General features: G+C 64.5%; 106 protein-coding genes and 1 pseudogene (1 of these 107 only partly in view). 41 read left to right on the top strand and 66 right to left on the bottom strand.

All coding sequences use genetic code 11. The annotated features are described in order from the left end of the window. The 4 genes from AC0L3B_RS20560 to AC0L3B_RS20545 form a co-directional block, all read left to right on the top strand. A protein-coding gene (locus AC0L3B_RS20560; RefSeq protein WP_317244902.1) for a M48 family metallopeptidase crosses the window boundary here: on the top strand, positions 1-358 show its 3' portion. 887 nt of this gene lie to the left of the window's left edge; only the last 358 of its 1,245 coding nucleotides appear in the window; its start codon lies off the left edge, out of view; the stop codon is at positions 356-358. A 205-nt stretch (positions 359-563) separates the two neighbouring features. Further along, positions 564-1,319, top strand: a complete 756-nt coding sequence (locus tag AC0L3B_RS20555; protein WP_018454934.1) for a P-loop NTPase family protein — start codon at positions 564-566, stop codon at positions 1,317-1,319. A 60-nt stretch (positions 1,320-1,379) separates the two neighbouring features. Next, the gene (locus AC0L3B_RS20550; RefSeq protein ID WP_018454935.1) at positions 1,380-2,048 is read left to right on the top strand and encodes a hypothetical protein; all 669 of its coding nucleotides are present in this window, start codon (positions 1,380-1,382) and stop codon (positions 2,046-2,048) included. Positions 2,049-2,134: 86 nt separating this feature from the next. Next, entirely contained in the window at positions 2,135-2,467 is a 333-nt protein-coding gene (locus AC0L3B_RS20545; protein WP_018454936.1) for a GIY-YIG nuclease family protein, read from the top strand. Between the two features lie 23 nt (positions 2,468-2,490). Here the strand turns inward: AC0L3B_RS20545 and AC0L3B_RS20540 are convergent, their stop codons facing one another. The 5 genes from AC0L3B_RS20540 to petA form a co-directional block, all read right to left on the bottom strand. Further along, positions 2,491-3,030 (bottom strand): adenine phosphoribosyltransferase, encoded by a 540-nt coding sequence (locus AC0L3B_RS20540; protein WP_007595035.1) that lies wholly within the window; start codon positions 3,028-3,030, stop codon positions 2,491-2,493. 12 nt (positions 3,031-3,042) lie between these two features. After that, positions 3,043-5,205, bottom strand: a complete 2,163-nt coding sequence (locus tag AC0L3B_RS20535) for an anthranilate synthase component I (protein ID WP_473380960.1) — start codon at positions 5,203-5,205, stop codon at positions 3,043-3,045. A gap of 314 nt (positions 5,206-5,519) precedes the next feature. Then, positions 5,520-6,194 (bottom strand): dienelactone hydrolase family protein, encoded by a 675-nt coding sequence (locus tag AC0L3B_RS20530; protein WP_231188791.1) that lies wholly within the window; start codon positions 6,192-6,194, stop codon positions 5,520-5,522. A gap of 144 nt (positions 6,195-6,338) precedes the next feature. Further along, positions 6,339-8,411: a cytochrome b/c1 gene (gene fbcH / locus AC0L3B_RS20525; protein ID WP_018454938.1), complete on the bottom strand. Its 2,073-nt coding sequence runs from the start codon at positions 8,409-8,411 to the stop codon at positions 6,339-6,341. 62 nt (positions 8,412-8,473) lie between these two features. Then, positions 8,474-9,004 carry a ubiquinol-cytochrome c reductase iron-sulfur subunit gene (gene petA, locus AC0L3B_RS20520; protein WP_026232845.1) on the bottom strand — a complete coding sequence of 177 codons (531 nt, stop codon included), beginning with the start codon at positions 9,002-9,004 and terminating at the stop codon, positions 8,474-8,476. A gap of 278 nt (positions 9,005-9,282) precedes the next feature. Between petA and AC0L3B_RS20515 the strand changes: the two genes are divergently transcribed. The 6 genes from AC0L3B_RS20515 to AC0L3B_RS20490 all read left to right on the top strand — a co-directional run bounded on the left by AC0L3B_RS20515 (position 9,283) and on the right by AC0L3B_RS20490 (position 12,988). After that, on the top strand, positions 9,283-9,741 hold the full coding sequence (locus tag AC0L3B_RS20515; protein WP_018454940.1) for a tRNA (cytidine(34)-2'-O)-methyltransferase: 459 nt from the start codon (positions 9,283-9,285) through the stop codon (positions 9,739-9,741). Between the two features lie 18 nt (positions 9,742-9,759). After that, positions 9,760-10,392 (top strand): 7-carboxy-7-deazaguanine synthase, encoded by a 633-nt coding sequence (queE, locus tag AC0L3B_RS20510; RefSeq protein WP_247299557.1) that lies wholly within the window; start codon positions 9,760-9,762, stop codon positions 10,390-10,392. Between the two features lie 17 nt (positions 10,393-10,409). Beyond that, complete coding sequence (locus AC0L3B_RS20505; protein ID WP_085352700.1) at positions 10,410-10,775, top strand: 6-pyruvoyl trahydropterin synthase family protein; 366 nt, start codon at positions 10,410-10,412, stop codon at positions 10,773-10,775. A 4-nt stretch (positions 10,776-10,779) separates the two neighbouring features. After that, complete coding sequence (gene hemF, locus AC0L3B_RS20500; RefSeq protein ID WP_247299558.1) at positions 10,780-11,679, top strand: oxygen-dependent coproporphyrinogen oxidase; 900 nt, start codon at positions 10,780-10,782, stop codon at positions 11,677-11,679. Beyond that, the gene (locus AC0L3B_RS20495) at positions 11,676-12,422 is read left to right on the top strand and encodes an HAD family hydrolase (RefSeq protein WP_473380959.1); all 747 of its coding nucleotides are present in this window, start codon (positions 11,676-11,678) and stop codon (positions 12,420-12,422) included. The genes hemF and AC0L3B_RS20495 overlap by 4 nt, the downstream gene beginning before the upstream one ends. 371 nt (positions 12,423-12,793) lie before the next feature. Beyond that, the gene (locus tag AC0L3B_RS20490) at positions 12,794-12,988 is read left to right on the top strand and encodes a DUF2158 domain-containing protein (protein ID WP_317244906.1); all 195 of its coding nucleotides are present in this window, start codon (positions 12,794-12,796) and stop codon (positions 12,986-12,988) included. A gap of 112 nt (positions 12,989-13,100) precedes the next feature. Here AC0L3B_RS20490 and AC0L3B_RS20485 read toward each other — a convergent pair whose 3' ends face one another. Beyond that, entirely contained in the window at positions 13,101-14,174 is a 1,074-nt protein-coding gene (locus tag AC0L3B_RS20485) for a TauD/TfdA family dioxygenase (RefSeq protein WP_473380958.1), read from the bottom strand. A 390-nt stretch (positions 14,175-14,564) separates the two neighbouring features. Between AC0L3B_RS20485 and AC0L3B_RS20480 the strand changes: the two genes are divergently transcribed. Beyond that, a complete protein-coding gene (locus AC0L3B_RS20480; protein ID WP_018454947.1) occupies positions 14,565-14,780 on the top strand; it encodes a hypothetical protein in 216 nt (71 codons plus the stop codon). 99 nt (positions 14,781-14,879) lie between these two features. On the opposite strand, the gene AC0L3B_RS20475 is transcribed toward AC0L3B_RS20480, so the two are convergent. After that, complete coding sequence (locus AC0L3B_RS20475) at positions 14,880-18,629, bottom strand: response regulator transcription factor (RefSeq protein WP_473380957.1); 3,750 nt, start codon at positions 18,627-18,629, stop codon at positions 14,880-14,882. Positions 18,630-18,670: 41 nt separating this feature from the next. Between AC0L3B_RS20475 and AC0L3B_RS20470 the strand changes: the two genes are divergently transcribed. Continuing rightward, positions 18,671-19,090: a nuclear transport factor 2 family protein gene (locus tag AC0L3B_RS20470; RefSeq protein WP_231188813.1), complete on the top strand. Its 420-nt coding sequence runs from the start codon at positions 18,671-18,673 to the stop codon at positions 19,088-19,090. A gap of 50 nt (positions 19,091-19,140) precedes the next feature. Here the strand turns inward: AC0L3B_RS20470 and AC0L3B_RS20465 are convergent, their stop codons facing one another. Genes AC0L3B_RS20465 through AC0L3B_RS20445 form a run of 5 tightly spaced genes read right to left on the bottom strand, consistent with a single transcriptional unit; the run spans position 19,141 to position 22,710 of the window. Then, a complete protein-coding gene (locus AC0L3B_RS20465; RefSeq protein WP_473380956.1) occupies positions 19,141-19,908 on the bottom strand; it encodes a sulfite exporter TauE/SafE family protein in 768 nt (255 codons plus the stop codon). Then, positions 19,905-21,161: a CCA tRNA nucleotidyltransferase gene (locus AC0L3B_RS20460; RefSeq protein ID WP_085352647.1), complete on the bottom strand. Its 1,257-nt coding sequence runs from the start codon at positions 21,159-21,161 to the stop codon at positions 19,905-19,907. The genes AC0L3B_RS20465 and AC0L3B_RS20460 overlap by 4 nt, the downstream gene beginning before the upstream one ends. Positions 21,162-21,170: 9 nt before the next feature. Further along, on the bottom strand, positions 21,171-21,434 hold the full coding sequence (locus tag AC0L3B_RS20455) for a DUF6111 family protein (RefSeq protein ID WP_018454951.1): 264 nt from the start codon (positions 21,432-21,434) through the stop codon (positions 21,171-21,173). Continuing rightward, positions 21,431-22,102: a CoA pyrophosphatase gene (locus AC0L3B_RS20450; RefSeq protein WP_027568565.1), complete on the bottom strand. Its 672-nt coding sequence runs from the start codon at positions 22,100-22,102 to the stop codon at positions 21,431-21,433. Before AC0L3B_RS20450 ends, AC0L3B_RS20455 begins: the two co-directional genes overlap by 4 nt. Next, on the bottom strand, positions 22,099-22,710 hold the full coding sequence (locus AC0L3B_RS20445) for a DUF1285 domain-containing protein (protein ID WP_473380955.1): 612 nt from the start codon (positions 22,708-22,710) through the stop codon (positions 22,099-22,101). The genes AC0L3B_RS20450 and AC0L3B_RS20445 overlap by 4 nt, the downstream gene beginning before the upstream one ends. A 280-nt stretch (positions 22,711-22,990) precedes the next feature. On the opposite strand from AC0L3B_RS20445, the gene AC0L3B_RS20440 reads away from it, so the two are divergent. The 7 genes from AC0L3B_RS20440 to AC0L3B_RS20410 all read left to right on the top strand — a co-directional run bounded on the left by AC0L3B_RS20440 (position 22,991) and on the right by AC0L3B_RS20410 (position 34,223). Next, entirely contained in the window at positions 22,991-23,989 is a 999-nt protein-coding gene (locus tag AC0L3B_RS20440) for an AAA family ATPase (protein WP_018454954.1), read from the top strand. Continuing rightward, positions 23,989-24,933 (top strand): DUF58 domain-containing protein, encoded by a 945-nt coding sequence (locus tag AC0L3B_RS20435; RefSeq protein WP_018454955.1) that lies wholly within the window; start codon positions 23,989-23,991, stop codon positions 24,931-24,933. Before AC0L3B_RS20440 ends, AC0L3B_RS20435 begins: the two co-directional genes overlap by 1 nt. Then, positions 24,930-27,743 carry a DUF4159 domain-containing protein gene (locus AC0L3B_RS20430; protein WP_473380954.1) on the top strand — a complete coding sequence of 938 codons (2,814 nt, stop codon included), beginning with the start codon at positions 24,930-24,932 and terminating at the stop codon, positions 27,741-27,743. The genes AC0L3B_RS20435 and AC0L3B_RS20430 overlap by 4 nt, the downstream gene beginning before the upstream one ends. A 7-nt stretch (positions 27,744-27,750) precedes the next feature. Next, entirely contained in the window at positions 27,751-29,814 is a 2,064-nt protein-coding gene (locus tag AC0L3B_RS20425; RefSeq protein WP_247299580.1) for a hypothetical protein, read from the top strand. Positions 29,815-30,075: 261 nt separating this feature from the next. Beyond that, positions 30,076-31,089 (top strand): alpha/beta fold hydrolase, encoded by a 1,014-nt coding sequence (locus tag AC0L3B_RS20420; RefSeq protein WP_026232849.1) that lies wholly within the window; start codon positions 30,076-30,078, stop codon positions 31,087-31,089. 221 nt (positions 31,090-31,310) lie between these two features. Next, positions 31,311-31,715 (top strand): DUF2946 family protein, encoded by a 405-nt coding sequence (locus tag AC0L3B_RS20415; protein WP_018454959.1) that lies wholly within the window; start codon positions 31,311-31,313, stop codon positions 31,713-31,715. A 147-nt stretch (positions 31,716-31,862) separates the two neighbouring features. Beyond that, entirely contained in the window at positions 31,863-34,223 is a 2,361-nt protein-coding gene (locus AC0L3B_RS20410; RefSeq protein WP_473380953.1) for a TonB-dependent receptor, read from the top strand. Between the two features lie 22 nt (positions 34,224-34,245). On the opposite strand, the gene AC0L3B_RS20405 is transcribed toward AC0L3B_RS20410, so the two are convergent. The 5 genes from AC0L3B_RS20405 to AC0L3B_RS20385 all read right to left on the bottom strand — a co-directional run bounded on the left by AC0L3B_RS20405 (position 34,246) and on the right by AC0L3B_RS20385 (position 38,258). Next, complete coding sequence (locus AC0L3B_RS20405) at positions 34,246-35,403, bottom strand: hypothetical protein (RefSeq protein ID WP_240543335.1); 1,158 nt, start codon at positions 35,401-35,403, stop codon at positions 34,246-34,248. Between the two features lie 31 nt (positions 35,404-35,434). Further along, the gene (locus tag AC0L3B_RS20400; RefSeq protein WP_247299584.1) at positions 35,435-36,136 is read right to left on the bottom strand and encodes a methyltransferase domain-containing protein; all 702 of its coding nucleotides are present in this window, start codon (positions 36,134-36,136) and stop codon (positions 35,435-35,437) included. Positions 36,137-36,173: 37 nt separating this feature from the next. After that, positions 36,174-36,689, bottom strand: a complete 516-nt coding sequence (locus AC0L3B_RS20395; RefSeq protein ID WP_018454963.1) for a GNAT family N-acetyltransferase — start codon at positions 36,687-36,689, stop codon at positions 36,174-36,176. Between the two features lie 67 nt (positions 36,690-36,756). Then, positions 36,757-37,704: a glycosyltransferase family 2 protein gene (locus tag AC0L3B_RS20390; protein WP_473380952.1), complete on the bottom strand. Its 948-nt coding sequence runs from the start codon at positions 37,702-37,704 to the stop codon at positions 36,757-36,759. Positions 37,705-37,766: 62 nt separating this feature from the next. Beyond that, complete coding sequence (locus AC0L3B_RS20385) at positions 37,767-38,258, bottom strand: NUDIX domain-containing protein (RefSeq protein WP_085352656.1); 492 nt, start codon at positions 38,256-38,258, stop codon at positions 37,767-37,769. An 80-nt stretch (positions 38,259-38,338) separates the two neighbouring features. Here AC0L3B_RS20385 and AC0L3B_RS20380 point away from each other — a divergent pair, with 80 nt between their 5' ends. Beyond that, the gene (locus AC0L3B_RS20380; RefSeq protein WP_085361315.1) at positions 38,339-39,220 is read left to right on the top strand and encodes a metallophosphoesterase family protein; all 882 of its coding nucleotides are present in this window, start codon (positions 38,339-38,341) and stop codon (positions 39,218-39,220) included. A 39-nt stretch (positions 39,221-39,259) separates the two neighbouring features. Here the strand turns inward: AC0L3B_RS20380 and AC0L3B_RS20375 are convergent, their stop codons facing one another. The 3 genes from AC0L3B_RS20375 to AC0L3B_RS20365 form a co-directional block, all read right to left on the bottom strand. After that, positions 39,260-39,814, bottom strand: a complete 555-nt coding sequence (locus AC0L3B_RS20375) for a hypothetical protein (protein WP_018454967.1) — start codon at positions 39,812-39,814, stop codon at positions 39,260-39,262. A 199-nt stretch (positions 39,815-40,013) separates the two neighbouring features. Continuing rightward, positions 40,014-40,220, bottom strand: a complete 207-nt coding sequence (locus AC0L3B_RS20370) for a DUF4170 domain-containing protein (RefSeq protein ID WP_007595122.1) — start codon at positions 40,218-40,220, stop codon at positions 40,014-40,016. A 29-nt stretch (positions 40,221-40,249) separates the two neighbouring features. After that, positions 40,250-41,881, bottom strand: a complete 1,632-nt coding sequence (locus tag AC0L3B_RS20365; RefSeq protein WP_473380951.1) for an isocitrate lyase — start codon at positions 41,879-41,881, stop codon at positions 40,250-40,252. Positions 41,882-42,102: 221 nt separating this feature from the next. On the opposite strand from AC0L3B_RS20365, the gene AC0L3B_RS20360 reads away from it, so the two are divergent. After that, on the top strand, positions 42,103-43,548 hold the full coding sequence (locus AC0L3B_RS20360) for a helix-turn-helix domain-containing protein (RefSeq protein ID WP_018454969.1): 1,446 nt from the start codon (positions 42,103-42,105) through the stop codon (positions 43,546-43,548). A gap of 137 nt (positions 43,549-43,685) precedes the next feature. Here AC0L3B_RS20360 and AC0L3B_RS20355 read toward each other — a convergent pair whose 3' ends face one another. Continuing rightward, positions 43,686-43,979, bottom strand: a complete 294-nt coding sequence (locus AC0L3B_RS20355) for an antibiotic biosynthesis monooxygenase (protein WP_007607017.1) — start codon at positions 43,977-43,979, stop codon at positions 43,686-43,688. 229 nt (positions 43,980-44,208) lie between these two features. On the opposite strand from AC0L3B_RS20355, the gene AC0L3B_RS20350 reads away from it, so the two are divergent. Beyond that, positions 44,209-45,015 (top strand): hypothetical protein, encoded by an 807-nt coding sequence (locus tag AC0L3B_RS20350; RefSeq protein WP_018454970.1) that lies wholly within the window; start codon positions 44,209-44,211, stop codon positions 45,013-45,015. A gap of 164 nt (positions 45,016-45,179) precedes the next feature. Next, the gene (locus tag AC0L3B_RS20345) at positions 45,180-45,521 is read left to right on the top strand and encodes a hypothetical protein (RefSeq protein ID WP_204513821.1); all 342 of its coding nucleotides are present in this window, start codon (positions 45,180-45,182) and stop codon (positions 45,519-45,521) included. A 194-nt stretch (positions 45,522-45,715) separates the two neighbouring features. Here AC0L3B_RS20345 and AC0L3B_RS20340 read toward each other — a convergent pair whose 3' ends face one another. Together AC0L3B_RS20340 and htpX are read right to left on the bottom strand one after the other, a co-directional pair. Next, complete coding sequence (locus AC0L3B_RS20340; RefSeq protein WP_204513820.1) at positions 45,716-46,357, bottom strand: tetratricopeptide repeat protein; 642 nt, start codon at positions 46,355-46,357, stop codon at positions 45,716-45,718. Positions 46,358-46,490: 133 nt separating this feature from the next. Then, complete coding sequence (gene htpX / locus AC0L3B_RS20335) at positions 46,491-47,423, bottom strand: zinc metalloprotease HtpX (protein ID WP_204513819.1); 933 nt, start codon at positions 47,421-47,423, stop codon at positions 46,491-46,493. A gap of 186 nt (positions 47,424-47,609) precedes the next feature. Between htpX and AC0L3B_RS20330 the strand changes: the two are divergent. The 3 genes and pseudogenes from AC0L3B_RS20330 (at position 47,610) to AC0L3B_RS20320 (ending at position 50,958) form a co-directional block, all read left to right on the top strand. Beyond that, positions 47,610-48,906, top strand: a pseudogene (locus tag AC0L3B_RS20330) (lytic murein transglycosylase). 264 nt (positions 48,907-49,170) lie between these two features. Then, positions 49,171-49,674: a DUF1993 domain-containing protein gene (locus AC0L3B_RS20325; RefSeq protein WP_204513817.1), complete on the top strand. Its 504-nt coding sequence runs from the start codon at positions 49,171-49,173 to the stop codon at positions 49,672-49,674. Between the two features lie 183 nt (positions 49,675-49,857). Then, positions 49,858-50,958, top strand: a complete 1,101-nt coding sequence (locus AC0L3B_RS20320) for an alkene reductase (protein ID WP_085361306.1) — start codon at positions 49,858-49,860, stop codon at positions 50,956-50,958. A gap of 202 nt (positions 50,959-51,160) precedes the next feature. Here the strand turns inward: AC0L3B_RS20320 and AC0L3B_RS20315 are convergent, their stop codons facing one another. The 7 genes from AC0L3B_RS20315 to glpD form a co-directional block, all read right to left on the bottom strand. Then, positions 51,161-52,903 (bottom strand): ABC transporter substrate-binding protein, encoded by a 1,743-nt coding sequence (locus AC0L3B_RS20315; RefSeq protein ID WP_039799251.1) that lies wholly within the window; start codon positions 52,901-52,903, stop codon positions 51,161-51,163. Positions 52,904-53,030: 127 nt separating this feature from the next. Continuing rightward, on the bottom strand, positions 53,031-53,360 hold the full coding sequence (locus AC0L3B_RS20310; RefSeq protein ID WP_018454978.1) for a DUF2160 domain-containing protein: 330 nt from the start codon (positions 53,358-53,360) through the stop codon (positions 53,031-53,033). Positions 53,361-53,370: 10 nt separating this feature from the next. Then, positions 53,371-54,177 carry a carbohydrate ABC transporter permease gene (locus tag AC0L3B_RS20305; RefSeq protein ID WP_018454979.1) on the bottom strand — a complete coding sequence of 269 codons (807 nt, stop codon included), beginning with the start codon at positions 54,175-54,177 and terminating at the stop codon, positions 53,371-53,373. Then, the gene (locus tag AC0L3B_RS20300; RefSeq protein WP_018454980.1) at positions 54,177-55,079 is read right to left on the bottom strand and encodes a carbohydrate ABC transporter permease; all 903 of its coding nucleotides are present in this window, start codon (positions 55,077-55,079) and stop codon (positions 54,177-54,179) included. The genes AC0L3B_RS20305 and AC0L3B_RS20300 overlap by 1 nt, the downstream gene beginning before the upstream one ends. Further along, positions 55,079-56,164, bottom strand: a complete 1,086-nt coding sequence (locus tag AC0L3B_RS20295; protein ID WP_247391643.1) for an ABC transporter ATP-binding protein — start codon at positions 56,162-56,164, stop codon at positions 55,079-55,081. The genes AC0L3B_RS20300 and AC0L3B_RS20295 overlap by 1 nt, the downstream gene beginning before the upstream one ends. Positions 56,165-56,176: 12 nt before the next feature. Continuing rightward, complete coding sequence (locus AC0L3B_RS20290) at positions 56,177-57,316, bottom strand: ABC transporter ATP-binding protein (RefSeq protein ID WP_018454982.1); 1,140 nt, start codon at positions 57,314-57,316, stop codon at positions 56,177-56,179. Then, positions 57,313-58,863 carry a glycerol-3-phosphate dehydrogenase gene (gene glpD, locus AC0L3B_RS20285; protein WP_247372642.1) on the bottom strand — a complete coding sequence of 517 codons (1,551 nt, stop codon included), beginning with the start codon at positions 58,861-58,863 and terminating at the stop codon, positions 57,313-57,315. The genes AC0L3B_RS20290 and glpD overlap by 4 nt, the downstream gene beginning before the upstream one ends. Before the next feature lie 230 nt (positions 58,864-59,093). Between glpD and AC0L3B_RS20280 the strand changes: the two genes are divergently transcribed. Beyond that, positions 59,094-59,372, top strand: coding sequence for a type II toxin-antitoxin system Phd/YefM family antitoxin (locus AC0L3B_RS20280; RefSeq protein ID WP_377827833.1), 279 nt, complete (start codon positions 59,094-59,096; stop codon positions 59,370-59,372). Further along, positions 59,369-59,794, top strand: coding sequence for a type II toxin-antitoxin system VapC family toxin (locus tag AC0L3B_RS20275; RefSeq protein WP_018454985.1), 426 nt, complete (start codon positions 59,369-59,371; stop codon positions 59,792-59,794). Before AC0L3B_RS20280 ends, AC0L3B_RS20275 begins: the two co-directional genes overlap by 4 nt. Before the next feature lie 2 nt (positions 59,795-59,796). On the opposite strand, the gene AC0L3B_RS20270 is transcribed toward AC0L3B_RS20275, so the two are convergent. Beyond that, positions 59,797-60,639, bottom strand: coding sequence for a DeoR/GlpR family DNA-binding transcription regulator (locus tag AC0L3B_RS20270; RefSeq protein ID WP_018454986.1), 843 nt, complete (start codon positions 60,637-60,639; stop codon positions 59,797-59,799). A gap of 91 nt (positions 60,640-60,730) precedes the next feature. Further along, positions 60,731-61,405, bottom strand: coding sequence for an HAD family hydrolase (locus AC0L3B_RS20265; protein ID WP_247372638.1), 675 nt, complete (start codon positions 61,403-61,405; stop codon positions 60,731-60,733). Positions 61,406-61,559: 154 nt separating this feature from the next. On the opposite strand from AC0L3B_RS20265, the gene AC0L3B_RS20260 reads away from it, so the two are divergent. Beyond that, complete coding sequence (locus AC0L3B_RS20260; protein ID WP_026232853.1) at positions 61,560-62,036, top strand: nuclear transport factor 2 family protein; 477 nt, start codon at positions 61,560-61,562, stop codon at positions 62,034-62,036. Between the two features lie 230 nt (positions 62,037-62,266). Here the strand turns inward: AC0L3B_RS20260 and AC0L3B_RS20255 are convergent, their stop codons facing one another. From AC0L3B_RS20255 to AC0L3B_RS20195, 13 genes are all read right to left on the bottom strand, one after another. Then, positions 62,267-62,458, bottom strand: a complete 192-nt coding sequence (locus tag AC0L3B_RS20255) for a hypothetical protein (protein ID WP_018454989.1) — start codon at positions 62,456-62,458, stop codon at positions 62,267-62,269. Positions 62,459-62,679: 221 nt separating this feature from the next. Then, positions 62,680-63,090 carry an acyl-CoA thioesterase gene (locus AC0L3B_RS20250; RefSeq protein ID WP_247372636.1) on the bottom strand — a complete coding sequence of 137 codons (411 nt, stop codon included), beginning with the start codon at positions 63,088-63,090 and terminating at the stop codon, positions 62,680-62,682. A 50-nt stretch (positions 63,091-63,140) separates the two neighbouring features. Continuing rightward, a complete protein-coding gene (locus AC0L3B_RS20245) occupies positions 63,141-65,237 on the bottom strand; it encodes a 3-hydroxyacyl-CoA dehydrogenase NAD-binding domain-containing protein (protein WP_473380950.1) in 2,097 nt (698 codons plus the stop codon). A 1-nt stretch (position 65,238) separates the two neighbouring features. Continuing rightward, complete coding sequence (locus AC0L3B_RS20240) at positions 65,239-66,522, bottom strand: acetyl-CoA C-acetyltransferase (RefSeq protein WP_473380949.1); 1,284 nt, start codon at positions 66,520-66,522, stop codon at positions 65,239-65,241. Next, positions 66,522-68,789, bottom strand: coding sequence for an acyl-CoA dehydrogenase (locus tag AC0L3B_RS20235; RefSeq protein ID WP_473380948.1), 2,268 nt, complete (start codon positions 68,787-68,789; stop codon positions 66,522-66,524). Before AC0L3B_RS20235 ends, AC0L3B_RS20240 begins: the two co-directional genes overlap by 1 nt. Positions 68,790-68,965: 176 nt before the next feature. Then, complete coding sequence (locus AC0L3B_RS20230; protein WP_247475139.1) at positions 68,966-69,589, bottom strand: flavin reductase family protein; 624 nt, start codon at positions 69,587-69,589, stop codon at positions 68,966-68,968. Between the two features lie 179 nt (positions 69,590-69,768). Further along, positions 69,769-70,368, bottom strand: a complete 600-nt coding sequence (locus AC0L3B_RS20225) for a TetR/AcrR family transcriptional regulator (protein ID WP_085361299.1) — start codon at positions 70,366-70,368, stop codon at positions 69,769-69,771. Between the two features lie 34 nt (positions 70,369-70,402). After that, on the bottom strand, positions 70,403-73,540 hold the full coding sequence (locus AC0L3B_RS20220) for an efflux RND transporter permease subunit (RefSeq protein ID WP_018454996.1): 3,138 nt from the start codon (positions 73,538-73,540) through the stop codon (positions 70,403-70,405). Between the two features lie 179 nt (positions 73,541-73,719). Further along, complete coding sequence (locus tag AC0L3B_RS20215; RefSeq protein WP_247299599.1) at positions 73,720-74,826, bottom strand: efflux RND transporter periplasmic adaptor subunit; 1,107 nt, start codon at positions 74,824-74,826, stop codon at positions 73,720-73,722. A gap of 218 nt (positions 74,827-75,044) precedes the next feature. Continuing rightward, complete coding sequence (locus AC0L3B_RS20210) at positions 75,045-76,376, bottom strand: MFS transporter (RefSeq protein ID WP_247299600.1); 1,332 nt, start codon at positions 76,374-76,376, stop codon at positions 75,045-75,047. A gap of 145 nt (positions 76,377-76,521) precedes the next feature. After that, positions 76,522-77,685 (bottom strand): winged helix-turn-helix domain-containing protein, encoded by a 1,164-nt coding sequence (locus AC0L3B_RS20205; RefSeq protein ID WP_247338852.1) that lies wholly within the window; start codon positions 77,683-77,685, stop codon positions 76,522-76,524. Positions 77,686-77,794: 109 nt separating this feature from the next. Then, positions 77,795-78,043: a hypothetical protein gene (locus AC0L3B_RS20200; RefSeq protein WP_247299602.1), complete on the bottom strand. Its 249-nt coding sequence runs from the start codon at positions 78,041-78,043 to the stop codon at positions 77,795-77,797. A gap of 119 nt (positions 78,044-78,162) precedes the next feature. Next, positions 78,163-78,408, bottom strand: coding sequence for a hypothetical protein (locus tag AC0L3B_RS20195; RefSeq protein ID WP_018455000.1), 246 nt, complete (start codon positions 78,406-78,408; stop codon positions 78,163-78,165). A gap of 512 nt (positions 78,409-78,920) precedes the next feature. Here AC0L3B_RS20195 and AC0L3B_RS20190 point away from each other — a divergent pair. Next, complete coding sequence (locus tag AC0L3B_RS20190) at positions 78,921-79,562, top strand: OmpA family protein (RefSeq protein WP_247299603.1); 642 nt, start codon at positions 78,921-78,923, stop codon at positions 79,560-79,562. A 57-nt stretch (positions 79,563-79,619) separates the two neighbouring features. On the opposite strand, the gene AC0L3B_RS20185 is transcribed toward AC0L3B_RS20190, so the two are convergent. Then, positions 79,620-81,050 carry a phospholipid carrier-dependent glycosyltransferase gene (locus AC0L3B_RS20185; RefSeq protein WP_247299604.1) on the bottom strand — a complete coding sequence of 477 codons (1,431 nt, stop codon included), beginning with the start codon at positions 81,048-81,050 and terminating at the stop codon, positions 79,620-79,622. A gap of 51 nt (positions 81,051-81,101) precedes the next feature. Between AC0L3B_RS20185 and AC0L3B_RS20180 the strand changes: the two genes are divergently transcribed. Both AC0L3B_RS20180 and AC0L3B_RS20175 read left to right on the top strand, forming a co-directional pair. Further along, a complete protein-coding gene (locus tag AC0L3B_RS20180; RefSeq protein ID WP_018455003.1) occupies positions 81,102-81,803 on the top strand; it encodes a FecR family protein in 702 nt (233 codons plus the stop codon). Between the two features lie 2 nt (positions 81,804-81,805). After that, positions 81,806-82,975, top strand: coding sequence for a hypothetical protein (locus tag AC0L3B_RS20175; protein ID WP_085384930.1), 1,170 nt, complete (start codon positions 81,806-81,808; stop codon positions 82,973-82,975). Positions 82,976-83,130: 155 nt separating this feature from the next. Here AC0L3B_RS20175 and AC0L3B_RS20170 read toward each other — a convergent pair whose 3' ends face one another. From AC0L3B_RS20170 to AC0L3B_RS20160, 3 genes are all read right to left on the bottom strand, one after another. Continuing rightward, complete coding sequence (locus AC0L3B_RS20170) at positions 83,131-83,619, bottom strand: VOC family protein (RefSeq protein ID WP_018455005.1); 489 nt, start codon at positions 83,617-83,619, stop codon at positions 83,131-83,133. Positions 83,620-83,661: 42 nt separating this feature from the next. Beyond that, positions 83,662-84,090, bottom strand: a complete 429-nt coding sequence (locus AC0L3B_RS20165; protein ID WP_026232857.1) for a VOC family protein — start codon at positions 84,088-84,090, stop codon at positions 83,662-83,664. A gap of 131 nt (positions 84,091-84,221) precedes the next feature. Next, entirely contained in the window at positions 84,222-84,734 is a 513-nt protein-coding gene (locus tag AC0L3B_RS20160) for a cupin domain-containing protein (protein WP_085349946.1), read from the bottom strand. A 127-nt stretch (positions 84,735-84,861) separates the two neighbouring features. Here AC0L3B_RS20160 and AC0L3B_RS20155 point away from each other — a divergent pair, with 127 nt between their 5' ends. After that, entirely contained in the window at positions 84,862-85,080 is a 219-nt protein-coding gene (locus AC0L3B_RS20155) for a CsbD family protein (RefSeq protein WP_007606928.1), read from the top strand. Between the two features lie 58 nt (positions 85,081-85,138). Here AC0L3B_RS20155 and AC0L3B_RS20150 read toward each other — a convergent pair whose 3' ends face one another. From AC0L3B_RS20150 to ggt, 5 genes are all read right to left on the bottom strand, one after another. After that, positions 85,139-85,603, bottom strand: a complete 465-nt coding sequence (locus AC0L3B_RS20150; protein WP_026232858.1) for an FKBP-type peptidyl-prolyl cis-trans isomerase — start codon at positions 85,601-85,603, stop codon at positions 85,139-85,141. A 60-nt stretch (positions 85,604-85,663) separates the two neighbouring features. After that, positions 85,664-87,955, bottom strand: coding sequence for a xanthine dehydrogenase family protein molybdopterin-binding subunit (locus AC0L3B_RS20145; protein WP_247299606.1), 2,292 nt, complete (start codon positions 87,953-87,955; stop codon positions 85,664-85,666). A 2-nt stretch (positions 87,956-87,957) separates the two neighbouring features. Then, the gene (locus AC0L3B_RS20140) at positions 87,958-88,974 is read right to left on the bottom strand and encodes an FAD binding domain-containing protein (RefSeq protein ID WP_473380947.1); all 1,017 of its coding nucleotides are present in this window, start codon (positions 88,972-88,974) and stop codon (positions 87,958-87,960) included. 4 nt (positions 88,975-88,978) lie between these two features. Beyond that, the gene (locus AC0L3B_RS20135; RefSeq protein ID WP_247299610.1) at positions 88,979-89,593 is read right to left on the bottom strand and encodes a (2Fe-2S)-binding protein; all 615 of its coding nucleotides are present in this window, start codon (positions 89,591-89,593) and stop codon (positions 88,979-88,981) included. A gap of 169 nt (positions 89,594-89,762) precedes the next feature. After that, a complete protein-coding gene (ggt, locus tag AC0L3B_RS20130) occupies positions 89,763-91,349 on the bottom strand; it encodes a gamma-glutamyltransferase (RefSeq protein ID WP_247299611.1) in 1,587 nt (528 codons plus the stop codon). Between the two features lie 184 nt (positions 91,350-91,533). Here ggt and trhO point away from each other — a divergent pair, with 184 nt between their 5' ends. After that, positions 91,534-92,301 carry an oxygen-dependent tRNA uridine(34) hydroxylase TrhO gene (gene trhO, locus AC0L3B_RS20125; protein ID WP_085357458.1) on the top strand — a complete coding sequence of 256 codons (768 nt, stop codon included), beginning with the start codon at positions 91,534-91,536 and terminating at the stop codon, positions 92,299-92,301. Continuing rightward, the gene (locus tag AC0L3B_RS20120) at positions 92,291-92,509 is read left to right on the top strand and encodes a SlyX family protein (protein WP_007606917.1); all 219 of its coding nucleotides are present in this window, start codon (positions 92,291-92,293) and stop codon (positions 92,507-92,509) included. Before trhO ends, AC0L3B_RS20120 begins: the two co-directional genes overlap by 11 nt. A gap of 6 nt (positions 92,510-92,515) precedes the next feature. Here the strand turns inward: AC0L3B_RS20120 and AC0L3B_RS20115 are convergent, their stop codons facing one another. Both AC0L3B_RS20115 and AC0L3B_RS20110 read right to left on the bottom strand, forming a co-directional pair. After that, positions 92,516-94,420: a sensor domain-containing diguanylate cyclase gene (locus tag AC0L3B_RS20115; protein WP_018455016.1), complete on the bottom strand. Its 1,905-nt coding sequence runs from the start codon at positions 94,418-94,420 to the stop codon at positions 92,516-92,518. 171 nt (positions 94,421-94,591) lie between these two features. Then, positions 94,592-94,807, bottom strand: a complete 216-nt coding sequence (locus AC0L3B_RS20110; protein ID WP_007595236.1) for a hypothetical protein — start codon at positions 94,805-94,807, stop codon at positions 94,592-94,594. 110 nt (positions 94,808-94,917) lie between these two features. Here AC0L3B_RS20110 and hemE point away from each other — a divergent pair, with 110 nt between their 5' ends. Continuing rightward, positions 94,918-95,952, top strand: coding sequence for a uroporphyrinogen decarboxylase (gene hemE / locus AC0L3B_RS20105; RefSeq protein WP_247338853.1), 1,035 nt, complete (start codon positions 94,918-94,920; stop codon positions 95,950-95,952). Positions 95,953-96,154: 202 nt separating this feature from the next. Here the strand turns inward: hemE and hemC are convergent, their stop codons facing one another. The 3 genes from hemC to AC0L3B_RS20090 are packed head-to-tail and all read right to left on the bottom strand — an operon-like array spanning position 96,155 to position 99,430. Continuing rightward, positions 96,155-97,135 carry a hydroxymethylbilane synthase gene (gene hemC, locus AC0L3B_RS20100; RefSeq protein WP_473380946.1) on the bottom strand — a complete coding sequence of 327 codons (981 nt, stop codon included), beginning with the start codon at positions 97,133-97,135 and terminating at the stop codon, positions 96,155-96,157. A 25-nt stretch (positions 97,136-97,160) separates the two neighbouring features. Beyond that, on the bottom strand, positions 97,161-98,786 hold the full coding sequence (locus tag AC0L3B_RS20095; protein WP_247299619.1) for a GMC family oxidoreductase: 1,626 nt from the start codon (positions 98,784-98,786) through the stop codon (positions 97,161-97,163). A gap of 53 nt (positions 98,787-98,839) precedes the next feature. Then, positions 98,840-99,430, bottom strand: a complete 591-nt coding sequence (locus AC0L3B_RS20090) for a TetR/AcrR family transcriptional regulator (protein WP_085384920.1) — start codon at positions 99,428-99,430, stop codon at positions 98,840-98,842. Between the two features lie 100 nt (positions 99,431-99,530). Between AC0L3B_RS20090 and AC0L3B_RS20085 the strand changes: the two genes are divergently transcribed. Together AC0L3B_RS20085 and AC0L3B_RS20080 are read left to right on the top strand one after the other, a co-directional pair. Continuing rightward, positions 99,531-99,896, top strand: coding sequence for a nuclear transport factor 2 family protein (locus AC0L3B_RS20085; RefSeq protein ID WP_247299621.1), 366 nt, complete (start codon positions 99,531-99,533; stop codon positions 99,894-99,896). A gap of 344 nt (positions 99,897-100,240) precedes the next feature. Further along, the gene (locus tag AC0L3B_RS20080) at positions 100,241-102,202 is read left to right on the top strand and encodes a putative bifunctional diguanylate cyclase/phosphodiesterase (protein ID WP_085384922.1); all 1,962 of its coding nucleotides are present in this window, start codon (positions 100,241-100,243) and stop codon (positions 102,200-102,202) included. Between the two features lie 145 nt (positions 102,203-102,347). Here the strand turns inward: AC0L3B_RS20080 and AC0L3B_RS20075 are convergent, their stop codons facing one another. The 4 genes from AC0L3B_RS20075 to pgm form a co-directional block, all read right to left on the bottom strand. Continuing rightward, positions 102,348-103,328, bottom strand: a complete 981-nt coding sequence (locus AC0L3B_RS20075; protein WP_247299624.1) for a PDR/VanB family oxidoreductase — start codon at positions 103,326-103,328, stop codon at positions 102,348-102,350. A 10-nt stretch (positions 103,329-103,338) separates the two neighbouring features. Further along, positions 103,339-104,091: a GntR family transcriptional regulator gene (locus tag AC0L3B_RS20070; protein ID WP_204513794.1), complete on the bottom strand. Its 753-nt coding sequence runs from the start codon at positions 104,089-104,091 to the stop codon at positions 103,339-103,341. 6 nt (positions 104,092-104,097) lie between these two features. After that, entirely contained in the window at positions 104,098-105,147 is a 1,050-nt protein-coding gene (locus AC0L3B_RS20065; RefSeq protein ID WP_026232861.1) for an aromatic ring-hydroxylating dioxygenase subunit alpha, read from the bottom strand. A 293-nt stretch (positions 105,148-105,440) separates the two neighbouring features. Then, the gene (pgm, locus tag AC0L3B_RS20060) at positions 105,441-107,087 is read right to left on the bottom strand and encodes a phosphoglucomutase (alpha-D-glucose-1,6-bisphosphate-dependent) (RefSeq protein WP_247299625.1); all 1,647 of its coding nucleotides are present in this window, start codon (positions 107,085-107,087) and stop codon (positions 105,441-105,443) included. 141 nt (positions 107,088-107,228) lie between these two features. Here pgm and AC0L3B_RS20055 point away from each other — a divergent pair, with 141 nt between their 5' ends. Together AC0L3B_RS20055 and AC0L3B_RS20050 are read left to right on the top strand one after the other, a co-directional pair. Further along, positions 107,229-108,371, top strand: a complete 1,143-nt coding sequence (locus AC0L3B_RS20055; RefSeq protein ID WP_473380945.1) for an alpha/beta hydrolase family protein — start codon at positions 107,229-107,231, stop codon at positions 108,369-108,371. An 85-nt stretch (positions 108,372-108,456) separates the two neighbouring features. Further along, positions 108,457-109,275 (top strand): transglycosylase SLT domain-containing protein, encoded by an 819-nt coding sequence (locus tag AC0L3B_RS20050; RefSeq protein ID WP_247338864.1) that lies wholly within the window; start codon positions 108,457-108,459, stop codon positions 109,273-109,275. A 232-nt stretch (positions 109,276-109,507) separates the two neighbouring features. Here AC0L3B_RS20050 and AC0L3B_RS20045 read toward each other — a convergent pair whose 3' ends face one another. Next, positions 109,508-110,320: a response regulator transcription factor gene (locus tag AC0L3B_RS20045; protein WP_085349962.1), complete on the bottom strand. Its 813-nt coding sequence runs from the start codon at positions 110,318-110,320 to the stop codon at positions 109,508-109,510. A 246-nt stretch (positions 110,321-110,566) separates the two neighbouring features. Between AC0L3B_RS20045 and AC0L3B_RS20040 the strand changes: the two genes are divergently transcribed. After that, on the top strand, positions 110,567-111,415 hold the full coding sequence (locus AC0L3B_RS20040; protein WP_085349963.1) for an MBL fold metallo-hydrolase: 849 nt from the start codon (positions 110,567-110,569) through the stop codon (positions 111,413-111,415). Positions 111,416-111,445: 30 nt separating this feature from the next. Here the strand turns inward: AC0L3B_RS20040 and AC0L3B_RS20035 are convergent, their stop codons facing one another. Beyond that, on the bottom strand, positions 111,446-112,336 hold the full coding sequence (locus AC0L3B_RS20035) for an aldose 1-epimerase family protein (protein ID WP_247299630.1): 891 nt from the start codon (positions 112,334-112,336) through the stop codon (positions 111,446-111,448). Positions 112,337-112,410: 74 nt separating this feature from the next. Continuing rightward, on the bottom strand, positions 112,411-112,677 hold a 267-nt coding region (locus AC0L3B_RS20030), incomplete at its 5' end, for a cupin domain-containing protein (RefSeq protein WP_473380944.1).

Below are 112,677 nucleotides of genomic sequence, written 5' to 3'. Positions count from 1 at the left end.
CGCAACCTCGGCAGTGATGGAGCTCTGCGTCGACAATCCGCGCGAGGGTTTTGCCGATTTGTTCGCGACCCACCCCTCGGTGCAGTCGCGAGTCGACGCGTTGGTCAAGTTCGCCGGCGGCCATGATCCCGGCCCGCTGCCGCTTTCCGCCGACGAGGCCGAGGAGCCAGACACGCAAGCCGACCAGCAGGGCGTCCGACCGCCACCGCGCCAGGGGCCCTGGAACGACGTAGGCGGCGCGGCCAGTCCGCCGCCCCTGCCCGCACCCAGCTCCGCCGGAACCGCCAGCAGCAACCCGATAGGCAATCGAGTAAGCAATCCCTTGGGCAATTCCTTGGGTCCTTGGGGCCGCCATTGAGCGTGATTTGACGCCATGCCCGGCAGGATTCGTCGTGCTTGGGAAAAACCTCGGGAATTGCCATAACTGGGCCCTGCGGAATTGAATTCTCCCTTGTTTCTGCCATGTTCGCGCCCAACAGCAGACTTGGGACATGTCTGCGACATCGATTTGGGGCCCGTCCGATTGCAACCTCGCGATCGGGGGCGCGCGTTAGGGGACAGCAATGGCAAAGCCGGCAGTGGTTGTGGTGGGCGCGGACAAGGGTGGGGTCGGCAAGACCACGGTGTCGCGCACCCTGCTCGATTATTTTTCCGCCAACAACGTGCCGACGCGCGCTTTCGACACCGAATCGCCGCGCGGAACCCTGAAGCGCTTCCATCCTGACATCACCGAGATCGTCGACATGACGACGACGTCGGATCAGATGAAGATCTTCGATACGCTCAACGCGACGAGCCCGTCGGTCACCGTGATCGACGTCCGGGCCGGCCTGCTCTCGCCGGCGCTCGCCTCCTTGCGCGACATCGGATTCCTCGACGCCGCCAAGGCCGGCCAGATCACCTTTGCCGTGTTCCACATCCTCGGACCCTCGATCGCCTCGCTGGACGAGATCGCCGAGACCGCGGGCTTCATGGGCGGCGCGAAATATTTCCTGGTGAAGAACTTCATCAACGATACTCAGTTCTTCCAGTGGGATCAGTCGACTTACCAATCGTATTTCAACCGCATCAAGGACGCGACCGAGCTGACCATCCCCAAGCTCAACGAAATGGCCTATGAGCAGGTCGAGGTGTCCTCCGTCCCATTCCTGAAATTCGTCGCCAACAAGGGCGTCAACGACGAGGCCGCCAACTACTCCTTCGTGCTGCGTGGTTATGTCCGACACTGGCTGGCGAACGTCTGGAGTGAGTTCGATCGGATCCGGCTGACCGATATCGTCGGCTCGACGAAATCCGGGGCCCGCAACAGCGAAAAATAGTTGCGCAAGCCGGGCGGATACGGCTGGATTGGTCGCCAAGTTCGACTGATATAGCTATCGATGTCCGCAACGCCCCTCTACATCATTTGCTCGCCCCGCCCGCAGGTCGGCAAAACCCTGCTGGCGCGGCTTTTGAGCGAATTTTTGCTGCTCAAGAACGGCAACGTCGTGGCCTTCGACGTCAACCTGAAGGAGCCGTCGCTGCTCGACTATCTGCCAACGATCACCGAGACCGCCGACGTGATCGACACCTACGGCAAGATGCAGCTGATGGATCGTGTCATCGTCGATGACGGGCTTGCCAAGGTGATCGACCTCGGCTTCCACGCCTTTGACGAGTTCTTCAAGATGACGGAGGAGATCGGCCTGTTGAAAGAGGCTGCGCGCCGCCACGTCGCGCCGATGATCCTGTTCGTCGCCGACACCGACCGCGTCTCGGCCCGCGCCCACGAGATGCTGCGCGAACAGATCCCGCGGATCAACCTGATCACGGTGGACAACGAGCACATCGTGCGCGGCGAGCTGCCGGAAGCGATGGCCGGCGGCCGGCTGCTGCGGCTGCCGGCGCTGCCCGGATTCCTGAAGACCTATATCAGCCGCCTGAATTTCTCCTTCACCGGCTATCTTCGCCAGGAGAAGGATGCCTCGACCGAGCTGCACCAATGGACCCGGCGCAATTACCTCGCCTTCCGCGAACTCGAGCTCAGCCTGATCCTGCAACGGTCCTGAATATTTTACCCGGATAATATTGACGCCGAGCGACGTTGCGGTTACTGAGTGTACGCACCATCGTTCCTCAGCAAGGCCTCTTCACCGTGAGCATCGACCGTAAAGCAGCAATCGCCGCCTATAAGGAGCGGAAGACCGTTGCCGGCATCTACGTCGTCCGCTGCGCGGCCTCGGGCGAGGCCTGGGTCGGCCAAGCCTCGAACCTCGAGACAATCCAGAATCGCATCTGGTTCTCGCTGCGCCAGGGTAGCCACACCTGCCGTAGACTCCAGACTGCGTGGAACATGCACGGTGAGGCAGGCCTGACACTCGGCGAATGCGAGCGGCTGAAAGATGAGGCGAGCGACTATGTCAGGAATGCGCTCCTCAAAGAGCGCATGCTGCATTGGCTGTCGGAGCTAAAGGCCGAGCCGATCTGAACGTCGCCAGCCGTGCCGTGCCCTCAGTGCCCCTCGAACGTCATCAGCGTGCGCACCGGCACGTCCATCGCGCGCAGCTTGGCGGCGCCGCCGAGATCGGGCAGATCGATGATGAAGCAGGCGGCGACCACATTGGCGCCGATCTGGCGCAGCAGCTTCACCGCACCTTCCGCGGTGCCGCCGGTGGCGATGAGGTCGTCGACCAGGATCACACGCTCACCCGGCTGGATGGCGTCGACGTGCATCTCCATCTCGTCGATGCCGTATTCGAGAGAGTAAGCGATCCGCACGGTGGTGTGCGGCAGCTTGCCTTTTTTCCGGATCGGCACGAAGCCGGCCGAAACCTGGTGCGCCACCGCGCCACCGATGATGAAGCCGCGCGCTTCCATGCCAGCGACCTTGTCGATCTTGTTGCCGGCCCAGGGATTGACGAGTTCGTCGACCGCACGGCGGAACGCACGCGCATCTGCGAGCAACGTGGTGATGTCGCGGAACAAGATCCCGGGTTTCGGATAGTCCGGGATGGTGCGGACGCTCGCCTTCAGATCATGGTCAAAAGTCATGGTGCCTCTCAATCAGCGCGACGCATCCAGGCGGAACGCGTTCTCGACAATTCGTAAGCCCACCTCGCCGCTCAGCGACATCAGCGATTCCGGATGGAATTGCACGCCGGCGACCGGCAGGGTCTTGTGCTCGAGCGCCATGGCGACGCCGTCCTCGGTGCTGGCGGTGACGGATAGCACCTCCGGCATGCTGTCGCGCTCGACATACAGCGAGTGATAGCGGCCGATGACGATCTCGTTCGGCAGATTGCGCATCAGCCGCCCGCCACGTACCTGAACCCGCGAGGGCCGGCCATGGGCGGGATGCGTGAGCTGCCCGAGCTCGCCGCCGAAATACTCGCCGATCGCCTGGACGCCGAGGCAGACGCCGAACACCGGCAGCTTGTCCGCCAGCGCCGCGTCGATGGTCTTCTTGATCCCAAAATCCTCGGGCCTGCCCGGCCCTGGCGACAGCACCAGCAAATCCCACCGCTTCTGCTTGAGCATGTCGAGCGCATGCACATGGCGGACCACGGTGACGTCGGCGCCGACCTGGCGGAAGTAATCGGCCAGCATATGGACGAAGCTGTCGTCATGGTCGATCAGCAGTACCCGCTTGCCGCTTCCGGTGGCGTCGGGCGCAAAGGCCGACAGCGGCTTCGGCGGATCGCCGCGCAGCGCCTGGAACAGGGCCGCGGCCTTGACCTGGCATTCGCGGTCCTCGGCGGCGGGATCGGAGTCGAACAAACAGGTGGCGCCGACGCGCACTTCCGCGAGGCCCTCCTTCATCCGGATGGTGCGAATGGTGAGGCCGGTGTTGATGCTGCCGTCGAAATTCACCGCTCCGATCGCGCCGGCATACCAGCGGCGCGGTGAGCGCTCGTGATCCTCGACGAACTGCATCGCCCAGAGTTTTGGTGCGCCGGTGACGGTGACGGCCCAGGCATGCGTGAGGAACGCATCGAGCGCATCGAAGCCGGGACGCAGCATGCCTTCGACATGGTCGACGGTGTGGAAGAGCTTTGAATAGGTCTCGATCTGCCGGCGCGCCAGCACCTTGATCGTGCCCGGGACGCAGACGCGCGCCTTGTCGTTACGGTCGACGTCGGTGCACATGTTGAGCTCGAACTCGTCCTTCTCGGAGTTCAGGAGCTGGCGGATCTGCTCGGCATCGCCGATCGCATCGGTACCGCGCGCGATCGTCCCCGAGATCGGGCAGGTCTCGACCCGGCGTCCGTCCGAGCGCACGAACATTTCCGGAGAGGCCGAGACGAGAAATTCGCCCTCGCCGAGATTCATCAGCGCGCCGTAGGGCGACGGATTGATGACACAGAGCCGCTGGAACACTTCCGCCGGCGAGCGGTCGCAGGGCTCGGCGAAGAGCTGCCCCGGCACCGCCTCGAACAGATCGCCACGCGCAAAGGCAGCGCGCGCGGTCTCGACAGTGGCCTGATATTCGCCGGGGGCGTGATCGGCAAAACCCTGGCGCGGTGTCTTGAGGTAGGGGCTCTCGGCGGTCTCGTGCGGCAGGCCCGCGGTGGACTTGCCCTTCCACGCGAAATCGTAAGTGAGCACGACGCCGCGGCCGGTGGCGCGGTCATAGGCGAGCAGGCGATCGGGGACGTAGAGCACGATGTCGCGCTGGTCGCTCTCGCGCGCGCGCTTCTGCACGAGGTCCTCGATCTGGAACACGAGATCGTAGGCGAAGGCGCCGAACAGGCCGAGCACGCCGTCGTCATTGGCGGAGAAAGCGGCGACGAGATCGCGCACCAGCGACATCACGCTGGCGCGCCGCGTGCGCTGGTCTTCGTCGATCGGGGCTTCGCCGCGGATGATATGACCGGCAAGGCGCGTCGGCGTCGTCTCGGAGATCACGACGCAGGGTTCGCGCAAGACGTCGGCGAGGAAGGCGATCAGCACCTCCCCGCGCGCGTTCAGCGCTTCCAGCTTGAAATTGACGCCGGTGGTCTCGAGCTTGAGCGGCGGATCGGAGAAGCCGAGGTCAAAACTCTCGTAGCGGCCGGGCACGGTCGTGCCCGACGACAGCACCACGCCGCGGCGGCGGTCGAGCAGGCTGACGAGATCGTCGAGCCGGTTGGCGCCGCCGGAAAACTGTTCCGCCACGCGCGTGATCGCAAGCCCCGCGCGGGTCACGTAGTCGCTTCGAGCCGGAAGGGCAAAGACGGTCCTGTTCATGGGGTCCTCTTACGAAACTTGTCGAGGGAACGCCACACAGGACAAACGATCAGGCCGCCGCACTGCGTGGGCGACCTCAGACGATTTTGGGAGAATAAATCGCACCGGCCACCTCTCAGGAGGTGCGCCACCAAAGACGGGATGGGCGGACGGCGGTGCTCATGGGCGGATACTCACCATGGCGCGGGGACGACGTCAAGGCTGGCTGGGCTGGCTGCTCAACGCCGATCACCACAGTCGTCCCGGCGAAGGCCGGGCAATTGCGCACCAGGCCGGGGCGACACTGAAATGGTAGCGCGACTGGCGCAGCACACCTACCCCAGATGCTTCCTGAAAAACTCCGTCGCCCTGCCCCAGGCGAGCTCGGCGGCTTCCCGGTCGTGCACGGCCTGGCGCTGCTCGTTGACGAAAGCGTGCTCGGCGTCATAGCGGAACAGCTCCAGCGACTTGCCGGCGGCCTTCATGGCCTTTTCGAAACCGTTGACCAGCTCCGGCGTGCACCAATCGTCCTTGTTGGCGAAATGGGCCTGAAGCGGGATCTTGACGTCGGCGGGCTTGGCCGCCTGCTCTGGCGGGATGCCGTAGAACACCACGCCGGCGGCGAGCTCCGGCACATGCACCGCGCCGATGATGGTGACGGCGCCGCCGAGGCAGAAGCCGGTCAGGCCCACCTTGGCGCCGTTGCGCGACAGATATTGCGTGGCGCCGCGCACCGTCTGCGTGGTGGCGTCCATGAAGTCGAGCGAGTTCATCTCTTTGCCGGCGGCGTCGGTGTCGTGATACGGCACCACCTTGCCCTTGTAGAGATCTGGCGCCAGCGCATCGAACCCGGCCAGCGCGAAGCGGTCGCAGAGGCCCTTGATCTGGTCCGAAAGGCCCCACCATTCTTGGATCACCACCACGCCCGGCGCGTTGCCGCGCGCGGCATTGGCGAGATAGCCCGATGCGTCCTTGCCGTCCGGGCGCTTGAAGGTGATGGTGGTTCCCATGGTGTCCTCCGACGAGTTTTTGGGGAGCGGTTGGCGGCATTTTGGCGTTTGAGCGGGCGATAGGCAATCGCGCCTGACAACACACTCTCGTGCCCAACAAAAAAGCCCCCTTGCGGGGGCCTCTTCATTCTCGCCTCGGGCCCCTCAGTGCGAGTCTGCCCAGACCTTCTTCTTGGTGAAGTACATCAGGCCGGCGAAGATGATCAGGAAGATGAACACCTGGAAACCGAGGCGCTTGCGCGCTTCCATATGCGGTTCGGCGGTCCACATCAGGAACGTGGTGACGTCCTTGGAATACTGCGCGACCGTGGTCGGCGAGCCGTCGTCATAGGTGACCTGGCCGTCGCTGAGCGGCTTCGGCATCTTGATGGCGTGGCCCGGGAAGTACTTGTTGTAGTAGGAGCCCTCCGGGATGGTCACACCTTCGGGCGCCTTGTCCTCAAAGCCCTGGAGCAGCGCCGAGACGTAGTCCGGACCCTGCTCCTGATACTGGGTGAAGAAGTCGACGATGAACATCGGGAAGCCGCGGCCGTAGGAACGCGCCTTGGTGATCAGCGACAGATCCGGCGGCGCCGCGCCGCCGTTCGCCGCACGCGCCGCCTGCTCGTTCGGGAATGGCGAGGGGAAATAATCCGCCGGCCGGCCCGCGCGTTCGAACATGTCGCCGGCGTCGTTCGGACCATCCTTGACCTTGTAGTCGGAGGCGAAGGCTGCAGCCTGCGCGACCGAATAGCCGGGACCGCCGGCTTCCGCGAGATTGCGGAAGGCGACGTAGGACAGGCCGTGACAGTTGGCGCAGACTTCCTTGTAGACCTTCAGGCCGCGTTGCAATGCGCCGCGATCGTACTTGCCGAACGGACCGGCGAACGACCATTTGTTGCCCGGCGGCTTGTCGCTGCCTTCGGAGGCGCGCGCGCTGTCGGCTGAGCCCGCAAACAACGCGCCCGCCAGTGCAAGCACGATCGCGCTCGACACCATCGGCGTCGACCTGCTCCCGGTTTTGGCCAGGACGGCATCCGAGATCGAGTTCGGCACCGGACGCGGCTTCTCGATCCGCGAGAGCAGCGGCAGCACGATCAGGAAGTAGGCGAAATAGCAGAACGTCAGGACCCGGCCGGCGATCACATAGATGCCTTCCGGCGGCTGCGCGCCGAGATAGCCGAGCAGGATGCAGACCGCGACGAAGATCCAGAAGAACTGCTTGGCCAGCGGACGGTACTTCGACGACTTCGTCCTGGCGGCGTCGAGCCAGGGCAGGAAGCACAGGATGATGATCGCCGAGAACATCCCGATCACGCCCGCGAGCTTGTTCGGGATCGAGCGCAGGATCGCGTAGAAAGGCAGGTAATACCATTCCGGCACGATGTGCGGCGGCGTCACGCCCGGGTTCGCCGGAATGTAATTGTCGGCGTCGCCGAGATAATTCGGCATGTAGAAGATGAACCAGGCGTAGAGCAGCATGAAGCAGGAGACGCCGAACATATCCTTGATGGTTGCATGCGGCGTGAACGGAACAGTGTCCTTTTCCGTCTTGGGCTCGACGCCATCAGGGTTGTTCTGGCCGGAGACATGCAGCGCCCAGACGTGGAGCACGACGACGCCCGCGATCAGGAACGGCAGTAGATAGTGCAGCGAGAAGAAGCGGTTCAGCGTCGGGTTGCCGACCGAATAGCCGCCCCACAAGAGCGTCACGATGCTCTCGCCGACATAGGGGATGGCGGAGAACAGATTGGTGATGACGGTGGCGCCCCAGAAGCTCATCTGGCCCCACGGCAGCACGTAGCCCATGAAGCCCGTCGCCATCATCAGGAGGTAGATGATGACGCCAAGGATCCACAGCACCTCGCGCGGCTCCTTGTAGGAGCCGTAATAGAGGCCGCGCAGCATGTGGACGTAGACAGCGACGAAGAACATCGAGGCGCCGACGGCATGCATGTTGCGCAGCAGCCAGCCGTAATTGACGTCACGGACGAGCAGCTCGACCGACTTGAAGGCGAGGTCGGCATGCGGCGTGTAGTGCATCGCCAGGATCACGCCGGTCAGGATCTGGATCCCCAGCATGAAGGAGAGGATGGCGCCGAAGGTCCACCAATAGTTCAGGTTGCGCGGGGTGGGATAGACCACGAAGGAGGAGTGCATGAGGCCGAGGATCGGCAGACGTCGCTCGATCCATTGCAGGGCCGGATTGCTCGGCTGGTAGTCGGATGGTCCGCTCATGATGCGATCCTGAGGAAATAATACGACGAGACGGCGCGAAGCTTCGGACGAGGGCCCGAAGCTCAGCCGATCTGGATTTTGGTGTCGGAAACGAACTGGTACGGCGGCACCGGCAGGTTCGCGGGCGCGGGCCCCTGGCGGATGCGGCCGGACGAATCGTACTGCGAACCATGGCAGGGGCAGAAGAACCCGTCGTAATTGCCTTCATGGGCGATCGGGATGCAGCCGAGATGGGTGCAGATGCCGATCACGACCAGCCACTGCTCATGGCCGGACTTGACCCGGGCCTCGTCGGACTGCGGATCGGGCAGGCTCGCCACGTTGACGGCGCGCGCCTCGTCGATCTGCTTCTTGGTGCGGTGGCTGATATAGATCGGCTTGCCGCGCCAGAACACCTTGATGTCCTGCCCCTCGGCAACCGGGCTGAGATCGACCTCGATCGGCGCACCAGCGGCGATGGTCGACGCATCAGGATTCATTTGGGAGATAAAGGGCCAGAGCGCGGCTGCGCCCCCTACTGCTGCAGCTGCCCCCGTTGCAACGAATAAGAAATCACGGCGTGTCGGATGGTCCGCCGAAGACGCTGTCGTCACGATTCCAACCCTTTCTTCTTATGCAGCCGGCGGAACCGCTCCGGGAGCCCCCAAGGTCCCCGGAACAGCCTGCCGGCGCCCGCGGCCCCCCGCGGCGGCAGAACTTCGCGTGCCCCCACCAAAACAAGGCGAAAACAGCAGTCCAGAATCGTTCTATTGGCACCCTTGCCGGGCGAGCGCAAGCCCGCTATCGGCGCGGGAGCGTGCAATGCACGAATTCCGCGGCCAGCGATGTTTTATTGAGACATTTCCGGCCCGCACCGAACCCGGCACCGCCCATGCAGATAGCGCTTTTCCAACCCGACATCCCCCAGAACACCGGCACGATTCTCAGGCTCTGCGCCTGTCTGGGCATGGCCGCCCATATCATCGAACCGGCGGGCTTCCCGGTCTCCGACCGGCATTTCCGCAGGGCGGGAATGGACTACCTCGATCAGGTCAGCATCGTCAGGCATGACTCCTGGTCAAAGTTCGAGCAATGGCGGGCGGCGCAAGGCGCTCGCCTGCTGCTGTTCACCACCAAGGGGGCGACCGACTACCGCGATTTCCGTTACCAGACGGCGGACATCCTGCTATTCGGGCGCGAGAGCGCCGGCGTCACCGAGGCGGTGGTCGAGGCGGCGGACGCGCGGCTGGTGATCCCGATCGCTCCGGGGCTGAGGTCGCTCAATGTCGCCATGACCGCGGCGATGGCCGCAGGCGAAGCGCTAAGGCAGCTCCGGAACCCGCAAGTTTGAGATGTTGAGGAGAGACGGTTGAGTTACGCGGTCAAGGAAATCTTCCTGACCTTGCAAGGCGAAGGCGCCCATGCCGGGCGCGCGTCCGTGTTTTGCCGTTTTGCCGGCTGCAACCTCTGGAGCGGGCGCGAGGCCGACCGTCAGGAGGCCACTTGCAAATTCTGCGACACCGATTTCGTCGGCACCAACGGCACCCTCGGCGGTCGCTATGGCTCGGCCGCGGAACTCGCAGACACCATCGCCGCGCAATGGACAGCCTCCACCGCCAACCGCTATGTGGTGCTCACCGGCGGCGAGCCACTGCTCCAGGTCGATACCGCGCTGGTCGACGCGCTCCATGCCCGCGGCTTCGAGATCGGCGTCGAGACCAACGGCACCATCGCCCCGCCCGAGGGGCTCGACTGGATCTGCGTCAGCCCAAAGGGCGGCAGCGATCTGGTGGTCCGGCGTGGCCACGAACTGAAGCTGGTCTATCCGCAGCCGCTCGCCATGCCGGACGCCTTCGCGGATCTCGCCTTCGAGCGCTTCTCGTTGCAGCCGATGGACGGGCCCGAGGTCGCCCAAAACACCGCGGGCGCCATCGACTATTGCCTCAATCATCCGCAATGGCGGCTCAGCGTGCAGACGCATAAGTCGCTTGGTATCAGATAGGATTGGTTTTCGAACAGATGTGGGAATTGACGAAATCGTTTCGCTTCGAGGCGGCGCACTCATTGTCGGGAACGACATTCGGCGCGGCCAGCGAAGAGATCCACGGCCACTCCTTCCGCGCCGAGGTGACGCTGCGCGGCACGCCCGATCCCAAAACCGGCATGGTGGTCGATCTCGGCCTGGTCCAGCGCGCCATCGACGACGTGCGGATGACGCTTGATCACAAGTACCTCAACAAGATCGAGGCGCTGGGCACACCGACGCTGGAAAACCTCTCGCGCTTCGTCTGGGAGCGGCTGGCCCCTATCGGCAAGCTCACCCGCGTCAGCATCCATCGCGACAGTTGCAACGAGAGCTGCACCTATTACGGTCCGCAGGGCTGACGGAATGACATCCACATTGGACCCGAGCTTGATCGAAGACCGCAAGACGCGCGCACGCGCCTGGTTCGAAGCCTTGCGCGACGAGATCTGCGCGAGCTTCGAGCGGCTGGAGGACGATGCCCCCGAGAGCCTTTATCCCGGTGAGGCCGGCCGCTTCAAACGCACACCCTGGCAGCGCACCGATCATACCGGCGCGGCCGGCGGCGGCGGCGTGATGTCGATGATGTCCGGCCGCCTGTTCGAGAAGGTCGGCGTGCATTGCTCCACCGTGCACGGCGAATTCGCACCAGAGTTTCGCGCGCAAATTCCGGGCGCGGCGGACGACCCGAAGTTCTGGGCCTCCGGCATCTCGCTGATTGCGCATCTGCGCAATCCGCACGTGCCGGCGGTGCACATGAACACGCGCTTCGTCGTCACCACCAAAGCCTGGTTCGGCGGCGGCGCCGATCTTACGCCGGTGCTCGACCGCCGGCGCACGCAGGACGATGCCGATAGCATCGCCTTCCACGCCGCAATGAAACAGGCCTGCACGCAGCCGAACGGCATCGCCGATTACGACAAGTACAAGAAGTGGTGCGACGAGTATTTCCACCTGCCGCACCGCAAAGAGGCGCGCGGCATCGGCGGCATCTTCTACGACTGGCACGACAGCGGCGACTGGGACGCCGACCTCGCCTTCACCCGGGACGTCGGTCGCGCTTTCCTGAAGGTCTATCCCGACATCGTGCGGCGCAATTTCGCGACAAGCTGGACCGCGGAGGATCGCGAGGAGCAATTGATCCGGCGCGGCCGCTATGTCGAGTTCAACCTGCTCTACGACCGCGGCACCATCTTCGGTCTCAAGACCGGCGGCAATGTGGATTCGATCCTGTCGTCGCTACCACCGGTGGTGAAGTGGCCATGACGACGATGAAGCCCGCGATGAGACCGCTCCCGCGCGCCATGCTAATCGACATGGACGACACCATCCTGTCGGCCTATGCGCGGCCCGAGATCGCCTGGAACACGATCACAGCGGAGTTCGCCGAGGAACTCGCGCCGCTGCCGCCGCAACTGGTCGCGAGCACCGTCCTGGCCTTCGCGAAGAATTTCTGGGCCAATGCGGACGCTTCGTGGCGGCTCAAGCTCGCCGAAGCCCGGCACCTCACCGTCAAGGGCGGTTTCACCGCGCTCGCGGCCGCCGGTCATCGCGCCCTGCCCGACGACCTCGCCATTCGCCTGGCCGACCGCTTCACCGCCTATCGCGAGGAGGAGATGTTCGTCTTCCCCGGCGCGCATGACGCTATCGACAGGCTCAAGGCGCTCGGCATCAAGCTCGCATTGGTGACCAACGGCGCCGCGGACACCCAGCGCGCCAAGGTCGAACGCTTCGAGCTGGCGCACCGCTTCCACCACATCCAGATCGAGGGCGAGCACGGTTTCGGCAAGCCCGAGGAGCGTGCCTATCTGCACGCGATGGAGGCGCTCGGCGTCACCGCCAAGGACACATGGATGATCGGCGACAATCTGGAATGGGAAGTCGTGACGCCGCAGCGTCTCGGCATCTACTCGATCTGGATCGACGTGCATGGCGACGGCCTGCCCGAAGGCTCGATCGTCAAGCCCGACCGCATCATCCGCTCGCTGACAGAACTGGTGCCGGGCTGACCGCAATCAGGGTGCGCAAACAAAAACGTCGAAAACAACCCCATGCACAGTAGACGGCCGCAGCAAAATCAAGGACTTGCGGCGAGCGCAAACTGCGGATCTGACGAAATCATTTGCGCCGTCGGGCAAAACAGGCGCATGGTGTCATGGTCGCGACGCACGGGACGGAAGAGCCCTTGTGCCATCCATCGAACAGGCACCATTGCCTCTCGTGATGGGATCGCTCCGGCCTAAAGCTCTCTGATCGACGTTTCAGCAGTCTGGCCGGCGGATGCGCGCTACCGCAACACATCCACTGACCGAGTGGCCCGTGATCGGCATGTCATGCCGGTTTGCTAGCTTCGCCGTCAATCAACCCGAAAGGACCATCTATGGAACTAAAAGCCGGCGATATCGTCATGCTGAAATCCGGCGGGCAGCCGCTCACCGTCGCGGACGTGAAGGGCGAGGACGTGATCTGTCTCTGGATGGGCGCGGAGGGCGATCTGTTTCGCGAGACGCTCCCGCTTGCGGTGCTCGAGCACCTGGAAGAGCTCGAGGATGAAGACGACGAAGACGAGGAGTAAGCGCGGCTGAGGCCGCGTCCTCATTAGGTCGGGGTGCTCGGCTCCGCCCAACTTGGTGTCCGCTCCTCTGTCCATATCGGCACGAGAGCGGACATCGCTGGATGCTCGAACGTCAATCCAACGGAACGTTCAAACTGGTCCCTTTGGTGATGATGCCGCCACGGTTACCGATCTCGATCGAGCCATAGCGCTGCTTGAAGCAATCGGGCAACGGCCGGTCGCCTTCCATGCTGAGCCAAAGGCGCAATAAATGACGCTTCTGGCCTGCATCGGGCCAATCGCGGAATCCGGTCCGGTCATGCAGCAAGGCATGATTGTAAACGAACTGCATGTCGCCCGGCTGAAGCCGCATGCCGAAATGCAGCGCGGGATCATTTGCGAGCGCGTCAAAAAGATCGAGCGCCTCGACGTGAGCCGGCGTCAGTCTCGGCGCATCGGGAAAGCGCTGCGCACTATCGATATATTGGCGCTGATAAAACCCGGTCAGGAACCCCGCATGCCAATTCAGCACCGGGATTTCAAGATATGGCTTTTCGTTCTCCGGCACCTCGCCTCGTCGGTCCGTCGCGATCGGATCAAACAAGAGAGCGGCAAGGTCGGGACGTCTGTCAAACATCTCGTTGTAGATTGTCGTCGTACTGACAAGGAGAGAATCCCCTCCCTCCCTCGCCTCGCGAATGCATAACAATCCAACCACGTCGGACGAATCCGTGTGGAATGTTTGCCGTTCCGAGGTTTGATAAATTCGGGTGTTCGGATCCTTAGCATCGGCGCCGGTGTCACGGACGTGACCGAGAATGTGGCCCGCTGCATTCTGAGACCGCGCCGATCCAAGATGGGCGCCCACTCCGCAAAAGATCGTAGCGGCAAACTCCTGACTGTATTTTGCCACCGGGAGGCCGCGGATCACTTCGAAGCCAATGCCTACCAGGAGCTTCTTCTTGAGATCTTCCAGGTGCGCGCCGAGATGGGGAAGCGGAAAGCTTTCCTTCGTGATCTCGGCGATTGTTTTGTTTCTGCCAAGATATGTTTCAGCCACGCCCTCGAGTTCGGCGATTTCGCCGGCAGCAAGCGATATCAACCATCGATCAGGATTGGCTTTCATCTCAGCCCCCTCCCAGGCGGATGGGATATCGACCTTCCCTGGAGGGCGATGGATCCCGCTGGGCAGTGAGACCACATTCATAGGGTTGGTTCCTGAGGGAGATTGAACGTCAGACATCGGCGCGGACGATCGACGATATTGTGCCGACCGCTTGTTTGCAACTTGGCTGACGCGCAGCCCTGGGCCGAGTGCACTGTCGCCGACAACGGGTGCGCTCGCTTGACGAGATCCGTTCCGGGCAGTTGGCGATCCGCTTCCGCCAAGGGGATCGGTTAACAACATGGCCTCTCGTGCGATCGATCAAAGCCCGGGAAAAAATGGCATCAGCCGGAACGTTCGCGAAGCTGGCTGAGTTAAAAGCCATACGCGTCGCGCTGTGGTCATAGCCGCACCGCGCGCCCGATAAAGGCCCTGCACGAAGCGAAACCTACTCTGCGGCGTGCTTCGCAGCACGGCCGCGCGAGGATCGGGATGTACACGACGGCGATATACGATGAGCTGAGGCAGATCGAGCGCGACGTCGTCGAAGGAGAACGCCGGCTCGCCGAGCAGGAGGCGCTGATCATCGAAATGAAGCGCCAGAACGAGGACACAACCAAAGCTGAAGGCGAACTTGAACGGATGCGCATGGAGCAGCGAGGTCGCGATCAGGATCGGCAACGTCTGCTCTCACGGCTGCAACCCTGAACAACTGCTCCCCATCAGGCTGATCCGCCAAAGGCGTCGCGTTCCTGAGCCGTGGCTACGGTGACAGTTGCCATTTTCGGTCAATGACGATGCAGCGGTTCAGATCAGCAAATCATGATGCGCAGGTAGAATCGCTTGGTGCGGGCTGTTGGTGCCGTGATCGTCCGCGTGTCCGTTCAGTGCATGAGGGACGAGCTTGACGTTGAACCCGAGGCCTTCTTCCTGACCGGGCGGAACGTGCGCATCCAGCGGATGATTGAACTCTTTCAGTCCGACTATCTCGACGAAAGCAGAAGGAGCTACGCCGCTATCGAACCGGAATACCGGTCCCTGGTCTGCGCCGCCGGTTTCGAACGCAGCCTTGGCCGTGTGTGCGTCGTCTGCGATTGCTGCAGATTGCGCAGCGTGCTGCGAGTTACCGTGGTCCACGGTGGCTGGTTCTGCTGTCTTCACGGTCCCCGCAGCCTGCGAAGCCGAAGAGGGATGCTCGGCGCCATCGCCGGCGCCGTTGCCCGGTTTGCCTCCATGTTCCGTCGATTCCGTGCTTGCCGCCTTTGCAGATCCTGGCTCCGAAGCGCGTTGCGAGTTGCCGTGGCCCGCGCTGGCGGGCGTTGCGGCGGCCGGATCGATCGCTGCTCCGTCCGGCGGGCTTGCAGCGGCTGAGTGCCCGGATTTTCCGTGTTCCGCGCCGTCTGGTTCTGCCTTCTGCGCTGACCCTCCCGGAGCTTCCGAAGCCGAAGCGTGATGCTCGGCGCCATCGCCGGCGCCGTTGCCCGGTTTGCCCCCATCTTCCGTCGATCCCGTGCTTGCCGCCTTTGCGGATCCTGGCTCCGATGCGTGCTGCGGGTTGTCGTGGCCCGCGCCGGCGACCGTTGCGGCGCCCTGATCGATCTCGGCTGCGGCCGGTGCGTTTGGGGCGGCTGAGTGTCCGGATTTGCCGTGTTCCGCGCCGCCTGGTTCTGCCGTCTTCGCTGGTCCGTGCGCAGCGTCAGAAGCCGAAGCGTGATGCTCGGCGTCATTGCCGACGCCGTGGCCTGGTTTGGAGCCAGCTTCAGTCGATTCGGTGGCTGCGGCCTTTGCGGACCCTGGCTCCGATGCGTGCTGCGGGTTGCCGTGGCCTGCACCGGCGGCTATCGCGGCGCCCGGATCGATCTCGCCTGCGTCTGGTGCGTTTGGGGCGGCGGAGTGCCCGGATTTGCCGTGTTCGGCGCCGCCTGGGTCGGCCTTCTTCGCTGGCCCTCCCGGAGCTTCCGAAGCCGAAGCGTGATGCTCGGCGCCATTGCCGACGCCGTGGCCCGCTTTGGAGCCAGCTTCAGTCGATTCGTCGGCTGCCGCCTTTGCAGACCCCGGCTCCGAAGCGTGCTTCGAGTTGCCGTGACCCGCGTCGGCGGCCGTTGCGACGTCCGGATCGGTCTCGGCTGCGTCCGGTGCTTTTGCAGCATTTGAGTGCCCGGCTTTGCCGTGTTCCGCGCCGTCTGGTTCTGCGTTCTTCGCTGACCCTCCTGGAGCGTCCGAGGCCTTATCGTGATGCTCGGCGTCATGGCCGACGCCGTTGCCCGGTTTGGAGCCAGCTTCAGTCGATGGGTCCGAAGCGTGCTGCGAGTTGCCGTGCCCCGCGCTGTCGGCGGTTACGACGCTGGGTTGGCCGATCTCGTTGGGCCCCGTCGACGAAACGCCGTTGCCCGCATTGATCGGACCATTGTTCGATGCGACATTTGCCGCTGCCGGGGCCGTCGCGCTATGAGCAAGCTCGATGGATGATGCGTGAGCCGACGCGGCAGACGCACCATCGCTCTCTTCCGTTGCATCCGCCGACGCGTCGCTGGAGCTTCTGAGCCTCGTCGACGTCCCCAAGCCGGTCCGGGCCTGCCCGAAATGGAAACCCGAGCCGTTGTTGGCCAGAAGGGCCCAGGCTCCAGCCGTCCCGAGCGTGCTCTCGCTCCCCTCGATACTGGTTTGGACATGATCCTTCGTCAGAGCGGCCTCATCGGTTGCGATCGCCGGTATCAGCGCGGCTTCGAGCTGCTCCAAGGTGGTCGCAACAGCCGCGCCATCTGGCTCGGAGCCGACATCCGCCTCCGCAACGGCCACGATCCCCTCGAGATGGATTTCCAGCAGGCCGCGATCGCCGATATCAAGGATATGATCGGTCGCATTCACATAGACGATCGTCTCGTTGCTTGCGGAGTCGTAGACCCAGGCGAGTGTATGTGGCGGTATAGACTTGGTTGCCGCCGTCATGTGCAGCCAGGCAAGCGCTCCGAAAGCCGCAAGATTGATCCTGCCCGGCCCAGATGCGAAATCGAACACGGCGTCGGAAGAGGTCGACTTGAACTGGTTAGACTCGGAGTCAATCGGGGAGCGATAAACAATTTTTTCAACGTCGCCGCCCCCGCCGACACCGGCATCGTGACCAGGGTCCGCGCCAACAAATTTATGGAGATTGTCACCCGCATCGCCCGGGCCCTTTTCGCCCAGAGCGCCTTCAGCGAGGTTGCCGTTTCCAGTGGTCACAGCGGCGAAAGACAGGCGGACATCGTGCGAAAGGAAACCCGGGGCTGAATTGTCGGCATGATTGGCGGCAGCATGGGTGATCGCGGCCAGTTTTGTGGTCGCACTCTCTTCAGTGACGGCCAGGATGCTGTCGATCGACGCTTGACGAAGGTCATGCGCGTGGGCGGCGAGATGGGGATCCTCCAGTGCGTAGATCAACGCACCGGTGAGAATAGCAAAGTTGCCATACCCTCCATGCATCGACATCGCATTGGAAAGAAGCCGCGGGAATTGATGTTCCGGGGCCGGGTCAACTCCGACCTGTATGTCGTTTGCTCCTCGCAGTAAGGGCACGGGAAGATCGGGCGCGCCCGATCCAGCAGGAGCGTGGTGCGTCCACGCTTTCGCGCCCCCGGATTGCTCGGCCGCGCGTAGCGCTTCCATTGCCGCCGCCGGGTTGGTGATTTGGGCGGCCTTGGCGAACAAGTCTCTCTGGGCCTGCGTGGGCGGCTCGCCGGATTCCCAGACGACGAGGTGCCGGAGAATCCCTTTTTTCCAGGGCTCGTACCCCGCGTGCTCGTCCACGTGGCCGACGCCGTTCTCATCCGGGAAGATGTCGTTCGCTTCCGACGCCTTGAGTTCGTCCGCAATTGCGAGCGCCAGAAATGCCAGGGAGAGCGCGGCCAGACCGGAGGGCCGTTGCAGCAATGCGATGGTCGCGAGCACAGTTCTGTTGGTGATCTCAAGCTTCTGGAAAATATTGTACAGGTGGACCTTGACCGTCCCGTCGGAAACGTTGAGCTGACGCGCGATCTCCTTGTTCGACATTCCTTCCGCCACGAGTCGTGCGATTTGACGTTCCCGTTGCGTCAACAGCTCCAGCATCCCTTCGACTTTGCTATCGCCGTCCGCCTCCTTGCCGGGTGCGGAGAGATCGGACTTCTCCAGTGCCACGCCGCTCTTCGTCATCAGCCGCAGCGATCGCAGCATCGTGGCGGGAGAGGCATACTTCGAAATTGCGCTGCAGGCGCCGGCTGCGATGGCTGAAGTCAGATCGTGGTCGGTATCGGACTCGGTGAAGAACACCAGGCGCGTGGAGAGCTTCTCCGCCTTCACAATCGCGAGGATCTCGGAGACCGTCAGATCCGGCACCTTGTCGGCAAGAAGCGCGACGTCAGGTGTCAGCTTCCGAATTGCTTCGAGGCAGCTTGTCCGATCGCTGGACGATGCGACAACGTCGAAGTCCGGCTGCGTCCCGAGGACCGACCTCAGTCCCTGCAGAACGATCGGCTGTGGATCGACGATCACGAGCCGGATGGGCTTGAGTATCCCCTGCCTGGCGGACGTGTCCAACATCGACTTTGGCCCTCGGCCCGGTCCCCTATGTCGTTCGCCATATGGCCGTGCCCGGGTGGGATATTAAAATCAAAAAAGGCCTGGCGGTTCCAGAGCCTGACCCAGATTTGGACGCGATGCGAGTGAAAAATATGTCCTTTGACCCGATGGCCGTTGCGGTCGACTGGCTTGATGCCTATCGCGCGGGCGATATCGAAGCGATTTTGGAACTTCATGCCGAGGATGCCGTGGTCCACTGCGGCTGCGCCGGCGGCCAAACCATCACCGGCCGCGAAGCACTTCGTGCCTATTGGGTCGATCACCTCCGGAAATATCCGGCAGGCACGTTGGATGATCTCAATCCCTGGCGCAACGACGGCACCATTATCTCGTACCTCACCAGTGCTGGCGTCATGAGTGCACTTTTGGCATTTGACGCCGCCGGCAGGATCAAGGAACTGGACTGCAGTCCCTCACACTAGACCCGCGGCGTGAACCAAACTGGCAGCGGGACAGCGCCACATCCGATTGATTAGATGAGCTGCCTCGCCGCAGCCGAGATCATCACTACGCCGCCGGTGATCACCGCGACGTCGAGGATCGCGGTGTGGATGTGCACCGGCATCCGCTCGACGAAGGCTTTTGCCAGGAACGCGCCGGGGATTGCGATTGCTCCGATCAGCAGCGCAAAGGCGAGCACCTGTGCGGTCACGGCGCCGGCGAGGCCGAACACCGAGATCTTGATGAGGCCGGTGCCGAGCGAGATCATGGCATCGGTCGCGATCACGGCCGCGCCTTCCAGGCCCGCGGCCGTCAGCAGCGACAGCAGGATCACGCCGGAGCCGGAGGTGCCGCCGACCAGCACGCCATAGCCGACCGAGCCGGCCGCAAGCCCAGTGTCGCCGATCTTGACCTGGCGGCGGCGGAGCACACGGCGCAGCGGCACGCTCAGGATCAGCATGGAGCCGATCACCAGCGCCGCGCCCGCATTGGTCAGCCGTGTGTAGCCGTAGGCACCAAGCGCTGTCGTCAGTGCCGCACAGGCCAGCACGATCAGCGCGCGGCGGCGATCGGCATAGCGGAGATAGGCGAGCGCGCGGCTGGAATTGGTGAAGATCGCGGAGATCGCGATGATCGGCACCACCGGTTCGGCGCCGACGAGAGGCACCAGCACCAGCGGCATCAAGGCGCCGGTGCCGTAGCCGGCGAGACCACCGATAATCGAAGCAAACAACGCCATCAACGCGACCAGCAGGAGCTGAAAGATCGAGATGTCGGCGAAGCCTGAGACGATGGTCACGTTCTCTCATCGCGGCTGACGCGTGCCGCAGCTTGATCGGCGATGGAAGCGAGTGCGGCTTCCTCTAGGGGAAAATCCGCCGCAAGCCAAGCGTCCTCCGCGAGCGTCAACACATGTCCGAGCGAGGGTCCTTCCGCCATGCCGCGCGCGATGAAGTCGGCGGCGCGAAGCGGAAATTTCGGCGCAGTCCAGCGCTGCGGCAGCTCGGCGAGCGCACGCCATCGCGACGAGCCGACGTCACCGCCGGCTCTCGCCCAGCCCAGCAACACGCGATCGTGATAGCGATCCGCACCGAGCCGGTAGAGCAGCCGCCGCGCATCGGCTTCGTCCTTGGTGGCCAAGCGCCACCAGCGGTGCCCCATCGAATCCAGCGCCTTGGTTTCCGCATTGGAGAGCCTCAGGCGCGTGGCGACGCGCTTGGCGTCTTCAGTCACCGCGATCGCCAGCGCGGCGAGGCGCCGCGTGCTGCTTGCGGTGAGGCCGAGCTCGCGCTCGATCACGATCATCGCCGCGAGCGGTCCGGTGTAGACCACGCCGCCGGTCAGCGCCTGCAGCAATCCGCCATCGGCCATCGCAAGCGCGGCGGCGGACGCGCCGGGAGCGACCAGAAGCTTCAGCGTCTCCATGCGCAGCCGCTCGGCCGAGAGGCTCGCGAGGCCGGCGCGTCCCCGGATGCAGGCGAGATAGCCGTCGCGGTCGGGATCGCCGGCGCCGAAGGCGGCGTGGATGCGGAAGAAGCGCAGGATGCGCAGGAAATCCTCGGCGATGCGCTGGTCGGGATCACCGATGAAGCGCACGCGCCGCGCGGCCGCATCCGCGATGCCTCCGACGTAATCGTGGACGACGCCGTCGGCATCGACCGAGAGCCCGTTCATCGTGAAGTCGCGGCGCTCGGCGTCCTTCACCCAGTCGCGGCCGAACGCGACCTTGGCCTTGCGGCCGAAGGTCTCGGTATCCTCGCGCAACGTCGTGACTTCGTAAGGTTGCCCGTCGATGACGAGGGTGACGGTGCCGTGGTCGATGCCGGTCGGCACAGCCTTGATGCCGGCAGCTTTGGCGCGCCGCATCACCTCGTGCGGGAGCGCCGTGGTCGCGATGTCGATGTCGCCGGGGACGAGGCCGAGCAGCGCGTTGCGCACGGCGCCGCCGACAACCCGCGCCTCCTCGCCATCCGCATTGAGCAATTGCAGGACGCGCGCGGTGCCACCCGAAATCAGCCAGGGCGCATCGGCGAGCATGGGCACCGCGCTCATCGGCCGGCCCTATCTTTCCACGCCCGGCACGAGCTTGCCGTTCTCGACATGGGCGGGGACATAGGTCGAATCCGGTGCGGCGCCGGAGAAATGCGCAAAGCCGATCAGCCCGGCGATCACCAGCACGAGCGCCGCCAGCATGAGACGCGCGACGATGGTGATCGGCCAGGACGATTGCACGAACAGGCCGGAACGCGTGGCGGCCAGGAACAGCGCATAGACGGCAAAGGGAACGAGGAAGATTCCGATCTCGGTCAGGATCGGCCGAATCATGACGAATAGATCCGCTCATAGAGCACACGGAGCATGCCGGCCGTCGCGCCCCAGATGTAGCGTTCGGCAAACGGCATCGCGTAGTAGGACCGCTCCATGCCGCGGAATTCCTTGCTGTGCACCTGGTGGTTGGCCGGGTTCATCAGGAAGGATAGCGGCACTTCGAACGCATCATCAACCTCGGAATGGTTGATCGTCAGCTCAAAGCCCGGGCGCACCCTGGCCACCGTCGGCAGGATGCGGAAGCCGAAGCCGGTGCCGTAGAGATCGAGATAGCCGATCGGCTCGACGAAGTCGCGCGACAGCCCGACCTCCTCCTCGGCCTCGCGCAGCGCCGCATCGAGCGGCGAGCGGTCGGTTGCGTCGATCTTGCCGCCGGGGAATGCGATCTGGCCGGCATGGTCGTTCAGATGCGCCGAACGCTGCGTCAGCAGAATGGTCGGCTCGGGATGATCGACCACCGCGATCAAGACCGCCGCCGGCCGCACCGGCTGCTCGCGCGCGATGATCTCGAGCATCTTGTCGGTGCCGGGATCGCCCGAGGCCGGAATGATGTTGGGATCGTAGAGGCCGGGCGGAACGTCGAAGCCGAGCCGCGCGGCGGAGCGGGCGAAGAAATCCGCCGCACCGATCACGGCGGGATCGTTCCTGGAGATAGGCTTGTTCAAAGCGCGGCCCTCACCTGCTCCGCATCGGCCATGGCGAAGAACTCGCCGGCCGACTCGATACCGAACATCGGCTGGCCATCGACCATCCGCTCCTCACCCATGTCAACCAGATCGTAATAGAGCGCGCGGGTGACCTTGGCCCAGAGCTCGGCGCGGATATGCAGATAGGGCGTCAGCCCGCCGTCCTTGGCCTGCTCGAAGCGCAGCCGGTGCGCCGCATCGCAGGTGACCCAGTCGTCGACATTGGTGCGGAAGCGGAGCACGCGATGGTTGGCATCGCCGTCCTTCTGCATCTCGACCGCCATGAACGGCGCGTCGTCGACGCGAATGCCGACCTTCTCCACCGGCGTGACGAGGAAATGCTTGTCGCCTTCGCGCTTGAGGATGGTCGAGAACAGGCGAACCAAGGCATGACGGCCGATTGGCGTCCCCAAATAGAACCAAGTACCATCTGACGCGATTCGAATGTCGAGATCGCCGCAAAACGGCGGATTCCACAAATGCACCGGAGGCAGGCCCTTTTTGGCGCCTTCGGCATCGGCAGCAGTTTTGGCAGCGGCAGTCAGCCCCTCAAGACCGCGATCGGCGCTCTGCCCTTGGTTCGCCATGGTTTGCCCTGACTTTGTCATTTGGCACGATCGGTCATTTGGCACGATTGGTGCAGGTTTACGTTGTATCCCGGTACTCGGTTCCACCCCGCATTCGTCCGGTGTGGAGGTCGCCACTTCGTGATGCCCTACATATCCCTAAGCCGATAAGGTGGGGATAGGTTAATTCAACGAATACATGGCCTTCCTGCAAGTCTAGCATAGGGCCCACGTCTTGAGTTGAGGACGTGATGACATGACGACGCAAGCGAGCTGCATGGCAGGCTGAAGGAGCTAACGGATGGCGGAGAGTGTCGAGAAGCTCGAAGACGGAATCGTCCGTTCGGCCGAGCAGGTGTCGAGCCAGATTCGCGCGGCAAAGGATGCGATCGCGTCCGTCATCTTCGGCCAGGATCGCGTGATCGAGAACACGCTGGTTACGATCCTCTCCGGCGGCCATGCGCTGCTGATCGGCGTCCCCGGTCTCGCCAAGACCAAGCTGGTCGAGACGCTCGGCATCACGCTCGGCCTCGATGCCAAGCGCATCCAGTTCACGCCCGATCTGATGCCGTCGGACATTCTCGGCGCCGAAGTGCTGGACGAGAGCACCTCCGGCAAGCGTGCCTTCCGCTTCATCTCCGGCCCCGTGTTCGCGCAACTGCTGATGGCCGACGAGATCAACCGCGCCAGCCCGCGCACGCAGTCGGCGCTGCTGCAGGCGATGCAGGAGCAGCACATCACCGTTGCCGGCGCGCGTCACGATCTGCCGAAGCCGTTCCACGTGCTCGCCACGCAAAACCCGCTGGAGCAGGAAGGCACCTATCCGCTGCCTGAAGCCCAGCTCGACCGTTTCCTGATGGAGATCGACGTCGACTATCCCGACCGCGACGCCGAGCGCCGCATCCTGTTCGAGACCACCGGCGCCGACGAGACGCTGGCGAAGGGCTCGATGACACCTGATGCACTCATCACCGCGCAGCGACTGATCCGGCGCCTGCCGGTCGGCGATTCCGTGGTCGAGGCGATCCTGTCGCTGGTGCGCTCGGCCCGTCCGGGTCCGGACGGCGGCGACACCAGCAAGTTCATCGCCTGGGGACCGGGCCCGCGCGCCAGCCAATCGCTGATGCTCGCGGTGCGCGCTCGCGCGCTGATCGACGGCCGCCTCGCGCCCTCAATCGACGACGTGCTCGACCTCGCCGAGCCCGTGCTGAAGCACCGCATGGCGCTGACGTTCCAGGCGCGCGCCGAAGGCCGCACGATTCCGGACGTGATCCGGCAATTGAAGACACGGATCGGTTGATGGCGGCGGAGAACGGGCACACAGCAAAGGAGGTCATCGCGATCCGACGTGCCGATGGCGAAAGCCGCACGCTCGCCGCTTCGCTGCCGCGCCTGGTGCTCGAGGCCCGCCGTATCGCCGCCAACGTCATCCACGGCCTGCACGGTCGCCGTCGCGCCGGCTCCGGCGAAAATTTCTGGCAATACCGCCGTTTCGTCTCCGGCGAACCGTCGCAGAATGTCGACTGGCGGCGCTCGGCGCGCGACGATCTCCTCTATGTCCGCGAGCTCGAATGGGAAGCCTCGCATACGGTCTGGATCTGGCCCGATCGTTCGCCCTCGATGGCGTTCGCGTCAAAGCAGGCGCGTGAATCCAAGCTCGAGCGGACGCTGATCGTCGCCTTCGCGCTGGCCGAACTGCTGGTCTCCGGCGGCGAGCGCGTCGGCATCCCCGGTTTGATGGCACCGACCGCCAGCCGCAGCGTCATCGACAAGATGGCGCAGGCGATGCTGCATGACGATGCCGACCGCTTGAGCCTGCCGCCCTCCTTTGTGCCCGCGGCGCTGGCCGAGACGATCGTGCTGTCGGACTTCTGGTCGCCGCTCTCCGAGATCAGGACCACGCTCGCCGGCCTGTCCGGCTCCGGCGCGCATGGCACGCTGGTGCAGGTCGTCGATCCCGCCGAGGAATCATTCCCCTATTCCGGCCGCGTCGAGTTCGTCGAGCCCGAGGGGTTCGGCGTGATCACCGCCGGCCGCGCCGAGAGCTGGGCGCAGGATTACACCGCCCGGCTCGCGCTGCACCGCGATCAGATCCGCGCCGAGACCAACAAGCTCGACTGGCTGTTCACGACGCATGCGACCGACCGCTCGGCCGCCGAGCTCTTGCTGTTCCTGCATGCCGGCATGCAGGTGAGCAAATCGGGCGCGCGCACCACAACGATCAAGGCGGGGCCGGCAGCATGATGGGACTGCCGCTCGCCTTCACCGAACCGCTGCTCCTGATCGGCCTCGTCAGCCTGCCGGTGCTGTGGTGGCTGTTGCGCGTGATGCCGCCGCGGCCGCGCCGCATCGAGTTTCCGCCGACGCGCCTGCTGTTCGACATCGCACCGCGCGAAGAGACCCCGTCGCGAACGCCGTGGTGGTTGACCGCATTGCGGCTGCTGGCTGCGGCACTGGTCATTTTCGCCGCCGCCGGTCCGATCTGGAATCCGCAAACAGGCGCGGCCGCCAGCAAGGCGCCGCTGATGATCATGTTCGATGACGGCTGGAGCGCGGCCTCGAACTGGGACATCCGGATCAGGGCCGCCGACGAATTGATCGCCAGTGCCGAGAATGACCGCCGTGCGATTGCGCTGGTACCGCTATCCGAGCCGAACCGCGATATCACATTGATGCCGGCGGGCGCCGCGCGCGTCGCGCTGCGGCAGCTGACGCCAAAGCCGTATTCGATCGAACGCGTCGAGACCCTGACCGCAATCGATCGCTTCCTGAAAGCAACCGGCGACTGCGAGATCGCCTGGCTCTCCGACAGCGTCGATACCGGTCGCGGCGAGGAATTCGTGGCGGGCCTCGGCAAGACCATCGGCGATCGCAGCCTGACCGTGTTCGAAGGCGGCACCTCCTCAGCCCTAGCCCTGGTCGCGGCCGAGAACGCCGCAGCCAGGATGACGGTGAAGGTGCTGCGCACCGACGGCGGCATCGCCATCGGCACCGTGCGCGCGCTGGACCAGAAGGCCTCGCCGATCGGCGAAGCGCGTTATTCGTTCGGCCCGCAGGACAAGGAAACCGAAGCGTCGTTCGACCTGCCGGTCGAGCTGCGCAACGACATCACGCGGCTGGAAATTGCCGGTGAGCGCTCCGCCGGCGCAGTGCAGCTGCTCGACAAGCGCTGGCGCCGCCGCGCCATCGGCATCGTCTCGGGCTCGACCAGCGAGACCGCGCAGCCGCTGCTGGCGCCGACCTTCTATCTCACCCGTGCGCTGGCGCCGTTCGCCGACGTGCGGCTTGCCGACAAGGGCTCGCCGCAGCAGGGCATCACGCAGTTCCTCGATCAGAAGCTGCCGATGATCATCCTTGCCGATGTCGGCACCATCGCCCCTGAAATCCGCGAGCGTCTCAATGCCTGGATCGACCAGGGCGGCGTGCTGGTGCGGTTCGCCGGTCCGCGGCTGGCGCAGGCCGAGGACGATCTCGTCCCGGTCAAGCTGCGCAAGGGCGGCCGGACGCTCGGCGGCAGCCTGACCTGGGAAAAGCCGCAACATCTGGCCTCCTTTGCCGCCGACGGTCCGTTTGCCGGCGTCGTGGTCCCCAAGGACGTCACCATAAGCCGCCAGGTGCTGGCCGAGCCCGACGCCGTGCTCGCCACCAAAAGCTGGGCGTCGCTGGAAGACGGCACGCCGCTGGTAACAGGCGAGCATCGCGGCAAGGGCGTCGTCAGCCTGTTCCACGTCAGCGCCGACATGCGCTGGTCGGATCTGCCGATGTCGGGCACCTTCGTCGAAATCCTGCGGCGTGTCGTCGACCTGTCCGGCTATACCGCGAAGCCGGGTCCAGGCGTTGCCACCGAGGCGACCGCCGAAACGGTGGCGCCGTTGCACATCCTCGATGGCTTTGGCGCGTTCGGTCCGCCGCCGGCTGCCGCAAAGCCGCTGCCCGCGGATTATCGCGACCGCGCCACACCCGATCATCCGCCGGGCTTCTATGGTCCGGCAGAAGGACCGCTCGCCGTGAACACGCTTGCCAGCGCCGACCGTATCGCAGCCCTGAACACCACCAGCCTGCGCGCCCGGCATGCCACCTACACCAACGCCGAGCCGCAGGACTTGCGCGGTTGGCTGCTATCGACGGCGCTCGCGCTGTTCCTGATCGACGCCATCATCGTCGCGGTACTCGGCGGCGGCCTTGCCGCGCTGGTGCGCCGCCGCGCCGCGCCCGCGATGATCGTCTTTGGGCTGGTGCTCGCAGGTCTCGCCTCGTTCGTGCCGACGCCGTCGCATGCGGACAGCGCGTCCGACGAGTTCGCGATGAAGGCGGTGTCGCAGACCCGCCTCGCCTATGTCGTGACCGGCAATGCCGACGTCGATTCCATCGTCAGGGCCGGGCTATCCGGACTGACGCTGTTCCTGGCGCAGCGCACCGCGCTCGAGGCCGGCGATCCCGTCGGCATCGACCCGGCGCGCGACGAACTCGCTTTCTTCCCGCTGATCTACTGGCCGATCGTGCCGGGCGCGCCCAAGCCGTCGCGGGACGCCATCAACAAGATCGACGCCTATATGAAGCAGGGCGGCACCGTGCTGTTCGACACCCGCGACGCGGTCGAAGCCCCGCCCGGCGCGAACGGCGCCGCGCAGACCCCGGCCATGCAGACGCTCCGCGAGATCCTGTCCTCGCTCGACGTGCCCGAGCTGGAGCCGGTGCCGCGGGAGCACGTGCTGACCAAGACCTTCTATCTGTTGCGCGACTTCCCCGGCCGCTTCAGCACCGGCCAGACCTGGGTCGAGACCTTGCCGCGCGAAGACGACGAGGACAGCGCGCAGCGGCCGGCACGCGGCGGCGACGGCGTCTCGCCGATCATCATCACCTCGAACGACCTGGCCGGCGCCTGGGCCGTGCGGCCCGACGGCCAGTCCATGCTGCCGGTGATCGGCGGCGACCCCCGCCAGCGCGAATTCGCCTACCGCGCCGGCGCCAACATCGTGATGTACACGCTGACCGGCAACTACAAGGCCGACCAGGTGCACGCACCGGCCCTGATCGAACGGCTGGGGCAGTAGGATCGATATGAATTACGGCATCGCATTCACGCCGCTTGTTCCCACGATCGTGCTGTGGCTCGCGCTGGCCGCGATCGCCGTCATCGCGCTGGTGCTGCTGCTGGCGCGGGCGCGCGGCGCTGCCGTGCGCGTGGCCGCGCTGGCGCTGTTCCTGCTGGCGCTCGCCAATCCCTCCTTTACCCGCGAGGACCGCGATCCCCTCACCTCGGTCGCCGCAATCGTCGTCGACAAGAGCCCGAGCCAGAATTTCGGCAACCGCAATCGCGAGGCAGCGACGGCGCAGGAAGCGCTGGTCGACAGCCTGAAGAAGATCAAGGGACTCGAGGTCCGCGTCGTCGATGCCGGACAGGCCGACGGCGAGACCGACGGCACCAAGCTTTTCGGGGCGCTGGCTTCGGCCTTGTCGGACGTGCCGGTCGACCGCGTCGCCGGTGCGTTCCTGATCACCGACGGCCGCGTTCACGACATTCCGGCCAACGCCGCCGGGCTCGGCTTCCAGGCGCCGGTGCACGCGCTGATCACGGGGCAGAAGGACGAGCGCGACCGCCGTATTGCGGTCATCGCCGCGCCGCGCTTCGGCATCGTCGGGCAGCCCCAGACCATCACCTACCGCCTCGACGACCAGGGCGTCAGCGGCGAGCGCGCCAAGGTCACCGTCCGCAGGGACGGCGAGGTCATCAACGAGCGCACGCTTTCGAGCGGCCAGGCCGCAAGCGTCGACGTCGACATCAAGCATTCCGGGCCGAACATCGTCGAGATCGAGGCCTCGCCGCTCGAGCGGGAATTGACGCCGGTGAACAACCGCGCCGTCGTCGCCATCGACGGTGTGCGCGACAAGCTGCGCGTGCTGCTGGTCTCAGGCGAGCCGCATTCCGGCGAGCGCACCTGGCGCAATCTGCTCAAGTCCGATGCCAGCGTCGATCTCGTCCACTTCACCATTCTGCGGCCGCCGGAGAAGCAGGACGGCACACCGATCAATGAATTGTCGCTGATCGCGTTTCCGACCCGCGAGCTGTTCCAGCAGAAGATCAACGAATTCCAGCTGATCATCTTTGACCGCTATGCCCGCCAAGGCGTGCTGCCGATCGCTTATTTCGACAACATCGCACGCTACGTGCGTTCCGGCGGCGCGGTGCTGGTCTCGGCCGGCCCCGACTACGCCTCCAACACCAGCATCTGGCGCACGCCGCTGGATTCGGTGCTGCCCGCCGAACCGGTCGGGGTGACGGAAAAGCCGTTCTACGCGCATCTGTCCGACGTCGGCAAACGCCATCCCGTCACGCGTGGCCTCGAGGGCTCCGCCTCCGAGCCGCCGCGCTGGAGCAGGTTCTTCCGCACCGTCGATACCCGCAATGCGGTCAACCCGCCCGTCATGACGGGCGTCGACGGCAAGCCGCTGCTGTTCCTGTCGCGTTTCGGCGAGGGCCGCGTCGCGCTGCTGCTCTCCGACCACATCTGGCTGTGGGCGCGCGGCTATGAAGGCGGCGGTCCGCATCTCGACCTGTTGCGGCGGATGTCGCACTGGCTGATGAAGCAGCCTGATCTGGACGAGGAAGCGTTGCGCCTGCAGGTGCAGGGCAAGAATCTCGTGGTGGTGCGCCAGACCATGGCGGACAGCGTCCAGCCGGTGAGTGTGACCTCGCCGTCGGGCGTGTCGCGCGACCTGACGCTTGCAGCCGGAGATCCCGGCGAATGGCGCGCCAGCCTGCCGGCGAGCGAGCTCGGGCTGTGGCAGGCCACCGACGGCACGCTGAAGGCGCTGATCAATGTCGGCCCGACCAATCCGAAGGAGTTTTCGGAAGTCACCTCCACCACCGAAACGTTGAAGCCGCTGACCCAGGCGACCGGCGGTGACGCCGTGCGCGTGGTCGACGGCGCCAGCGTCGAGCTGCCGCGCATCCTGCCGGTCCGCTCGGCGAGCGTCTTCCATGGCGACGGCTGGATGGGCGTGCGGATGCGCGACGCCAGCGTGGTGAAGGGCGTCGGCGTGCTGCCGATCTTCGCCGGCCTGATCGGGCTGTTGCTGCTGCTCGGCGCGTTTGCTGCGACGTGGATGCGCGAGGGGCGCTAGGCGGCTTACGCGCGTCCCTTCGCTTCCCGTTAATCGGATAAATCCCATCGTCACTTCTTCGCCGGAAGCTCCATAACGCCTTCGACCCCGAACTCGGTCGCATGTAGCACGTTGTGAAATCTGGAGGCGGTTCTTCCTCGACCCTGGGCAGGCGTGTCCCTGTCCAGGCATCGCCCGCAGCGGACAAGAGCAGTTCTGAACGCAGCCCTTCGCAGCACTTAAACAGTGCGAGCGTTCGATGAGAAGCGGAGTTACTCGACCATGACAGACCCACTTCACCAGCGCACGTTCAGCTCGCCTCGTCAGACAACGCGCTATATCGAGTGCGGGCCGGTCGACAGACCGTTGATGATTTTCGTCCATGGCTGGCCGAGCATCAGTTTGATGTGGCGCGCGCAGATGGAAGCGTTTGCCGCCGACGGTTGGCACTGCGTCGCTCCCGATCTGCGCGGCTACGGCGGCTCTTCCACGCCTGCAGCCAACGACGCCTATACCATCGAGGAAATCGTGACGGACATGGCCGAACTCCATGATCACCTGGGCGGCAAGCCTGCGATCTGGGTTGGCCACGACTGGGGCTGTGTTGTGGTCGGTGAGTTGGTCGCGCATCAGCCAAAGCGCAGCCGCGGAGTCGTGCTGACCTCGCTGGCATATCAACCCGACGGGCACGCCCTGCGCACAGTCGTCCCGCTGGTCGACCGGACGATTTATCCGGTCGACCAATATCCGGATGGCCAATGGGATTACTACCGTTACTACAACACGCACTTCGAGGCGGCAGTCGCCGACCTCGATGCAGACTTGGCAGCATCGCTGGCGTCGATCTTTCGGCCAGGCGACCCCGCCGGCATCGGCAAGGTTTCGCCGAATGCGATGGTCACGCGCAATGGAGGGCGCTTTGGCGCCGCGCACCGCGCTCCGCCGACTGAGCCCGATTCGGCTCTCTGGCCGCCGGCGGACTTCGACGTGCTGGTGCAGACGTTCAAGGCTCATGGCTTCCGCCCATCCTGCGCGTGGTACATGAACGACGACGCCAACATCGCCTATGCGCGCAAGGCACTCAATGGCGGCCGCCTGTCGCAGCCGGTGCTGTTCGTTAACGGCGACTTTGATCAGATCTGCAGCATCACCGGGAATCGCCAAGGTGACCCGATGCGCGCCACCTGCCCGGACCTGACCGTAACGAGCATGCCCGCAGGGCATTGGCTGCCGCTGGAGCGCAAGGCAGAACACATCGAGGCCATCCGCACCTGGCTCCGGAGCAAAAAGCTCTGATGCCACCTGCTCGCGCTGACACTGAGTCCAATCGCCGTCCGCGTAAGCCGTTTGACAGGTCCTCAGCCTAGGCTTTCAGTTGCCTGCACGACACGGCAAGGAGCCGGCCCGCTCGGGTCGGCTCGACAGCGGTTGACATCCGCTGACGGATTGCGCGATGTTACATTATAACATCGCGGGATCAGGGGATGATACCTCGCGATGTGGGGTGGCGTTTCCAGATGAAGTGGTTCCGGTCGAATATCAGGCACGGCGCCCGGCTCGCGATCTTCGCGATGCTGGTGCAGTTCGCGCTGACGTTCGGCCACAGCCATTGGTTCGCCCAGGCGGCTCCCCTCGCCCAGTCCTCGCTGCAGCAGACCGACGGCGCCCAAGCTCCCGCTTCGATCGACCGTTCCGCGGTCGAGAGGCAATCGCCATTGGCTCCCGACAGGGAGCAACCGGGCGAGGACAATTGCGCGATCTGCGCATTGGTCGCGATGGCGGGCACCGTCTTGTTCGCGGCGCCGCCTGTGTTGCTGCTGCCGCAGGCGATCGACCTGCTCTACCGCACCACGGACGCCGAATTCGTCCACCTGAAATCGGCCGGTACGGCATTCCAGCCCCGCGCCCCTCCCGCGTCCTGACTTCCACAACGCTTGATCACGCCCGGGCTCGCCGCTTTCAGGCGCATTCCCGGGAGCAGCTGAAGTCGAATTCCGTCGCGCAGCGACGGCAGGCCGCCTCCGATCAGCAGACGAACATGCGGACGGCGCCTGACTGGAATCAGGACCATGTCATTCAAATTGCGGCGCGCGCAGCGCCTTGGCGGAGCAAGCCTGCTCCTGCTCGGCGCCGCCACCTCGGCGCTGGCCGAGGATAAGTCATCGACCGAGATCCCCGCCGTCACCGTGACGGCTCCGAGCCCCATCGTGCGCAGGGCGGTGGTGCCGACCCGCAACCCCGGTCGTCCCACCCGAACCGCGCGGGCACGCAGCCACCAACGCGCTGCGGACGCCACGCCGGCAACCTCCACGCCGGCCGCACCTCAGCAGGGCGTGCTGCCCATCGTGACCAACCAGTTCGCGACGGTCACGGTGGTGCCGAACGAAGAGATCCGCCGCGAGGGCGGCGGCCAGCTCGGCGACCTCCTGTTCTCGAAACCCGGCATCACCGGATCGAGCTTCGCGCCCGGCGCCTCCAGCCGGCCGATCATCCGGGGACTTGACGTCAACCGCGTCGGCATCGTCGAGAACGGCACCAATGCCGGCGGCGCCTCCGATCTCGGCGAGGATCACTTCGTTCCAATCGATCCGCTCGCGACCAACCAGGTCGAGGTGGTACGCGGGCCGGCTGCGCTGCGCTATGGCTCGACCTCGATCGGCGGCGTCGTCAGCGCCACCAACAACCGGATTCCGGATGCGCTGCCGAACTGCGGTGCCCAGCCGTTCCAGAGCTTCGGCCTGCCGGTCAAGGCGCCGCTCGCAGCGGCCGCGACTTCGCCTTGCGTCAGCGCCGAGACGCGCAGCGCGTTCAGTTCGGTCGACCGCGGCGTCGAAAGCGGCGTGCTGCTCGACACCGGCGGCGGCAATTTTGCCTTCCATGCCGACGTCTACGGCCGCAACACCACCGACTATAGCATCCCGAGCTACCCGTACCTGAATGACCAGACCCGGTCCGTCGCCAACGGACGCCAGCCCAACTCGGCGACGCGCTCGGACGGCGCCTCGATCGGCGGCTCCTACTTCTTCCAGGGCGGCTATATCGGTGCGGCGATCACGCAGAACGACGCGCTCTACCACATCCCCGGCGTCGACGGCGCCGACCACAACACGCGGATCGACGGCCATCAGACCAAGATCAACGTCAAGGGCGAGTACCATCCCGACGCTACGGCCATCGATGTCGTTCGCTTCTGGGCCGGCGCGACCGATTACCGGCACAACGAGATCGGGCTTGCCGATCCCGCCGATCCCAACACCGACGGCGTGCGGCAAATCTTCACCAACAAGGAGCAGGAGATCCGCACCGAGGTGCAGCTGATGCCGTTCAACGCGCGCTTCGCCGAGGTAACGACGGCGCTGGGCTTCCAGGTCGGCCATCAGGAATTGAGCGCGCCGAGCCCGGACAATCCGGGCACGCTGTTTAACGGCCTGTGGGACCCGAACAACAGCACGCGCGTTGCGGGCTATGCTTTCAACGAGTTCAAGTTCACGGAAGCGACGCGGGCGCAGATCGCCGGCCGCATCGAGCATGTCGAGCTGCACGGCACGACGCCGGATTTTCCCGCGGACTTCCTGCCCGACGGCACGCCGCAGGCGGGTATCGGTCGCAATCCGTCCTTCACGCCGAAGAGCGGCAGCATCGGCTTGTTGCAGGACCTGCCGGGCGGCCTGGTCGGCAGCATCACCGCGCAATATGTCGAGCGCGCGCCGAAGGCGGCGGAGCTGTTCTCGCGCGGTGCGCATGATGCGACCGCGACCTTCGACATCGGCAATCCCAACCTCGGCATCGAGACCGCGAAGTCCGTCGAGGTCGGCCTGCGCAAGGCAACGGGGCCGTTCCGCTTCGAGGCGACCGTCTACTACACGCACTTCAACAACTTCATCTATCGCCGTCTCACTGGCGTGATGTGCGACGACGACTTTGCCTCGTGCGGCACGCCCGGCGCCGAGGTGAACCAGGCGGTCTATTCGCAGCGGGACGCGAACTTCCGCGGTGGCGAATTTCAGTCGCAGCTCGATGTCGGCGCGTTCCAGGGCGGCATCTGGGGCATCGAGAACCAGTTCGACGTGGTCCGTGCCACCTTCACCGACGGCACCAACGTGCCACGCATTCCGCCGGTGAGACTGGGCGGCGGCGTGTTCTGGCGCGACGACAACTGGCTGATGCGCGTTAATCTGTTGCACGCCTTCGCTCAGAACAACGTCGCGGTGATCGCGGAGACGCCGACACCGGGCTACAATCTCTTGAAGGCCGAGGTGAGCTACAAGACCAAGCTCAACCCGAATGCATTCGGCGCGCGCGAGATGCTGCTCGGCCTCGTCGGCAACAATCTGTTGAACGAAAACATCCGCAACTCGGTGTCCTACACCAAGGACGAGGTGTTGATGCCCGGCATCGGGGTACGGGCGTTCGCGAACTTCAAGTTCTGAAAGCGCGATTGCTAGCCGGACTTCATCGTGCTGTGGCTGAGGCGGCCGCTTCGGGGGCCCCCTCTGATGCCTCCTGAAACAGCACGGCAAACAGCAGGGTCCATAATGTCAGGAGAGAAATAGGGATCGTGTAGTACGGTGTCGCGATCGGATAGGTGAAGAAGAAGGCGAGGTTGAGCGCCAGATTGGCGATCGTGAGCAGCGCGACGCGGCGAATGCCGTTCGCCTGCCGCAACAGCCAGATCGAGCCTGCGATTCCGATGACGATCAGCAAGGTCTGGAGCGGATCGGCCAGATAGTCCCGGACCACCGCGAACGAAAAATCCAGTGGCCTGACATCGGGATTGTTGCCGTAGGTCGATGCGAACGGACTGCCGGCGTTGACGGCGTAAGAGACGATGGTCGGGATCACGCCGGCCAGCAACGCGACGCCGAACACAAGCCCCTGCAAGAACCGGGACATCGTCCGCTTCGCAAGAAACGCGACGAGGAGAAAGAGACCATAGCCCGACGCCAGGAAAAGGTTGGCCAATCGAAAGTCGACGGTCAATCCGAGCAGGAAACCGATTGGCGCCAGCAGCCAGATATTCGGTTGAGATCGCGGGCCCGCCAGCCATCGCGCCGTGAGACATCCTACGAGCGCGCACACGACGACCGTCGGGGCCATCGAATAGCTCGCCTTGACCGGATTGACCATCAGGTAGATCGCAAGACAGCCGAACGTCCCGGCCATCAGGACCAACCTCATGCTGCGCGCGAGAGAAAGCGCAAACAGCGCAAAGCCCAGGACGACAATGGTCGCCAGCATGTACATGGGCGCGACCTGGTGCCCTGGCGGAAACAACGCCAACACGAGGCCGACGCCCGGCGGGTATTGAATGACGACCTTCCCCGTGGCCGGCATCAGATTGTGACATGGCGCCGCGGTCGTATCGTTCCAGTCGGGGTAGCCGATCTCCTTCAGCTTTGCTTTCTGATAGCCATCGTCGTCGCGGGTGAGGCTGGTGTCGAATCCCTCCACCAGCCCGAATCTCTGGAACAGATGCGCCTGCCGCAGGTAGCAGATGTCGTCATAGACGCCGCGCGCCTCGTTCCATCGCATCATGGTCCAGAAATGGCCGACCAGCACCGCGAGAAACAACACGACGAAGAAGGCTTTGCTGGTGTGGATCTTCTTCATCGGGATCATGCTGGGGCGGGAGGCGGCTGCTTCAGCGGAATGCGAGATAGAGATTGGACGATAGCAGGCCGAGCGACAAACCGGTGTAGCCCACGGCCGCGGACTTGGGGTTGGAGGACTTAGCACTCGCAGACTTGGCAACCAGCGCGGCGAGCCCCAGCAGCCGTTTTCGCGTCATCAGGATCAGATTCTGCTCGTCGGTCCATTCCGACTTGCCGGCGATCATGCAGGCGATCCTGAAGGTGCCGTCCAGATAGTGCGCCAGCGGGATGGCCGTGTGGTGCTCAACCGGAAAGAACCTGTTGGGCACCGTGATGAAGACCCGTCGCGCGACGCGGCCAAGCTCCTCGACCAGGAACACCTGGTTTTCATGGCTGCCGGCATGCTCGAGCACGGCATTGGACGTCGCGACGTCGAACGCATTGTCGTCAAACGGCAGCCGTGTATTCGGTTCGATCTGCACGTAACGGCAAAGCGGAAAAGCCGCCTTGAACCCGATACCTTCGCCGAGCCCGCAAGCCGTGATCTTGTGCTGATCCGGGTAGCTTCGCTCGAGCACGTTGGCGCCGTCGTTGATCACGTCGGACACGCCGACATCCAGGATCTCGTCCGCCGAGGACGGCTGCATCTGGGCGATGAAATCCTGGTAGATGCGGTCGCGCGCCGCGATCAGCAGCTTTTCCGCCGTGCTCCCGGACGCCACTTCCCGGTAATATTGCTGATCGACCGGCACTGCCCTACCTTCATGTGAGCTTCGAAGCGAGGGCGCGTCAGGTTCGCGTCTTGCTCCAGTCGGGACCGACCGGCCCCGATACGCCTTCGAACGCGCCCTCGACCAACTCGATGACGAGGAGCCGGCTGTAATCGACCGGGCCCGGCATGGTGACGCGTCCCTTGGGGACTTGCTTGAAGCCGACGCGGCTGTAATAGGGTTCGTCGCCGACCAGCAGCACCAGGCGATGGCCCTGCGCCTTGGCATCCTTCAGCGCGCGCTCGAGCAGCAGCCGGCCGACGCCGCGGCTGCGGAACGGAGGCTCGACCGTCAGGGGCCCGAGCAGCAACGCCGGCGTGTCGCCGACGCAAATCGGCAATTGCCGGACGGATCCGACCAGCAACGTACCGACGCGGGCGGTGAAGGATAGATCGAGCACATGGTCCACGTGCTCGCGGATGCGGTACGCGCTGAGCACGAAGCGGCCCGGTCCGAAGGTGCGTTCGTGCAGCCGCTCGATCGCCTGAGCATCGCCGACGGCTTCCGACCGGATGGTGAGGGAAAGATCGTTCATCGCGTCGGCGGGATATCACCTTGGAGGGCAGCGGTCCATACGATTGCGCCCGGCCCCCGGGGCAATTTCAGCTCCGCCCGAGCGGTGGTTGGGACAGGTAGGCGAGCATCTTCATTTCCCGCCGCCCGCGCGTCACGGTGTCGAGCACGAGCCCCGACGAAGCCGAAAGCAGCGCCATGATCATCAGACCCATGGAAAGCACGGCGGTCGGCAGGCGCGGTACCAGGCCGGTTTCGAGGAAGGTGATCACCACGGGCAATCCGAAAGCGATCGACAGCAGCGCGAAGACGATGCCGATCGCCGAAAAGAAGCGCAGCGGCCGCTCCAACCGGTTGAGCTTCAGCATCGTGTTGAAGATGCGCAACCCATCCTGCCAACTATTGAGCTTGGAGAAGGAGCCTTCCGGGCGCGCATAATAGGGCGTCCCGACCTCGGCGACCGGCAGCGACAATTCCAGCGCATAGACCGAGAACTCGGTCTCGATCTCGAAACCGCCGGACAGGACGGGAAAGGATTTGACGAAGCGGCGGGAGAACACGCGGTAACCGGACAAGATGTCCTTGAAGGTGTGGCCGAAAGTCGATGCCAGGAAACCGGTGAACAGCCGATTGCCGATGCGATGACCGCGCCGGTAGGCCGCTTGCGATTGATCGACACGCAGGCCGACAACCATATCCAGATGCTCGTCGAGGAGCTGGTCGATCATGCGCGACGCGCTCGGCGCGTCGTAGGTCGCATCGCCATCGACGAGCACGTAGATGTCGGCTTCGATGTCTGCGAACATGCGGCGAACGACGTGGCCTTTGCCCTGGCGCCGTTCGCTGCGCACGATCGCTCCCGCCTCGCGCGCGACCGCCGCGGTACGGTCGGCCGAATTGTTGTCGTACACGTAGACCTCGGCCGCAGGCAGGGCCTTGCGGAAATCGGCGACGACCGTCGCGACGGCGGCTTCCTCATTGTAACAGGGCACCAGCACGGCGACCCGAAATGGCCATGACGTCGTCGATTCAGACAATCTTCATCCCTCGTCCATGCGCCGACACCGCAGGCGCGGCGATCTACTAGCACGGGCAGCCATCATCGCCACGTCGCAATCCGCGGCCTGTCGTGCAGGACTTCGGCGATCCGCAACCGCGTGCCCGGCGTGGTCCCCTCGGGCAGCGCAGTGACCGCGAAGAATCCGCACTCCGCGATCTCGCGGTTGGGCGCGGGCAGGCGATCCTGCTTGAACTGCCTGACGACGTAGACCGCGACATGGTCGCGGCGGGAGACGTGGCTGTTGAGGAAGATGCCGTGCAGCACGGCGTCGCCGGTGAGATCGATATCCCCCTCCTCCTTGAGCTCGCGGCGCATCGCGTGCTCCATGGTCTCGCCGAGATCGACGCCGCCGCCGGGCAGATACCAGCCCGTGACGTAGCTGTGCCTGACCAGGAACACCCTGGTGTCGGCATCCACCACCACGGCGCGGACGCCGAGCGTCATCCCGCGGACCAGCAGGAAATAGGCGTGGAAGATTCGCCGCAGCAGCGGCTCGAATTTCCGTCGGACGCTGTTCAGACGTTCCCCCATCGGGCTCCCTTGATGCCCCGCTTGCACCTAGCCTGCGACCTTGCCATTACAGCGGACGAATAGCGAGGCAATCGCCCCCCATGGCTCCCTTCACGCTCGCCCATCTGTCCGACCCGCATCTGCCGCCGCCGCCGAAGCCGCGGCTGATCGAGCTCGCCGGCAAGCGCGCGTTCGGCTATGTCAACTGGACGCGCAACCGTCACAAATACCAGCGCCGCGAGGTGCTCGACGCCCTTGTCGCCGACGTGAAGGCGCAAGGTCCCGACCACATCGCGGTCACAGGCGATCTCGTCAATCTGGCGCTGGAGGCGGAGTTCGCGCCGGCGCGCGCCTGGCTCGACGGCGTCGGTCCGCCCGACCGCGTCACCACGATTCCCGGCAATCACGACGCTTATGTCCGCGCTACCTTTCATCGCTTCGGCGAAACCTTCGCGCCCTATCTTGCGGGCGACGATGGCCGTATCGGCTTTCCGAGCCTGCGCCGGCGCGGGCCGCTCGCACTGATCAGCCTGTCCACGGCGGTGCCCACCTTGCCGTTGATGGCGACAGGCGCGCTCGGACGCGAACAGCTCGCGGCGCTCGAAGAGGTGCTCGAGCGGCTCGCAACCGAGGACGTCTTTCGCGTGCTGCTGGTGCATCATCCCCTGAAGTCCGGCGCGCGCCACAAGCGCATGACTGACTCCGCCGGGCTGCTGACGCTTTTGAAACGCCACGGCGTCGAGTTGATCCTGCATGGACACGACCACATTCATTCGACGATGTGGTTCGAGGGACCCAACGGCAATATTCCGGCCCTCGGCGTGCCGTCGGCCTCCGCGCTCGCGCACGGCCGCACCCCGGCTGCGGCCTACAATCTGTTCACGATCGAGAAGGACAACGCCGGCTGGCGTTGCGAGCAGACGGTGCGGAGCCTGGGGGCTGGACTTCAGATCGGACAGATCAAGCATGTGAGATTGATTTGAGGCCGCCCGTCATTGCTCGCAATGACGACGGCGAACGTCTCACCAGCTCCGCAGGGCCGCGAGCACGGCAACACCGAACAGCGCGGCGGCGCCGAGCACAAATCCGAACACGAACGGCCAGACGCGCGAGCGGCGCCGCGGCGGCGCTAGCTCGGGCTTCGGCTCGGGCGGGACCACCATCGCATGCTCGCGTTCGATCATGCGGCGGGCGACATAATCAGTCACGGCCTCGACGATGACAGCGGTGTCGTGCGATTCGGCGAGCACGATGCGGCCGAAGCGGGTGTCCTGCACGAAGCGGTACATTCGCTTGTCACGCCCCATCAAGATATGCGCGACGACGTCGATCCAGAGCCTGGGCGTGTCGCCCTGGCTGATGCCACGGTCGAACAGGTCGATCTGATCGGGCACCTGCGCGAACAGGGGATCGAGCGAATCGTTGAGGATCTCGAGCCGCGCCACCTCGGCATCGCGCAAATCGACGACGACGCCGGTCCGGTCGGCGGCCTCGATCCGCGCGCGCAACAGCGCATCGCGCAGCCGCACCGGGCGCGGCTGGCTGGGATGGATCCCGCTGGTCTCGGGCTCTGACATTGGCGGCCTCGTCCTCACTTGGCGGGATTAACCTATCAGCAACCAAAGTGTCCGCAAAGGGCCTACAATTCCAGTGACTTACGACGCCCACAAATCTTTCACCTGTGCCAAAAACAGACGGTCCCACCCGGCTTGCGCCGGATGGGACCCTCCGTCCTTGGACGTCTTCTTATTCAGATTGGCATGCAAGTTCAGATTGTCACGCCGAGACCCGCGACGGCTCTTCCACGATCGAGAAGCGGACGCCCGCCTTGTGGCGGTTCTCTTCCGAGACCGAGCGCCAGGCGTCCTCGGCCTCCTTGCGGGTCTTGAACGGACCCTGCACCTGGGCCGAACCTTCCACGAGCTTGTGGAAGTTCATCGAACCGAACTCGCCGCCGATCACCCAGAAATTGCTGTTGGTCATTGTCGTCTCCTGTCGATTAGCGTGATGCGTTAGCCGAACTGGTTCATCGTGTTGTGGGCACCGCCCGCCTTCAGGGCAGCCTCGCCGGCGAAGTATTCCTTGTGGTCGTCGCCGATGTCGGAGCCGGCCATGTTCTGATGCTTGGCGCAGGCGATACCCTGACGGATCTCGGCGCGCTGGACGTTCTTGACATAGCCGAGCATTCCCTGGTCGCCGAAATATTCCTTCGCCAGATTGTCCGTCGATAGCGCCGCCGTGTGATAGGTCGGCAACGTGATCAGGTGGTGGAAGATGCCGGCACGCTTGGCCGAATCCGCCTGGAAGGTACGGATGCGCTCGTCGGCTTCCTTCCCCAGCGGCGTATCGTCGTATTCCGGCTTCATCAGCTCGGCACGATTGTACTTGCTGACGTCCTTCCCGGCTTCCTTCATGGCGTCGTAGACCTGCCAACGGAAGTTGAGGGTCCAGTTGAACGAGGGCGAGTTGTTGTAGGCCAGCTTCGCGTTCGGAACCACCTTGCGGATCCGGTCGACCATCTTGGCGATCTGCTCGATATGCGGCTTCTCGGTTTCGATCCAGAGCAGGTCGGCGCCGTTCTGCAGCGAGGTGATGCAATCCAGCACGCAGCGGTCTTCGCCGGTGCCCGGGCGGAACTGATAGAGATTGGAGGGCAGGCGCTTCGGACGCATCATCTTGCCGTTACGGTTGATGATGACGTCGCCGTCGCGGGCGTTCTCCGCGGTCACTTCCTCGCAATCCAGGAAGCTGTTGTACTGGTCGCCGAGGTCGCCGGGCTTGTGGCTGACCGCGATCTGCTGGGTCAGGCCGGCACCGAGCGAGTCGGTGCGGGTCACGACGATGCCGTCTTCAACGCCGAGTTCGAGGAAGGCGTGGCGGCAGGCCCGGATCTTGGCCAGGAACACCTCGTGCGGCACGGTGACCTTGCCGTCCTGGTGGCCGCACTGCTTTTCGTCCGAGACCTGGTTCTCGATCTGGAGCGCGCAGGCACCCGCCTCGATCATCTTCTTGGCGAGCAGATAGGTGGCCTCCGCATTGCCGAAGCCGGCGTCGATGTCGGCGATGACGGGCACGACATGGGTCTGGAAGTTATCGATCTTCTCGATCAGCTCCTTCTCTCTGGTCTTGTCGCCTTCCTTGCGGGCCTTATCGAGGTTGCGGAAGATATCGTTCAGCTCGCGCGAATCGGCCTGACGCAGGAAGGTGTAGAGCTCTTCGATCAGCGCCGGCACCGAGGTCTTCTCGTGCATCGACTGGTCCGGCAGCGGGCCGAACTCGGAGCGCAGCGCCGCGATCATCCAGCCGGACAGGTACAGATAGGTGCGATCGGTCTTGCCAAAGTGCTTCTTGACCGAGATCAGCTTCTGCTGGGCGATGAAGCCGTGCCAGCAGCCCAACGACTGCGTGTACTTGGTGGGGTCGCCGTCGTAGGCGGCCATGTCGGCCCGCATCAGCGCCGCGGTGTAGCGAGCGACGTCGAGGCCGGTCTTGAAGCGATTCTGCAGGCGCATGCGGGCGACGGCCTCGGCCGACACCCCGTTCCAGGTCGGCTGGGTCTCCAGGAGCGACCGGGCCGCCTCGACCTCACTCTGATACGAGGCAGGGGCCTGGAAGGTGCTGATGCCGCGGGGCTGGTAATTCATGTGCCTGATCCTTTCACGACGATGGCACCGCCATCGACATTCTTGACAATGCATTGCGAGATGCGTGTCAGAAGCTAAACGCGAGAAAGACTAGCTCGTATAGTAGTCTTGTATTTGAATGGTGATGTCATGTAACATAGGTGATTGTAATAAATGTCACTTTGTAAAACTTGTGAAGAATATAGGTCAGTAAGACTGCCTTACGGCTTTGGAGACCTAGAATGCCCGCCGGATCCGGTAAGAAGCTCTTCGTCGGCCCGCGCTTCCGGCGGATCCGGCAGCAATTGGGGCTGTCGCAGACTCAGATCGCCGAGGGGCTCGGGATCTCGCCGAGCTATGTCAACTTGATCGAGCGCAACCAGCGTCCGGTGACTGCGCAGATCCTGCTACGGCTGGCCGAAACCTACGACCTCGACCTGCGCGACCTCGCGACCGCCGACGAGGACCGCTTCTTCGCCGAACTCAACGAGATCTTCTCCGACCCGCTGTTCCGCCAGATCGACGTTCCCAAGCAGGAACTGCGCGATCTGGCCGAGCTTTGCCCCGGCGTCACCCATGCGCTGCAACGGCTCTATGCCGCCTATACCGAGGCCCGCCAGGGCGAGACGCTGGCCGCGGCGCAAATGGCCGACCGCGACGTCGGCACCCGCTATGAGGCCAATCCGGTCGAGCGCGTCCGCGAGCTGATCGAGGCCAACCGCAACTACTTTCCGGAACTCGAGCAGGCCGCGGAGACTCTGCGCGACGGACTGAACGTGCCGGCCGAAGAGCTTTATGCGGCACTGGCGGCACGGCTGCGCGAAAAGCATTCGATCCAGACTCGCATCATGCCGGTGGACGTGATGCGCGAGACGCTGAGGCGCTTCGACCGCCATCGGCGCCAGCTCCTGATCTCCGAACTGGTCGACCCGCCCGGCCGCGCGTTCCAGCTCGCCTTTCAGCTCGGCCTCGTTGAATGCGCGCAGCATCTGGAGACCATCATCGGCCGCGCCGGCGCGCTCGACGACACACCGCGCCGCCTATTCCGGATCACGCTCGGCAACTACTTTGCGGCCGCGGTGATGATGCCCTACCCGGCCTTCCTGGCCGCGGCAGAAGCGTTGAACTACGACATCCATCTGCTGGCGCAGCGCTTCAATTCCGGCTTCGAGCAGGTCTGCCATCGGCTCACCACCCTGCAGCGGCCGAACGCGCGCGGCATCCCGTTCTTCCTCTTGCGCGTCGACAATGCAGGCAATGTCTCGAAGCGATTTTCGTCGGGCACGTTCCCGTTCTCGAAATTCGGCGGCACGTGTCCGTTGTGGAACGTGCACTCGACCTTCGACACGCCTGACCGCCTGCTGAAGCAGGTGATCGAGCTGCCGGACGGTACGCGCTATTTCTCGATCGCGCAGATGGTGCGCCGCCCCGTCGCGCCGCACCCGCTGCCACAGCCGCGCTTCGCCATTGGCCTCGGCTGCGAGATCCGTCACGCCGCGCGCCTCGTCTACGCTGCCGGCATCGATCTGGAGAAAACGGAGGGCACGCCGATCGGCGTCAACTGCCGTCTCTGCGAGCGCGAAAACTGCGCCCAGCGCGCCGAGCCGCCGATCACGCGCACCCTGATCCTGGACGAGACGACGCGGCGGGTGTCGAGCTTTGCATTCTCGAATGCGAGGGAGCTGTAAAGCACACCGCTGTCATGCCCCGCGAAGGCGGGCATCCAGTACGCCGCGGCCTATCGGTTCAATCCCTGCCCTCTCGGAGTACTGGACGCCCGGTCAAGCCGGGCGATGACAATTGAATGTGCGGCTGCACCCAATCCCTACGCCAGCGTATGCACGATCACCGGCCCGGCGGCGGCGCGGGCGTCGCCTGCAAGCAGCGCGCCCAGATCCTTCTCGATCCAGGCGATCGCACGCCTGTTCGCCTCCTCCGCCTGCTCGAATTTGTCGAAGATCGAAATCGCCGTGACCGTGTCGTCACCGGCATAGACGACGTAATAGGCGCGGAAGCCGTCGACGTCGCTGATGATCGGAACGGCGCCTTCCTTGATACGGCGCGCCAGCTCTTCGGCGCTCCCGCTTTTTGCCTTGGCCTGACGGATGGCGGCATACATGGCATCCTCGCTTCGGGCTATCTGGTTTGAGGGCTTGGTGCCCGGACCGCATGCTACGCCGAAGCGCGCGGGCAATCCACGCTTGGTTAACTCGGCGCTAATTCAGTTCCGCGATCCGCAACGATCGATTAAGCACGCCTCAACATCGCTGCCTTAGTCTCGCCCCACTCACTTTTCGCAAACAACGGCGGCTTATTCTGCCGCGTGAAGTGACATCAGGGGGTTCATCATGCGCATTGCGTTGCTGCTGACCGCGACCATTGTCGGCGCGCTCTTTGCCAATCCATCCCATGCCGGACCGCTGGATCCGTCCTCCGGCGCAGCGCAGGCGTTACCGCCGGGCTTCCAGAGCTACCGCGGCTACATGTTCGACCTGTCGGAGAATTCCGACCGCAAGGATGTCGACAAGCTCACCGACAATGTGAAGAGCCAGATCGACGTGGTCGAGGCTGCCGGCCTCTCGCCGCGCGTGCTGCGCTTCTTCCGCACCGTCCCGATCATCGCCAGCGAGCTGGCCTGCCTAGACGAAGGCGCCGCGACCGCGTGCTACGGCCGGGTCACGCCTGACATCCAGCGCACCGCTCCCCGCACGCTGACGGTCTGGGACCCCAACAAGCAGCGCTGGAGCAATCCGAACGCCGTCGACCTCGCGGTCGATTCCGGCCTCGGCGTGATCATGCTGCGGCCGGACATGATGCGTTACGAAAAGGAAGCGGTGCTGCTGCACGAACTGCTGCACGCCTACCATGCGCGGCTGTTGCCGGACGGCTACGCCAACAAGGGCGTGATCGGCTATTACGCCTACGCCAAGTCCAAGGATCTCCTGCCCAAGGAATCCTATGCGCTGAAGAATCACATGGAATTCTTTGCGGTGACCGCCAGCATCTTCCTGGCCGGGAAGAGCGAATTCCACGACCCGAAGTCGCGCGAGGCGCTCAAGGAGAAGTTGCCGGACTATTACAAGTATCTGGTGGGGGTGTTCGGCTTCGACCCCGATCCGGCAGCTGCGAGCGGCCCGGTCGCCTCGCTGAAGTAAGACAGACAGCGCAAAACCAAGGCAGAGAGCCGCGCGCACAGCGCGGCTTTTTTGTTTTGGTCACCGGAAGCTGCGGATGACGCGCGGCCGGGAATTGCCAAGGTGGGGCCCGATCTGCATAGTCCCGCCCGCATCGATACCGTTTTCGAAGAGGATAGAACAACATGGCGGACGCCGACCTGGATGTCGTGATCCGGCAACTGGCCAGACAGCTGCATACGGGCCTGATGACCCGCGCCAAGGAGCGCCGGGATCGATTCAACGGCCTTGCGGCCAAGGCCAAGGGCAAGGAGACCGGCGACCGCTTCAAGATGATGGCCAAGGCCACCATGGAGCAGGCCGTTGCCGCCGCCAAGCGCCTGCAGATGTCCGCCGACAACGTCGCCGACAGCTACGCGCGGTCGATGCGGATCGCCGCCAGCACACCGGTCGCGGTGAAGGTGGAGAAGAAGGCGCCCACGGAAAAGCCGGTTAAGAAGGCGAAGAAGGCCAAAACCAAGAAGTAGGAGCGCACTTTCTTCCTTCTCCCCTTGTGGGAGAAGGTGGCGTGAAGCGCCGGATGAGGGGTTGTTTCCGCGAATTCAACTGCAGCAGACTCACGCGCGGAGAGATACCCCTCACCCGTCTCGCCGCTTCGCGGCGAGCCACCCTCTCCCACAAGGGGAGAGGGTTGCAGCGGCGCACGCAGCTCTAGATATCTCTACCGCCCTGGCGCGGCGAGCCGGGTCGGCTCGGCACTCGCGAGGTCAGCGAGTTTTGCGCGTGCCGCATCGCGGGTGCGGGCATCCTTGCCGGCGGGCAGCGCCAGCGCGGCTTCGAAATCGGCGCGCGCTTCATTCGCCTGGCCACGCGCCAGGAAGGCGAGGCCGCGATCGAGCCGAGGCTGCGCATCGGAGGGGTCGAGGCGGACCGCGGTGTTGTAGCTCAGGATCGCGCGATCGAGATCGCCGGCGGCCGCGAGCGCGAGACCGCGCTGGTGGTAGGGCGCGGCGTGCCTGGGATCATGCGCGATCGCCTCGTCGTAATCCTCGATGGCAAGTTCGAGGTCACCGTTCTGCCGGCGCGCCAACGCCCGATCGCGATAGAGCGAGGCACGGTTGGGATTGAGATGGATGGCCTCGTCGAAATCCGCGATCGCCCGCCGCCAGTCGCCGTGGCGCAGCGCGATCCGTCCGCGCCCCTCATAGGCGAACGCGATCAGCGAGCCGCGCAGCGGCGAGAAGCCGATCACCGCCGAACAGATGTCGGGCTCGTCCTCGTCTCCGCAATTGACGACGGTGTGCGTGGACAGGCCAATCAGCACGCCCACGACGATCAACAATGGTACTGCAGCTTTGGTCATCTTCGACGGTGGCAGGCAGAGGGCCGGCCACGCATCCCCTTTCGCAGGAACTGTCACGGCAGGTGTTAACACCGGCCGGGACCGTCCTGTGTGCGACAGGTCACAAAGCGCGCAAATTAGAGCCGCTGCTGCGTCAGCCCCAAGGCCCGCGCGAGGAGGAGCGGCCCCACGGGCTCCGCGGCGGATAGTTCTCATTGGCGCCGACCGACGGCGACGCCTGCGCACCGAGCTCGGCTGCGAGCTCCTGAAGCGCCGCGATGCGATTCTGCGTCGAGGGATGGGTGGCAAACAGATTGTCCACGCCGTGGCCCGACAGCGGATTGATGATGAACATGTGCGCGGTGGCTGGATTTCGTTCCGCCTCGAAATTCGGGACCTGATGCGCCGCGCCTTCGATCTTCACCAGCGCCGATGCCAGCCACATCGGCTGACCGGCGATGCGTGCGCCGAGATTGTCCGCGGCGTATTCACGGGTGCGGCTGATCGCCATCTGCACCAGCATGGCGCCGATCGGGGCGAGGATCATCATCAGGATCGAGCCGACGATGCCCGGGCCGTTGTTGTCGCGGTTGCCGCCGAAGAACATGCCGAACTGCGCCAGCATCGAGATCGCACCGGCAATGGTCGCGGTCACAGTCATCAGCAGCGTGTCGTGGTGCTTGATATGAGCGAGCTCGTGCGCGATCACGCCCGCAAGCTCCTCGCGGCTGAGCTGGTGCATCAACCCGGTGGTGACCGCAACCGCGGCATTCTCGGGATTGCGCCCGGTGGCAAACGCGTTGGGCTGCGGCTCCTCCATCAGGAACACGCGCGGCATCGGCAAGCCGGCGCGGGCCGCTAGCTCGGCCACGAGCCCGACCAGCTCCGGTGCGCTGCTGCGGTCGACCTCATGGGCGCCATACATGGACAGCACCATCCGGTCGGAGTTCCAGTAGGTGAAGAGATTGGTCGCCGCGGCAATGACGAGCGCAATCATGGCGCCGCCGGCACCGCCGATCAGATAGCCGACGCCCATGAACAGGGCGGTGAGGCCTGCGAGCAGCATTGCGGTACGAAGATAATTCATGGCCGTCTCCCGAGGCCGGCCGTAGCCGCTGGAGGCGTTGCGGGCCGGCGAGCATGAGGTAGGGATGACCCCGGCCCGCCCGCAAGGTTTCAAGGTGCGTCGCGGAGCCGCGGCACTGGTTTGAGGTCAATCGTTCCATTAAGCTTGGCCGAGAATCCAAGCGTCTCCTCCCCTTGCGGAAACCTCATGCTCCAGACCCGATTTGCGATCGCGGCCGCCGCCCTGCTCACGCTCGCCCTTCCCGCCTCTGCCCAGTTCGCGCCGCCGCCGGCAAAGCCCGCGGCTCCCAGGGCCACTGGGCCCTCGCCGCGCGCGGCGTCGTGCAATAACGGGGCGAACTTCGATCGCTTCCTGGTCGACGTGAAACAGCAGGCCGTTGCCGCCGGCGTGTCGCAGCGGACGATCGCGGCGGCCTCGCCTTACCTCGTCTACGACCAGGGCATCGTCAATCGCGACCGCGGCCAGCGCGTGTTCGGCCAGCTCTTCACCGAATTTGCCGGCCGCATGGCCGCGCCCTATCGCATGCAGAACGGCCAGCAGCATATCAAGCAACATGCGGCCGCGTTCGCGCGCGCGGAAAAGGAATACGGTGTGCCGCCGGCAGTGATCGCCGCGTTCTGGGGACTGGAGAGCGATTTCGGCGTCAACATGGGTAATCTGCCGACACTGAAATCGCTGGTGTCGCTGGCCTATGGTTGCCGCCGCTCGGAGATGTTCGTGAACGAGACCATCGCCGCGCTGAAGATCATCGAGCGGGGCGACCTGCATCCGGACGAGATGGTCGGCTCCTGGGCCGGCGAGCTCGGTCAGACCCAGTTCCTGCCCGTGCATTACGTCAACTATGCCGTCGACTATGACGGCGACGGCCGACGCGATCTCCTCCGCAGCGAGGACGACGTGATCGGCTCGACCGCGAACTACATCGCCAACGGCTTGAAGTGGCGGCGCGGCGAGCCGTGGCTGGAGGAGATCAAGGTGCCGCAGAACCTGCCGTGGGATCAGACCGACCTCACGGTGCAGCTGCCGCGCTCAAAATGGGCGCAGCTCGGGGTTACCTATCCCGACGGCCGGCCGCTGCCGAACGACAATCTCGCGGCCTCCGTGCTGCTGCCGATGGGACGCTTCGGTCCGGCCTTCATGGCGTACCCGAATTTCGCGGCCTACACCGAGTGGAATAACTCGCTGATCGACTACCGCGGGCTATCTCGCCACCCGCATCGCGGGCGCGGCTCCGATGCGAAAGCCGTCCACGCCGGTCGCGCAGCTGCCGTTCAACGAGCTCAAGCAATTGCAGCAGCTTCTGGTCCAGGCCGGCTTCAATGTCGGCAAGGTCGACGGCGTGCTGGGCCAGCAAAGCCGCGCCGCGGTGAAGGCGATGCAGATCAAATACGGTCTGCCGGCCGATTCCTGGCCTACGGCCGAACTGCTCGCTCGCATGCGCGGGGGCACGGCACAGGCGCAGCCAGTGGGGACGATCCGGTAAGCACCAGGATCGCTGTCATGCCCCGCGAAAGCGGGGCATCCAGTACGCTGCGGCCTATCGATTCAATCACAGCTGCCTCGGAGTACTGGATCGCCCGGTCAACCGGGCGATGACACGAGGGTATGACGCCGATAGCACCACAAGCCCGCTCGGTAGAATTTTCGCACTGCACAAGCCCCTCCGGCGATTGTATTTTTCCATGACGTTCCCATGTGAGTAGCTCAGGTTTCTCCTGAGATTTCCCACCACAAGAGCGAGCATCACATGTCTTTCCACGACGCCGTCGTTCCCGCCTATTTGCAAATGCTGAACAGCCTGACTGGCCTGCTCACGAAAGCCGAGGCGCATTGTGCGGCCAAGAAGGTCGATCCCGCCGTCCTGCTCGGCTCCCGCCTGTTTCCGGACATGCTGCCGCTCTCGAAGCAGATCCAGCTGGTCAGCGATTTCGCAGCCAAAGGTTGCGCCCGGCTGACCCATAGCGACGTGCCCTCCACACCGGACACCGAGACCAGCTTTGCGGAGTTGAAGCAGCGCCTGGCGAAGACCATCGACTACGTGAAATCGTTCAAGCCCGAGCAGTTCGAGGGCGCCGACACCAAGGACGTCACCTTCCCGGCCGGCCCCGACAAGTCCATCACCATGAAGGGCCAGCAATTCCTGAGCGCGTTCTCGCTGCCGAACTTCTATTTCCACGCCGCAACCGCCCACGGCCTTCTGCGCCACGCCGGCGTCGAGATCGGCAAGCGCGATTTCCTCGGCGCGAACTGAAAGGCGATTATTCAGACGGCCGCGGCGGGAGATCGAATCTGCTGCTGCGGCTGAAATTGCACATGCTCTATGCTGCGCGGCTCGGCTGCGCATCTCGCCTGCAGTTTCTGTATGGCTCCTCCCTTGCGCTGATTGCCGCAATGCACAAGTGTTCCGGATCTCTCACCGCCTGGAAGCATTCTCATGAGCCGTTCGACCAAATTGTTTGAGACCTACAAGCTCGGCCCGATCACGCTGGCGAACCGTTTCGTGATGGCGCCGCTGACGCGCAACCGCGCCGTTCCCGGCACCTTCGTACCGGGCGCGCTCGCCGCTGACTATTACGCCCAGCGTGCCTCGGCGGGGCTTCTGATTACCGAAGCGAGCCAGGTCTCACAGCAGGGCCAAGGCTACCAGGACACCCCCGGCATCTACTCAAAGGACCAGGTCGCCGGCTGGCGCAAGGTCACCGATCAGGTGCATCAGCGCGGCGGCAAGGTCTTCATCCAGCTCTGGCATGTCGGCCGCATCTCGCATGTGGACCTTCAGGCCAATGGCGCAGCGCCGGTGGCGCCGAGCGCGATCCGCGCCAAGGGCAAGACCTTCGTCAACGGCACTTTCGCCGACGTCTCCGAGCCCCGTGCGCTCGAACTCTCCGAAATTCCAGGGATCATCGACGATTTCAGGCGCGCCACGAAGAATGCGCTCGAAGCCGGCTTCGATGGCGTCGAGATCCACGGCGCCAACGGCTATCTGCTCGAACAATTCGCCAAGGACGGCACCAACAAGCGTACCGACGCCTATGGCGGCTCCATTGAAAACCGCGCGCGGCTGATGCTGGAAATCTCCAGGGCCGTCGTAGCGGAGGCTGGCGCCGATCGCACCGGCATCCGCATCTCGCCGGTGACGCCGGCCAACGACATCTCGGATTCGAACCCGCAGGCCCTCTACGACCATATCGTCGACGGCCTCGCCGCGCTGAAGCTCGTCTATCTCCACGTCGTCGAAGGCGCCACCGGCGGTCCGCGCGACATCGCGCCGTTCGACTATGCGGGCCTGCGCAAGCGCTTCCCCGGCGCCTACATCGCCAACAACGGCTATGATTTCGAGCTCGCTGCCAAGGTGCTCGAGGCGAACGCGGCCGATCTCATCGCCTTCGGCAAGCCGTTCATCTCCAATCCCGATCTGGTCGAGCGGCTGAAGCAGGGCGCGGCGCTGAACGACTGGGACAAGAACACGTTCTACGGCGGCGGCGCGAAGGGATACACGGATTACCCGACGCTGGCCGCTGAACCCGCGGAATAGCCTCTTCTCCACGCATGCGCTGTCATGCCCCGCGAAGGCGGGGCATCCAGTAATCTGTGGCTTCCGGGTTCGACCACGCCCGTCTCTGGAATACTGGATCGTCCGCCTTCGCGGACGATGACACCGAGAATGTTGAAAGTGTGTGCCACAAAGAAAAAAGGCCGGGATTGCTCCCGGCCTTTCGTCGTTATGCTGATGTGCCTTACTGCAGCGAAGCGCGCTTCGGGGGCTGTGCCGGCCACGACTTGATCAGAGTGTCGTAGTCGACCGTCTCACCCTTCGGCTTCTCGTTGGCGAGCTTGCGCTGCGGGGCAATCGTGCCGTCCTTCTGGGCCTTGGCGAACCAGAACTCGGCCGACTCCTTCTTGTGCAGCTTCGGACCGCAGGCGCCCTGCACGCCCGACTTCTCCAGACGCTCCATGACGGAGTCCTGGGCCGCGGCAAGCGAGTCCATCGCGGCCTGCGGCGTCTTGGCACCGGACGACGCATCGCCGATGTTCTGCCACCACAGCTGCGCCAGCTTCGGATAGTCGGGCACGTTGTTGCCGGTCGGGGTCCACTGCACGCGCGCGGGCGAGCGGTAGAACTCGATCAGGCCGCCGAGCTTCGGCGCACGCTCGGTGAACGACTTGTCCCAGATGTCGGATTCACGGATGAACGTGAGACCGACATGGCTCTTCTTCAGCGACACCGTCTTGGAGACGATGAACTGGAGATAGAGCCAGGCCGCCTTGCGGCGATCCGGGGGAGTCGATTTCAGCAGCGTCGCCGAACCCGCATCCTGGTAGCCGAGCTTCATGCCTTCCTTCCAGTACGAACCGTGCGGCGACGGAGCCATACGCCACTTCGGCGTACCGTCCGCGTTCATCACGGCGATGCCCGGCTTCACCATGTCGGCGGTGAAGGCGGTGTACCAGAACATCTGCTGGGCGATGTTGCCCTGCGCCGGCACCGGACCCGACTCGGAGAAGGTCATGCCCTGGGCCTGCGGCGGAGCATACTTCTTCATCCACTCGAGGTACTTGGTGATCGAGTAGACCGCGGCCGGACCGTTGGTGTCGCCGCCACGCTCGACCGAGGAGCCGACCGGACGGCAGCCTTCCATGCGGATGCCCCATTCGTCGACCGGCAGACCGTTCGGGATGCCCTTGTCGCCGTTACCGGCCATCGACAGCCAGGCGTCGGTGAAACGCCAGCCGAGCGAGGGGTCCTTCTTGCCATAGTCCATATGGCCATAGACCTTGACGCCGTTGATCTCCTTGATGTCGTTGGTGAAGAACTCGGCGATGTCTTCGTAGGCTGACCAGTTCACGGGCACGCCGAGCTCGTAGCCATACTTGGCCTTGAACTTGGCCTTGTAGTCGGCGTTGGTGAACCAGTCGTAGCGGAACCAGTAAAGGTTCGCGAACTGCTGGTCGGGCAGCTGATAGAGCTTGCCGTCCGGCGCCGTGCCGAACGACTTGCCGATGAAGTCGTTGACGTCGAGCATGGGGTCGGTGACGTCCTTGCCCTCGCCGGTCATATAGTCCGACAGCGCGATGGTCTGGCCGTAGCGGAAGTGGGTGCCGATCAGATCGGAATCGTTGATCCAGCCGTCGTACACGTTCTTGCCGGACTGCATCTGGGTCTGCAGCTTCTCGACGACGTCACCTTCCTGGATGATGTCGTGCTTGAGCTTGATGCCGGTGAGCTCGGAGAACGCCTTGGCCAGCGTCTGCGACTCATATTCGTGGGTCGTGATGGTTTCGGAGACCACGTTGATCTCCATTCCCTTGAAGGGCTCGGCGGCCTTGGCGAACCACTCCAGCTCCTTCTTCTGGTCTTCCTTCGACAGCGTCGAGGGCTGGAATTCCGCGATCCACTTCTGGATCGCGGCGTCGTCGGCGGCGCGCACCGGCGCCGAGACGGCCAGCGACACCGCGACGATGGCGGCGACGCTGGACATCGTCAGAAAGCTATTCTTGGTCAATGGACGTTCCCTTCTCCTAAACTGCCGCATGTTATTCCTCCGTTGCAGCGACAAACTTTTTACAGGCCCGGGTTGGTCCCGGATCTGGCCGTTCCTTCGCGGGCTAGACCGTGCGGAAAATGAGTACGGCCGTGGCCAGCGAAATTCCTGATGCGATCCAAAGGCGCGAAATTTCAACTCCGTCCTCGCCGATCGGCAGCGTGGCGAGGGGGTCGGTGCCGGCGAAGGCGATCCACAGCAAGTGGATGACCGCCGCCGTGATCAGGGAGATGAACAGGCGGTCGCCGCGCGTGGTCGGGATGCGCAGCACGCCGACGCGCTCGGCTTCGGGATAAGCCACCCCGAGCCAGGTCATCACAGCCAGCGTGCAGGCGAGCGCGACAAAAAAGATCGCCGTCGGCGGCGTCCAGGCCATCCATGCAATCCATTCCATTGATGCCTCCCTAGACCCGACCGAGCGCGAAACCGCTCGCGATATAATTGCGGACGAACCAGATCACGAGTGCGCCCGGGATGATCGTCAGCACGCCGGCTGCCGCCAGCAGGCCCCAGTCCATGCCCGCAGCCGACACCGTGCGCGTCATGATCGCCGCGATCGGCTTGGCCGAGACCGAGGTCAGCGTGCGCGCGAGCAGCAGCTCGACCCAGGAGAACATGAAGCAGAAGAAGGCGGCGACGCCGATGCCGCTCGCAATCAGCGGCACCAGGATCTTGATGAAGAAGCGCGGGAAGGAATAGCCGTCGAGGAAGGCGGTCTCGTCGATCTCGCGCGGCACGCCCGAGACGAAGCCTTCCAGGATCCACACCGCCAGCGGGACGTTGAAGATGCAGTGCGCGAGCGCGACCGCCCAGGGCGTATCGAACAGCCCGATCGCCGAATAGAGATTGAAGAACGGCAGGGCATAGACCGCGGCCGGCGCCATGCGGTTCGAGAGCAGCCAGAAGAACAGATGCTTGTCGCCGAGGAAACGGTAGCGCGAGAACGCGTAGGCCGCCGGCAGCGCCACCGAGATCGAGATGATGGTGTTGAGGACGACATATTCCAACGAGTTGATATAGCCGGAATACCAGCTCTCATCGGTGAAGATGCGCTTGTAGTGCTGGAGCGTCGGCGCGTGCGGCCACAGCGTCATCGTCGAGACGATCTCGGCGTTGGTCTTGAAGCTCATGTTGACGAGCCAGTAGATCGGCAACAGCAGGAAGATCAAGAACAGCGCCATGATGAGGCGACGGCCGGGGATCGAGTGCATCACACGGCTCCTTCCTGCGGCTTCCGATCGCTGCCGGCGTTGGTCATGACGGTGTAGAAGATCCAGCAGACGATCAGGATGATGAGATTGTAGACCAGCGACAGCGCGGCGGCCTTGCCGAGGTCGAACTGGCCGAGCGCGATCTTGACCAGCTCGATCGAGACGAAAGTCGTCGAATTGCCGGGCCCCCCACCAGTCACCACGAACGGTTCGGTGTAGATCATGAAACTGTCCATGAAGCGCAGCAGCACCGCGATCAGCAGCACGCGGTTCATCTTCGGCAGCTGGATCGCCTTGAACACGGCCCAACGCGAGGCGCCATCGATCTGCGCCGCCTGGTAATAAGCCTCCGGGATCGACTTAAGTCCGGCATAGCACAGCAGCGCGACCAGGCTGGTCCAGTGCCAGACGTCCATCACGATGACCGTGACCCAGGCGTCGATGTCGTTGGAGACGTAATTATAATCGATGCCGGTCGCATTGAGGACATAGCCGAGCAGGCCGATGTCGGGACGGCCAAAGATCTGCCAGATCGTGCCGACCACGTTCCACGGGATCAGCAGCGGCAACGCGAGGATGACGAGGCAGGCCGCAACCGTCCAGCCCTGGCGCGGCATCGACAGCGCGACGACGATGCCGAGCGGCACCTCGATCGCGAGGATCACCAGCGAGAAGAACAGATTGCGGCCGAGCGAAGCCAGGAAGCGGCCGCCGAGATCGGTCGAAGGATCGAGCAATTCCTTGAACCAGCCGACACCGTTCCAGAAGAACTGGTTGTTGCCGAAGGTGTCCTGCATCGAATAGTTCACCACCGTCATCAACGGCAGCACTGCCGAGAAGGCGACGACCAGGAACACCGGCAGCACCAGGAACCAGGCTTTTTGGTTGATAGTCTTGTCCATCAGGCGGCTCCCTCCACCAGAAGGCTGTCGGCATAGACGTGGACGTGCGACGGATCGAATTTCAGGCCGGCCGTGCCGTCCGGGCTGGTGAAGCCGGCCGGCGCGCGCGCCGCTAGCTTGGCGTCACCGAGCCGCGCGCGCGCGAAGCGGATCCGGCCGAGGTCGTCGACGCGTTCGATCTTCGCACTGAGCAGGCCGGGCGCCGGCGCCACGACCTCAACGAATTCCGGACGGACGCCGATCTCGATCTTCGCGCCAGCAGGCAGCTTGTCGTAGCTGCGGTTGAGCGCAATGACGTGACCGCCGATCTTGGCCTCACGGCCCCTCACCTCGGCCGGCAGGATGTTCATGCCGGGCGAGCCGATGAAATAGCCGACGAACGTGTGCGCCGGCTTGTCGAACAACTCGGCCGGCGTGCCGCTCTGCACCACGCGGCCGTCATGCATGACTACCACGGTGTCGGCGAAGGTCAGCGCCTCGGTCTGGTCGTGGGTGACGTAGATCATCGTCAGGTCGAGCTCGCGATGCAGCGCCTTCAACTTGGAGCGGAGCTGCCATTTCAGCTCGGGGTCGATCACGGTGAGCGGCTCGTCGAACAGCACGGCGGCAACGTCGGAGCGTACCAGGCCGCGGCCGAGCGAGATCTTCTGCTTGGCATCGGCCGTGAGCCGCGTCGCCTTGCGGTTCAGATAGGGCTCGAGGTCGAGCAAGCGGCCGATCTCGGCGACCCGCTTGTCGATCTCAGCCTTCGGCACGCCGCGGTTCTTCAGAGGGAACGCCAAATTTTGCCCCACCGTCATGGTGTCGTAGATCACCGGAAACTGGAACACCTGGGCGATGTTGCGCTTCTGGGTTGACAGCGGTGTGATGTCCTCGCCGTCGAACAGGATTTTCCCCCGCGACGGCGTGATGATGCCGGAGATGACGTTGAGCAGCGTGGTCTTGCCGCAGCCGGACGGCCCGAGCAGCGCATAGGCGCCGCCCTGCCGCCAGGTCATGGTGACAGGCTTGAGAGCAAAGCTGTCCTGCGGGGCATCATTGCCGCCGTAGGAGTGGGCGAGATCGACGAGGTCAATGCGGGCCATGTCGCATCCCCCTCAGGCTTTTTTCTTTGACGCGTTTTCTTCACGCGAACCGCTCGGCACTTCGCTTGAAAACGCTATGGGACCGGGTGCCGCGACCAGCCGGTCGGCAGCATCGAAAACGAACACGTCGTTGGGATCGAGCACGGCATCGAGCGTCTGGCCGGGCTCGAATTCGTGCACGCCGTGCAGCACCGCCACCCAGTTCGATCCGTCGCGGGTCAGATGCACGAAACTCTCCGAACCGGTGATCTCGGTCACCGTTACCGTGGCATGGAAGGCGTGGCGGTCAGTCTCGCCATTGGCAAGTGCGAGCTGATGGGCGCGAAATCCGACGCGATAGGCGCCGTCCGCGAGCGAGGAATAGAGACCGGACGCCGGCGCGGCAATGCCGCCCGCATATTGCACGGAACCGTTCTTCTTCTCGATGCCGACGAGATTCAGCGGCGGATCGGAGAACACCTGCGCGACCCGCAAGGTCTGCGGATGACGGTAGACCTTTGGAGTCTCGCCGATCTGGAGCGCCTCTCCCTGCCACATGCACACCGTGTTGCCGCCGAGCAGCAGCGCCTCGGTCGGCTCGGTGGTGGCATAGACGAAGATCGCGCCGGAGGCCTCGAAGATGCGCGGCAGCTCGGTGCGCAGTTCCTCGCGCAGCTTGTAGTCGAGATTGGCGAGCGGCTCGTCGAGCAGCACGAGGTCGGCGCCCTTCACCAGCGCGCGCGCCATCGCAGTTCGCTGCTGCTGGCCGCCGGAAAGCTGGAGCGGCGTGCGCTTCAGGAACGGCTCGAGCCGGAGCAGCCGGGCGGCTTCCGCAACGCGCGCCTCGATTTCGGCGCGCGGCTTGCCCTGCACGCGCAAAGGCGAAGCGATGTTCTCGTAGACCGACAGCGAGGGGTAGTTGATGAACTGCTGATAGACCATGGCGACCGAGCGCTGGCGCACGTCGACCCCGGTGACGTCCTTGCCGTTGACCAGCAGCTTGCCCGATGTCGGTTTGTCCAGGCCAGCGAGCAGCCGCATGATCGAGGTCTTGCCCGACAGCGTCGGCCCGAGCAGCACGTTGAGCGTTCCGCTCTCGAGCGTCAGCGAGACGTCGCGGATGTGTGGGACCCCGTCGACAGTCCGGGTCACGTGATCGAGTGTCACCGTCATGAGCGTCCTCCGGCTTCCAGCAGGGGACTTTGCTGCACGGCGTGGGTCCTGATCCAGTCGTCCAGCGCCGCGATCTCGTCGGCACTTAGTCGCAGGCCGAGCTTGGAACGGCGCCAGACGATATCTTCGGCAGTAACGGCCCATTCGTTGGCGATGAGATAGCGGACTTCGCGCTCGGTCAGCGTCGCACCGAAGGCTTGGCCGAGATCGACCGCCGATTTCGCATCCCCAAGCAGCTTGATCGCCCTCGTGCCATAGGCGCGCGCCAGGCGCCGCGCATGCTCGTGGCTGAGGAAAGGATAGCCGCGCTGAAGCTCGGCGATCAGGCCGTCGACATCGGACACGCCCATGTCGCCGCCGGGCAGCGGCCATTTGCCGGTCCAGCCTTCGCGTGCTTTCGCACTGCGAAGATAGGGCGCGAGCCGCTCCAGCGCCTCCTCGGCGAGACGGCGATAGGTCGTGATCTTGCCGCCATAGATCGACAGCAGCGGCACGCCGCCGGGCGTGTCGAGCTCGAACACATAGTCGCGCGTCGCGGCCTTGGCTTCGCTGGCCCCGTCGTCATAGAGCGGACGTACGCCGGAGTAGGTCCAAACCACGTCATCGGGCGTGACAGGCTTGGCCAGATATTCGCTCGCCGCCGTGCAGAGATACTGGATCTCTTCGGCCGTCGCCTTCACCTTGGCGGGATCGCCGTCATAGTCGCGGTCGGTGGTGCCGATCAGCGTAAAATCGTCCTGATAGGGAATGACGAAGATGATGCGGCCATCTGCATTCTGGAACATGTAGGCGCGGTCGTGGTCGTAGAGTTTTTTCACGACGATGTGCGAGCCCTGCACCAGGCGCACCTTGGCTTTCGCGTTGACGCCGGCGCCGCGGCCGAGCACATCCTCGACCCAGGGCCCGCCGGCATTGACAACCGCACGGGCCTGGATCGACGAGCGCGCGCCTGTCAGCGTGTCGATCATGCTGACGGTCCAGATGCCGTCTGACTGTTTGATATCCGTCGCGCGAGTGCGGGTGCGGATCTCGGCGCCCTTATCGGCGGCATCGCGTGCGTTGAGCACGACCAGACGGGCGTCGTCGACGAAGCAGTCGGAATATTCGAACGCGCGGCCGTAGCGGTTCGGGATCAGCGGGCGGCCGACCTCGTCGCGTCGGAGGTCAACCGAGCGCGTCGCCGGCAACAGATGACGGCCACCGATGTGGTCATAGAGAAAGAGGCCGAGGCGCAGCAGCCAGGCTGGCCGCAGGCCCGCATGGTGCGGCAAAACGAAACGCAGGGGGCGAATGATGTGCGGCGCGATGCCCCAGAGAATCTCGCGCTCGATCAGCGCCTCGCGAACCAGCCGGAACTCGTAATATTCGAGATAGCGCAGGCCGCCATGCACCAGCTTGGTCGACCAGGACGACGTCCCGCTCGCCAGATCGTTCATTTCGCACAGGAAAACCGCGTTGCCGCGGCCCACCGCGTCGCGCGCGATGCCGCAGCCGTTAACACCGCCTCCAATAATGGCGAGGTCGAAAATACGATCCAACAGACGCATCCCCCGGCGACCGCCCGTTCAATCGAGCGGTTACTTTCGCTTTTGATTAGATCACACCAGAAAACGAAAGCAAGATGAAAGAGGAGAGAAACGAAGTGAAAGCGGAACTTTTAAGTGGGCACACGGGGGGCGAAATAGGCAGTTCAGGAGGGATTTGAGCGGCATTATTGCTCTTGAAAAGTCGTTGATGACCCTTATTAGTAAGAATAGTCATATTGGTCGTTATTTGCATGACAGAACACACTGCACCAGATTCACCAGCGACGGACTCGTGGACGCTTGCCAACGCCAAGGCCCGGCTCTCCGAGGTGATCGATCGTGCCCAAGCCGGCCCGCAAATCATCACCCGACACGGCAAGCCCAACGCGGTGATCGTTTCCGTCGAGGAATGGGCGCGCAAGACGGCGCGCAAAGGTACCTTGGCCGAATTCCTGCTGGCTTCGCCGCTGCGCAGCGCCGACCTCAAGCTTGAACGCGTTCACGACGCGCCGCACGAAGAGCTGCCGTGAATCTACTGCTCGACACCAACGTGTTATCGGAGGTCCAGAGGCCCGCCCCTTCGCCGAAAGTCTTGTCATGGCTTGATACGATCGACGAGGATCGTGCGTTCATCAGCGCGGCATCGATCGCCGAGCTTCGTCGCGGCATCGCGTTGCTGGAGGACGGCCGACGCCGTGCAGCACTGGCCGCCTGGCTTGCCCGCGATCTGCCGGAGCGTTTTGCCGGGCGCACACTGCCGATCGACCACGCCGTCGCGGAACGCTGGGGTGACCTGATGGCTCAGAGTCGCAGAAGCGGCCTCGCATTGTCTGTCATGGACGGCTTCTTTGCCGCGACCGCGCTGGCAAACAACCTCATGCTCGTCACACGCAATGTGAAGGATTTTGCGGTATTCGGCGTGCCGCTGCTGAACCCGTGGGACAACCCATAGTCCTACCTCAGCCGCACCACCGGCGCGGCCTCGGGCGCTTCTTGTGCCTCGGCCTGAGCCTCATCGACGTCCGCCCCCTTCGGCATCGCGGCCATCACCTCGATGCCCTTGCCGTGGCAGATGGTGGCGAGGCGCTCTGGCAATTCCTGGTCGGTGACGAAGGTCTGGATCTGGCTGATATGCGCGATGCGGACCGGCGCACTGCGCCGGAGCTTGGTGGAATCAGCGACCAGCATGACGCTGCGGGCGTTGGCGATGATGGCCTGCGCCACCTGCACCTCGCGATAGTCGAAGTCGAGCAGCGCGCCCTCCTCGTCGATCGCGGACGCTCCGATGATGGCATAGTCGACCTTGAACTGGCCGATCAGCTGCGTCGCGGTCGAGCCGACCACCGCGCCGTCGGCGCGCCGCACCGTGCCGCCGGCGACCACCACCTCGATGCGGGGATGACGATAGAGCAGCATGGCGACGTTCAGATTGTTGGTGATAACGAGGAGGTCCTCGTGCGAGGTCAGCGCGCTCGCGACCTCCTCGGTCGTGGTGCCGATGTTGATGAAGAGCGAGCAGCCGTTCGGGATCAGCGAGGCGGCTGCGGCTCCAATCGCCTTCTTCTCGTCGGCGGCGACGAAGCGCCGCGCCTCGTAGGCGAGGTTTTCGACGCCGGATGCGATGATGGCGCCGCCATGAATGCGGGTCAGCGAGCGCCGCTCACAGAGGTCGTTGAGATCCTTGCGGATGGTCTGCGCAGAGACCTCGAACCGGCGCGCCAGCTCCTCGACCATGACGCGGCCCGAGGCTCGCGCGATGTTGAGGATTTCGGCTTGGCGATGGGTCAGTCCGGTCACGGCGGTGGCCTCAAGTCAGGAAGCTGCATGGTGCGGCGGTTCACGCGCTCGGTCAATGCGCGCGCCGATCACGGTTAACGGACCAAGGTCCTCACCACGCCATTGCGGCAGCGAGGCGCGTCAGCAGATCGGGATCGTCGAAGCCGCTGGCGGAGGCGATAGCCCCGGCGGCGACGAGATCAGCATGGTTGAGGCTGGTCCGGATGCCGATGGTCGGAATGCCGGCCGCTGCGGCCGATTGCACGCCGGTGCGGGAGTCCTCGAACGCGATCGAGGCCATGGCGCTGGCGCCGGCAAAGCGCAACCCTTCCTGATAAGGCAGCGGATGCGGCTTGCCGTGCAACAGCTCGGCACCGATCACGAGCGCCTTGAAGCGGTGCGTGATGCCGAGGCCGGACAGCAGCAGCTCCGCATTGAGCCGCGGGGCATTGGTCACGGCAACCATGGGAATACCGGCCGCATCCGCCCTGTCGAGCAGCGCCATCAGGCCCGGCAGCGGCTCGATCTGCCCGGCAACAAGCGTGCGGAAGACTTCCTCCTTCTCATCGAGGATCAAGGCACGCCGTTCGGGCGCCTCGTCGGGCAGAAAACGCTCGCCGATCGATACATTCGCGAAGCCTTGCAGCTCTCTGGAGAAGCGCGCGTGATCGAAGACGTGGCCGCGAGGGCCGAGCACCAGATTGAACGCCTTCAAGTGCAGCGGATCGGTGTTGGCGAGCGTACCGTCGATGTCGAACAGCAACGCCCTGCCGATAGCCTCGATCATGTCCGTACTTTCCCGAATATATGACGCATCAATACGAAAGCCGTATCAATACAGCGTCAATCGCGCAATGACGCACGTGCATGACCAATACGCGACCCTCGACAAAGTCGCGTGCGACTGCAACACTCCATGCAAGACCAAAAAGGAGGAAACGATGACGATCAACCGACGCGATCTCGCTCTCTCGACTCTTGCCGTCCCAGCTCTTGCCGTCTCCACTCTTGCAGTTTCAGCGCTCACGACACCGGTGCTGGCGGCCTCGGCCGACGAGGAAGCCGTGGCGAAGAAGGTCGAGGCGTTCCGTCTCGCCCAGATCGCGGCCGATCCCAAGGCGCTCGGCGCACTCTGCGCCGAAGAGGTGAGCTACAGCCATTCCAGCGGCAAGGTCGAGGACAAGGCGACCTTCATCGCCAACGCCACCGACGGCAAATCCAAATTCCTGTCGATCGAGTACAAGGACCCGACCATCAAGGTCGTCGGCCCCGCCGCGATCGTGCGCTTCCACTGGGTGGCGGAACAAGAGATGGCGGCTGATGGGAAAAAAGTGCCGACCAACCTTCACATCCTGATGAACTGGCAGAAGCAGGGCGACGACTGGAAGCTGCTCTCACGGGCGGCGACGAAGTTGTGAACAACGGCTCTTCCCCTCTCCGTTGCGGGAGAGGGTGGCTTCGCGAAGCGAAGTCGGGTGAGGGGTTTCTGTCCGACAACGAATCCTCTCGCATTGGAATTCGCGGAGACGACCCCTAATCCGGCGCTACGCGCCACCTTCTCCAACAAGGCGAGAAGGGAAGGCAGAGTTCGCGGCAAAAGATTCCCACCTCTCGGGCCACACGCGGCCCGGAATGACCCGCGGGAGGACTAAGCCGCTTCCTTCACATCACCGTTAACCAGCTTGCGCGCGGCGCGCTCGGCTTCGCGGGCGTTGCGGAAGAGCTGGCCTTCGAGACGGTTGAAGCGGCTGGACGAGGCGAAAAAGCAGTAGCCTCCCTGGGAACGAACGACGATACCTGCGGTCTGCGAATCGACTTCGATGATGTAGCTGTCCGGCATGGTCCGTGGATTCCTCAGTGCGGGCAAACAACGGCAGTTCTGCCCAAAGGTTCCTGGGCATTTTGACGCCGTTTCCACCCCGGATCGACACGCGACGGAGTACGCCGGGACCTCATCCGTTTTATGACTGGTTCTTGGCAAAGCCGCGGCGGCGGCCTCAGTCGCGCGGCGTTTGGTGTTGCCGCACGCATCAGACAGATGAGGCGCAACGCCGCGTGCGATTACGTCGCGATCGCGGTGTCGGTCGGGCGAACCGGCTGCGGGCGGCCGTGCTCGTCGATCGAGACGTAGGTGAAGTTGCCGTCGGTGACGAGGAACGGTTGCTGCTCGCCGCGGCGCAGCGCCCATGCTTCCAGATGCACGGTGATGGAGGTGCGCCCGACGCGAACGAGGTGGGCGTGGACCGAAACGAGATCGCCGACATAGACGGCCTTGCGGAAATTCATCGCCTCGATGGCGACGGTCACGGTGCGCGACTTCGCGACCTTTGACGCAAACACGCCGCCGCCGACGTCCATCTGGCTGAGCAGCCAGCCGCCGAAGATGTCACCGTTGGCGTTGGTGTCGGCCGGCATCGCCAGCGTGCGAATGCAGAGATCGCCGCCCGGCCCGGCATTGGCTTGCTCGTTCATGCCGCTCTCACTTGAGGATTGCTCACTTGAAATTGCTCACCTGAAACTGCTCACTTGAAATTATCCCAGCCCGGATCCGGCGCAAAGCGCTCGCCGAATCTTCCGGCCAGCGCGCGCAAGGTGGATACGACATGATCCACGCCACGCGTGCGCGCATAATTCAACGGGCCGCCACGAAACGGTGCATAACCGGTGCCGAAGATCATGGCGCCGTCGACCATGTCGGCATCATCCACGATACCCTCGCGAAGCGCCGCGACGCAGACGTTGGACATCGGCAGCACCAGGCGGTCGATCATCTGGTCGGTGACGCGCGGACCGGTCTCGGGCAACGGCGCCTTCTCGGCCTTGCCGTCACGCCAGACGTAAAAGCCCTTGCCGGTCTTGCGGCCGAGTTCGCCCTTGGCGACCTTCTCGCGGAGCCAGGCCGGCGTCGGCGGCAGCAGATCGCCGAACTTGGTGCGCAGCATGTCGCCGACATCGAGACAAATGTCGAGCCCGACCTGGTCGGCCAGTTCGATCGGCCCCATCGGCATGCCGAACTGCTCCGCGGCGGCGTCGATCAGGCGCTGGTCGATCTTCTCGTCCAGCATCACCATCGCTTCCAGCATGTAAGGCGTCAGCGCGCGGTTGACGAGGAAGCCCGGCGAGCTCTTCACCGGCAACGGCAGCCGATCGATCGCGCCGACGAAGGCGAGTGCCTCCTTCAGCACCTGCGTATCGTTACCGTCATGGCTGACGACTTCGACCAGCTGCAACCGCGACACCGGGTTGAAGAAGTGAAGGCCGACCAGCCGCTCCGGCCGCGCCAGCGTGGTGCGCAAATCCTGCAGCGGAATGCTCGACGTGTTGGTCGCGAGGATCGCGCCCGGCTTCATTCGCGGCTCGAGGCCGGCATAGACCTTCTGCTTGAGCTCGAGCTTCTCCGGGACCGCCTCGATGATGAGATCGGCGTTGCGGACGCCCTCCCCATCCATGTCAGGCATGAGGCGATCGAGCGCGTCGCGCACCTCGGTCGGCTTGCGGACGATCTTGCCGTAGAGCTCGGCGGCGCGCTTGACTGCGCCCGCGATCGGCTCCGCCTTCATGTCGGCGAGCGAGACGCGCAGCCCCTGCCCCGCGCACCAGGCCGCGATGTCGCCGCCCATGGCGCCGGCGCCGATGACGTGGACATGCCTGATCGTGTTGCCGGAGCCTGCCGCTTTCTTCATCTGCTCGCGCAGGAAGAACACGCGGATCAAGTTCTGCGCGGTCGGCGTCACCATCAGCTTGGCGAACGAGGCCTGCTCTGCCCCGAGCATCGCGGCCTTGCTGCCGCCATGGGTCTCCCAGAGATCGATCAAGGCATAGGGCGCCGGATAATGCTCGCGGGACGCGGCCTTCGCCGCCTCCGATCGCATCCGTTTGGCCAGCAGCCCGCGCACCGGGCCGAAATTCGCCGCACGCGTCAGAAAACCCGGCCGCGCCCGCTTGAGACGGCCGAACAGCGCATCCTTGACGGCATTGCGAACGTGGCGCTCCTGCGTCACGGTATCGACGAGGCCGAGCGATCTGGCGCGGCGGGCATCGATGGTGCGGCCGGTCAGCATCAGGGCCATCGATTGTGTCGGATTGACCAGCGCAGTGAAACGCGCGGTGCCGCCGAGACCGGGATGTAGCCCCAGCATCACCTCGGGGAAGCCGAAGCGCGCGCCGTCGATCGCGATGCGCGATTGGCAGGCGAGCGCGACTTCGAGCCCGCCGCCGAGGCAGAAGCCGTGGATCACCGCGACCGTCGGCAGCTTCAGCGCTTCAAGATGATCGACCACCGCATGGGCGGCGCGGATCCGCGTCTCCACCATCCCGGCGTCACTGGCGCCGCGAAATTCGTTGACGTCGGCGCCCGCGATGAAGCCGGACGGCTTTGCGGAGCGGATCACGAGGCCGGCAGGGCGCTCGGTCTCGATCGCCGCCAGCACGGCGTCGAACTCCTCCATCACGTCCGAGGACAGCGTGTTGGCGCTGGCGTCAGTGCGGTCGAACAGCAGCCAGGCGACACCGTCGGCGTCGCGCGTCAGCTTGAAGTGCTTGTAGGGACTATCGGCGGCGGGCTTGGGCCCGAGCTCCAGCACGCGGTCGCCGAGCGCGGTCATGATCCTGGAATCCATGTCATACCGCCTCGATCAGCATGGCGCCGCCGAGCCCGCCGCCGATGCATTCGGTGGCAACGCCGCGCCGCGTGCCGAGCCGCTTCATGGTGTTGACGAGATGCAGCACGATGCGATTGCCGGAAGTGCCGACGGGATGCCCGAGCGAGATAGCGCCGCCATCGACGTTGAGTTTGTCGCGGTCGACCTCGCCGGCAGCGCCGTCCAGTCCCAAAATCTCGCGGCAGAACTTGTCGTCATTCCAGGCGGCGAGGCAGCCGAGCACTTGGGTGGCGAACGCCTCGTTGAGCTCCCAGGTCTCGACGTCCTGGATGGTGAGATCATGGCGCTTCAGTAACGGCGTCGCCGACATCACAGGACCGAGACCCATGATGCTTGGATCGAGTGCGGCCCAGTTGCTGTCGACGATGACGGCCTTCGGCGTCAGCTTGTGCCTGGCGACCGCTTCGTCGGACGCCAGGATCACCCAGGACGCGCCGTCGGTGATCTGCGAGGAATTGCCGGCGGTGACCTGGCCCCAGGGACGCTCGAACACGGGCCGGAGTTTTGCGAGCCTCTCGGCCGTCGAGTCCGGACGCACGCCATCATCATGGTCGAAGAATTTTCCGTCGCGGGAGAACGCGGTTTCGACTTCGCCCTTGAGAAAACCTTCCGCCTGCGCATGCGCGAGCCGGCGATGGCTCTCGGCGGCATAGGCATCGGACTGCGCACGGGTGATGCCGAAGAGATGGCCGACGACTTCGGCCGTCTGGCCCATGTTCAGATCAGTAATGGGATCGGTCAGCCCGCGCTCGAGGCCGATGATCGGTTTGAGATCGCGCGGCCGCAGCTTGAAGGCCGCGGCAAGCTTCGCGGCGACGCCCTTGGCGGTGGCGAGGCCGGCGAACCAGCGCACGCCGGAATTGGGCCAGACCAGCGGCGCGTGGCTCAAGGCCTCGGTGCCGCCGGCCAGGATCATGTCGGCATGGCCCTCGCGGATGTAGCGGTACGCGGTGTCGATCGACTGCATGCCGGATCCGCAATTGATCTGAACGGTGAAGGCGACCATGTCCTCGCCCATGCCGAGCCGGAGCGCGGCGACGCGAGCCGGGTTCATTTCGTCCGCGATCACGTTGACGCAGCCGAGGATGACCTTGTCGAAGGTATCAGGCGAAAACGGCTGACGCGCCAGCAGTGGCCGGCCGCATTGCACGGCGAGATCGACCGGCGTGAACGGCCCCGGCCCCGAACGCGCCTTCAAAAACGGCGTCCGACTGCCGTCGACGATGAAAACCGGTCGTGCCATCAGCTCGCCGCCCTCTGTTCACCGAGTTCCTGGAAGAACTGATGCACGTCGCCGGTTTTCTTGTAAATCGGCGACAGCGCCTCCGGCGCAAAATCGTCGACCTCGATCACCTTTGTAACGGCTTCGCGGGCCGCGGCCAGCTGCTCGCCCTCCGCCTGCGTGATCACACCCTTGGCCACCGCATCCTTCCAGTCGCTCAGATGAGCCGCGCGCATGCGCCTGGCGATGGCGTCCGTACCTGCGATCAGGTTGAACGCGCGCTCCAGCCGGGCGAAGCCGCCATCGTCGTCGACATAAGCGAGATCGGGCGTGAGGCGGTCGCGCGCGGCCGACGGCTCCAGCACGAGGCTCGCGCATTGATGCACGACCCGGTCGGAGGGACCCAGCACGCGGGCGCCGAAGGGCTGGACCACGAATTTGAGGATGCCTGCGACGAAGCGGTTCGGCAGATTGGCGAGAATCTCGGCAAGCCGGTTCTCGATGGTCCGAAAGCCCGTCGCCATGCACCATTCGAGCGCGGCAAAATCCTCCTTCTGCCGGCCCTCGTCCTGCCAGCGCTTCAGCGCGGCAGAGAGCAGATACAGCTCGGACAGGATGTCGCCGAAGCGCGCCGACAGCATCTCTTTGCGCTTGAGCGCGCCGCCGAGCGTCAACAGCGCCATATCGGCGCAGAGGGCAAAAGCCGCCGAGTAGCGCGAGAGCTGACGATAGAATGGTCTGGCGTCACCCGCATCGGGTGCAAGCGCGAAGACACCAAAGCTCCAGCTCCGGCCGAACGCGCGCAAGAGTGTCTCGAAGCTGTGGCCGACATGTTTCCAGAACACCTTGTCGAAGGCGGTGAGCCCGCGCTCGCGATCGGCATCGGCAAGCGCATTCATCTCGTCGAGCAGATAGGGATGGGCGCGGATGGCGCCCTGTCCGAACACGATGAGATTGCGGGTGAGGATATTGGCGCCCTCGACGGTGATGCCGACCGGAACGGCGCGGTGGAGATTGCCGAGATAGTTTTGCGGACCGTCGATCACGGCCTTGCCGCCATGGATGTCCATAGCGTCGTCGACCGCGGTGCGCATCCGCTCGGTCGCGTGCAGCTTCATGATGCCCGAGATGACGGCGGGATGGATCCCGGTATTCAGTGCCGCGCAGGTCAGCCGTCGCGCCGCGTCGAGCTGATAGGCAGTGGCGACAATGCGGGCGAGCGGCTCCTCGACGCCCTCGAATTTGGAGATGGAGATGCCGAACTGCTCGCGGATGCGGGCATAGGCGCCGGTGGTGCGGGCGGCATAGGCGGCGCCGGCGGCGGAGAGCGACGGCAACGAGATGCCGCGGCCGTCGGCGAGCGCCGTCATCAGCATCTTCCAGCCCTGCCCCAGCCGCGCCTGGCCGCCGATGACGTAGTCGAGCGGAATGAAAACGTCGCGGCCCCAATTCGGACCGTTCTGGAAGACCTGCATCGAGGGCAAATGGCGTTTGCCGATTTCGACGCCGGGCAGATTGGTCGGGATCAGCGCCACGCTGATGCCGAGCTCTTCCTGGTCGCCGACGAGATGATCGGGATCATAGGCCTTGAAGGCGAGGCCAAGCAGCGTCGCGACGGGGCCGAGCGTGATGTAGCGCTTGTGCCAGTTGAGCTTCAGGCCCAGCACCTCCTGGCCCTCGAAGGTGCCTTTGCAGATGATGCCGGTGTCGACCATCGAGGCGGCATCAGAGCCGGCCTCGGGGCTGGTGAGGCCGAAGCAGGGAATGTCGCGGCCATCGGCAAGACGCGGCAGCCAGCGCTGCTGCTGCTCCTTCTTGCCGAAGTGCATCAGGAGCTCGCCGGGGCCCAACGAGTTCGGCACCATCACCGTCACCGCGGCGGCGATCGAGCGGGTCGATATCTTGCGCACCACTTCCGAATGCGCATAGGGCGAGAAGCCGAGGCCGCCGAACTCCTTCGGAATGATCATGCCGAAGAATTTTTCGCGCTTGACGAAGTGCCAGACATCGGGCGGCAGGTCGCGCCATTCCCAAAAGATCTTCCACTCGTCGAGCATGGCGCAAAGCTCGTCGACGGGGCCGTTGAGGAAGGCCCGCTCCTCTTCGGTCAGCGTTGCCTGCGGGACCTTCAGCAGCTTCGACCAATCGGGGTTGCCGGTGAAGAGATCGGCGTCCCACCAGACGTCGCCGGCCTCCAGCGCCTCGCGCTCGGTGTCCGACATCGCCGGCAGCACGCCGCGCGCCCAGGAGAAAATCGGCTTGGTCAGGGTGTCGCGGCGGAAGCTCATGGCGGACCTCATGCATCGGCGCGGTGATCGGGCATTTTAGCGGAAAGTGGCCGGCGGCGGTGAAGACTTCGCCTGCGGAAAGACGCGAATTGACGCGGCCGGGCAGCCGCCCAGGGGCCATAACGGCCGAGGCGTGGTGGCAGTTCCGGGAGGGGATGGCTTCGCGGTCGGCCGGTCTAATCCGGCCGCGCCATCTCGAACATGTTTTCCGGCTTGATTTCGAAATAATCCCCGCTGCGGCCGGCGCGTACGATCGGGCGGGCGGCGGCGGTCTGGTAGACGCCGTCCTTGATCATGGCCTTGTCGATGTGGACGGCAACGACCTCGCCGAGCGTCAGCCAGGCATTGGCTTCCTTGCCGTCGGCGCCCTTGAGGCGGACGATATCGGACACCTTGCATTCGAAGGCGACGGGACTCTCGCCGACGCGCGGCACGTTGACGAGCCTGCCGGGCACGGCGGTGAGGCCCGCAACTTTGAACTCGTCGACCTCAGGGCCAACATGCGCCGCAGTCGCGTTCATGTGCCTGGCCAGGTCCATGGTGGCGAGGTTCCAGACGAACTCGCCGGTCTGCTGGATGTTTTCGACCGTGTCCTTCCAGTTGGTGGAGGAGAAGCCGATGATCGGGGGGACGTAGCAGAAAGCGTTGAAGAAGCTGTAGGGCGCGAGGTTGACGTGGCCGTTGGTGTCGCGCGACGAAATCCAGCCGATCGGCCGCGGCGCGACGATGGCGTTGAAGGGATCGTGCTTGAGGCCGTGGCCCTTGGCGGGCTCGTAGAAGTGCAGGTCTTTGTCGGTCACGCGCTGTTTCCTTCTCGCCATTGCGAGCGCAGCGAAGCAATCCAGAATCCCTCCGCAGAGACAGTCTGGATTTGCTTCGCAAAGCTCGCAATGACGGAGTTTGTTGATCCGTCCTTGCCCGCCATCAGCCGTCATTCCGTGGCGGTCGGCCTGCTTATAGGAGGAAATCCGCCGCCGCGTCAGTGGCGCGGGGACAATCCCGCGATGACGAAATCGATCATCTGGTCGATGGTCGGGCCCGGCTTGGTAGCGCACTGGGCGATCATCTGGGGGTGGAAAAAGCGCATCATCGCGGTGCAGGCGCACAGCGCAGCCAGTTGCAGGTCCGGCGCCTCGAACTCGCCGGAAGCCACGCCTTGCGCGATCATCTGGCCGATGACCCCGGCAATGCACTCCATGTGGTTGACGCAGACGTCCCAGTCCTCCTGCATCGCGATCTCGACCATCTCGTGCAGCTTATTGTCGCCCACATAGCGCTCGGTGTTCATGCGATTGATGGTGGTGAGCAGCTCACGGAATCGCGGCAGTACCGGACCGGGCCTGGCCACGATCCGCTGCGCTTCCAGCTCGACCTCGCCCATTAGCGAACGGGCCACCGCCTGATGGATCGCCTTCTTCGATTCGAAGAAGCGATAGACGTTGGCGGGGCTCATCTTGAGCTCCTTGGCGATGTCGCCGACCGTGGTCTTGAGATAGCCGATCTGGCGGAACAGCCTCTCGGCCACCTCGAGAATGCGTTCCCGGGTGTCGCCTTCGATATGTTCCGAAACCAGTGTCATCTGTCAGACTCGTCAATCAGCAGTTCATCTTCACTTATTCAGCCGCCTCAGCAAGCGGAATTGCGTTCTGGTCATCGCTCCCATGCTGCGGCGCGGCAGGCTGCTCGGGCGTGCCCGCCTCATCCAGGCTCTTGCGGAACCAGAGGGCGTAGAGGCCCGGCAGGTACAGCAGCGTCAGGAAGGTCGCGACGAACAAGCCACCCATGATGGTGATCGCCATCGGCCCCCAGAACGCCGAGCGCGACAGCGGGATCATGGCGAGGATGGCGGCAAGCGCCGTCAGCACCACCGGACGGGCGCGGCGGACGGTGGCCTCCACGATCGCCTCGCGGCGGGTCAGGCCGTGCGAGACGTCGGTCTCGATCTGATCCACCAAGATGACCGCGTTGCGCATGATCATGCCGGCAAGCGCGATCAGGCCGAGCAGGGCCACGAAGCCGAACGGGGCGTTGGCGATGTTGAGCCCGAAGGAGGCGCCGACAATGCCGAGCGGCGCGGTCAGGAACACCAGGATCAGGCGCGAGAAGCTCTGCAGCTGGAACATCAGCAGCGTCAGCATCACCATGACCATCAGCGGGAAGAGAATGAAGATCGAGGCGTTGCCCTTGGCGGATTCCTCGAACGCGCCGCCCGCCTCGATGCGGTAGGCCGGCTCCAGGTTGTCCTTGATTGCCTTCAGCTTCGGCGCGATCTGGCCGGTGACGTCGGGCGCCTGCACGCCGTCGACGACGTCGGAGCGCACGGTGATCGCCATGTCGCGGTTACGCCGCCACATGATCGGTTCCTCGTGCGCATACTCGATCTTGGCGATCTGCTGCAGCGGCACGGCCACGCCGTTGCGCGAGGTGATGGTGAGATCGCCGACGGCGCCGAGGTCGAGCCGCTCGGACGAGACGGCGCGCGCGACCACGCCGACCTTTTCGATGCCGTCGCGCACGGTCGTCACCTGCGAGCCCGAGATCAGCATCGACAGCGCCTGCGACACGTCCTGCGGGGTCAGGCCCATGGCGCGTGCGCGATCCTGGTCGACGACGAGCTTGAGGTAAGGCGACTGCTCGTTCCAATCGAGCTGGACGTCCTTGACGCTCTTGTTCTGCCGCATGACGTCGCGGACCTGGTAGGCGATCTCGCGCACCTTGTTGGCGTCGGGTCCGATGACGCGAAACTGCACGGGAAAACCAACCGGGGGACCGAAATTGAAGCGGTCGACGCGCACGCGGGCCTCGTTGAGCGCGCCGTCGGCAACGGCGTGTTCAAGCTTGGCCTTGATGCGCTCGCGCGCCTCGACCCCCTTTGCGACGATGACGATTTCGGCAAAAGCCTCGTTCGGAAGCTGCGGATTGAGGCCGAGCCAGAAGCGCGGCGAGCCCTGTCCGACATAGGCCGTGTAGGTCTCGATGTCCTTGTCGTCCTTGAGCATGGTCTCGGCCTTCTTCACCGCCTTTTCGGTGACGTTGAAGGCGGTGCCCTCGGGCAGGCGAAGCTGGAGGAACAGCTCGGGACGCTCGGACAGCGGGAAGAACTGCTGCTGGACGTGGCCGAAACCGACGATCGAGGCGATGAAGACGCCGACGGTCGCGACCACCACGGTGATGCGGTGGTCGACGCACCACTGCACGATGGCGCGCAGGCCCCGATACATGCGGGTCTCGTAGACCGCGTGCGGATCGTGATTGTGGTGCACCTTGATGTTGGGCAGCAGCATGACGCCGATATAGGGCGTGAAGATCACCGCCACGAACCAGGACGCGACCAGCGCGATCGCCACGATCCAGAAGATGCTGCCGGCATATTCGCCGACCGCGGAATTGGCAAAGCCGATGGGGAGGAAGCCAGCGGCCGTGACCAGCGTTCCCGTGAGCATCGGAAACGCAGTGGATTCCCAGGCAAAGGACGCCGCACGCATGCGGTCCCAGCCCTGCTCCATCTTCACCACCATCATCTCGACGGCGATGATGGCGTCATCCACCAGCAGGCCGAGCGCGATGATCAGCGCACCGAGCGTGATGCGGTGCAGGTCGAGCGACATCGTGTTCATGACGACGAAGACGATGCCGAGCACCAGGGGCACCGACAATGCGACCACGATGCCGGTGCGCCAGCCAAGCGCCAGGAACGACACGAACAGCACGATGACGAGGGCTTCCATGAAAGAGTGTACGAACTCGCCGACCGCGTGCTCGACCACCTTGGGCTGGTCGGCGATCAGTTTGACGTCGACGCCCTGCGGCACCGCCTTCATGAATTCAGCCGTCGCCTTCTCGACCTCCTTGCCGAGATCGAGGATGTTGGCGCCCTTGGCGGTGACGACGCCGATGCCGATCGCGGCCTTGCCTTCCTGGCGCACGACGAAACTCGGCGGGTCGACATAGCCATGGGTGACGGTGGCGATGTCGCCGAGGCGGAACACGCGACCGTTGCTCTCGACCGGGGTTTCGGCGACGGCCTTGGCGCCGTCGAGCGCACCGGTGACGCGCAGCGGCACGCGCTGCGACGAGGTCTCGACCGTGCCGGCCGGCGTCACGTTGTTCTGCTTGGCGAGCGAATCGAACAGCGCCTGCGGCGTGATGCCGAGCGTGGCGAGCTTGGCATGGCTGAACTCGACGAAGATGCGCTCATCCTGGTTGCCGTAAACGTCGACCTTGGTCACGCCCGGCACCTTCAGAAGGCGCTGACGGAAACCTTCCGAGACCTTCTTGAGCTGGGCGTAGTCGGCGCCGTCGCCCGTCATCATGTAGAGGATGGAATCGACGTCGGAGAACTCGTCGTTGACGACGGGCCCGAGAATCCCTGCGGGCAGCTGGCCCTGCACGTCGACCAGCTTCTTGCGCAGCAGATAAAAGAGATACGGCACGTCCTTCGGCGGCGTAGAATCGCGGAAGGTCACCTGGAGCGCAGTGAATCCGGGCTTGGAATAGGTCTGCACCTTCTCGAAGTAGGGCAGCTCCTGGATCTTCTTCTCGATGGGATCGGCGACCTGCGCCTGCATTTCCTGCGCTGTCGCGCCCGGCCACAGCACGGAGACGTTGACCACCTTCACCGTGAAGAACGGATCCTCGGCGCGACCGAGCTTCTGATAGGAGAAGAATCCGGCGACGCCGAGTATGAGCATCAGGAACAGGATCAGCGTCGGATGGCTGACGGCCCAGGCCGAAAGATTGAAGCGCTTCATCGCACTCTCCAAAGATGATCCGGTTGCAAAAAACCACAGCCACTCTGTTGAACGCGTCGTCGCGAGGCAGCGAAGCAATCCAGGGGGCTGGGCAGGTTCTGGATCGCTTCGCCGCTTCAGCCCCAGCATTTGCGCTTGGGCCGAAACTCACCTCACACGACGTAACTCGTAAACGAGACTTAAAAGGACAGTGACGACACGACCCGTACCTTCTGGCCCGGATCGAGCTTCTGAACGCCGAGGGCGACGATCTTGGCGCCCTCTTCGACACCACCGGTGATGACGACGTCGTTGCTCTCGTAGGACTTCACCACGACCGGCTTCAGCGTGACCGCGCCGTTGTCGTCGACGACGTAGAAGGACGGCTTGCCGCCTTCGTTGAACAGCGCCGACAGCGGCAGCCGCGCGACGCGTTCGGTGGCGGCGTCCGACAGCGTCAGCGTCGCGGTCATGCCGAGCGAGACCTTGTCGTCGGCCTCGGGCAGCGAAAACTTGGCAAGATAGGTGCGCGTGGCGGGATCCGCGGTGGGCGCGATCTCGCGCAGCTTGGCCGTGTACTTTTTGCCCGGCTCCGACCAAAGAGTGACGCTGGCGGCGCCCGATTTGGCACGTCCGACCAGCGTCTCAGGGATCGCGACGACCGCTTCCTTTTCGGCAAAGCGGGCGACACGGATCGAGGTCTGGCCTGCGGCAACCACCTGGCCAGGCTCGATCAGCGTTGCGGTGACGACGCCACGGGCGTCGGCGTTGAGCGTCGCGTAGGAAAGGGAATTCTTGGTCAATTCGACCGAGCGCTCGGCCCGGTTCAGACGGGCACGGGCCTCGTCGGCGGCGGCGCGGCTCGAATCCAGCTGCGCGTCGGTCGTCCAGCCCTTGGCCCTCAAATCCTTGGCGCGCTGCTCGGCGGCGGCGGCCTGGGCCAGCACGCCGGTCGCAGCGGTCTGCTCGGCGACGGCTTGCTCGGCCTGGAGCTTCAGATCGACCTCATCGAGGACCGCGAGCGGCTGACCGATCTCGACGGTCTGGCCAACTTCGACCAGACGCTTGGCGACCTTGCCCGCGACCCGAAAGCCCAGATCGCTCTCGATCCGCGGCCTGATGGTGCCGACGAAGCTGCGCTCGGGCTTTTCGGCATCGTAGTGGGCGGTGGCGACCAGGACCGGCCGCGGCGGGTCGGCCTTTTCAGCGACGGTGTCATTGCACCCAGCGAGGGCGGCAGCCATCAGCGCCAGCGAAACACCGGCCAAGAGCCTCGAATAGCTGGATAAAACGGATCGGACGAACATCGGAGGACACTCCCTCGGCTGCAATGAGAGGAATGTCGACTAATCACTGATGAAAGTCAATAATCGTCAGTCATCAGGAAAGCGTGATCGTTAAGAGGTGGTAACCTCCCCGCTGCCCTTGGCGGAAAGCCCGGACTGTTGGAAGAGAGCGTCGCGGCGCGGCCCCAGAGGGACCGCACGGAAATGGGCCTGGCTTTCGCCAGGGCGACATTTCGAGGCTACCGCCCCTGTTCGGCGAACTCGTGCTTGCTGTCGTGGCCACCGATGAAGACCAGGATGCCGGCGATCAGCGGCAGCACCGCGAGCACGAGCAGTCCGGTCGAGGTCTGCCCGGTGGCTTCCTTGACCCAGCCGATCAGATACGGTCCGCCGAACCCGGCGAGATTGCCGATCGAGTTGATCAGAGCGATGGCGCCGGCCGCCGCCGTGCCGGAGAGCCAGGCCGTCGGCAGGGTCCAGAACACGCCGAAGCAGCAGAACACGCCGATCGCGGCAACCGTCAGCACGATCATCGTCAGGGTGGGGTCGGTGAGATAACTGGAGACGCCGAGAGCGACGGCGGTGAGCAGCAACGGCGCGCCGACATGCATCACGCGCTCGCGCGTGGCATCGGAATGCCGCGCCCACAGGATCATTGCGATGGTGCCGAACAGATACGGAATCGCGGTGACGAAGCCGGTCTGGGCGTTGGTGAGGCCGAACGCCTTGACGATCTGCGGCAGCCAGAACTGCATGCCATAGAGCGCGCCGACGAAGCCGAAATAGACCAGGCTCAGCATGATCACCTTAGGTGAGGTCAGCGCCTCGCCGAGCGACATATGCTTCACCGCCTGCTTGGCCGCGATCTCGGCATCGAGCTTGGCCTTGAGCCAGGCCTTCTGCTCGGCCGAGAGCCAATCCGCCTTCTCTGGCCTGTCGGTGAGATAGAACCAGGTGACGATGCCGAGCAGCACGGAGGGAATGCCCTCAATGATGAACAGCCACTGCCAGCCCTTCAGGCCCATGGCCCCGTCGAGGCCGAGCAGCAGGCCAGAGACCGGCGCGCCGATCACGGTGGAGACCGGAACGGCGATGGCGAAGGCCGCGAGGAAGCGGGCGCGATATTCGGCCGGATACCAATAAGTGAGATAGAGGATGATGCCGGGGAAGAAGCCGGCTTCAGCGACGCCGAGCAGGAAGCGCAGCACGTAGAAGCTCGTGACCCCGCTCGTGAGCGCCATCAGCGCCGAGATGATGCCCCAGGTCACCATGATGCGGGCGATCCAGCGGCTGGCGCCGAACTTCTCCAGCGCCAGATTGCTCGGCACCTCGAAGATGAAATAGCCGATGAAGAAGATGCCGGCGCCCCAAGAGAAGATCAGCGGCGTGAATTTCAGCTCGGCATTCATGGTCAGCGCGGCGAAGCCGAGATTGACGCGGTCGAGATAGGAGAAGAAATAGGCCAGCACCAGGAACGGGATCAGGCGCCAGGAGATGGCGCGGATCGTCGAGGTCTCGATTTCCGACTTGGCTGCGCCGGTCGAACCGGCATAGGTCGTGGTCTGGCTCATGGCTTCCCCCGGGTTGTTGCTTTTATGGGCTGATCCGGGGTTTTGAGCATCGCCGCGAAAGAGTCAATGGAGCAAGCAATGCAAGGGGCGCAGCCGGCCACCAGGTTGCGCTACGACAGAGCTCGGTGATCCGCGCCGCGCACAACTACTCTGCCAATTGAAACTTCGCAAAGCGATCGAGCTCCTCCTCGATCTTCCGTTTGAGCTCCTTGCGCCCCGCGGTCTTCTTCCCCTCGCCGACCCAGGTCCATTTCTGCATCAGCAGCTTCTTCGCCTGCCGGTCGGTCTTCAGATCGAGCGCGGCGACGATCTCGTCGCCGACCAGCACGGGCAGCGCGAAATAGCCGAGCTTGCGTTTGGCCTTCGGCACATAGGCCTCGAACAAATGGTTGTAACCGAAAATGAGATTGGTGCGCTTGCGCTGGATGATCAGCGGATCGAACGGCGACAGGATATGGACCAGATCCGGCGGCGCGCACTCGCCCGGCTCGAGCGCAGCCGGCACTGCCCAGTGCTCCTGCTTGCCGGCACCGTCGATGGCGACAGGCACGAGCTCGCCACGGCGGACGCGCGAGCCGATCAGGGCAGCCACCGCCGGCTTGCGCGGCGCGTTGAGATGGCAGACCGAATCGAGGCTCACGACACCTTGCGATCGCAGCGCGCGATCGAGCAGATAGACCGTGATGTCCTTTGCCGACGCCGGCCTCGGCAGCTTGTCCCAGCCGAAATGGCGCGTCATCAGCTCATAAGTCTTGAGCATGCCCTGCCGCTCGCTGACGGTCACGGCACCCATGTAGAAGGCGAGCTGCAATGCCCGCTTCGAGGGTTTTCGGCTTTGCCAGAGATGCTCCTTCTCGGTGAGCACGTCGTCCTCGATGTCGCGGATCGTCAGCGGGCCGGCGCGCACCAGCCGCATCACCTTGCGCATGTCGGCAGGTTTCACCGAGGCGAACCATTTGTGCCCCTCGCGGCGGTGCTCGCGCATCGCCGGCAGGAAGAAGCGGAAGTCGCCGGCCGGCACGTAAGACAGCGCATGCGTCCAATATTCAAACACGCTCTTGTCGACGCTCTGGGCATGGCGCAGGTCGGCGCGCCGGTAGGACGGGATCCGGCTGAACAGGATGTGATGATGGCAGCGCTCGATCACGTTGATGGTGTCGATCTGCACATAGCCGAGATGGGCGACCGCGTCGGAGACGGCTTGCGCGCCGTCACCGAACGGCGCGCGCTCGTCCAGCCGCTGGGCATGAAGCCAGATTTGCCGGGCCTGTGTCGTGGTGAGTGGAATCGGTTTGGGCGCGCGGGACATTGCGGAATGCAGTGTAGCGGGATTCGCATCCAGCCAAGAAGCCGATCCAGGAGCGGACAAGGAAAAACCGCGCCGCCATCTGCTGACAGCGCGGCCGGACGGTGCGCGCTTACTTCATCGACATGGCCTTCTGCGCCTTCATGTAATGCATGCAGGCGCTTTTCATCTTGCCGTTGCTCATGTCGGTGTTGGCCATGGCCATTTCCTTGTTCATGGCCGTCTTGGCCGGCGTATCCGCCGTGCCGCCCATCATGGCGGCGGACTTCATCATATTCTCGCTGGTGCACGCCATCATCGCGGCAGATGCAGGGGAAACGGCGAACGCAACCAAAGCTGCAGCTGTGAGCAAGATTTTCATCGAAAAGTCTCCTCCGTAAAACGAAACCGGCGTCATGCCGGCCTTCGCGATACGTATTCTCCGGCGAAGACGTTTCGTGGAGAAGACAATTTCTTGCTGCGGTGCGAAGACGGGAGGACTCAGCGGCCGGCTTTCGGGGCTTTGGACCGGTCGCCGACGCTGCCTGTTGCGACATCGGGTTCGCACGAGGCCTTGCCGCGCTCCTCCGCCTGGCAGCGATAGACGTTGCCGGTGAGACGATCGACCAGCCACATGTTCTCGTCGGTTGGCGCTTGAAGCCCGACATAGCGGGAGGTCAGCCCCGTGATCAGTGTCGACAGCAGGATCGCCACCGCGATCATCGCCGCCCCGATATAGATGGGCATGGAGCTCAGGGACACGGTCCGATCCGGCGGGCCACTGCGATAGAACTGATAATCACTTGGCCTCGGCACTGGGTGGAACTCGGCTCCCTTCGTTTGCGCTTGTCGGAGGCTGTGCCCTGCTAGGCGTCCATCTGGCCGAAAAATTGTTCACAGACAGGCCAACACGCGACGGCTTTGCGACAATCGGTGAGCATGGGTTTCCTGGAGTGAACCGGCCCCGCCGCCCGAGCGGCACCTCGGCGCGGCGGTCCTCAGTGATGCGGATCACGACAGGACTGCGACGGCTCGAACCATCGCCGGAGAGGTGTGCGACCACTTCTCTTCCCGCGCTGGCGCCCCTCCTCGGAGCGGACCGCGGGTCGGCTCTCTATGAACCGAAACCGCTTGAAATACGCTGCCGTGGTCCAGGACGGCCCCGTTTCCACCGTGACCAAGATCACACCAGGGCTTTTGAACCTGCCCTATGCTCGCAGCATCAAATAGCCATCAGGCGTCACAACGAGGATACGACAATGACCCGTTTCAATAAGTCTTTTGCACTGAAGGCGGTGACCCTCTCGGCAATTCTGTCGATGACAGCCGGCCTGGCGATGGCCGGCGACGGCAATGTCTCTACCAACCAGATCCTGGATGCACTGAAGCCGAAGCCCGTGACCCGGGGTCTGTCCGCAGGTCCGCAGGTTGATCCGGCGGTCCAGGCCAAGGAATCGACGTTCCTGAACACCGTGCGCAACCGCTCGACGCGGTCGCTGTCGACGGGCGAGCGCGAGCAGATTGCCGAACTCGCCGCGACCAAGCCGAAGATCGATCTGGAGATCCAGTTCGACTACAACTCGGCCGACATCGCCAAGACGTCGGTGCCGTCGGTACAGGCGCTCGGCAAGGCGCTGTCCGATCCCTCGTTGAAGGGCTCGACCTTCGTCGTCGCCGGCCACACCGATGCGGTCGGCACCGAGGCCTACAATCAGGGGCTCTCCGAGCGGCGGGCCGACACCATCAAGAAATACCTGGTGCAGAACTACGGTCTCACCGGTACCGATCTCGTCACCGTCGGCTACGGCAAGACCAAGCTGAAGGACGCCGCCAACGGCGCCGACCCGATCAACCGCCGCGTCCAGGTCGTGAACATGGACACCAAGACCGCGTCGAAGTAATTCCCAAATTGTCGCCCATCAAGACGCCGCCTGCCGTTCTCCCGGCGGGCGGCGATTTCATATCCAGCTTTGGAAGAGCATCAGCCGATTGAAGGTCTGCATCGATGTGCCGACGAAGGCCGCCGAGATCGGCAGCATGGCGGCAAAGCCGATCGCGACGACCCCGACATAGGCCCACAACAGCCAGCCCGGTAGACCGTCCCGCCGCAGCACGTAGACCAGCGCGAGCGACGCCACGGTCGCAGCCGGCAGATAGTAATAGATGAAGGCGAGCGTACGCGGCAGCAACGCCCAGGCGAGCCAGGACCCGAAATAGAAGACCGCGATCAGGAACGCATCCCGGCGACGCGCGACGACGAAATCGCGCAGCACGACGGCGAGCGCGAGCAGCGTCGGCCACAGCACCAGGGGGTTACCGAGAAAGACGATCGCGGAGACATTGTCGTCCACGGTCTTGTCGAACAGGAACCACACCGGGCGCGCGAGCAGCGGCCATGACGGCCAGGCGCTCATATAAGTGTGGCCGGCGATGGCAGTGGTGGTGTTGTCCGCGAAGATCCGGCGCTGCGCCTCGACCAGATCCGGCAGCGACACGCCGTGGAGTGGGACGAAGGCCGCAAGATATGTCATCGCGGGCAGGACGGTGAAGCAGAGCACGACGTGATGTAATCTGAAGTCGGGCCAGAGATCAGGCCGGTACCAATCCCCCGGCTTCGCGTCGGCAAACAGGGTGTGCCAGCCCTGCATCAGGCGGATCACCGCGACGATGACGATGCAGATTCCGAGCGGAAACAGGCCGCTCCATTTGCAGGCGGCCGCACAGCCGAACAGGCTGCCGACAGCCGCGAATAATGCATGGGGACGATCCTTTCGAAAGCCATGCATGAAGGCGGCAATCGCGAGCAGGCCGAAGCCGAGTGCAAAAATGTCGAGCATCGCGACGCGCGCCTGCACGTACAGCATCTGGTTGCAGGCGGCGATCAGCGCGGCGGCGATCGCAGGCCCTTGCGCGGCGAACAGCGCGAGGCCGCACAGATAGATCGCGACGATCGCGAGCGCGCCGAACAATGTCGCGGGATAGCGCCAGCCCAGCGCGCTGTCGCCAAAGGCCGCGATCGATAGCGCGATCAGCTCTTTCGCCAAAGGTGGATGCATCGGATTGAGCATCGATTGCGACACCGCTGGTGCCAGCATCTGCCGCGCCGCCGGCACGTAGTGCACTTCGTCGAAGACGAACTTCTCCGGCGTCGTCAGGCCAATCAGCAGGGCAAGATGCGCGACCAGGAAAATCGCGACAGCAATCACTGCGCTCCGCGACACCTTCGGAACCGCAGGCAAGTCAAGTCGCGTTTGTGGGGATGTCTTGCGTGGCAATTTTGCGTCACCGCGGAGAATAATAGAGATCGCGGTTTTCATTGAACGCATTCTGCCGCAACTGTCACTAAGCATAACGCAGGTCTCGCGCTGCTTGTGATAATTCCGCCACATCGCAAGCGCGCGTGATCCGGTACGATCAGGGACACATCGATCGGTTGCGAAATGAATTTGCGTTTCTGGCTTTTCTCCACGCTGTTGTCGACCCTCTTGTGCGCGGCCCCTTGCGCCCAAGCCCAGACGCGCGTCGGTGAAGCCGTCTTGATCCAGAATGAAGTCGTTCGCGTGGCCTCGACCACGACGCCGATCAGCGTCGGCGACAGCATGCTGCGGGACGAGACCGTGCGCACCGGCGCCGGCAGCGCGGCTCGCTTCGTGATGGCCGACAGCACCAATCTGTCGCTCGGTCCGAGCGCCACGCTCAAGCTCGACCGCACCGTCTTCAACGACGAGCACAGCTATCGCGACGTCGCGATCCGCATGACGACCGGCGCATTCCGTTTCGTCACGGGACATTCCGAGAAGACCGCCTACAAGATCACGACCCCGCTCGCGACCATCGGCGTGCGCGGTACCACTCTCGATATCCTGTCCCAGCGCGGCCGCTCGGTCGTCGTGCTGCAGGACGGTGCCGCCAGCGTCTGCACGACGAGCCAGCAATGCGTGCAACTCACCCAGCCCGGCGACACCGCAATCATCACCTCGACCGGCGGCAAGATCTCCATCAGTAAGACCAATACGCCGCCCTGGACCTTTGCCGCGACCTGCGCCGCGAGCGCGGGACTGTGCGCGGTCAGCCAATATGCGGAGGCCTCGCCGACCGTCACGCCCGCCATCCATGACGACGGCATGCTGTGCGGACGCTGAAGATGGCGAATCTCACCAGCCTCAGGCGCTTCATCCTGGCGAGCGTGCTGACCGCCGTGGCTGCGTTTGCGTTTGTCGCGTTCCATGCCCGTCCGGCGGCAGCCGCCGCGATTTGCGAGTCCGAGTGCGGAGGGTCGACGCCCACCCCGGCGCCGAGCTATTCCCCCTCGCCCACGCCGACCTACAGCCCCTCGCCCTCGCCCAGCCCCACCCCGTCATCGTCGCCGAGCCCTTATCCGTCATCCTCGCCGAGCCCGACGCCGACACCGACACCAACCGGCGCGGATTCAAGCGGCAGCTCGATCGGCGGCCTTGCCAATCAGCGCTTCAACCAGATGATCACCAACCGGGTGCTTGGCACGGTGCTGCTCGGGGTCAACGAGCAGATCAATTGCAGCAACTGCGTCAGCGCGTTCGGCTCCGCAGGCTCGTTCTCGGCCGGAATCCACGGCCGCAAGGAGCTGACCAACAATCTGTCGCTGCTCGCCGGCATCGCCTACACGCAGTACAGCGAGGGCGGCTACAACATCACAAGCGCTCCCATCGCCGCGTTCGCGCTGCGCTATGATTTCACCGACTGGGGCTCGTCGCGCCCGTTCTTCGACGTCGGCACGATCCTGACGCCGTGGGAGAAGGCGCGCTACACCCGCAGCTACAACACCAGCCTCGGCCCGGTGAACGTCACGAGTTCGACCAACGCCGCGAACTACGCCGTTTATGGCCGCGCCGGCTGGATGAGCCGCGTGTCGCCCCGGGACGAGGTCGCCGCCTCGATCGAGGTCTGGCAGCTCTGGCAGCGTGTCTCGGGCTATACCGACAGCGCAGTGGCGTTCAATCCGTTCGACGCCAGCATCGCGACCGGCACCGACCGCACCAGCCTGGTCAAGATCGGCGGCCAGTGGACGCATCTCTACGGCAGCAGTATCGAGGCCAACATCAATGGTGGCTGGGTGCAGTCATTCGCCAGCCATAGCGGCATCGTCGCCACCGTGACCGGTGACGGCATGGTGGTGCCGACCATGGGTAACCAGGGCTGGTTCGAATATGGCGGCCGGCTCGGCTTCCGCGTGCAGAAGGGCTGGATCGTCGACCTGTTCGCCAACGGCACGCTCGGCCCGCAGCCGGTGGGTAACACCATCCATGGCGGCGTGGGGCTGCGGATCAATTATTAGCGGCAGGCCTTCGCTCATATTCCGCTGTCATGCCCCGGCTCGACCGGGGCATCCAGTACGCCGCGGCCTATCGATTGACCAACGACCGTCTCGGCGTACTGGATGGCCCGGTCAAGCCGGGCGATGACAGTGAGGATGTGGCAAGGGGACGCCCTTCACGCCGCCGACTTGCCATCGAACGCCCGCCGCAGCGCCTCCACGTCCAGTTTCACCATCTTCATCATGGCCTGCATCGCGCGTGCGGCAGCCGCCTTGTCGGGGCTGGAGAGGAATTCGAACATCACCTTCGGCACCACCTGCCAGGCCACGCCCCAGCGATCCCTGAGCCAGCCGCACTGCTCTTCCTTGCCGCCATGGGCCAGGAACGCATTCCAGACGCTGTCGACCTGGGCCTGATCGTCGCAATGGATCATCAGCGAGATCGCGTGGGTGTATTCCATTTTCATGCCGCCGTTGAGCGCGACCAAAGGCTGTCCCGCCACCGAGAATTCGACGACGAGCACGGAGCCTTCCTTGCCGGACGGGCCATCTGAAACGTTGCGCTGAACATGCGTGATCGCCGAATTCGGCACGAGCGAGACGTAGAACTTCGCGGCTTCCTCGGCATCGCCGTTGAACCACATGCAGGGAACGACCTTGGACATCTTGAATGCTCCTCTTCGGTTTCTTGCTGTTGTGGGGTTAGATCAGGCGTTCGCCATGTCGGACTGCGCCGCGAAGGCTGCCATGTCCATCCAGTTCACGCCCCACATGTGGCCGTCCGGATCCTCGAAGCTGCGGCCGTACATGAAGCTGTATTCGTCCTTCGGGCTGGGATCGGCCACCCCGCCTGCAGCCGCGGCCTTGCTGACGATATCGTCGACCTCGGTCCGGCTATCGGCGGACAGGCAGAACAGCGCCTGGTTTGAGGTCTTTGCATCCGAGATCGGCTTCGGCGTGAACTGCCGGAATTTCTCGTGGGTCGTCAGCATCGCGTAGATGGTCTCGGAAAAGACCATGCAACTCGCTGTTTCGTCGCTGAATTGCGGGTTCCTGGTCGCACCGACCGCCTCGTAAAAGGCAGTGGCGCGCTTGAGGTCGGTCACGGGCAGATTGAGGAAAATCATCCTGGGCATCGGAGCTCCTTGGGCGGGGTTCTGCCCAAGGACGGACGGCCAAGCGGCGATCCGACACGGCTTCCGGATCTTTTTTGGAGCCCTGCCCGCGAGGTTCTGTCACACAGAACCGGCTGGCTTTCAGGCGATCCTCACTTCTTCTCGTTCGGATCGCGGTGAATGGGATCGACCCACAGGACGGTCTCGGGCTTCTCGACCGGCTCGATATCGAGGTTGATCGCCACCGCCTCGCCGTCGCTGCGCACCAGCACGCATTCCAGCACCTCGTCCGCGCTGGCGTTGATCTCCTGATGGGGCACGTAGGGCGGCACGAAAATGAAGTCACCGGGGCCGGCCTCTGCGGTGAATTGCAGGCTCTCGCCCCAGCGCATCCGCGCCTTGCCCTTCACCACATAGATCACGCTTTCGAGATGGCCGTGGTGATGCGCGCCGGTCTTGGCGTCGGGCTTGATGCTGACCGTGCCCGCCCACAATTTCTGCGCACCGACGCGCGCGAAATTGATCGCGGCCGCGCGGTCCATGCCCGCCGTCGACGGAACGTTGGTATCGAGCTGGTTGCCGGGAATGACGCGCACGCCGTCATGTTTCCAGCGATCGTGGTGATCGTGGTCATGGTGGGAATGCGAATGGTCATGGCCGGTCATGGGACTTGCTTTCTATTGGTTCCGTGTGCGGCAAACTAACCCAAAGCCGCGACATCGAGCCATAACAAAATCGGAACCCTCATAACCGTCGAACGTTGTCTTGGCGAGCAAACCGCAGGAGAGTTTCATGGGTAGCACGACCGACAAGATCAAGGGCACCGCAAACGAGGCAATGGGCAAGGCCAAGCAGGGCGTCGGTGAAGCCACTGGATCCGAGCGCCTGAAGGGTGAAGGTGCAGTCCAGGAAGTGAAGGGCAAGGGCCAGCAGGCCATGGGCGACGCCAAGGACGCCGCGAAGGACGCGGTTGATCGCGCAGCCGCTGCGGCCAAGCGCGCGACGGAGTAACGGCGTCGCACTGAATGCGAAAAGACCGGCCGAGAGGCCGGTCTTTTTGTTTGCGGGCTTACTTCACCCCGAGCAATTCCACGTCGAACATCAGCGTCGCGTTCGGCGGGATCACGCCGCCTGCGCCCCGGGCGCCATAGCCGAGCTGCGGCGGAATGATCAGCGTGCGCTTGCCGCCGACCTTCATGGAGGCAACACCCTCGTCCCAGCCGGCGATGACGCGGCCCTTGCCGATCGGGAATTCGAACGGCTCGTTGCGGTCGACCGACGAGTCGAATTTCTTGCCCTTCTGGCCGTTCTCGTAGAGCCAGCCGGTGTAGTGCATCACGCAGATCTGGCCCGGCTTGGGCGAAGCTCCGGTGCCGGCGACGCTATCGGTAATCTGCAAACCTGAAGCTGTTGTCATGGTCTTCCCTGCGGTCTGGGCCGAGGCCGTGGTGGAAACGAAATCGGACACGCCGGCGATCACGGTGATCGCGAGTGCCGACATGATGGCGAGGAGCATGCGCTGTAAACGCTGCATAAGAGACCTTCCGTTTGAGGCGCAAGGTGTCTAGCGCAACGCTGACGCCGTTTCCACCCCTCACACCTCGATATTTTCGAGCCGCACGGGCAGCTTGCGGATGCGCTGGCCCGTGGCGTGATAGATCGCATTGCAGATCGCCGCATTGGTGCCGACATTGGCGAGCTCGCCAAGGCCTTTCACGCCGGCCGGGTTGATACGGTCGTCCTGCTCGGAGAGCAGGATCACTTCGACACCGGGCACGTCGGCATTCACGGGCACGAGATAGTCGGCGAGATTATCGTTGACGTAGCGTGCATTGCGCTCGTCGATCTCGGTGGCCTCCAGCAGCGCCGAGGACATGCCCCAGATCAGGCCGCCCATGAGCTGGCTGCGCGCCGTGCGCGGATTCATGATGCGGCCCGCCGCAAACGCTCCCACCAGCCGGGGGCAGCGGATTTCATGGGTAAAGCGGTTGACGCGGACCTCGACGAACTCAGCACCGAAGGCATAGGCGATCTTGTCTTTCATCTGATGGCCACCGACGAGCCGCGCGTGCCCGCTGTGCATGGCCGTGAAGGAATCCAGCGGCGCGCCTTCGGGCTTCCACTCGCCGTATTCCTCGACGATGCCGACGCCGAGCGCGTCGAAGGCCCTCTCGAGATCGAGTGGACGATCGCTCTGCGCCGCCTGCGTGCTCGGCGCCTGGCTGATGCCGACAGTCTCCTTGGCCTTGTCGGCGAGGCTTTCGCTCGGCATCACGGCCTTGAACAGCCTTTGGCGAATGCGGTCGCACACCATCATCACCGCCGAGCAGGTGCTGGCAGTCGAGTTCGAACCGCCGGCAACGGGCGCCGGCGGCAGATCGCTGTCACCCAGGAAGACCGCGACCTTCTCCAAGGGCACGCCGAGCCGCTCGGCCGCGGTCTGGGCGATGACGGTATACGCACCGGTGCCGATCTCGTGACCGGCGATCTCGACCCGGGTACGGCCGTCGCGCTGGAGGCGGACGCGCGCGGCAGAGGGCGCCATCTGCGTCGGATAGCAGGTAGCGGCACAGCCATAGCCGACCAGCCAGTCGCCGTCCGACATCGATTTCGGCTGCGGCGAGCGCTGCGACCAGCCGAACGCCTTCGCGGCCTCGTCGAAGCACGCCATCAATGACCGCGATGTATAGGGCTTGCCGCCGATCGGCTCGACGGTGGTGTCGTTGATGCGGCGGAGCTCGACGGGGTCCATGTTCAGCTTCACAGCGAGCTCGTCCATCGCGCTCTCCAGCGCGAAGAGATACGGCACCTCCGGCGGCGAGCGCATGAAGCCAGGCGTATTGCGGTCGGCGCGCACGATCGACACCAGACTTGCGACGTTCGGGCAGGCATAGAGCCGCGTCGTCGTCTTGGTGCCGCCGACGCAATAGGCATCCGGACGCGACGAAACCTCCGCGCCGTCGTGCCTCAAAGCCACCAGCTTGCCGTCCCGACCCGCACCAAGCCTGATCTCATGGCGCGTCTCGGCGCGATGGGTCGCGATGGTGAAACCCTGGTCGCGCGTCGGCACCAGCTTGATCGGCCGGTTCAGGCGTTTGGCGATGCCGGCGATGACGGCGGTCCGCGGCGTCATCGAGCCGCGCGAACCAAAGCCGCCGCCGACATAGGGATTGACGACACGGACCTTGTCGGCGTCGATACCGAGCTGCTCGGCGACGCCGTTCTTCAGGCCGTAGACGTACTGGCTGCCCTCGTAGACGACGAGCTCGTCGCCCATCCAGGCGCAGCTCGTCGTAAACAGCTCCATCGGATTGTGGTGCTGGGTCGGCGTTTCATAAGAGGCGGTGAGCTTGACCTCGGCCGCGTCGAACGCCTTGGCGAAATCGCCGACCTCCGGGTCTTCCTTGAACTGTGCGTTCTGCCCCTTTGCCGCTGCCGTGGTGGTCCCCGGCGAGTCGAAGCTCGCACTCGGCGCCGCGGCCGTGTAGCTGACCTTGACGCGATTGGCGGCCTCGCGCGCCGCCTCGTAACTCTCGGCGATGACGACGGCGATGATCTGGCCGTCATGGGCGATGTCGGCCGATTTCAGCGGCTGGATCGTGGTGCCGGCATAGCCGCCATTGCTGAACAGTTTCGATTCCTTCAGCTTCGGAGCGTTCTCGTGCGTGACGATGTCGATCACGCTGCGGACCCGCTTGGCATCGTCGAGATCGAAACTGTCGATGCGGCCCTTGGCGATGGCGCTGGTGACCAGGAACGCGTAAGCTGGATTGTCGAGCGGCATGTCGGACGCATATGTCGCCCGGCCCGTGACCTTTGCGGCCGCGTCATAGCGCGGCACCGGCTTGCCCATGTTCGCTTTCGGCTCGGGAGCTGCAGCGGTCATGATCAGATCTCCATCGTTACGGCCTGCTGGAGCGCGCGCGCCACCACGCGCTTGCCGAGCGCGATCTTGAAGCTGTTGTGCTGGCGGCCCCTGGCGTCCGCAAACGCGGCATCGGCCACACGCTGCGCCAGACCGTCGTCGAATTTCTGTCCCTTCAGCAGCGCCTCCGCCTCGCGCGCCCGCCACGGCACGGTGCCGACGCCGCCGAGCGCGACACGCGCGTCCCTGATCGTGCCATCCTGCACGTCGAGCGCGACCGCAGCCGACGACAGCGCGAACTCGTAGGACTGCCGGTCGCGCGCCTTGAGATACACCGAGCGCGGCCAGCGGCCGGGAACGGAGAACGCAGAGATCAGCTCACCGGGCCGAAGCGTGGTCTCGATGTCGGGCGTCCTGCCGGGTGCCTTGTGCAAATCCGCAAACGGCAGGTTGCGCGTTCCGGACCTGCCGGTAATCTCGACCATCGCATCGAGCGCGATCAGCGCCTGCGCAAAATCGCCGGGATAGGTCGCGATGCACTGATCGGACGTACCGAGCACCGCATGCATGCGATTGACGCCGTCCATGGCGGCACAGCCCGAACCAGGATTGCGCTTGTTGCAATTCTCATAGGAAACGTCGCGGAAATAGCTGCAACGCGTTCGCTGCATCACGTTACCGCCGAGCGTCGCCATGTTGCGCAGCTGGGCGCTGGCGGCGAGCTTCAGGGAATTCGCGATCACCGGATAGTGGCGCTGGATCTCGGCATGCGCGGCCACGTCGGACATCTTCGCGAGCGCGCCGAGCCGCAAGCCGTCACTGCCGGGCTCGATCGCCGACCAGCCCCGCGCCAGCGGATTGATATCGACGATCGCGGCGGGCCGCATCACGTCGAGCTTCATCAGATCGATCAGAGTGGTGCCGCCCGCGAGCGGCTGCGCTGTAGCCTTGGTCAGCGGATTGTTCGCAGCCGCGGCAGCGCTGAGCGCCTGCACGGCCATGTCGGGGTCTGTTGCCTTTTGATACGAAAACGGTCGCATGCGCTTAGCCTTTCATGATCTCGGGCGCGGCCTGCTTCACGGCGGCGACGATGTTGGGATAGGCGGCGCAGCGGCAGATGTTGCCGCTCATGTATTCGCGGATGTCGGCCTCGCTGCCCGCATGCCCCTCCTGGACGCAGGCCACGGCGGACATGATCTGGCCCGGCGTACAATAGCCGCATTGAAACGCATCGTTGTCGACGAAGGCCTGCTGCATCGGATGCAAATGATCGTCGGTGGCAAGGCCCTCGATCGTGGTGATCTCCTGCCCCTCGGCCGCGAGCGCGAGCGTCAGGCACGACACCACGCGCCGGTCGTCGATCAGTACCGTGCAGGCACCACATTGGCCGTGGTCGCAGCCCTTTTTGCTGCCGGTGAGCTTGAGATGCTCCCGCAGCGCGTCGAGCACCGTCGTGCGGGCGTCGATGCGCAGGCGCTTGTCCTTGCCGTTGACCCGCAGCGTGACATCGACAGGAAGCGCCGGATCCTGGGCGGCCGACACGCTCGCATCCTGCGCGGCCGCACGCGCCGTCATGGGGACCAGCGCGCTGCCGGCAACGCCGGCCATGAAGGCGCGCCGATCGAATCCGGACGGTCCGGAACCTGATTTTTCGGACATGGAGGGCCTCCGCCGCTTCGAGCAAGAGCAGCGCACGCCTGCACCGCTCATCGGCCCTTAACCTGAAGCAATGAGCTCCGTTCCGAACGAGAAAGGGCGACGCAGCAAATGCCGCGTCGCCCTTCGTCAACTTTTCCTGATCTCGCGCGGGGAACTCCGTGCGCGGTGGTCAGTATCCGAGCGCGCAACCGTCTTTGCGCGGATCGGAACCGCCGGTGAGCGTGCCCTTGTCCCAGTCGATCCAGATCGCCTGCGCGCCGCCGAGCGGACCGACGACGCTGGTGGTCTTGTGGCCGAGCTTCTTCAGGCCTTCGACAATGGCGGCCGGCACGCTGTCCTCGAGCTGGTACTGACCTTCATAATGCAGGCCGCGCGGCATATCGATCGCCTCCTGCACGTCGCAGCCATAATCGAGAATGTTGGTCACCACATGGGTCTGGCCAACCGGCTGATATTGTCCGCCCATCACCGCGAACGGCATCACGGAACGGCCGCCCTTGGTGAGCAGGCTTGGCATGATCGTGTGCAGTGGACGCTTGTCGCCGGCGATGCAATTCGGGTGGCCGGGCTGGATGCGGAAGCCGCCGGCGCGGTTCTGGAGCAAAATGCCGGTCTTGTTCGAGACGATCGCCGAGCCGAAGGAATGCGCAACCGAGTTGATGAAGGAGCAGACGTTGCGGTCCTTGTCCACGACGGTGATGTAGATGGTCGACGGGTTCATCGGCGGCGCGACGTTCGGCAGGTCGAGCATGCCGTCCATGCGGATCTTGTCGATGTGCTCGTTGCAGTATTCCTTGGCGAGGATCCTGGCGACCTCGATCTGCATATGCTCGGGATCGGCGACATGCAGCTCGCGATGCATGTAGGCGATGCGCGCGGCCTCGGCTTCGAGGTGGAAGCGCTCGATGCTGAGCGGCGCGTATTTCGTCAGGTCGAAACGCGACAGGATGTTCAGCATCAGCAGCATGGTGAGGCCGGGTCCGTTCGGCGGGCACTGCCAGACGTCATAGCCCTTGTACATGGTGCCGATCGGCGTCGTCGTCTCAGTGGTGTGCGCGGCGAAATCGTCGATCGTGTGCAGGCCGCCGATCCCGCGCAGGGTCTCCACCATGTCTTCCGCGATCGGGCCCTTGTAGAAGGCGTCGCGGCCGTCCTTGGCGATCGCCCGCAGCGTCTTGCCGAGCTCGGCCTGGCGGATGACGTCGCCGGCCACCGGCGGCTTGCCGTGCGGCAGCAGATACCGCTCCGTGTTGGTGCCGGCCTTCAGCTTCTCGAACTGGTTCTTCCAGTCGAAGGCGATGCGGGGGGCGACGACGTAGCCTTCCTCGGCCGCCTTGATCGCGGGCTGAAGCAGCCGGTCGAAGCCGAACTTGCCGTGATCGCGCAAGACGGTTGCAAAGGCGTCGATCACGCCGGGGATCGAGACCGAATGCGCCGAGGTCAGCGGCACGGAGTTGATCTTGCGCTCGAGATACCAATCGGCGTTCGCCGCCTTCGGGGCGCGGCCGGAGCCGTTATAGGCGATGATCTTGCCCTCGCCGCGCGGCTGGATCAGCGCAAAGCAGTCGCCGCCGATGCCGGTCGATTGCGGCTCGATCACGCCGAGAATGGCCGAACCCGCGACGGCCGCGTCCACCGCCGTGCCGCCCTCGCGCAGCACCTCGATCGCGGCAAGCGACGCCTGCGGATGCGAGGTCGCCACCATCGCGTTGGTGGCGTGGACCGTGGACCTGCCGGGGAAATGGAAGTTTCTCATCGAATTCTGCTCTCATTGGGCGTCTGGTGCGGATGGCGCGCCATCTCGGAAAAACCGGGCCTACATGACACATTCCGGCCGGCCGGGGCAATGCTGGCATGCCAGGGAAATGGCTGCCATCCGCCGGGAATAGAGCTGCTCGATGCGGGTTTTCCGGGCGAGCCGCGCCTGCTAAACGGGCGCCATGATTTACAAGGTCGCCGCCTTCTACCAATTCGCCGCCCTGCCCGATTACCGCGAGCTGCGCGAGCCGCTGCGCGCGTTCTGCGCCGGCCTGGAGCTAAAGGGCAGCGTGCTGCTCGCGCAGGAGGGCATCAACGGCACGGTCGCGGGCGCGGGCGAGGCGATCGACGCGCTTACCCAAGAGCTCGCTCACGGCGACATGTTCGGCGGCAGGTTGAACAATCTCGAATTGAAGTTCTCGACCGCCGAGACGATGCCATTCGGCCGGCTCAAGGTGCGGTTGAAGAAGGAGATCGTCACGCTCGGCGACGAAAGCGCCGACCCGACGCGGCAGGTCGGCACCTATGTCGATGCGGCCGAATGGAACGCGCTCATCGAAGCGCCGGATACGCTGGTGCTCGACACCAGGAACGCCTTCGAGGTGGCGATGGGGACGTTCGAGGGCGCGCTCGACCCCGGCATCAGGAGCTTTGGCCAGTTCAAAGATTTTGCGGCCGAGCAGCTCGATCCCGCCAGACACCGCAGAATCGCGATGTTCTGCACCGGCGGCATCCGCTGCGAGAAGGCGAGCGCACACCTGCTCGCGCGCGGCTTTGCCGAGGTCTATCACCTCAAGGGCGGCGTTCTCAAATATCTGGAAGAGGTGCCGGAGGCTCAGAGTCGCTGGCGCGGCGAATGCTTCGTGTTCGATGAGCGTGTCGCGCTCGGCCACGGTTTGCAAGAATGTGGATTGCGCGAACGGGACAAGGACGCGGCACGTGACGAATGAGATCAAGACGCTCGGCGAGCGCATCGACACGCTGGAGACCCGCCTCGCCTATCAGGACGACGCGATTGAGACGCTGAACCAGACCATCACCGCGCAGTGGAAGCAGATCGACGCGCTGACGCGGAGAATCGCAGAGCTCGGCGAGCGGCTGCAGGAGGCCGAGGCGAATGCGCCGGGAGCCGCCAATGAGCGTCCGCCGCATTATTGAGCGGGCTTACTGACCGGACGCCTTGAGAAGAAGGTTACTCACCTCGCCCGACATCATCAGCCGGTTGCGCCCGGCCTCCTTGGCGGCATAGAGCGCCTGGTCGGCGGCCTCGACCAGCGAGGTGACGCCGGCCGTGCGCTCCAGCGCCGGCCGGCACGCAGCACCGCCGAGCGAAGCGGTGACGCAGCCAGCCACATGGTTGCTGGTGTGGACCAGGCCCGCATCACGGATTGCCCGTCGAATCCGGTCGCCGATCAGGGCGCAGCCCGCAGCGTCGGTGTTCGGCAACAACATGGCGAACTCCTCGCCGCCGTAACGCGCCGCAAGATCGCCGGAACGCTGCGCCTCAGCAGCGATGATCTGGGCCACCTGCCGGAGGCAGGCATCGCCCGCGGGATGGCCGTAGTCGTCGTTGTAAGACTTGAAGTGGTCGACGTCGATCATCAGCAAAGAGAGGCTGGAGCGCTCGCGATAGGCACGCGCCCACTCCTCCTTCAATCGTTCATCGAAGCGGCGGCGATTGGCAAGCCCGGTGAGGCTGTCTTCGATCGCGAGCGTTTCGAGCCGGGTCTCGAGCTTCTTCTGCTCGGTGATGTCGCGCGAGATCGCGACCACGCCGTCGACGCGGCCATTCTCCTTGCGGGTCACCCGCATGGTCGATTCGAGCCAGACTTCCGAGTTCTGCCGGTGCACATTGCGATAGGTGACCCGCGCCTCCTCCGCATCGCCGCGCTTCATGGCGTCGACGAGGGCCTGGACCTGCGGCCGGTCGTCCGGATGAATGCCGGCCAGCGCGAGGGTACCGATCAGTTGATTGGCGCGCCAGCCAACGACGCCAATCGATGACGGCGAGACATAGCGCAGCCGCTCGTCGAGCCCGATACGGGTCACCATGTCACTGGAGCCTTCGGCAAGCAGCCGGAAATGCGCTTCCTTCTCGACCAGCGCGGCCGCCATACTCTGGCCCCGTTGCAGCTGCCGCACCAGCACCGCACCGATGATCGCGATCAGCATGACCAGCGCGAGCACGTAGAGCATGCGGGAGATCGCCGCAGCACGCCAGGGCGCCAGCAATTCGGCCTTGTCGACGGTGGCGAGCAGGACCAGCGGATAACGGCCGGAGCGCTTGAAGAAGCTGACCCGGTCGGCACCGTCGAGCGGCGACTTGAAATGGTAGGCGCCGCCCGGCCGCTGCAAGGCGGTATCGCGGAACAGCGGCGTATCGGCAACGCTGCGACCGACGAACCTGTCGTTGCTGGGGTTACGCGCGATGATCAGGCCGTCGCCGTGCGTCAGCGCCACCGAGCTGTTGCGGCCGATCTCGAACTGTTCGTAGAAATGCGAGAGATATCCCGAGCTGATGGTCGCGAGCACCACGCCGCCGAAGCTGCCGTCCAGCTTGTTGAAACGGCGCGACAGGGTGACGACCCACTCGCCGTCGAGCAGGCTCTTCACGGGGCGGCCGACATGGGGTTCCCGTTTCGGCGAGAGCTGGTGATAGCGGAAGAACGCGTCGTCATTGAGCGTCGAGCCGATCGTGCCAGGCGAGGTCAACCAGTTGCCGCGCTCGTCGATGATGGCGAGGCTATGGATGCGCTCTATCGCCTTCTTTCGCGCCTCCAGCAGGTTTCGGAGCTTGGCGATCGTGGCCGGCTCACTGCCGTCCATCTCCAGCCGGCTGACGACGCCGACGACGCCTGAATCCAGGAGATCGAGGCTGTCCTCGGCATGTTGCGTCAGCGAGCGCGCAACGTTCGCCATTTCTGCCTCGGCGCCCTTGAGCACCGCGTCGCGGGCCGCCCATTCCCGCCAGCCGCTGACGCCGAGGATGGCCACGCAGGTCAGCGCGACGAACGCAGCCGCCCGCAGCGGCAGGCGGCTCCATCCGGCTCTTTGGGTCACAGCACTCATGCAGCAGAATTCTCCGATGACCGGAAACTCTGCTGCTTCTGTTATTGAACTCTGAAACACCGGGAGAAATATGCAGTGATGTCCCCGGCTTTCCGTAGTCGTACGGACGCCGGAATCAGCGCATCGCTAACAAGGCATTAGCAAACCTATCGGAATCCGGCGCTCTCCGCCTTAGCTGAAGATCGCCTTAACCTTGTCCCAGAGCGAGGGATTGTCGGCCTCCGCATCGGCCTTCGAGGGCGTCGGCTGGGCGGCGCTCACGGGGTCGGACGCCGGGAAGGTATCTTTCAGACCGGCGTCGAGCTTGGCGTGGCGGTCGGCGGCGAGCGCTTCGTGCAGATCGTCGGCGTGCTTGTCATGCGGCGCGGGGTTGAATGTCTCAGCCATGGTCTCGTCCTCCGTTGGCTGGTCAACGCGGCCCAATTGCGCTTGGTTCCCCTGTTCCGCTTCGGGCCGTGGCGGTGTATCAGGAGCCCTAACCATCTTCAGGACCGTTCGTGCCCCAGTCTGCGACCAAACCATTCATCGACGTCCTCTCCGGCCCGCGGCAGGTCGTTCCGCCGATCTGGATGATGCGGCAGGCCGGCCGTTACTTGCCCGAATATCGCGAGGTGCGCGCCAAGGCCGGCGGCTTTCTCGATCTCTGCTTCAACCCGGAGCTTGCCGCCGAGGTGACGCTGCAACCGATCCGGAGGTTCGGCTTCGATGCGGCGATCATCTTCTCCGACATCCTGGTGATCCCCTATGCGCTCGGACGTTCCGTGCGCTTCGAGGTCGGCGAGGGTCCGCGGCTCGAACCGCTGGATGATCCCGCCAAGGTCGCAACACTGGCGAAGCACGCCGATTTCGGCAAGCTCGCGCCGGTGTTCGAGGCCCTCAAGATCGTGCGCAGCGCGCTCGATCCCAAGATCGCGCTGATCGGCTTCTGCGGCGCTCCGTGGACGGTGGCGACCTACATGGTCGCCGGCCAGGGTACGCCCGACCAGGCCCCGGCGCGGATGATGGCCTACCGGCATCCGGAGGCGTTCGCAGCTATCATCGACGTGCTGGTCGAGAACTCGATCGAATATCTGCTGGCGCAGCTTGCGGCCGGCGCCAACGCCTTGCAGATCTTCGACACCTGGGCCGGCGTGCTGCCACCCTCCGAGTTCGCGCGCTGGTCGGTCGAGCCGACCCGGCGCATCGTCGAAGGCGTGCGCGCCAAGGTGCCGGACGCCAAGATCATCGGCTTTCCGCGCGGTGCCGGTGCGCAACTGCCCGGGTTCGTCGAGGCGACCGGCGTCAACGCCGTCAGCATCGACTGGACCGCGGAGCCGGCCTTCATCCGCGAGCGCGTGCAGAGCAAGGTTGCGGTTCAGGGCAATCTCGATCCACTGGTGCTGATCACAGGCGGCGCCGCGCTCGACCGCGCGGTCGACGACACGCTGGCGAATTTCGCGCAAGGGCGGTTCATCTTCAATCTCGGCCACGGCATCCAGCCGGAGACGCCGATCGCCCATGTCGAGCAGATGCTGAAGCGGGTTCGGGGCTGATTTATTTTGCGCCTGGGGAGCGGAAAAACAAAAAAACGCGAAAACAGCCCCATGCACAGTAGAGAGGCCACGCCCGATCAATGACTTAGGGCGGACTGAAATCAGGTGCGCCGTCATCGCATCAGAGCGCGCCAACATTTGACCCGTCGGGCAAAACAGGCGCATGATGCCGTCATCCACCGATGCCCGCCTCGCGGCCGACTTAGCGCGGCCGGCTGCGCTCGATGATCTCCGCGGCGCCCTTGGCCAGCAGATCCAGTCCCACCGCACGGCCGAGTTCGCCTGGGCGATTGGCGGGGCCCGAACGCAAGGCTTCGATGATGGTGTTGCCGGAGAGATCGAGCACGGACGCGGTGAGCGACATCTGATCACCCGCAATGGTCGAAAAGCCCGCCACCGGCGAATTGCAATGGCCGTTCAGCACCCACAGCACCTCGCGCTCTGCATCGGCGCAGGCGTGGGCAGCGGGATCGTCGATCGATGCGAGGATGCGACGCGTCTGCCAGTCCTGCGCGGCGCATTCGACGGCGACGATGCCCTGCCCCGCTGCCGGCAGCATCTCGGCTGCGGTAAACTCGTAGGCGATGCGCTGTGAAAGGCCGACGCGGTCGAGGCCGGACCGCGCCATGATGAGCGCATCCGCAGGCCCCACCGCGCCGCCATCCGGCAGGCGCTGCTTCTCGCCATTGTCGAGTTTTCGCACGCGCGTGTCCGCGGCGCCGCGGAAGTGGATGATCTCCACGTCCGGAAACAACCGCCGCGCATAGGCGGCGCGGCGGACGGCGTTGGTGCCGATCTTGAAACCCTTGCCACGAGATTGGCGCAACGCCTCCAGCGTCACGCCGTCACGCAGCACCAGCGCGTCGTTGGGAGGATCGCGCGAGAGCGTGGCGCCGATCACGAGGCCGGGCGTGTCTTCGTTGCCGGGCATGTCCTTCAGCGAATGCATCGCCGCCTGGAGTTCGCCCGACAGCACCGCGGCGCGGATCTGCGCCACGAAGGCACCGCCCTTGCCGCCATGGGGCAACAGCTTGCTGGTCTGGTCGAGATCGCCCGTGGTGTCGAACTTGACGATCTCGACGTCGAGATCGGGCATGACGGCGGTCAGGCGGCGCGCGATCTCTTCCGTCTGTGCCAGCGCCATCGCGCTCTTGCGTGTGCCGATCTTGAATCGCGTAGCCAAGCCCAAATCCTCTCAAGACGCGAGTTTACCGCGCATCCTCCAATATCATGTCGGACGCCTTTTCGGCGATCATGATGATCGGCGCGTTGGTGTTCCCCGACACGAGATCGGGCATGATCGAGCCGTCGACGATTCGGAGGCCTTCGAGGCCCCTCACCTTCAGCCGCTGATCGACCACCGCGAGCGCATCACTCCCCATACGACAGGTCGAGGTCGGATGGTAGATGGTGCTGCCCCGCTCACGGCAATAGTCCAGCAGCTCGGCATCCGTGGACACCTTCGCTCCGGGATCGTACTCGTCGACCACGAACGGCTTCAGCGCCGGTGCATGCAATATCTTGCGCAGGACCTTCAGGCCTTCCACGTTGGTGGTGCGGTCGGTCTCGGTCGACATGTAGTTGATGCGGATCTCCGGCGGCACTGTCGGGTCAGCGCTCTTGATGCGCAAGGACCCGCGGCTTTCGGGACGGAGCTGGCACACCGACGCCGTGAAGCCGGAGAAAGCATGAAGCTTCTCGCCCATCTTGTCGGTCGAGAACGGCAGGAAATGGACCTGGATGTCCGGTGAGGCCAGCCGCGGACTGGTCTTGAAGAACGCGCCCGCCGTGCCGGCCGCGATCGTCAGCCAGCCTTTGCGGAACAGCGCATAGCGCGCGCCAGCCATGGTGCGGCGGAGCGGATGATTGACGGTGTCGTTCAGCGTGATCTTCTGCGAGCAGCGCATCACGATGCGGACCTGCATGTGATCCTGGAGATCGTGCCCGACGCCCGGCGCGTCCAGCACGACGTCGATGCCGTGCTTGCGCAGGAGGTCGGCGGGTCCGACGCCGGAGAGCTGGAGCAGCTGCGGCGAGTTGTAGGCGCCGCTCGACAGCACGACCTCCTTGCGCGCACGGGCGCGGCGCAATGTGGCGCCCTGACGGTATTCAACGCCGATCGCGCGGCGGCCCTCGAACAGCACGCGCTGGCCAAGCGCGCCAGTTTCGATCTTGAGATTGCGACGGGCCTTGGCGGGCCCGAGATAGGCCACCGCCGTCGAGGCGCGGCGGCCGTTGCGCGTCGTGGTCTGGAACAGGCCGACGCCTTCCTGGGTCGCGCCGTTGAAATCAGGATTGTAGGGCAGACCGGTCTCGACCGCAGCATCGATGAAGGCCTTCGACAGCGGGTCGGTCACCACCATGTTGGATACCGGCAGCGGGCCGCCGCTGCCGTGGTATTGATCGGCGCCGCGCGACTGGTTCTCGGCCTTCTTGAAATAGGGCAGCACGTCGTCATAGCCCCAGCCGGCGTTGCCGCGCTGACGCCATCTGTCGTAATCCTCGTGCTGACCGCGGACATAGAGCAGGCCGTTGATCGAGCTTGATCCGCCCAGCGTCTTGCCGCGCGGCTGGAACACCTGACGGCCCTTCAGCTCAGGCTCCGGTTCGGTCTGGTACATCCAGTTGACGGTCTTTTCCTTGAACAGCTTGCCGTAGCCGAGCGGCACATGGATCCAGATATTGGAATCCTTCGGGCCTGCCTCGAGCAGCAGCACGCTGTGCTTGCCGTTCGCCGACAGCCGGTTGGCGAGCACGCAGCCGGCGGAGCCGGCACCCACGATGACGTAGTCGAACTCGGGGTCGGAGGGCGTCACGGAGGAAGTTGCTTTCATGCGCTACTGTTCTTTTTGTTGGTGGGGGCGTTTCCAATCATCACTTAGCACGATCATGCAGCCACGCGCAGCGCCTCGACCAGCGACCTGAACGCACGGGCATATTCCGCACCCGCCCTTGCGATATCGGCGCGTCCGGCGCAGGCGACCGCGGCCTCCGTCACCGCCCCGAGCAGCAGCCGGGCCAGCGGCTCGACCGGCTGCCGCGCGATCAGGCCGGCCTCCATCGCCGCCGCGATCGCGCGCGGCAGCTTGCCCCCGAAATGTTTGGCGTCGATCTCGCGCCAGCGCTCCCAGCCGAGCACCGCCGGGCCGTCGCGCAGAATGATCTGGCCAGTCGGGCCCTTGGCGGTTGCGGCGAAATAATGCTGGGTGCCGGCGACCATCGCGGCAAGCACGTCCTTCTCGGCACGGGCCGTGCTGTCGATCTCCGCGACGAGGTCGCGCGAGACTTGGTCGAACACCGCTTCGAACACCGTCTCCTTGGTCTTGAAGTGATGGTAGACCGCGCCCTTGGCGACGTGGGCGGCTTCGGCGATCTCGTCCATCGTCGTCGCGACAAAGCCTTGCGTCCCGAACAGGCGGCGCGCCGCCGTCAGGATCGCCTCCGATGTCGCAGCCCGCCGCTCCGCCTGTTTCGCCATGGGTCTGCTGTAGTCGAAATGGACGAGGACAGCCAGTTGACTTTTCGACCGTCGGTCGGTATTTACCGACCAACAGTCGGTTTTATTCGTGAGGTGCACCATGCCGAGCCGTGATGTCGTCGAAGCTTTTGCCAAACGATTGGAGGACGGGGATTTCGTCGGGGCGATCCTCGACTACTACACCCCGGACGCCGCCACCTATGAAAACCAGGGCGACCCCGTGGTCGGACGCGACAAGCTCGCCGCCAAGGAGCGCGGCGTGCTGGCAGCCTTCAAAGAGGTCAAGGCGGTGCGCATCGGGCCGAGCCTGATCGAAGGCGATCATGTCGCGACGCGCTGGAGATTCAGCTTCACCAATGCCGAAGGCATCATCCGAACGTTGGATGAGATCGCATGGCAGACGTGGCCGGGCGATCAGTTGATCGAAGAACGGTTCTACTACGATCCGAAGCAGTTGGGGCGGTGATGCCTAAAGCACAGCTGTCATCGCCCGGCTTGACCGGGCGATCCAGTACTCCGAGACAGGTGTGATTGATCTGATAGGCTGCGGCGTACTGGATGCCCCGCCCCAGTGTGCAAGTGCGCACAAGGAGGGGCATGACAGTGGAATTGTTGGCGAACACCGGGCTGCCGTTACAGCCGTAACGCGAGGCGCCGCATTTGTATCGATTTGTTGTCGATACGACCTCACGAACACGCAGAAGTGGTCGCGGTGATCGTCGCAAGCTCGGATAATTCATAGTTCGTCAAAGGTTTGCAGCGAATTTTCCGGACCGGGCCGGACAGGCGGCCCATGCTGCAGGCTCTGGAATGCAGACTGAAACGACCAGCTATTTCGCGCGGCTGTTCGCCGGCGATCTGTCGGCCTTTGGCGGTCCCGTAACCGACGAAGCCGTCACCGGCCATATCCGCGCCGAACAGATGTCGCTGGTGCTCGGCTATTCTGTCGGCATCATGCTGGCCAATGCCTGCAACGCCGCGGTGCTGGCGATCGCGCTGTGGCAATCGCCCGACCGGATGTTCGTGCTGATCTGGGCCTTCGCCCTGGCCGGCGCCGCCATCGGGTTCGGTCTGCAATCCCACGCCGCGCGCCGCATCACCAAGCCGCAATTCGTCTCGCGCCGCGCCATGCACCGGCTCGTTCGCAATGCCTTTCTCCTCGGCGCCGCCTGGGGCATCGTCCCGGCCGCGTTCTTTGCAGGCGCCTCGACCGGCGGACAGCTCGTCATCACCTGCCTCTGCTCGGGAATGCTGGCCGGCGGCGCGCTTGCTTTCGCCACGATCCCGATCGCGGCCATCGCATTCACGGCGCCCATCTTCCTGGGGATCGCCATCTGCCTCGGCAGGAACGGCGACCTCGCCTTCCTGCTGATCGCCTTTCTCGTCGTGGTCTACGGAAGCGTGTTGTTGCGCGGCGTGTTCGTCAATTCATTCGTGTTCGCGCGGCGCGTGATGCGGCAGATCGAGGCCGAGCGTACGGTGCGGCAGGACTCGCTGACCCATCTGCCCAATCGCGTCGCGTTCAACGAAACGCTCGATGCAGCCTTGAAGCGGCTCGCTCTGTCCGGCGAGGAATTCGCGGTGCTTCTGCTCGATCTCGATCGTTTCAAGGAGGTCAACGACAAGTTCGGCCATCCCGCCGGCGACGAGTTTCTGGTCCAGATCGCGAGCCGCCTGCAACGCTGCACCCGCGCGGCCGAGCATGTCGCACGCATCGGCGGCGACGAGTTCGCGCTGGTGATGGCCAATCGGGCGCGGCCGGAGGATGCGCTCGAGATCGCCGAGCGCTTCGTCGCGGCCTTCGATGAACCGTTCCAGATCGAGGGCCGCCAGATCGTCGGCGCGACCAGCGTCGGCATCGTGCTGGCGCCGCGCGACGGCAGCACGCAACTCGACATCATGAAGAACGCCGACACCGCGCTCTACCGCGCCAAGAAGGCCGGACCCGGCACGGTGTGTTTCTTCGAGGAGGTCGACGACCGCTCGTCACGCGACCGCAAGGCGCTGCAATCGGATCTGGAAGGCGCCATCGCCAGGGACGAGCTGTTCCTGGTGTTCCAGCCGTTCCTCGACCTCGGCGGCAACCGCATCACCGGCTTCGAGGCGCTGCTGCGCTGGCAGCATCCCCAGCGCGGACTGGTGCCGCCGAGCGAATTCATACCGATCGCCGAGCAAACCGGCTTGATCCACGAGATCGGCGAATGGGTCGTCCGCCGCGCCTGCGCGACGGTTGCCGAGTGGCCCGAAGAGATCAGGGTCGCCGTAAATTTCTCGGCCGCGCAGTTTCACAACAACGGCCTCCTCCAGATCATCGTGCAGGCGCTCGCGGACGCGAAGATCGCCCCGCACCGGCTCGAGATCGAGATCACGGAATCGATGCTGCTGTCGAAATACGCCTCGGCCGCGTCGGTCCTGAACGCGCTGCTGGAGCTCGGCGTCACCGTGGCGCTCGACGATTTCGGCACCGGCTTCTCCTCGCTGACTTACCTGCGCAAGCTGCCGTTCAGCCGCATCAAGATCGACCAGTCCTTCATCCGCGACATGCTGGTGCAGCCCGACTGCGCCGCGATCGTGAAATCGGTGATTGGGCTCGCGCGCGACCTGCGCATCGGCGTGGTCGCCGAAGGCGTCGAGACCGCCGACCAGCTCGAATATCTGCGCCAGATCGGTTGCGACGAGGTGCAGGGTTATCTCATCAGCCGGCCGGTGTCGGCGGATGGCGTTCTGGCGCTGCTTGATCCGAAGAAGTTGCGGGCAACCTACGCGGCGTAGCCACCAAAGCATTCACGGCGTCACGGCCGGGCCTGTCCATCCACACCTACGACATCGCACGAAGAACGTGGATGCCCGGGCCTTCGCCTCGCCGAAGCGGCTCCGACCGCGCAGGCGGGACAAGCCCGGGCATGACGACCTCACCTCAGACCGGATCCGCCCGCAGCAGCGTGTCCACCGTGATGGTGCCCCGCGCGCGGGAAACGCAGGCGCAGATCTTCTGGTTGCTTTGCTTCTGATGGTCGCTGAAGAAGACGTCGCGATGGTCGATCTCGCCGTCGATGGCGACCACGTCGATGGCGCACAGGCCGCATTCGCCGCGCTTGCAGTCGTACATCACGTCGTGGCCGCTGGCGTTGAGGACATCAAGCATCGAGCGCTCGCGCGGGATCTCCAGCTCGACATCGGAGCCCTTCAGGCGCACGCGAAATGTCTCGGTCGGCAGCGTGCCGCTCGAACCGAACGTCTCGTAGCGGAGATCGGGAAGCGGATGGCCGGCGCCGATCCAGGCGTGGCGCGCGGCATCCAGCATCCGCATCGGGCCGCAGAACAGCGCCAGCGTGTCTTTGGGCACCGAGGCGAACAGGGCGTCGAGATCGAGCCGCTTGCCCTCATCGCTGGCGTGAACGACCAGGCGATCACCCAGCGTTGCGGCGAGATCGTCAAGATAGGCGGCCTCGGTGCGCGAGCGCACCGCGTAATGCAGCGTGACATCGGTGCCGCGCCGGGCCAGCGCCTGCGCGGCACCGAGGATCGGGGTGATGCCGATGCCGCCGGCGATCAGGCAGTAGTTTTGGCGTGCCCAATCGACGGCGAGCAGCGAGGCGGGCGTCGTGATGTCGAGCCGCGCGCCCGGCCGTAACGACCACATATAGCGCGAGCCGCCACGCGAGTCCTGGGCGCGGCGCACGGCGATCCTTAGACCCTGGGACGAGGCTTCCCCGACCAGCGAATAGGACCGCGTCTCGGGCTGCCCGTCGATGGTAACGCTGATATTGATGTGGCTGCCGACCGGATAGGCCGTGCCGTCGAACTGGTCGGGCCGGATCAGGAATTCGCGGATGCCGGGTGCGAGATCGCGTATCGAGACGAGCGTCGCCGGAATCCAGGTTTCGATGAAGCGCATGGCACTCCCCTCAATCGGTTGCGGACCTGATCAGCGCGAGCGCCGGCAAGAGGTCGAGATGGGTCCGGTTGCGCAGTGCGAGCCGCAAATTGCGCACCGCGAGCCGCGCATGCTCGCGCATGACCGCTTCGGCGCGGGCGCCTTCGCGGTTCTCGATGGCGTCGATCACGACGCGGTGGTGCTCCTGCCCGATGATCAGGATTTGCTGTGCCTCGGGCAGCGCCGACTGCGCCATCACGAAACCGCTCGGGGACGCAAACGGCAGCGACGAGGCGCGGTCGATCTGCCGGATCAGCGGCGGGCTTCGCGACAATTCGGTGAGCAGGGCGTGGAAGCGCGCGTTCAAAGTGACATAGGACGAGAACGCATCCACCGAGATCGGGACCTGGCGCAACAACTCGTCGATCGCGGCGAGGCACTCCTTCAGCGGCTCGAGCTCGCGCGCGGAGACGCCGCGCTCGGCGGCAAAGCGCGCGGCGAGCCCTTCGAGCGTTCCGCGCAGCTCGATGGAATCAGAGATGTCGCGCTCGGAGAACGCCTTCACCATGAAGCCGCCGGAGGGAATCGCCTCCAAGAGGCCCTCCTCCTCCAGCCGCACCAGCGCCATGCGCACCGGGGTGCGCGAGGCGCCGGTGGTCTCCACCGCCTGGAGCTCGGAGATGCGCTCGCCCGGGCGCAACGAGCCCGACAGGAGCTGGTCGCGCAGCGCGAGCTGCGCCTTCACGGTCTGCGAGACGGAGCGGTCGACCTCGCGCTCGGCCATGTCGGCTTACTCCGCGGCCTGAAGATGCTGCGGCGGATTTTCCTTTGCCACCATCTTGTCGATCAGCTTGCGCGTCCACATCGCGCCGGCGTCGATGTTGAGATTGTAGAAGATGCGATCCGGGTTCTCGTCCATCGCGCGCTGCTGCGCCTCGAGGATCAGCTCGTCCTCGTGGAAAATGCCGGAGACGCCGTCCCGGATCTCGGTGGTGATGCGCTGCTCACCGAGCTGATAATTGCGCACGAAGGCCCAGAAATAGTGGCAGGTCTTCTCGGTCTCGGGCGTGATGGTGTTGAGCACGAAGCCGTTGACGCCCTGCGAGCGGTCGCCTTCCGGCGCGCCGGTGCCGGTCGGGGCCACGCCGACGTCGATGGCAATGGTGCAGGGCGCTTCGAAACGGATGATCTGCCAGCGGTCGACGAGGCCGGACTTGCCGAGTTGTTTCGCCCAGAACGGCGGCGCCTCGATGCCGCGCATCCAGCGCGTCACCGTGACCGTCTTCTCGCCATGGGTGACGTCGAACGGCGCCTCCGCGACCGCCTCGTTGCCGATGGAAGAGCCGTGCACGAACGTCTCGTGGGTGAGGTCCATGAGGTTGTCGAGCACGAGGCGATAGTCGCAATTGACGTGGATGGTCTTGCCGTCGCCGGCCCAGGCGGGGTCGTGATTCCAGTGCAGGTCGGGCACCAGCGCAGGATCCGCCAGCGCGGGATCGCCCATCCAGAGCCAGATGTAGCGATGACGCTCGACCACCGGATAGGCGCGCACGCAGGCCGACGGGTTGATGGTCTCTTGCGAGGGCATGAAGGTGCAGCGCCCTTGCGCGTTGTACTTCAGGCCGTGATAGCCGCAGACGACGGTGTCGCCTTCGAGCCTACCCTTGGACAGCGGCACCAGGCGGTGCCAGCAGGCATCCTCCAGCGCAGCCACCGAACCATCGGCCTTGCGGTACATCACGACGTGCTTGCCGCAGATCGTCCGCGGCAGCAGTGCCGGCTTCACATCGGCGTCCCAGGCGGCGGCATACCAGGCGTTCATCGGGAAGGGTTTTGTCACCGGTTCACTCCCAAGGCTTGTGGATACGTTATGTATACAATAGCGGAGGAATGGAATCGTTCAAGGGCGGATGGGAGGCGTATTATAATACCTTTATCTCGCATCGTGTATACAAATCTGTTCCGCTGTCATTCCCCGCGAAAGCGGGGAATCCAGTACTCCGCGGCGGTTGTTGGTTTACTCAACTGGCGCCACGGCGTACTGGATCACCCGCTTTCGCGGGTGATGACACCTGTTGATGCGGCGAGTCTCCCCCCCGGGGGAGCAGTGGCAGCGGCGCTTTGGCTCGACGACTACGCCCCGAACACCTTCGCCAACCCTGTCTGAGCCTCCTGCTGAATCGCCTTCAGGTGCTCGGGGCTGCGAAAACTCTCCGCGTAGATCTTGTAGACGTCCTCGGTGCCTGACGGCCTTGCGGCGAACCAGCCGAAATCGGTCTCGACCTTGATGCCGCCGAACGGCTGGCCGTTGCCGGACGCCTTGCTCAGGGTGGCGCGGACGGGATCGCCGGCGAGATCCTTCAGGCCGAGCTGCTCGGGCGTGACGGACTTCAGGATGTTTTTCTGCGGCGTGGTGGCGGCGACGTCGATGCGCGCGTAATGGGGCACGCCGAACTCGGCAGTGAGGTCGTTGAAGAGCTGGCTCGGATCGCGGCCGGTCTTGGCCATGATCTCGGCCGCGAGCAGGCCGAGGATGATGCCGTCCTTGTCGGTCGTCCACACCGTGCCGTCGCGGCGCAGGAACGAGGCGCCTGCACTCTCCTCGCCGCCAAAGCCGAAGCCGCCCGTGAGCAGGCCATCGACGAACCATTTGAAGCCGACCGGCGTCTCAACGAGCTTGCGGCCGAGTTTTTTCGCGACGCGGTCGATGATCGAGCTCGACACCACGGTCTTGCCGATCGCGGCGCCCTTGCCCCAGTTCGGGCGGTGCGCGAACAGATAGTAGATCGCGGTCGCGAGATAATGGTTCGGATTCATCAGGCCGCCGGTGCGCGTCACGATGCCGTGGCGGTCGGCGTCAGTGTCGTTGGCAAAGGCGACGTCGAAGCGGTCGCGCATCGCGATCAGGCTCGCCATCGCATAAGGCGAGGAGCAGTCCATGCGGATCTTGCCGTCCCAGTCCACCGTCATAAAACGGAACGTCGGGTCGATCGCCTCGTTCACCACGGTTGCCTTCAGGCCGTAGCGCTCGATGATCGGATGCCAGTAATGCACGGCGGCGCCGCCGAGCGGATCGATGCCGATATTCACGCCGGCGGATTTGACCAGGTCGAGATCGACCACGTTGCCGAGATCGGCGACATAGGGTGTGACGAAGTCATAGGCGTGGACGTTCGCGGCTTTGCGTGCCCTGGCGTAGTCGATGCGGTTCACGCCTTTGAGGCCGTCGGCGAGATAGGCATTGGCGCGCTTCTCGATCACGGAGGTCGCGTCGGTGTCGGCCGGTCCACCATGCGGCGGATTGTATTTGTAGCCGCCGTCCTCGGGCGGATTGTGCGAAGGCGTGACGACGACGCCGTCGGCAAGGCCGGAGGTGCGGCCCTTGTTGTAGGTCAGGATCGCATGCGAGATCACCGGCGTCGGCGTGTAGCCGCCGTCCTTGTCGATCATGATGTCGACGCCGTTGGCCGCGAACACCTCGACGGCGCTGACCAGCGCCGGCTCGGCCAGCGCATGGGTGTCGATGCCGATAAAGAGCGGACCGGTCAGCCCCTTTTCACGTCGGTAATCACAGATTGCCTGCGTCGTCGCGAGGATATGGCCCTCGTTGAAGCTGGTTTTGAACGAGGTGCCGCGATGGCCGGAGGTGCCGAACGCCACCCGCTGCGCGGGATCGGCGACATCAGGCTTGCCGGCGAAATAGGCCGTCACCAGCCGCGGAACGTTGGTGAGCGCGTCCGGCGAGGCCTGCTTGCCCGCCGCGGGATGAACATCAGCCACTGGATATACCTCGTCCTGTCGTAGAATTGCGCGATACCATAGCATCGGCCAAGCCCCCGCCAAGAGCACAACACCCGCGATGGGGCGGCCGTTCCTGAGATCATGCTATGGTCTTTTGATCGGGGCTTTTCGAGTCGGGGCATGACGCTGTTTCAGAGGCTCTTGGTTGTTCTGATGGCCTGGTTTGCGACGGCTGGCATCGTGCCCGATGCAATGGCCGCGGAGTTCTACACCGAGGATTTGCGTATCCCGATGGCCGAGGCCGGACCGCAGGGCCTGGAGGCGTTCCTCGTCCGGCCAGCCGGGACCAAGCGCTATCCGCTCGCGCTGCTCAGCCACGGCTCGCCGCGCAGTTTCGACGATCGCGCGACGATGTCCGCGCACAAATATTACGGCATCGCTCTCGAATATGCCCGGCGCGGTTTCGCCGCGCTGATCGTGATGCGGCGCGGCTACGGCACCTCGCCCGGCGGGCGCGTCGACAGCGTCGGCGGCTGCGCCAATGCCGCTTATCTGCCGGCGGCGGCGGTCGCGGTGGCGGATTTGCGCGCGGCGATCGAGGCGATGGTGCGCAGGGCCGACGTCACCACCTCGGGCATGATCGCGGCCGGCCATTCCGCCGGCGGGTTCGCCACTGTCGCCTTGACCGCGCAGGCGCCAGCGGGTCTCGCCGCCGCGATCAGCTTTGCCGGCGGGCGCGGCTCGCGCGACGATGACGACGTCTGCAATCCGAACGGGCTGGTGCAGGCCTTCGCCACGTTCGGCAAAACCTCGCGTGCGCCGATGCTGTGGGTCTACGCCGCCAACGATTCGTACTTCGGTCCCGACCTCGCGCGCCGCCTCCATGACGGATTTCGCGCCAATGGCGGCAACGCGAAATTCGTCGCAGCGCCGCCCTACGGCGACGACGGCCACTATCTCTATTCGGTGGTGAGCCGTCCGCAATGCACGCCATATCTCGACGCCTTCCTGCGCGAGCGAGGTCTCGGCCACGATATCCTGAGCCCGCCCGATCCGCTCGCGCCGCCGGGCCAGCTCAGCGAGGCCGCGCGTGCCGAGTTCGCGCGCTATCTCGCCAGCACGGTGCCGCACAAGGCTTTTGCGGTGTCGCCGAACGGCGGTTACGGCTGGCGCTCGGGGCGGGCAACCGTCGACGACGCCCAGCGCGATTCACTTGGCGCCTGCACAAAATGGTCGCCCGCCTGCACGCTCTATGCGGTCGACGACAAATTGGCCGGGGCTGCGCCAAGCACATCAACCGACCAGAGCTCGCGGTCGCGATAGCTTCATTGCGCCGCCGGCCGGTCGCGCCGTCCGAGCCAGGCCGCCAGAAAATCGGTTGTTAACTCGAAAGATATAATACATGTCCATGCTGCGGGATCGAACACACATCAATGCCCGCGCGGCGTGGACACACGTTGCGATCGCTGTGCTTTGGTTGGCATCCACCTCCGTGCACGCTCAGGGCAGCGCTCTGAACGCCGCGGAACCGGCGTTGGCGGCTGGCGGTCACGATGCAGATCTCGGCGCTGGAGAGACGCCGGCCTCGCGGGCGGCGATTCGAAAAATTATCGAAAGAGAAACGGCTAGGACCGATCTGCCCGCCGACATCGCGGAGGCCGTCGTCTTCGTTGAAAGCGGATACAATCCGGGCACCATTGGCGCCGTCGGCGAGATCGGCCTCATGCAAATTCGACCCGAAACGGCAGCGATGCTCGGATTTCGGGGACATAACGCAGAGCTCGCAGAGCCCGATATCAACATCCACTATGGCGTTCTCTATCTGAGCCGCGCATGGCGCCTGGCAGGCGGGGACCTTTGCCGCGCCCTGATGAAATATCGAGCCGGTCATGACGAGGAGTCCATGACGCCGCGCTCCCAGGTCTACTGTAATCGCGCCCGCAATCGTCTTGTCGCCATGAACTCGACGAATGTGGGAAACCAGGCTGCCGCCGTCCCAGATGTGGCACCGGCGCCAACTCCGGCGCCCACCGTCTCGAAGTCGGCGCACAATCAGAAATCAGCGCACAATCAAAACAGACCGGCACAGCCGAAGGACGTTTACGCACGTTACCGTCAAGGCACGGCGGTCGCGAGCAGGGCATACTGGGCAGCACAGGAAGCCCGGGTCCGCATCATCAAGGCTCGCGTCGAAGCCAAGTGGAAACGGGTCGCATCACGCCAATAGAATTAGAGTCGCCTGCCTTGAGACGAGCAGCGATTGGACGAACGACATTTTTGAAACCGGACTTTGAAACCGAACCTGAATAGAGATCATGCACAATAGTTTGAGAGTTTTGTTTGCAATCTTCGCGACCGGCGCCGTGGCGCTGTCGGCCTTTCTCGCCATTCGGTTCCTGGTCGGCTTCAGTGGCTGAAGCCGACGGCTCAGCCGGCACCGTTTCGTGCTGCGCCCGGCTCTAGAGCCGTTCGCTCAGCGCGAGCTTGTAGCCGACCCCGGTGACCGTGGTGATGACGGGCGTGCCGCTGCCGACGAGCTTGCGGCGCAGCCTCGCCACCAAGGCATCGACGGTGCGGATGTCGACCTCGGCCTGGCGATTGCTGACGACCTCGATCAGATAGTCGCGGCTAAGCGGCCTGCCGTCGGCACCGACGAGCGCTGCGAGCAGGTCGAATTCGGCGCGCGTCAGCGCCACCGGCTTGCCGTCGCTGCCGAGCAGCTCGCGCCGCGTCAGGTCGATGATCCAGTCGCCGAAGGCGATCGAATTGTGGTTGCGCGCCGCCTTGCGGTCGATCGAGCGCCGCCGCAGCACGCTTCGCGCGCGCGCGAGCAGATCGCGCAGATCGATCGGCTTGGTGACGTAGTGGTCGCCCGCGACCTCGAGGCCGAGGATGCGATCGACGTCGGTGTCGCGGCGGGTCACGAAGATGATGCCCGCGTTGCTGGTCGCCTGGATCTCCTTGGCGAGATCGAAACCGTCGCCGTCGGGCAGCTGCACGTCGAGGAAGACGAGATCGGTCCGCGTCCGCAGCGCCTGGCGGCATTCCGCGCAGGAGCTTGCGCCGACCACGTCGAAATTGTTCTCGCTGAAATAGCCGACCAGCATCGTCCGCGTCACCGGATCGTCCTCGACGACGATCAGCCGCTCGCGGCCAGCGACACGCAATTCCTGGACTGCGGAATCAGCCACGATGTTGGATGTCCTGTGTGCTTGCGGGCCGACCTCGAAGCTCAGGTCGCCGAGCGCGCCGTCCTGTGAACGTACATTCACGACTGTTCGAGCCCCCTCGAATTGCCTGCTGCAATACTAGGCGCGTTATCGCGCCCAAACAACATTGGTCACGATCTGGCCGTATTAAGTATGAATTGGCCCACACTTCTCGTCCCGCGCATCATGTTCGGGAGCCCCGCACAAGCGGTTGTTGTGGGGGCTGACGGCCGTCCCACGGACGCTTGCCTCGCCAACCGCTTCAAATCTACTGTAACGCCCGAAAAGTCTGCCCCAGGAGGTGGCGCCATGGAAGTCATCCTGCTCGGCACCGGCGGCCCGCGCCCGGACCCGCGCCGCATGGCGACGACAACGCTGATCAGGCTCGGCGAGGAAAATATCCTGATCGATGCAGGCCGCGGCGTCATGGTGCAGCTCAACAAGGCCGGCGTGCCGCTCGGCTCCATCAACACGGTCTTTCTCACCCATCACCATTTCGACCACATTGGCGACCTCTACGACGTGATGCTCAATTCATGGATGCACGGGCGCAAGGACGATCTGCGCATCTATGGACCGCCGGATACCGAACGGCTCGTCAATACGCTGGTCACGCAGGTCTACGACAAGGACATCACCTGGCGCGATCAGGGCGAGCCGAGCTTCGGCGGCTGGAAACCTGTCGTCGCGACCGACATTATACCGGGCCCCGTTCTCGACACCGGGCGCTGGAAGATCAGTGCCGAACTCGTCTCGCATGGCGACGGCCTCGACATGTCGCCGGCCTTCCTCGCACGCTGGACGTGCCTCGGCTACCGCTTCGAGGCCGAAGGCAAGGTCATCGCAATTTCCGGCGATACGGTGCCGTGCCCCGGTCTCGAACGACTGGCTGAGGGGGCCGATCTGCTGGTCCAGTGCTGCTTTCTCGCCACGCCGGAGATCGACAACGAGCACCTGCGCCGGCTTGCGAAATTCACGATCGCCTGCGGCGATACAGTCGGCAAGGTCGCGGCCAAGGCCGGCGTTAAGAAGCTCGCGCTGACTCATCACCGGCCTCGCACCGATGATTCCATGCTGAATGCGCTGCTCGCGGATGTCAGGCGGGACTACGCGGGTCCTGTCGTGCTCGGCGAGGACCTCACGCGGATCGAGGTCTGAGAACTTGAGATGCGCGAAGGCCGTCCGGCCTCAGGACGATCCAACCTCAACCCGAAATGACAATTGCTCTTCCGTCCCGGGCGCGATGTGCATCAGGCCCGCCTTGTCAGTGAATTCGCCGTCGAAGCCGGCGGGACTGGCATAGCCGCGCCAGGGCTCGATGCAGAGGAACGGCGCGCCCGACGGTTTCGACCAGACGCCAAGCTCGCGAAAGCCGCGCCATGACATTTTCAACCACGGCCCGGTGGACGCGCCCTGCTCCGCGGCATAGCGGACCGAAGTGCTCGCAATCCGATCGAAGATGATTGCGTCGTCGACGAACAGGGATTCTGACAGGGGCAACACGGAGCCTTGGACCGGGCTCGGCTCCGTTGCCGGACGCAGCAAGCCGCCGTCGAGACGGCGGACGGGGGATGGCTCTGCGTTCGCGAAGCTCAGCGCGTAACTCTCCTTCGCCAGTCCTGGTTGCAGCGGCCAGTTGAAAGCGGGATGGCCGCCGAGCGAGGCCGGCAACATCTCCTTGCCGGTGTTCGCGACCACGAGTGAAAGATCGAGACCGGATTCGTCGAGCGCATAGGTTGCCGTCAGGCGGAACGCAAAGGGGTAGAGCGCGCGCGTCGTCTCGCTGTCTTCGAGCACCAGGATACAGCGACTTTCGCCACGTTCCATCCACGCAAAGCGGCTGTCACGCGCGAAGCCGTGCTGGGTCATCCGGTAGGTCCTGCCCCGGTGCCGCAATTCGTCATTGGCGAGACGCCCGACGATCGGAAACAACAGCGGCGCATGGCGCGGCCAGGCCGCCCCCGCCTGCCAAACGAACTCGATGCCGGCATCGCTCGCCAGCGAACACATCTCCGCGCCTTGCGCCTTGATGGTCGCGGCGAGCCCGCCGCAGCGGATTGTGTGCGCGTCGTCGGTCATAACAGCCTGCTCCGATCATCGCAATTCGCAGGACAATTTCTAAATGTTCGCGGAATGTTGGAGCGACATTCTGCTCAAGAGCGCTGATAGTCGTCTTCAATCCGGATGATGTCGTCTTCCCCGAGATAGCTTCCCGTCTGGACCTCGATCAGCTCCAGCATGATTTTACCGGGATTCTCCATCCGGTGCACCGCGCCCATCGGGATGTAGATCGACTCGTTCTCGTGCACGCTTTTGACGGTGTCGTTGACGGTGACGCGGGCGGTGCCGCGGACCACGATCCAGTGCTCGGCGCGATGATGGTGCTTCTGCAGCGACAGACGCCCGCCCGGCTTCACCAC

It is taken from the genome of Bradyrhizobium sp. Kon56 (genome assembly GCF_055807635.1).
This window is presented reverse-complemented; position numbering and strand designations above follow the sequence as displayed.

Bases quoted from the DNA above. Each gene is read 5' to 3' on its own strand.
- AC0L3B_RS20385 (WP_085352656.1), bottom strand. From the start codon at position 38,258: ATGGGGGAACGTCTGAACAGCGTCCGACGGAAATTCGAGCCGCTGCTG.
- AC0L3B_RS20555 (WP_018454934.1), top strand. From the start codon at position 564: ATGGCAAAGCCGGCAGTGGTTGTGGTGGGCGCGGACAAGGGTGGGGTC.
- AC0L3B_RS20245 (WP_473380950.1), bottom strand. From the start codon at position 65,237: ATGGATTCCAGGATCATGACCGCGCTCGGCGACCGCGTGCTGGAGCTC.
- AC0L3B_RS20505 (WP_085352700.1), top strand. From the start codon at position 10,410: ATGTGGGAATTGACGAAATCGTTTCGCTTCGAGGCGGCGCACTCATTG.
- AC0L3B_RS20535 (WP_473380960.1), bottom strand. From the start codon at position 5,205: ATGAACAGGACCGTCTTTGCCCTTCCGGCTCGAAGCGACTACGTGACC.
- AC0L3B_RS20370 (WP_007595122.1), bottom strand. From the start codon at position 40,220: ATGACCAACAGCAATTTCTGGGTGATCGGCGGCGAGTTCGGTTCGATG.
- AC0L3B_RS20540 (WP_007595035.1), bottom strand. From the start codon at position 3,030: ATGACTTTTGACCATGATCTGAAGGCGAGCGTCCGCACCATCCCGGAC.
- AC0L3B_RS20485 (WP_473380958.1), bottom strand. From the start codon at position 14,174: ATGAATGTGGTCTCACTGCCCAGCGGGATCCATCGCCCTCCAGGGAAG.
- AC0L3B_RS20160 (WP_085349946.1), bottom strand. From the start codon at position 84,734: ATGACCGGCCATGACCATTCGCATTCCCACCATGACCACGATCACCAC.
- AC0L3B_RS20325 (WP_204513817.1), top strand. From the start codon at position 49,171: ATGTCTTTCCACGACGCCGTCGTTCCCGCCTATTTGCAAATGCTGAAC.
- AC0L3B_RS20250 (WP_247372636.1), bottom strand. From the start codon at position 63,090: ATGAACGAGCAAGCCAATGCCGGGCCGGGCGGCGATCTCTGCATTCGC.
- AC0L3B_RS20360 (WP_018454969.1), top strand. From the start codon at position 42,103: ATGCCCGCCGGATCCGGTAAGAAGCTCTTCGTCGGCCCGCGCTTCCGG.
- AC0L3B_RS20460 (WP_085352647.1), bottom strand. From the start codon at position 21,161: ATGAGCGCGGTGCCCATGCTCGCCGATGCGCCCTGGCTGATTTCGGGT.
- AC0L3B_RS20355 (WP_007607017.1), bottom strand. From the start codon at position 43,979: ATGTATGCCGCCATCCGTCAGGCCAAGGCAAAAAGCGGGAGCGCCGAA.
- AC0L3B_RS20235 (WP_473380948.1), bottom strand. From the start codon at position 68,789: ATGAGCTTCCGCCGCGACACCCTGACCAAGCCGATTTTCTCCTGGGCG.
- AC0L3B_RS20070 (WP_204513794.1), bottom strand. From the start codon at position 104,091: ATGGCCGAGCGCGAGGTCGACCGCTCCGTCTCGCAGACCGTGAAGGCG.
- AC0L3B_RS20470 (WP_231188813.1), top strand. From the start codon at position 18,671: ATGGCCGTGCCCGGGTGGGATATTAAAATCAAAAAAGGCCTGGCGGTT.
- AC0L3B_RS20480 (WP_018454947.1), top strand. From the start codon at position 14,565: ATGTACACGACGGCGATATACGATGAGCTGAGGCAGATCGAGCGCGAC.
- trhO (WP_085357458.1), top strand. From the start codon at position 91,534: ATGATTTACAAGGTCGCCGCCTTCTACCAATTCGCCGCCCTGCCCGAT.
- AC0L3B_RS20135 (WP_247299610.1), bottom strand. From the start codon at position 89,593: ATGTCCGAAAAATCAGGTTCCGGACCGTCCGGATTCGATCGGCGCGCC.
- AC0L3B_RS20430 (WP_473380954.1), top strand. From the start codon at position 24,930: ATGATGGGACTGCCGCTCGCCTTCACCGAACCGCTGCTCCTGATCGGC.
- AC0L3B_RS20375 (WP_018454967.1), bottom strand. From the start codon at position 39,814: ATGTCAGAGCCCGAGACCAGCGGGATCCATCCCAGCCAGCCGCGCCCG.
- AC0L3B_RS20255 (WP_018454989.1), bottom strand. From the start codon at position 62,458: ATGCCGGACAGCTACATCATCGAAGTCGATTCGCAGACCGCAGGTATC.
- AC0L3B_RS20490 (WP_317244906.1), top strand. From the start codon at position 12,794: ATGGAACTAAAAGCCGGCGATATCGTCATGCTGAAATCCGGCGGGCAG.
- AC0L3B_RS20260 (WP_026232853.1), top strand. From the start codon at position 61,560: ATGACGATCAACCGACGCGATCTCGCTCTCTCGACTCTTGCCGTCCCA.
- AC0L3B_RS20240 (WP_473380949.1), bottom strand. From the start codon at position 66,522: ATGGCACGACCGGTTTTCATCGTCGACGGCAGTCGGACGCCGTTTTTG.
- AC0L3B_RS20085 (WP_247299621.1), top strand. From the start codon at position 99,531: ATGCCGAGCCGTGATGTCGTCGAAGCTTTTGCCAAACGATTGGAGGAC.
- AC0L3B_RS20290 (WP_018454982.1), bottom strand. From the start codon at position 57,316: ATGACGGTGACACTCGATCACGTGACCCGGACTGTCGACGGGGTCCCA.
- glpD (WP_247372642.1), bottom strand. From the start codon at position 58,863: ATGCGTCTGTTGGATCGTATTTTCGACCTCGCCATTATTGGAGGCGGT.
- AC0L3B_RS20380 (WP_085361315.1), top strand. From the start codon at position 38,339: ATGGCTCCCTTCACGCTCGCCCATCTGTCCGACCCGCATCTGCCGCCG.
- fbcH (WP_018454938.1), bottom strand. From the start codon at position 8,411: ATGAGCGGACCATCCGACTACCAGCCGAGCAATCCGGCCCTGCAATGG.
- AC0L3B_RS20195 (WP_018455000.1), bottom strand. From the start codon at position 78,408: ATGCCCATCTATATCGGGGCGGCGATGATCGCGGTGGCGATCCTGCTG.
- AC0L3B_RS20350 (WP_018454970.1), top strand. From the start codon at position 44,209: ATGCGCATTGCGTTGCTGCTGACCGCGACCATTGTCGGCGCGCTCTTT.
- AC0L3B_RS20265 (WP_247372638.1), bottom strand. From the start codon at position 61,405: ATGATCGAGGCTATCGGCAGGGCGTTGCTGTTCGACATCGACGGTACG.
- AC0L3B_RS20155 (WP_007606928.1), top strand. From the start codon at position 84,862: ATGGGTAGCACGACCGACAAGATCAAGGGCACCGCAAACGAGGCAATG.
- AC0L3B_RS20150 (WP_026232858.1), bottom strand. From the start codon at position 85,603: ATGCAGCGTTTACAGCGCATGCTCCTCGCCATCATGTCGGCACTCGCG.
- AC0L3B_RS20055 (WP_473380945.1), top strand. From the start codon at position 107,229: ATGACGCTGTTTCAGAGGCTCTTGGTTGTTCTGATGGCCTGGTTTGCG.
- AC0L3B_RS20295 (WP_247391643.1), bottom strand. From the start codon at position 56,164: ATGGCCCGCATTGACCTCGTCGATCTCGCCCACTCCTACGGCGGCAAT.
- AC0L3B_RS20435 (WP_018454955.1), top strand. From the start codon at position 23,989: ATGGCGGCGGAGAACGGGCACACAGCAAAGGAGGTCATCGCGATCCGA.
- AC0L3B_RS20445 (WP_473380955.1), bottom strand. From the start codon at position 22,710: ATGGCGAACCAAGGGCAGAGCGCCGATCGCGGTCTTGAGGGGCTGACT.
- AC0L3B_RS20040 (WP_085349963.1), top strand. From the start codon at position 110,567: ATGGAAGTCATCCTGCTCGGCACCGGCGGCCCGCGCCCGGACCCGCGC.
- AC0L3B_RS20140 (WP_473380947.1), bottom strand. From the start codon at position 88,974: ATGCGACCGTTTTCGTATCAAAAGGCAACAGACCCCGACATGGCCGTG.
- AC0L3B_RS20305 (WP_018454979.1), bottom strand. From the start codon at position 54,177: ATGCACTCGATCCCCGGCCGTCGCCTCATCATGGCGCTGTTCTTGATC.
- AC0L3B_RS20225 (WP_085361299.1), bottom strand. From the start codon at position 70,368: ATGACACTGGTTTCGGAACATATCGAAGGCGACACCCGGGAACGCATT.
- AC0L3B_RS20395 (WP_018454963.1), bottom strand. From the start codon at position 36,689: ATGAACGATCTTTCCCTCACCATCCGGTCGGAAGCCGTCGGCGATGCT.
- AC0L3B_RS20320 (WP_085361306.1), top strand. From the start codon at position 49,858: ATGAGCCGTTCGACCAAATTGTTTGAGACCTACAAGCTCGGCCCGATC.
- AC0L3B_RS20280 (WP_377827833.1), top strand. From the start codon at position 59,094: ATGACAGAACACACTGCACCAGATTCACCAGCGACGGACTCGTGGACG.
- AC0L3B_RS20190 (WP_247299603.1), top strand. From the start codon at position 78,921: ATGACCCGTTTCAATAAGTCTTTTGCACTGAAGGCGGTGACCCTCTCG.
- AC0L3B_RS20210 (WP_247299600.1), bottom strand. From the start codon at position 76,376: ATGAGCCAGACCACGACCTATGCCGGTTCGACCGGCGCAGCCAAGTCG.
- AC0L3B_RS20080 (WP_085384922.1), top strand. From the start codon at position 100,241: ATGCAGACTGAAACGACCAGCTATTTCGCGCGGCTGTTCGCCGGCGAT.
- AC0L3B_RS20345 (WP_204513821.1), top strand. From the start codon at position 45,180: ATGGCGGACGCCGACCTGGATGTCGTGATCCGGCAACTGGCCAGACAG.
- AC0L3B_RS20440 (WP_018454954.1), top strand. From the start codon at position 22,991: ATGGCGGAGAGTGTCGAGAAGCTCGAAGACGGAATCGTCCGTTCGGCC.
- AC0L3B_RS20170 (WP_018455005.1), bottom strand. From the start codon at position 83,619: ATGTCCAAGGTCGTTCCCTGCATGTGGTTCAACGGCGATGCCGAGGAA.
- AC0L3B_RS20185 (WP_247299604.1), bottom strand. From the start codon at position 81,050: ATGTGGCGGAATTATCACAAGCAGCGCGAGACCTGCGTTATGCTTAGT.
- AC0L3B_RS20215 (WP_247299599.1), bottom strand. From the start codon at position 74,826: ATGTTCGTCCGATCCGTTTTATCCAGCTATTCGAGGCTCTTGGCCGGT.
- AC0L3B_RS20515 (WP_018454940.1), top strand. From the start codon at position 9,283: ATGCAGATAGCGCTTTTCCAACCCGACATCCCCCAGAACACCGGCACG.
- AC0L3B_RS20205 (WP_247338852.1), bottom strand. From the start codon at position 77,685: ATGTCCCGCGCGCCCAAACCGATTCCACTCACCACGACACAGGCCCGG.
- AC0L3B_RS20165 (WP_026232857.1), bottom strand. From the start codon at position 84,090: ATGCCCAGGATGATTTTCCTCAATCTGCCCGTGACCGACCTCAAGCGC.
- AC0L3B_RS20115 (WP_018455016.1), bottom strand. From the start codon at position 94,420: ATGAGTGCTGTGACCCAAAGAGCCGGATGGAGCCGCCTGCCGCTGCGG.
- AC0L3B_RS20315 (WP_039799251.1), bottom strand. From the start codon at position 52,903: ATGTCCAGCGTCGCCGCCATCGTCGCGGTGTCGCTGGCCGTCTCGGCG.
- AC0L3B_RS20420 (WP_026232849.1), top strand. From the start codon at position 30,076: ATGACAGACCCACTTCACCAGCGCACGTTCAGCTCGCCTCGTCAGACA.
- AC0L3B_RS20200 (WP_247299602.1), bottom strand. From the start codon at position 78,043: ATGAAAATCTTGCTCACAGCTGCAGCTTTGGTTGCGTTCGCCGTTTCC.
- AC0L3B_RS20415 (WP_018454959.1), top strand. From the start codon at position 31,311: ATGAAGTGGTTCCGGTCGAATATCAGGCACGGCGCCCGGCTCGCGATC.
- AC0L3B_RS20145 (WP_247299606.1), bottom strand. From the start codon at position 87,955: ATGACCGCTGCAGCTCCCGAGCCGAAAGCGAACATGGGCAAGCCGGTG.
- AC0L3B_RS20455 (WP_018454951.1), bottom strand. From the start codon at position 21,434: ATGATTCGGCCGATCCTGACCGAGATCGGAATCTTCCTCGTTCCCTTT.
- AC0L3B_RS20410 (WP_473380953.1), top strand. From the start codon at position 31,863: ATGTCATTCAAATTGCGGCGCGCGCAGCGCCTTGGCGGAGCAAGCCTG.
- AC0L3B_RS20175 (WP_085384930.1), top strand. From the start codon at position 81,806: ATGGCGAATCTCACCAGCCTCAGGCGCTTCATCCTGGCGAGCGTGCTG.
- AC0L3B_RS20310 (WP_018454978.1), bottom strand. From the start codon at position 53,360: ATGGAATGGATTGCATGGATGGCCTGGACGCCGCCGACGGCGATCTTT.
- AC0L3B_RS20340 (WP_204513820.1), bottom strand. From the start codon at position 46,357: ATGACCAAAGCTGCAGTACCATTGTTGATCGTCGTGGGCGTGCTGATT.
- AC0L3B_RS20180 (WP_018455003.1), top strand. From the start codon at position 81,102: ATGAATTTGCGTTTCTGGCTTTTCTCCACGCTGTTGTCGACCCTCTTG.
- AC0L3B_RS20220 (WP_018454996.1), bottom strand. From the start codon at position 73,540: ATGAAGCGCTTCAATCTTTCGGCCTGGGCCGTCAGCCATCCGACGCTG.
- AC0L3B_RS20050 (WP_247338864.1), top strand. From the start codon at position 108,457: ATGCTGCGGGATCGAACACACATCAATGCCCGCGCGGCGTGGACACAC.
- AC0L3B_RS20405 (WP_240543335.1), bottom strand. From the start codon at position 35,403: ATGAAGAAGATCCACACCAGCAAAGCCTTCTTCGTCGTGTTGTTTCTC.
- AC0L3B_RS20425 (WP_247299580.1), top strand. From the start codon at position 27,751: ATGAATTACGGCATCGCATTCACGCCGCTTGTTCCCACGATCGTGCTG.
- AC0L3B_RS20300 (WP_018454980.1), bottom strand. From the start codon at position 55,079: ATGGACAAGACTATCAACCAAAAAGCCTGGTTCCTGGTGCTGCCGGTG.
- AC0L3B_RS20495 (WP_473380959.1), top strand. From the start codon at position 11,676: ATGACGACGATGAAGCCCGCGATGAGACCGCTCCCGCGCGCCATGCTA.
- AC0L3B_RS20550 (WP_018454935.1), top strand. From the start codon at position 1,380: ATGTCCGCAACGCCCCTCTACATCATTTGCTCGCCCCGCCCGCAGGTC.
- AC0L3B_RS20365 (WP_473380951.1), bottom strand. From the start codon at position 41,881: ATGAATTACCAGCCCCGCGGCATCAGCACCTTCCAGGCCCCTGCCTCG.
- AC0L3B_RS20530 (WP_231188791.1), bottom strand. From the start codon at position 6,194: ATGGGAACCACCATCACCTTCAAGCGCCCGGACGGCAAGGACGCATCG.
- ggt (WP_247299611.1), bottom strand. From the start codon at position 91,349: ATGAGAAACTTCCATTTCCCCGGCAGGTCCACGGTCCACGCCACCAAC.
- AC0L3B_RS20035 (WP_247299630.1), bottom strand. From the start codon at position 112,336: ATGACCGACGACGCGCACACAATCCGCTGCGGCGGGCTCGCCGCGACC.
- AC0L3B_RS20075 (WP_247299624.1), bottom strand. From the start codon at position 103,328: ATGCGCTTCATCGAAACCTGGATTCCGGCGACGCTCGTCTCGATACGC.
- AC0L3B_RS20095 (WP_247299619.1), bottom strand. From the start codon at position 98,786: ATGAAAGCAACTTCCTCCGTGACGCCCTCCGACCCCGAGTTCGACTAC.
- AC0L3B_RS20110 (WP_007595236.1), bottom strand. From the start codon at position 94,807: ATGGCTGAGACATTCAACCCCGCGCCGCATGACAAGCACGCCGACGAT.
- AC0L3B_RS20090 (WP_085384920.1), bottom strand. From the start codon at position 99,430: ATGGCGAAACAGGCGGAGCGGCGGGCTGCGACATCGGAGGCGATCCTG.
- htpX (WP_204513819.1), bottom strand. From the start codon at position 47,423: ATGAATTATCTTCGTACCGCAATGCTGCTCGCAGGCCTCACCGCCCTG.
- hemF (WP_247299558.1), top strand. From the start codon at position 10,780: ATGACATCCACATTGGACCCGAGCTTGATCGAAGACCGCAAGACGCGC.
- AC0L3B_RS20475 (WP_473380957.1), bottom strand. From the start codon at position 18,629: ATGTTGGACACGTCCGCCAGGCAGGGGATACTCAAGCCCATCCGGCTC.